The 112678-nt window shown below is 64.9% G+C and carries 107 protein-coding genes, 1 tRNA gene and 2 riboswitches (2 of these 110 running past the window's edge); of the genes, 47 read left to right on the top strand and 61 right to left on the bottom strand.

The window, feature by feature from the left end; translation table 11 throughout:
* Positions 1-1264: the 5' end (the start) of a Hint domain-containing protein gene (locus G9Q80_RS09060; protein WP_069211403.1), read on the bottom strand. Its footprint begins 1697 nt before the window's first position; the window shows 1264 of its 2961 coding nt (coding positions 1-1264); the start codon lies at positions 1262-1264; the stop codon falls past the left edge of the window.
* Between the two features lie 762 nt (positions 1265-2026).
* Here G9Q80_RS09060 and G9Q80_RS09065 point away from each other — a divergent pair.
* From G9Q80_RS09065 to G9Q80_RS09075, 3 genes are all read left to right on the top strand, one after another.
* Positions 2027-3088 carry a GSCFA domain-containing protein gene (locus tag G9Q80_RS09065; protein ID WP_088714906.1) on the top strand — a complete coding sequence of 354 codons (1062 nt, stop codon included), beginning with the start codon at positions 2027-2029 and terminating at the stop codon, positions 3086-3088.
* Positions 3085-3894, top strand: a complete 810-nt coding sequence (locus tag G9Q80_RS09070) for a hypothetical protein (protein ID WP_088714907.1) — start codon at positions 3085-3087, stop codon at positions 3892-3894. Before G9Q80_RS09065 ends, G9Q80_RS09070 begins: the two co-directional genes overlap by 4 nt.
* Positions 3895-3971: 77 nt before the next feature.
* Positions 3972-5960 (top strand): DUF4214 domain-containing protein, encoded by a 1989-nt coding sequence (locus tag G9Q80_RS09075; protein ID WP_133066392.1) that lies wholly within the window; start codon positions 3972-3974, stop codon positions 5958-5960.
* A gap of 89 nt (positions 5961-6049) precedes the next feature.
* Here the strand turns inward: G9Q80_RS09075 and G9Q80_RS09080 are convergent, their stop codons facing one another.
* The 7 genes from G9Q80_RS09080 to G9Q80_RS09110 form a co-directional block, all read right to left on the bottom strand.
* On the bottom strand, positions 6050-6505 hold the full coding sequence (locus G9Q80_RS09080; protein ID WP_043139362.1) for a hypothetical protein: 456 nt from the start codon (positions 6503-6505) through the stop codon (positions 6050-6052).
* A gap of 18 nt (positions 6506-6523) precedes the next feature.
* Positions 6524-7768, bottom strand: a complete 1245-nt coding sequence (locus G9Q80_RS09085; protein ID WP_069211407.1) for an agmatinase family protein — start codon at positions 7766-7768, stop codon at positions 6524-6526.
* 25 nt (positions 7769-7793) lie between these two features.
* Positions 7794-8951, bottom strand: coding sequence for an AAA family ATPase (locus G9Q80_RS09090; protein WP_088714909.1), 1158 nt, complete (start codon positions 8949-8951; stop codon positions 7794-7796).
* Positions 8951-9772, bottom strand: coding sequence for an RNA ligase family protein (locus G9Q80_RS09095; protein ID WP_088714910.1), 822 nt, complete (start codon positions 9770-9772; stop codon positions 8951-8953). Before G9Q80_RS09095 ends, G9Q80_RS09090 begins: the two co-directional genes overlap by 1 nt.
* 192 nt (positions 9773-9964) lie before the next feature.
* On the bottom strand, positions 9965-10735 hold the full coding sequence (locus G9Q80_RS09100) for an ATP-binding cassette domain-containing protein (protein ID WP_043139369.1): 771 nt from the start codon (positions 10733-10735) through the stop codon (positions 9965-9967).
* On the bottom strand, positions 10732-11544 hold the full coding sequence (locus tag G9Q80_RS09105; protein WP_043139372.1) for an ABC transporter permease: 813 nt from the start codon (positions 11542-11544) through the stop codon (positions 10732-10734). Before G9Q80_RS09105 ends, G9Q80_RS09100 begins: the two co-directional genes overlap by 4 nt.
* 90 nt (positions 11545-11634) lie before the next feature.
* Entirely contained in the window at positions 11635-12690 is a 1056-nt protein-coding gene (locus tag G9Q80_RS09110; protein ID WP_043139375.1) for a putative urea ABC transporter substrate-binding protein, read from the bottom strand.
* Positions 12691-12783: 93 nt separating this feature from the next.
* Positions 12784-12896, bottom strand: a riboswitch (guanidine-I (ykkC/yxkD leader).
* A gap of 159 nt (positions 12897-13055) precedes the next feature.
* Here G9Q80_RS09110 and G9Q80_RS09115 point away from each other — a divergent pair.
* Positions 13056-13838, top strand: coding sequence for an MBL fold metallo-hydrolase (locus G9Q80_RS09115; protein ID WP_088714911.1), 783 nt, complete (start codon positions 13056-13058; stop codon positions 13836-13838).
* 9 nt (positions 13839-13847) lie between these two features.
* Here the strand turns inward: G9Q80_RS09115 and G9Q80_RS09120 are convergent, their stop codons facing one another.
* From G9Q80_RS09120 to G9Q80_RS09145, 6 genes are read right to left on the bottom strand one after another with little or no spacing between them, the layout of a single operon-like run.
* On the bottom strand, positions 13848-14600 hold the full coding sequence (locus G9Q80_RS09120; protein WP_088714912.1) for a hypothetical protein: 753 nt from the start codon (positions 14598-14600) through the stop codon (positions 13848-13850).
* Entirely contained in the window at positions 14597-15211 is a 615-nt protein-coding gene (locus G9Q80_RS09125; RefSeq protein ID WP_088714913.1) for a cysteine hydrolase family protein, read from the bottom strand. Before G9Q80_RS09125 ends, G9Q80_RS09120 begins: the two co-directional genes overlap by 4 nt.
* A gap of 11 nt (positions 15212-15222) precedes the next feature.
* Positions 15223-16020: an ABC transporter permease gene (locus G9Q80_RS09130; RefSeq protein ID WP_157903812.1), complete on the bottom strand. Its 798-nt coding sequence runs from the start codon at positions 16018-16020 to the stop codon at positions 15223-15225.
* Positions 16020-16997: an ABC transporter permease gene (locus G9Q80_RS09135; RefSeq protein WP_168246447.1), complete on the bottom strand. Its 978-nt coding sequence runs from the start codon at positions 16995-16997 to the stop codon at positions 16020-16022. The genes G9Q80_RS09130 and G9Q80_RS09135 overlap by 1 nt, the downstream gene beginning before the upstream one ends.
* The gene (locus tag G9Q80_RS09140; protein WP_088714915.1) at positions 16994-18058 is read right to left on the bottom strand and encodes an ABC transporter ATP-binding protein; all 1065 of its coding nucleotides are present in this window, start codon (positions 18056-18058) and stop codon (positions 16994-16996) included. The genes G9Q80_RS09135 and G9Q80_RS09140 overlap by 4 nt, the downstream gene beginning before the upstream one ends.
* A 6-nt stretch (positions 18059-18064) precedes the next feature.
* Positions 18065-19138, bottom strand: a complete 1074-nt coding sequence (locus G9Q80_RS09145; RefSeq protein WP_157903814.1) for an ABC transporter substrate-binding protein — start codon at positions 19136-19138, stop codon at positions 18065-18067.
* Positions 19139-19386: 248 nt separating this feature from the next.
* On the opposite strand from G9Q80_RS09145, the gene G9Q80_RS09150 reads away from it, so the two are divergent.
* Both G9Q80_RS09150 and G9Q80_RS09155 read left to right on the top strand, forming a co-directional pair.
* Positions 19387-20466, top strand: coding sequence for an isopenicillin N synthase family dioxygenase (locus G9Q80_RS09150; protein WP_088714917.1), 1080 nt, complete (start codon positions 19387-19389; stop codon positions 20464-20466).
* Positions 20463-20906, top strand: coding sequence for a hypothetical protein (locus tag G9Q80_RS09155; protein WP_088714918.1), 444 nt, complete (start codon positions 20463-20465; stop codon positions 20904-20906). The genes G9Q80_RS09150 and G9Q80_RS09155 overlap by 4 nt, the downstream gene beginning before the upstream one ends.
* Here G9Q80_RS09155 and G9Q80_RS09160 read toward each other — a convergent pair.
* On the bottom strand, positions 20891-21802 hold the full coding sequence (locus tag G9Q80_RS09160) for a LysR family transcriptional regulator (protein ID WP_168246448.1): 912 nt from the start codon (positions 21800-21802) through the stop codon (positions 20891-20893). The two genes, G9Q80_RS09155 and G9Q80_RS09160, sit on opposite strands and share 16 nt — an antisense overlap.
* Positions 21803-21940: 138 nt before the next feature.
* Between G9Q80_RS09160 and G9Q80_RS09165 the strand changes: the two genes are divergently transcribed.
* Complete coding sequence (locus G9Q80_RS09165; protein WP_088715088.1) at positions 21941-23551, top strand: GMC family oxidoreductase; 1611 nt, start codon at positions 21941-21943, stop codon at positions 23549-23551.
* A gap of 170 nt (positions 23552-23721) precedes the next feature.
* On the opposite strand, the gene G9Q80_RS09170 is transcribed toward G9Q80_RS09165, so the two are convergent.
* The 6 genes from G9Q80_RS09170 to G9Q80_RS09195 all read right to left on the bottom strand — a co-directional run bounded on the left by G9Q80_RS09170 (position 23722) and on the right by G9Q80_RS09195 (position 29800).
* The gene (locus G9Q80_RS09170) at positions 23722-24963 is read right to left on the bottom strand and encodes a cytosine deaminase (protein WP_088714920.1); all 1242 of its coding nucleotides are present in this window, start codon (positions 24961-24963) and stop codon (positions 23722-23724) included.
* Between the two features lie 16 nt (positions 24964-24979).
* Complete coding sequence (locus tag G9Q80_RS09175; protein ID WP_088714921.1) at positions 24980-25981, bottom strand: ABC transporter ATP-binding protein; 1002 nt, start codon at positions 25979-25981, stop codon at positions 24980-24982.
* Positions 25978-26760, bottom strand: coding sequence for an ABC transporter permease (locus G9Q80_RS09180; protein ID WP_088714922.1), 783 nt, complete (start codon positions 26758-26760; stop codon positions 25978-25980). The genes G9Q80_RS09175 and G9Q80_RS09180 overlap by 4 nt, the downstream gene beginning before the upstream one ends.
* Entirely contained in the window at positions 26757-27599 is an 843-nt protein-coding gene (locus tag G9Q80_RS09185) for an ABC transporter permease (protein WP_088714923.1), read from the bottom strand. Before G9Q80_RS09185 ends, G9Q80_RS09180 begins: the two co-directional genes overlap by 4 nt.
* Before the next feature lie 58 nt (positions 27600-27657).
* A complete protein-coding gene (locus G9Q80_RS09190; RefSeq protein WP_088714924.1) occupies positions 27658-28785 on the bottom strand; it encodes a polyamine ABC transporter substrate-binding protein in 1128 nt (375 codons plus the stop codon).
* A gap of 136 nt (positions 28786-28921) precedes the next feature.
* Entirely contained in the window at positions 28922-29800 is an 879-nt protein-coding gene (locus tag G9Q80_RS09195; RefSeq protein ID WP_088714925.1) for a LysR family transcriptional regulator, read from the bottom strand.
* Between the two features lie 145 nt (positions 29801-29945).
* On the opposite strand from G9Q80_RS09195, the gene G9Q80_RS09200 reads away from it, so the two are divergent.
* The 3 genes from G9Q80_RS09200 to G9Q80_RS09210 are packed head-to-tail and all read left to right on the top strand — an operon-like array spanning position 29946 to position 32196.
* A complete protein-coding gene (locus G9Q80_RS09200) occupies positions 29946-30644 on the top strand; it encodes a BtpA/SgcQ family protein (protein ID WP_232788187.1) in 699 nt (232 codons plus the stop codon).
* On the top strand, positions 30641-31282 hold the full coding sequence (locus tag G9Q80_RS09205) for a phosphoribosyltransferase family protein (RefSeq protein WP_088714927.1): 642 nt from the start codon (positions 30641-30643) through the stop codon (positions 31280-31282). Before G9Q80_RS09200 ends, G9Q80_RS09205 begins: the two co-directional genes overlap by 4 nt.
* A 47-nt stretch (positions 31283-31329) precedes the next feature.
* Entirely contained in the window at positions 31330-32196 is an 867-nt protein-coding gene (locus tag G9Q80_RS09210; RefSeq protein WP_088714928.1) for a polysaccharide deacetylase family protein, read from the top strand.
* On the opposite strand, the gene G9Q80_RS09215 is transcribed toward G9Q80_RS09210, so the two are convergent.
* The 13 genes from G9Q80_RS09215 to G9Q80_RS09275 all read right to left on the bottom strand — a co-directional run bounded on the left by G9Q80_RS09215 (position 32193) and on the right by G9Q80_RS09275 (position 43879).
* Positions 32193-33611, bottom strand: coding sequence for an AMP-binding protein (locus tag G9Q80_RS09215; protein WP_088714929.1), 1419 nt, complete (start codon positions 33609-33611; stop codon positions 32193-32195). The two genes, G9Q80_RS09210 and G9Q80_RS09215, sit on opposite strands and share 4 nt — an antisense overlap.
* On the bottom strand, positions 33604-34452 hold the full coding sequence (locus tag G9Q80_RS09220; protein ID WP_088714930.1) for a hypothetical protein: 849 nt from the start codon (positions 34450-34452) through the stop codon (positions 33604-33606). The genes G9Q80_RS09215 and G9Q80_RS09220 overlap by 8 nt, the downstream gene beginning before the upstream one ends.
* Positions 34449-35777 carry a hypothetical protein gene (locus tag G9Q80_RS09225; protein ID WP_088714931.1) on the bottom strand — a complete coding sequence of 443 codons (1329 nt, stop codon included), beginning with the start codon at positions 35775-35777 and terminating at the stop codon, positions 34449-34451. The genes G9Q80_RS09220 and G9Q80_RS09225 overlap by 4 nt, the downstream gene beginning before the upstream one ends.
* Positions 35774-36865 (bottom strand): DUF3419 family protein, encoded by a 1092-nt coding sequence (locus G9Q80_RS09230; RefSeq protein WP_088714932.1) that lies wholly within the window; start codon positions 36863-36865, stop codon positions 35774-35776. The genes G9Q80_RS09225 and G9Q80_RS09230 overlap by 4 nt, the downstream gene beginning before the upstream one ends.
* Positions 36858-39302, bottom strand: a complete 2445-nt coding sequence (locus G9Q80_RS09235; protein WP_088714933.1) for a PEP/pyruvate-binding domain-containing protein — start codon at positions 39300-39302, stop codon at positions 36858-36860. Before G9Q80_RS09235 ends, G9Q80_RS09230 begins: the two co-directional genes overlap by 8 nt.
* The gene (locus tag G9Q80_RS09240; protein WP_088714934.1) at positions 39299-40204 is read right to left on the bottom strand and encodes a UbiA family prenyltransferase; all 906 of its coding nucleotides are present in this window, start codon (positions 40202-40204) and stop codon (positions 39299-39301) included. The genes G9Q80_RS09235 and G9Q80_RS09240 overlap by 4 nt, the downstream gene beginning before the upstream one ends.
* On the bottom strand, positions 40201-41460 hold the full coding sequence (locus G9Q80_RS09245) for a hydroxymethylglutaryl-CoA reductase (protein ID WP_088714935.1): 1260 nt from the start codon (positions 41458-41460) through the stop codon (positions 40201-40203). Before G9Q80_RS09245 ends, G9Q80_RS09240 begins: the two co-directional genes overlap by 4 nt.
* A gap of 103 nt (positions 41461-41563) precedes the next feature.
* Complete coding sequence (locus tag G9Q80_RS09250; protein ID WP_133066393.1) at positions 41564-41806, bottom strand: type 1 glutamine amidotransferase family protein; 243 nt, start codon at positions 41804-41806, stop codon at positions 41564-41566.
* Positions 41807-41875: 69 nt separating this feature from the next.
* Entirely contained in the window at positions 41876-42172 is a 297-nt protein-coding gene (locus G9Q80_RS09255) for a hypothetical protein (RefSeq protein ID WP_133066394.1), read from the bottom strand.
* 5 nt (positions 42173-42177) lie between these two features.
* Complete coding sequence (locus tag G9Q80_RS09260; RefSeq protein ID WP_088714938.1) at positions 42178-42420, bottom strand: SDR family oxidoreductase; 243 nt, start codon at positions 42418-42420, stop codon at positions 42178-42180.
* A 66-nt stretch (positions 42421-42486) separates the two neighbouring features.
* Positions 42487-42702: a hypothetical protein gene (locus tag G9Q80_RS09265; RefSeq protein ID WP_088714939.1), complete on the bottom strand. Its 216-nt coding sequence runs from the start codon at positions 42700-42702 to the stop codon at positions 42487-42489.
* Positions 42680-43111: a hypothetical protein gene (locus G9Q80_RS09270; protein ID WP_088714940.1), complete on the bottom strand. Its 432-nt coding sequence runs from the start codon at positions 43109-43111 to the stop codon at positions 42680-42682. Before G9Q80_RS09270 ends, G9Q80_RS09265 begins: the two co-directional genes overlap by 23 nt.
* Before the next feature lie 243 nt (positions 43112-43354).
* Entirely contained in the window at positions 43355-43879 is a 525-nt protein-coding gene (locus G9Q80_RS09275; protein WP_088714941.1) for a hypothetical protein, read from the bottom strand.
* A 196-nt stretch (positions 43880-44075) separates the two neighbouring features.
* Positions 44076-44170: riboswitch (TPP riboswitch) on the top strand.
* 55 nt (positions 44171-44225) lie between these two features.
* Between G9Q80_RS09275 and thiM the strand changes: the two genes are divergently transcribed.
* The 4 genes from thiM to tenA are packed head-to-tail and all read left to right on the top strand — an operon-like array spanning position 44226 to position 47138.
* Positions 44226-45014, top strand: coding sequence for a hydroxyethylthiazole kinase (thiM, locus tag G9Q80_RS09280; protein ID WP_088714942.1), 789 nt, complete (start codon positions 44226-44228; stop codon positions 45012-45014).
* Entirely contained in the window at positions 45011-45622 is a 612-nt protein-coding gene (gene thiE / locus G9Q80_RS09285) for a thiamine phosphate synthase (protein WP_069211443.1), read from the top strand. The genes thiM and thiE overlap by 4 nt, the downstream gene beginning before the upstream one ends.
* On the top strand, positions 45619-46422 hold the full coding sequence (thiD, locus tag G9Q80_RS09290) for a bifunctional hydroxymethylpyrimidine kinase/phosphomethylpyrimidine kinase (protein WP_088715089.1): 804 nt from the start codon (positions 45619-45621) through the stop codon (positions 46420-46422). The genes thiE and thiD overlap by 4 nt, the downstream gene beginning before the upstream one ends.
* A complete protein-coding gene (gene tenA / locus G9Q80_RS09295) occupies positions 46419-47138 on the top strand; it encodes a thiaminase II (RefSeq protein ID WP_069211444.1) in 720 nt (239 codons plus the stop codon). The genes thiD and tenA overlap by 4 nt, the downstream gene beginning before the upstream one ends.
* A gap of 200 nt (positions 47139-47338) precedes the next feature.
* Here the strand turns inward: tenA and G9Q80_RS09300 are convergent.
* A tRNA-Leu gene (locus tag G9Q80_RS09300) sits at positions 47339-47422 on the bottom strand.
* A gap of 181 nt (positions 47423-47603) precedes the next feature.
* Between G9Q80_RS09300 and G9Q80_RS09305 the strand changes: the two genes are divergently transcribed.
* From G9Q80_RS09305 to G9Q80_RS09340, 8 genes are all read left to right on the top strand, one after another.
* Positions 47604-48218: an exopolysaccharide biosynthesis protein gene (locus tag G9Q80_RS09305; protein WP_088714943.1), complete on the top strand. Its 615-nt coding sequence runs from the start codon at positions 47604-47606 to the stop codon at positions 48216-48218.
* A gap of 87 nt (positions 48219-48305) precedes the next feature.
* On the top strand, positions 48306-48767 hold the full coding sequence (locus G9Q80_RS09310) for a disulfide bond formation protein B (protein WP_074620425.1): 462 nt from the start codon (positions 48306-48308) through the stop codon (positions 48765-48767).
* 223 nt (positions 48768-48990) lie between these two features.
* Entirely contained in the window at positions 48991-49248 is a 258-nt protein-coding gene (locus G9Q80_RS09315) for a PepSY domain-containing protein (RefSeq protein WP_043139549.1), read from the top strand.
* Positions 49249-49302: 54 nt separating this feature from the next.
* The gene (locus tag G9Q80_RS09320; RefSeq protein WP_074620424.1) at positions 49303-49842 is read left to right on the top strand and encodes a cytochrome b/b6 domain-containing protein; all 540 of its coding nucleotides are present in this window, start codon (positions 49303-49305) and stop codon (positions 49840-49842) included.
* Positions 49839-50336, top strand: coding sequence for a helix-turn-helix transcriptional regulator (locus G9Q80_RS09325; protein WP_088714944.1), 498 nt, complete (start codon positions 49839-49841; stop codon positions 50334-50336). The genes G9Q80_RS09320 and G9Q80_RS09325 overlap by 4 nt, the downstream gene beginning before the upstream one ends.
* Positions 50337-50392: 56 nt before the next feature.
* A complete protein-coding gene (locus G9Q80_RS09330) occupies positions 50393-50536 on the top strand; it encodes a glyceraldehyde-3-phosphate dehydrogenase (RefSeq protein ID WP_074620423.1) in 144 nt (47 codons plus the stop codon).
* A gap of 138 nt (positions 50537-50674) precedes the next feature.
* On the top strand, positions 50675-51676 hold the full coding sequence (gap, locus tag G9Q80_RS09335) for a type I glyceraldehyde-3-phosphate dehydrogenase (RefSeq protein ID WP_088714945.1): 1002 nt from the start codon (positions 50675-50677) through the stop codon (positions 51674-51676).
* Positions 51677-51947: 271 nt separating this feature from the next.
* On the top strand, positions 51948-52106 hold the full coding sequence (locus G9Q80_RS09340) for a YjiS-like domain-containing protein (protein WP_121494987.1): 159 nt from the start codon (positions 51948-51950) through the stop codon (positions 52104-52106).
* Positions 52107-52243: 137 nt separating this feature from the next.
* Here the strand turns inward: G9Q80_RS09340 and G9Q80_RS09345 are convergent, their stop codons facing one another.
* The 4 genes from G9Q80_RS09345 to G9Q80_RS09360 all read right to left on the bottom strand — a co-directional run bounded on the left by G9Q80_RS09345 (position 52244) and on the right by G9Q80_RS09360 (position 55070).
* Entirely contained in the window at positions 52244-52957 is a 714-nt protein-coding gene (locus G9Q80_RS09345) for a hypothetical protein (protein WP_088714946.1), read from the bottom strand.
* A gap of 69 nt (positions 52958-53026) precedes the next feature.
* Positions 53027-53524 carry a pantetheine-phosphate adenylyltransferase gene (gene coaD / locus G9Q80_RS09350; protein ID WP_043139564.1) on the bottom strand — a complete coding sequence of 166 codons (498 nt, stop codon included), beginning with the start codon at positions 53522-53524 and terminating at the stop codon, positions 53027-53029.
* 88 nt (positions 53525-53612) lie between these two features.
* Positions 53613-54050, bottom strand: coding sequence for a CBS domain-containing protein (locus tag G9Q80_RS09355; protein WP_043139566.1), 438 nt, complete (start codon positions 54048-54050; stop codon positions 53613-53615).
* A 105-nt stretch (positions 54051-54155) separates the two neighbouring features.
* Positions 54156-55070: a LysR family transcriptional regulator gene (locus tag G9Q80_RS09360; RefSeq protein ID WP_088715090.1), complete on the bottom strand. Its 915-nt coding sequence runs from the start codon at positions 55068-55070 to the stop codon at positions 54156-54158.
* A gap of 99 nt (positions 55071-55169) precedes the next feature.
* Between G9Q80_RS09360 and G9Q80_RS09365 the strand changes: the two genes are divergently transcribed.
* The 3 genes from G9Q80_RS09365 to G9Q80_RS09375 all read left to right on the top strand — a co-directional run bounded on the left by G9Q80_RS09365 (position 55170) and on the right by G9Q80_RS09375 (position 58568).
* Positions 55170-56669 (top strand): CoA-acylating methylmalonate-semialdehyde dehydrogenase, encoded by a 1500-nt coding sequence (locus G9Q80_RS09365; protein ID WP_074620421.1) that lies wholly within the window; start codon positions 55170-55172, stop codon positions 56667-56669.
* A 315-nt stretch (positions 56670-56984) separates the two neighbouring features.
* A complete protein-coding gene (locus G9Q80_RS09370; RefSeq protein ID WP_043139571.1) occupies positions 56985-57371 on the top strand; it encodes a hypothetical protein in 387 nt (128 codons plus the stop codon).
* Positions 57372-57440: 69 nt separating this feature from the next.
* On the top strand, positions 57441-58568 hold the full coding sequence (locus tag G9Q80_RS09375; RefSeq protein WP_088714947.1) for a carboxylate-amine ligase: 1128 nt from the start codon (positions 57441-57443) through the stop codon (positions 58566-58568).
* Between the two features lie 7 nt (positions 58569-58575).
* On the opposite strand, the gene G9Q80_RS09380 is transcribed toward G9Q80_RS09375, so the two are convergent.
* On the bottom strand, positions 58576-59736 hold the full coding sequence (locus G9Q80_RS09380; RefSeq protein ID WP_088714948.1) for a hypothetical protein: 1161 nt from the start codon (positions 59734-59736) through the stop codon (positions 58576-58578).
* 171 nt (positions 59737-59907) lie between these two features.
* A complete protein-coding gene (locus G9Q80_RS09385; protein WP_088714949.1) occupies positions 59908-61338 on the bottom strand; it encodes an NCS1 family nucleobase:cation symporter-1 in 1431 nt (476 codons plus the stop codon).
* A 266-nt stretch (positions 61339-61604) separates the two neighbouring features.
* On the opposite strand from G9Q80_RS09385, the gene G9Q80_RS09390 reads away from it, so the two are divergent.
* The 5 genes from G9Q80_RS09390 (at position 61605) to G9Q80_RS09410 (ending at position 66746) form a co-directional block, all read left to right on the top strand.
* A complete protein-coding gene (locus G9Q80_RS09390; protein ID WP_088714950.1) occupies positions 61605-62741 on the top strand; it encodes a glycosyltransferase in 1137 nt (378 codons plus the stop codon).
* 144 nt (positions 62742-62885) lie between these two features.
* Entirely contained in the window at positions 62886-64025 is a 1140-nt protein-coding gene (locus G9Q80_RS09395) for an acyl-CoA dehydrogenase family protein (protein WP_088714951.1), read from the top strand.
* Positions 64026-64124: 99 nt separating this feature from the next.
* On the top strand, positions 64125-66035 hold the full coding sequence (gene mmsB / locus G9Q80_RS09400) for a 3-hydroxyisobutyrate dehydrogenase (protein ID WP_088714952.1): 1911 nt from the start codon (positions 64125-64127) through the stop codon (positions 66033-66035).
* 73 nt (positions 66036-66108) lie between these two features.
* Positions 66109-66312 carry a YgaP family membrane protein gene (locus G9Q80_RS09405; protein ID WP_043139583.1) on the top strand — a complete coding sequence of 68 codons (204 nt, stop codon included), beginning with the start codon at positions 66109-66111 and terminating at the stop codon, positions 66310-66312.
* 107 nt (positions 66313-66419) lie between these two features.
* Positions 66420-66746: a hypothetical protein gene (locus G9Q80_RS09410; RefSeq protein ID WP_069211454.1), complete on the top strand. Its 327-nt coding sequence runs from the start codon at positions 66420-66422 to the stop codon at positions 66744-66746.
* Between the two features lie 103 nt (positions 66747-66849).
* On the opposite strand, the gene uvrA is transcribed toward G9Q80_RS09410, so the two are convergent.
* Positions 66850-69708, bottom strand: a complete 2859-nt coding sequence (uvrA, locus tag G9Q80_RS09415) for an excinuclease ABC subunit UvrA (protein ID WP_088669055.1) — start codon at positions 69706-69708, stop codon at positions 66850-66852.
* A 234-nt stretch (positions 69709-69942) separates the two neighbouring features.
* Between uvrA and G9Q80_RS09420 the strand changes: the two genes are divergently transcribed.
* From G9Q80_RS09420 to G9Q80_RS09435, 4 genes are all read left to right on the top strand, one after another.
* Positions 69943-72402 carry a vWA domain-containing protein gene (locus G9Q80_RS09420; RefSeq protein WP_088714953.1) on the top strand — a complete coding sequence of 820 codons (2460 nt, stop codon included), beginning with the start codon at positions 69943-69945 and terminating at the stop codon, positions 72400-72402.
* A 329-nt stretch (positions 72403-72731) separates the two neighbouring features.
* Positions 72732-73424, top strand: coding sequence for a phosphatidylserine decarboxylase (locus G9Q80_RS09425; RefSeq protein ID WP_043139586.1), 693 nt, complete (start codon positions 72732-72734; stop codon positions 73422-73424).
* Between the two features lie 3 nt (positions 73425-73427).
* The gene (pssA, locus tag G9Q80_RS09430) at positions 73428-74180 is read left to right on the top strand and encodes a CDP-diacylglycerol--serine O-phosphatidyltransferase (protein WP_088714954.1); all 753 of its coding nucleotides are present in this window, start codon (positions 73428-73430) and stop codon (positions 74178-74180) included.
* Positions 74181-74184: 4 nt separating this feature from the next.
* Positions 74185-74808, top strand: a complete 624-nt coding sequence (locus G9Q80_RS09435) for a class I SAM-dependent methyltransferase (RefSeq protein ID WP_088714955.1) — start codon at positions 74185-74187, stop codon at positions 74806-74808.
* 436 nt (positions 74809-75244) lie between these two features.
* On the opposite strand, the gene G9Q80_RS09440 is transcribed toward G9Q80_RS09435, so the two are convergent.
* The 6 genes from G9Q80_RS09440 to G9Q80_RS09465 all read right to left on the bottom strand — a co-directional run bounded on the left by G9Q80_RS09440 (position 75245) and on the right by G9Q80_RS09465 (position 82425).
* Positions 75245-75640: a VOC family protein gene (locus tag G9Q80_RS09440; protein ID WP_088714956.1), complete on the bottom strand. Its 396-nt coding sequence runs from the start codon at positions 75638-75640 to the stop codon at positions 75245-75247.
* A 153-nt stretch (positions 75641-75793) separates the two neighbouring features.
* On the bottom strand, positions 75794-76882 hold the full coding sequence (locus G9Q80_RS09445; protein ID WP_088669052.1) for an ABC transporter ATP-binding protein: 1089 nt from the start codon (positions 76880-76882) through the stop codon (positions 75794-75796).
* A 21-nt stretch (positions 76883-76903) separates the two neighbouring features.
* Positions 76904-78556, bottom strand: a complete 1653-nt coding sequence (gene bglA, locus G9Q80_RS09450; protein ID WP_088714957.1) for a beta-galactosidase BglA — start codon at positions 78554-78556, stop codon at positions 76904-76906.
* A gap of 89 nt (positions 78557-78645) precedes the next feature.
* Positions 78646-79980, bottom strand: coding sequence for a carbohydrate ABC transporter permease (locus G9Q80_RS28140; protein ID WP_232788189.1), 1335 nt, complete (start codon positions 79978-79980; stop codon positions 78646-78648).
* Positions 79981-79992: 12 nt separating this feature from the next.
* Complete coding sequence (locus G9Q80_RS09460) at positions 79993-80994, bottom strand: carbohydrate ABC transporter permease (protein WP_043139599.1); 1002 nt, start codon at positions 80992-80994, stop codon at positions 79993-79995.
* A gap of 165 nt (positions 80995-81159) precedes the next feature.
* Positions 81160-82425, bottom strand: a complete 1266-nt coding sequence (locus G9Q80_RS09465) for an ABC transporter substrate-binding protein (RefSeq protein WP_088714958.1) — start codon at positions 82423-82425, stop codon at positions 81160-81162.
* 244 nt (positions 82426-82669) lie between these two features.
* Here G9Q80_RS09465 and G9Q80_RS09470 point away from each other — a divergent pair, with 244 nt between their 5' ends.
* The 6 genes from G9Q80_RS09470 to G9Q80_RS09495 all read left to right on the top strand — a co-directional run bounded on the left by G9Q80_RS09470 (position 82670) and on the right by G9Q80_RS09495 (position 90052).
* Complete coding sequence (locus tag G9Q80_RS09470) at positions 82670-83692, top strand: LacI family DNA-binding transcriptional regulator (RefSeq protein WP_043139602.1); 1023 nt, start codon at positions 82670-82672, stop codon at positions 83690-83692.
* A gap of 9 nt (positions 83693-83701) precedes the next feature.
* Entirely contained in the window at positions 83702-85024 is a 1323-nt protein-coding gene (locus tag G9Q80_RS09475) for a GH1 family beta-glucosidase (protein WP_088714959.1), read from the top strand.
* A gap of 11 nt (positions 85025-85035) precedes the next feature.
* Positions 85036-85995 (top strand): glucokinase, encoded by a 960-nt coding sequence (locus G9Q80_RS09480; RefSeq protein ID WP_043139605.1) that lies wholly within the window; start codon positions 85036-85038, stop codon positions 85993-85995.
* 173 nt (positions 85996-86168) lie between these two features.
* Positions 86169-87038 (top strand): DMT family transporter, encoded by an 870-nt coding sequence (locus G9Q80_RS09485; RefSeq protein ID WP_074620405.1) that lies wholly within the window; start codon positions 86169-86171, stop codon positions 87036-87038.
* A gap of 212 nt (positions 87039-87250) precedes the next feature.
* Entirely contained in the window at positions 87251-88525 is a 1275-nt protein-coding gene (eno, locus tag G9Q80_RS09490) for a phosphopyruvate hydratase (protein ID WP_043139607.1), read from the top strand.
* A 177-nt stretch (positions 88526-88702) separates the two neighbouring features.
* A complete protein-coding gene (locus tag G9Q80_RS09495; RefSeq protein ID WP_168246449.1) occupies positions 88703-90052 on the top strand; it encodes a sensor histidine kinase in 1350 nt (449 codons plus the stop codon).
* Here the strand turns inward: G9Q80_RS09495 and ccmE are convergent.
* Positions 90031-90480, bottom strand: coding sequence for a cytochrome c maturation protein CcmE (gene ccmE, locus G9Q80_RS09500; RefSeq protein ID WP_043139608.1), 450 nt, complete (start codon positions 90478-90480; stop codon positions 90031-90033). The two genes, G9Q80_RS09495 and ccmE, sit on opposite strands and share 22 nt — an antisense overlap.
* Before the next feature lie 219 nt (positions 90481-90699).
* Positions 90700-91728: an N-acetyl-gamma-glutamyl-phosphate reductase gene (gene argC, locus G9Q80_RS09505; protein WP_088714961.1), complete on the bottom strand. Its 1029-nt coding sequence runs from the start codon at positions 91726-91728 to the stop codon at positions 90700-90702.
* A 240-nt stretch (positions 91729-91968) separates the two neighbouring features.
* Between argC and G9Q80_RS09510 the strand changes: the two genes are divergently transcribed.
* Complete coding sequence (locus tag G9Q80_RS09510; protein WP_157903816.1) at positions 91969-92712, top strand: DUF3592 domain-containing protein; 744 nt, start codon at positions 91969-91971, stop codon at positions 92710-92712.
* Positions 92713-92736: 24 nt separating this feature from the next.
* Here the strand turns inward: G9Q80_RS09510 and G9Q80_RS09515 are convergent, their stop codons facing one another.
* The 3 genes from G9Q80_RS09515 to G9Q80_RS09525 all read right to left on the bottom strand — a co-directional run bounded on the left by G9Q80_RS09515 (position 92737) and on the right by G9Q80_RS09525 (position 98016).
* Positions 92737-93549, bottom strand: coding sequence for a glutamate racemase (locus G9Q80_RS09515; RefSeq protein ID WP_069211469.1), 813 nt, complete (start codon positions 93547-93549; stop codon positions 92737-92739).
* A 36-nt stretch (positions 93550-93585) separates the two neighbouring features.
* Entirely contained in the window at positions 93586-94482 is an 897-nt protein-coding gene (locus G9Q80_RS09520; protein ID WP_088672265.1) for a lysophospholipid acyltransferase family protein, read from the bottom strand.
* 114 nt (positions 94483-94596) lie between these two features.
* Positions 94597-98016: an indolepyruvate ferredoxin oxidoreductase family protein gene (locus tag G9Q80_RS09525; protein ID WP_088714963.1), complete on the bottom strand. Its 3420-nt coding sequence runs from the start codon at positions 98014-98016 to the stop codon at positions 94597-94599.
* A 165-nt stretch (positions 98017-98181) separates the two neighbouring features.
* Between G9Q80_RS09525 and G9Q80_RS09530 the strand changes: the two genes are divergently transcribed.
* From G9Q80_RS09530 to G9Q80_RS09540, 3 genes are all read left to right on the top strand, one after another.
* The gene (locus tag G9Q80_RS09530; protein WP_043139620.1) at positions 98182-99087 is read left to right on the top strand and encodes a LysR family transcriptional regulator; all 906 of its coding nucleotides are present in this window, start codon (positions 98182-98184) and stop codon (positions 99085-99087) included.
* Positions 99088-99670: 583 nt separating this feature from the next.
* A complete protein-coding gene (gene purL, locus G9Q80_RS09535; RefSeq protein ID WP_088714964.1) occupies positions 99671-101830 on the top strand; it encodes a phosphoribosylformylglycinamidine synthase subunit PurL in 2160 nt (719 codons plus the stop codon).
* Between the two features lie 71 nt (positions 101831-101901).
* Positions 101902-102588, top strand: coding sequence for a M48 family metalloprotease (locus G9Q80_RS09540; RefSeq protein ID WP_088714965.1), 687 nt, complete (start codon positions 101902-101904; stop codon positions 102586-102588).
* 5 nt (positions 102589-102593) lie between these two features.
* Here the strand turns inward: G9Q80_RS09540 and G9Q80_RS09545 are convergent, their stop codons facing one another.
* Both G9Q80_RS09545 and G9Q80_RS09550 read right to left on the bottom strand, forming a co-directional pair.
* Positions 102594-103733 carry a YhaZ family DNA alkylation repair protein gene (locus tag G9Q80_RS09545; protein WP_088714966.1) on the bottom strand — a complete coding sequence of 380 codons (1140 nt, stop codon included), beginning with the start codon at positions 103731-103733 and terminating at the stop codon, positions 102594-102596.
* 4 nt (positions 103734-103737) lie between these two features.
* Positions 103738-104517, bottom strand: coding sequence for an SDR family oxidoreductase (locus G9Q80_RS09550; protein WP_088714967.1), 780 nt, complete (start codon positions 104515-104517; stop codon positions 103738-103740).
* A 130-nt stretch (positions 104518-104647) separates the two neighbouring features.
* On the opposite strand from G9Q80_RS09550, the gene G9Q80_RS09555 reads away from it, so the two are divergent.
* Positions 104648-105658, top strand: a complete 1011-nt coding sequence (locus G9Q80_RS09555) for a Hint domain-containing protein (protein ID WP_088714968.1) — start codon at positions 104648-104650, stop codon at positions 105656-105658.
* On the opposite strand, the gene G9Q80_RS09560 is transcribed toward G9Q80_RS09555, so the two are convergent.
* From G9Q80_RS09560 to G9Q80_RS09575, 4 genes are all read right to left on the bottom strand, one after another.
* Positions 105655-106032, bottom strand: a complete 378-nt coding sequence (locus G9Q80_RS09560) for a nuclear transport factor 2 family protein (RefSeq protein ID WP_069211476.1) — start codon at positions 106030-106032, stop codon at positions 105655-105657. The two genes, G9Q80_RS09555 and G9Q80_RS09560, sit on opposite strands and share 4 nt — an antisense overlap.
* Positions 106033-106097: 65 nt before the next feature.
* Complete coding sequence (locus tag G9Q80_RS09565) at positions 106098-106961, bottom strand: agmatine deiminase family protein (RefSeq protein WP_157903817.1); 864 nt, start codon at positions 106959-106961, stop codon at positions 106098-106100.
* Between the two features lie 76 nt (positions 106962-107037).
* Complete coding sequence (locus tag G9Q80_RS09570; RefSeq protein ID WP_043139638.1) at positions 107038-107325, bottom strand: hypothetical protein; 288 nt, start codon at positions 107323-107325, stop codon at positions 107038-107040.
* Between the two features lie 112 nt (positions 107326-107437).
* The gene (locus G9Q80_RS09575) at positions 107438-108628 is read right to left on the bottom strand and encodes a Hint domain-containing protein (RefSeq protein WP_157903818.1); all 1191 of its coding nucleotides are present in this window, start codon (positions 108626-108628) and stop codon (positions 107438-107440) included.
* Between the two features lie 256 nt (positions 108629-108884).
* Between G9Q80_RS09575 and G9Q80_RS09580 the strand changes: the two genes are divergently transcribed.
* The gene (locus G9Q80_RS09580) at positions 108885-110498 is read left to right on the top strand and encodes a peptide chain release factor 3 (protein WP_088714971.1); all 1614 of its coding nucleotides are present in this window, start codon (positions 108885-108887) and stop codon (positions 110496-110498) included.
* 102 nt (positions 110499-110600) lie between these two features.
* Here the strand turns inward: G9Q80_RS09580 and G9Q80_RS09585 are convergent, their stop codons facing one another.
* On the bottom strand, positions 110601-111536 hold the full coding sequence (locus tag G9Q80_RS09585; protein WP_088714972.1) for a DUF7638 domain-containing protein: 936 nt from the start codon (positions 111534-111536) through the stop codon (positions 110601-110603).
* A gap of 153 nt (positions 111537-111689) precedes the next feature.
* Here G9Q80_RS09585 and G9Q80_RS09590 point away from each other — a divergent pair, with 153 nt between their 5' ends.
* A complete protein-coding gene (locus G9Q80_RS09590; protein WP_133066396.1) occupies positions 111690-112121 on the top strand; it encodes a hypothetical protein in 432 nt (143 codons plus the stop codon).
* Positions 112122-112174: 53 nt separating this feature from the next.
* On the opposite strand, the gene G9Q80_RS09595 is transcribed toward G9Q80_RS09590, so the two are convergent.
* A protein-coding gene (locus G9Q80_RS09595) for a YeeE/YedE thiosulfate transporter family protein (RefSeq protein ID WP_069211482.1) crosses the window boundary here: on the bottom strand, positions 112175-112678 show its 3' portion. Its footprint extends 87 nt past the window's final position; the window shows 504 of its 591 coding nt (coding positions 88-591); its start codon lies off the right edge, out of view; it ends in the stop codon at positions 112175-112177.

Raw genomic sequence — 112678 nt, forward strand, 5'->3', positions numbered from 1 at the left:
GGTCCAGGGGCTGATCGCCGGGAGCAACCGGGAACACGTCGGTGTCGATACGCGGCACACCATCGTCCGCCACGGTGATCGATACCACACCGGTGTCCGACCCGCCCGAGGAATCGGACACGTCGTATTCAAAGGTGTCGGTGCCGGTGAAACCGTCATCGGGGGTGTAGGTGAAGGTGCCGTCGCCGTTGTCGACCACGGTGCCATTGGCCGGATCGGTGTTGAACACGACGGTCAGCGGATCGCCGTCCGGATCGCTGTCGTTGGCCAGCACGTTGATCACCACAGCGTCACCCTCGGTGGTGGTGGCGCTGTCGTCCACGGCCACCGGCGGCTGATTGGGATCACCCACGGTAAAGGTGATGGTTGCGGTGTCGCTGCCGCCGTTACCGTCGGAAATGGTGTAGGAAATCGTGTCGTCGCCGACGAAATCCGTATCCGGAGTGTAGGTCACGGTGCCGTCGCCGTTCAGAACGGCGGACCCGTTGGACGCCGGGGTGATGCCGGTGACGGTCAGCGTGTCGCCGTCCGGATCGGTGTCATTGGCCAGGGGTGTCACGTCAACCGGCGTGCCGCCTACCGTGGTGGCACTGTCGTCGACCGCGTCGGGGTCCTGGTTCTCGTCGACCACGTCCACGGTCGAGAACTCGATGTCCGAAACGGTCACGCCCTGCTGGCTGACCGCCCCGTTGGCATATTCGATCTGGATGCTGGCCACCGGGCCGTCGATCTCGACCAGAACCGAAGACGTGGGATCCTCAAAGCCGGTTTCCGCAAGGCCACTCAGCAGACCGCCAGTATTGGACACGGCCGAACCCAACGTCAGGGTCACCGGCACTTCGGTGCCGTCGGGTGCAAAGGCGGTGACGCTGAGAATGTCCTCGAAGCCCGACCCGCTTTCGTAGAGATCGCCACCCGCGCCCATGTCGATGTCGTTGATGCGGAACGAAACATTCTGCGCCGCATCGGTGTAGAGGTCGGTGTTGGTGGCGCGGAAGTCCAGCACCGTGGTCGAGGTATCGGTCCCCGCGGCTTCGCCTTCACCAAAGAGCTTGAGGAAGGACTGGTTCGAGAAGCTCTCGTCCGGGGCGACGTAGCCGGGGGCGTCGAAGGTAAAGGCCGATGCGCCGGCCTGGATAGCGTCGAACGAGATGTCGACGGCCACCCCGCCCGCGTCCACCGTGGCGGAAACGCCTCCGTCCGCGTCCGGGAGGTTGGTGCCAAAGGGACCAAGGGCACCCCATTCCAATACCAAATCAGCCATTCTCTCGACCCTCTTCCAAAACAGACGGAGGACCGCGCCCCGCGCCATTGCACCGGCAATGCCCGTGGCACTGCCCTTAAATTCGCGTGCTCGCCATGCCAGTGCTTGTGCGAAGTGATCGCGCCCCCGGCCCACGTCGTGACGCGAACAAGGATGCCTTGACGGCACGGATGGTTCTCCATCCTCGCTTCACTTCGCATCTCGGATGCGAGCGGTTCAGCGGCCGCCCCCGTGGCCAGCAGACTTCACCCCCCAGTTGGGCTTGCAAAATTATTACTTTGCCCACTCTGTTCCGAGAAGGAGAAAATGGCGTATCCCGGCACAGTCCTGCCGTGAAATGGACAGTTTGCAGCGGATTTGCCGTGAATTCGACACGGATTGATCCGACAACTTATTCAGAAATCGAAACAAGTAGCGCCCACAAAAGGTACAGAAACGAACTTCGGGCACCATATTTGGAGTCTCATCCCGATTCGCGACCGGCGATTGTCATCAATTAAAAAACAGTTAATGAAATACCTTTTCCAGTCGGGCGGCCGCCCTCTTCCTGCCACAATTCACACTGGACTGTCGCGGCAGAGGCATCAATCCTGCAACCGCCGCGGGATTGGGCAGAGAGGTCATCAGGCAATAGTGATGGAAATCCGAATCATTCGAAACAAATCGCGTATTTGCCTCTCAGGGCACTGCCAGCGGCGCTGCGCCACAGCATTTCTGCGAAAATGCCTTAGTTTGGCACGGCACTGAGCCTAGGCTGCGATCATGCCCTATTCCGCCCTGCCCCCTCAGGCCTTCTGGAAACCCTGCCGTGCTGCGGGGGATTTTCACCTGGACGCGCTTTACACGCCCAAGGTCGCGCTGCGGCCCGGGATGCGCATCGCCACGGCGGGCAGTTGTTTCGCGCAGAACATCGCCACCTATGTCCGCGCATCGACGCTGGAGCTGGTGGAGGCAGAACCGGCCCCGGCCCTGATGCCGCCCGAGGTCGCCCGCCGATATGGCTATGGCCTGTTCTCGGCGCGCTACGGCAATATCTACACGGCCCGGCAGCTTCGCCAGCTGCTCGAGGATGCCGAGGACGCGCAGCTGCACGAAGAGGCGCTCTGGCGCCGGGGCGATGTCTGGGTCGACGGGTTGCGACCCAACGTGGAACCCGACGGGTTCACCAGCGAGGAAGAGCTCTGCGCCTTCCGCCGGGATCACCTGCGGCGCGTGCGGGCGATGTTCGACACCACTGACGTGTTTGTCTTTACCCTGGGTCTGACCGAATGCTGGGCCGATCGCGACAGCGGCCTGGTCTACCCCAGTGTTCCGGGTGTCCTGGGCGGGCGTTTCGATCCGGAGCGTCATGTTTTCGTCAACCAGGGCTTTGCCGAGGTTCACGAGGACCTGACGGAGGCTATCGCCCGGCTGCGGCGCTGGAATCCCCGGATCAAGGTCCTGCTCACGGTCTCTCCGGTTCCGCTGACCGCCACCGCCAGCGGTGCGCATGTGCTTGCGGCAACCACCTATTCGAAATCGGTCCTGCGCGCCGTCGCCGGCGACCTTGCCGCGCTGGACGCGGGGATCGACTATTTCCCTTCCTACGAGATCATCACCGGCACGCCGTTTGGCGCGCGTTTCTACAACGACAACCTGCGCACCGTCACACCCGAAGGCGTCGCCACGGTCATGTCGGTGTTCTTCGGCGCCCACCCGGAACTGGGCGGCGTCCCGCGTCCCGAACTTGCCTTGCCTTCCTCCACACCCCGGCAGGATCGCCAGGACGAGATCTGCGAAGAGGCCCTGCTGGAGGCTTTTGCCACACCGGAGGCCCGGGCATGAGGCTTTGCCTGATCGGGGATTCCCATGCGGCCATGCTGATCGCGGCCCATCGCGCCGATCCGGCGGGCGACGCGCTAACCATCTTTGCCAAGCCCGGCCTCGCAGCTTCTGACATCGCGGTCGAGGATGGGATCCTGCGGGCGGTCTCGGAGGACCTGTGCAAACGTCTGACCGGGATGGGCACGTCCGACAGGCTGGATCTGCGCGACTTCGACGCCATCGTGATCGCGGGTTTGGTGCCATCGGCCTTTGCCGCCGTGCGGTTGCAGCAGGGCCATGCGGTGTCCGGCTGGCCATCGGGCGCCCGGGCGCTGGCCCGGGCGTTGACCGACGGTCCCGGCACGCCGCGCCCTCTGATGACCCGCTCGGCCTATCGCGCGGCCCTGGTGGCCCTGACGGAAAGCTCTCTGGGCGCCACGCTGGCACGATCCGCGCCCTGTCCGGTGCTGCTCGTGCCACAACCTTTCCCCTCGGACGCCCTGTTGCAGATGGAAGGCAAATACCCGGTCTTTCGCCGCGTCGTCCGGAACAGCGACGGCGCCGCCCTCGCCGAGGATCTGCACGCCGCATACAATAGCGTTTTCAGAAAGATAGACGGCGCAAGCTGTCTTCTGCAATCCACGCACACGCGCAGCCACGGCTGCCTGACACGGGCCGATCTGATGCGAGCGGGTCCCCGCCTGGCCGAAGGCGGACGGCAGGAAAGCGACGATATCCTGCACGGCAACGCGACGCTTGGCGCCGAGCTTTGGGCAGGGCTGCGTCGACGCCTGCGGACACCTGTCGAAACCACCTCAAATCCCTGAGACTTACAGCCAAGGTTCAAAGGCTGCGTTAATCGCCGATTGCCAGTTTCCCCGGTGGGGGCGACTGGAGGTGACACGTGGGAACACCGATTGTCGTATTGGCTGGGCAAAGCAATGCAGGCCGCATCGCGGGCGAGATCATCGACGCGCTGAACGAAACTTATGGGGCCGGGAACTATGTCCTGGTTCGGGCACATTCCTCGGGCGCACCGCTGACCAGCGCCCGGGACGGCAAGACCGACTGGGAAACCCCGGGCGAAATGCGCGCGGTGATCGTCGATGAAACCATCGCCGCCCTGCTGGCCACGCCGGACGGCTATGTCGCCGGGGTGATCTGGGTCCAGGGCGAAGGCGATACCGACCGCTCGGGCACGCCCGCCGATTACGCCCCGGACTTTCACGACCTGATGGGCGAATTCCGCGCCGGTGTCGCCTCGGCGATCAACCGCCCCACCGGGGTCGAGAACGCGCCCATCGTGATCTCCGGTCTCTCGGACCATGCCCCCGCCGCGTCCGAGCGCCTGCACTGGGACGCCATCCAGGCAGAACTGATCCGCCTTGGCGCCGACAATCCCGGGATCGTCACGGTCCGGCCCGACCCTGTCATGGCCGCCGCAGGGATCGCCCCGGCGCAGATCTTCTCCGACGGGCTGCACTATTCCGACCCCGCCAGTGTCGTGCTGGCCAACAGCCTGGTGGCGGCGCTGATGGACATGCAGGTCACCGGCACCGGGGGCGCCGACACGCTTGTGGGCACCGCCGGGAACGACGTCTTCGTGGTCGATCATCCGGGCGACATCATCATCGAGGAAGAGGACGCCGGCATCGACCTCGTGCGGTCCTCGGTCGACTTCGAGCTGCGCGCCTTTGGCCTCACCCTGGAAAACCTGACGCTGACGGGCACCGCCGACCTGAGCGGCACGGGCAACGGGCTGGACAACGTGCTGACCGGCAATTCCGGCGACAACGCGCTGAACGGCGCCTGGGGCAATGACGTGATCTACGGCATGGCGGGCGACGACACGCTGCAGGACACCAAGGGCAACGACACCCTGGTCGGCGGCACAGGCAACGACGTCTACTACGTCGACAGTCCCGACGACGTGGTGATCGAACTTCCCGGCGAGGGCCACGACCGGATCAATACCTCCGTCACCTTCCGCATGTGGGCCGATGCGCCCGAGGTCGAGGACCTGGTCCTGACCGGTTCCGGCACCATCGACGGCATCGGCAATGGATGGAACAACCACATCACGGGAAATGGCGCTGCCAACTACCTGGATGGCGCGCGCGGCCACGACTTGCTCGAAGGCGGCGGCGGCTCCGATACGCTTCTTGGCCAGTCCGGCGCCGATACGCTGCTGGGACAGGCCGGGGACGACGTATTGTATGGCGACCAGATCACCGGCGCCTCGACGACCTATGCCGGCATGGCCTTTCGTCTGTACCAGGCCACTCTGGCGCGTGCGCCGGATGCCAACGGCTATGGCTACTGGACCGAACAATTGGCCAATGGCGCCAACTATTTCAACGTCATCGCGGGTTTCGTGCAAAGTCCCGAATTCCAGGCCACCTACGGCAACCTCACCGACGAGGCCTTTGTCGAAATGCTTTACCAGAACGTCCTGAACCGCGCCTCGGATGCGGCCGGCAAGGCGGTTTGGATGGGCTACCTGGAGGACGGGCAAAGCCGCGAATTCGTGGTCTCGCACTTTGCCGAAAGTCCCGAATTCAAGCAGATCATGGAAGCAGAGCTGGCGCGCTGGACCCGCGCGCTGGGTCCGGATGACGTGCTGGACCCGGGTGCCGGGGATTCCACCCTGTCCGGGGGCGACTTGTCCGATACCTTCGTCTTTGCGCCCGCCTCGGATGGCACCCATGTGATCACCGATTTCGAAAGCTGGGACACGCTTGACCTGCGCGGCTTCGACTATGCCGACACGGCGGACGCGCTGGCCGAGTTCCGCCAGCAAGGCGACGACCTGGTGTTCCAGGACGCGGGCGTCACCGTGGTTCTGCAAGACACCACCGTCGAGGACCTTGGGCCAGACACGCTGCTGCTGTGAACACGACGAGCTGGCCCTTGCCTGATGGAAAGGTGACATGACACCGGCCCGGTCCCCCCGGGGGCAACCGGGCCGGCATTCTGGCCGGGTCAGTCCCCTTGCCCGGCCAGGCGTTCTCGCAGGAACTGGCGGATGTCCCAAAGAGACTTTTCGGTCATCGAGACATAGACCAGCGCCATATTCGTCCGCTCGCGCACCATCTCGCCCGGGAAAGGCAGGTAGCTCAGCTCACGCGATCCGAAGGATGGCGAGGCCGTGCCGACCTGCCACTCGGTCTTCAATTCCACGTCCACCAGTTTCAGCGCGGTGCCGCCGCCCGCGCCGGGTCGCTCGAAGGGCACGCCCGCCAGCCGCAGATAGGCTGTCTTGTCCGCCGCTTGCACGAAACCGTCGATGAACTGCGTCGCCAGCACCTGCAACTCTGCCGCCTCATCCTCGGGCGGCAGGTGGCTGTGCAGGTGGTCGTGGTCATGCGGGTGGTTGTGGTCGTGAGGGTGGTGATGATGATGGTGGCCGATATGGCCGTTCACGATGTCATGCGGCATGCGTTCCTCCAGCCCGGCTCAGGGCTTGTTGCTCCAGCGGTTGCCCTCGTATTCGCCGTGCGGGATCGTCACCGGCTTGTCGATGTGCTTCTTGTGCGCGCCCATCTTGCCCGCCGCCACCATCGACCCCAGCACGTCCACGATCACCCGCGTCCCCATCAGCGCCGTGATGTCCGAGGTGTCATAGGGCGGCGAAACCTCGACCAGCTCCATCCCGCAAAGCCCCTCGGCCGCGACCTTGGAGGCCAGAGCCAGCGCCTCGCGCGGCAGGAAGCCGCCCGGTTCAGGCCAGCCGGTTCCGGGAACGAACCCGCAGTCGATCGAGTCGATGTCGAAGGACATGTAGACCATGTCGACCCCGTCCCATGCCATCTCCAGCGCCATCTCGGCGGTCTTGTCGACGCCCATCCGCTCCATGTCGGACATGGTGATGATGTTGGTCTCGCGCTCGCGCGCGACCTTGACTGCCTCGCGCGGCACCTGCCAGCCTCCAATCCCCACCTGTACCAGGTTCTTGGCGGGCACGTTGGGCAGAAGGGTCGAATGGAACCACGGCGTGGTGTGCATTCGCTCGTCCAGGTCCTTTTCCTGGATGTCGGCGTGACGGTCGAAATGCACGATGCCGATCTTCTTCGAGGTGCATTCCGCGATGCCGCGCACACAGGGGAAGCCGATGGAGTGATCGCCGCCGATCATCACCGGGAAGCTGCCGGACGAGAAGACATGGCTGACGGCGCGCGAGATCTGGTCGAACGATTTTTCCAGGTTCGCAGGGATGGTGAACACGTCGCCCGCATCGCAGAGCGTCATCTGCTCGCGCAGGTCCACGCCCAGCTCGTAGTTGTAGGGCGTGTAAAGCGCGCTGATCTTGCGCACACCCTGCGGCCCGAACCGCGTGCCGGGGCGATAGGTCGTGCCACCATCGAACGGGATGCCCAAGACCGTGGCGTCATAGTGCTGAACCTCGGTCACGTCCTCGGCGTAAGGCGCCTTGAGAAAGGTGTTGATCCCCGCGTAATGCGGCAGTTCGCCCCGCGCGAAGGTCGGGATCGACTTGTCCTCGATGCTGTCCGCCCCGGTCAGGCCCATGCGCAGCGCCCAACGGCGTTCTTCGTCCCAGCGGTTCTCGGGCAGGTCGGCCTCGGCCTTCATCGACTTCCAGCCCTGCAGCCTGGTCAGGTCCGGGTGGTGGGCGCGGCGTTCATCCCCGCGCATGTCGCGGGGATGGTGCGACCGGCTGCGGTCACGGGGTGGGAACATCATGCTCGATCTCCTTTTTCATCGGGTATCAGGCCGGGGCCGCCGTGGCGGCCTCCGGCAGGACATAGTGAATCTTGTGGGCCTCCCAGGCCTCGGGCGGCTCCAGCTTGCGGACCAGGGTGTCCAGCACGGTCTGTGGGACCACGGCCTCGCGGTCACGGTTCTGCCGGCCCAGCCGTTTGGGCGGCACCTCCAGGTAGACGATCTCGACCCGCGCACCGTAGGCCCGCGCCAGGGACAGGGGCTTGGCCCGCACCTGGCGGCTGACGTTGGTCGCGTTCCAGACAAAATCCCGGCCCGCCCGCAGGTGCACCTTGGCCCGTTCCCGCGCCGCATCGATCACCGCGCCCTGGTTCGCCGTCGGGCTGACGCCCATCTCGTCGCGCAGCGCATCCAGGCTGACGACCGGGTGATCAGGCATATGCGCCGCGATCCAGGTGTCCTTGCCCGATCCCGGCAGCCCCGACAGCAGCGTGACGGTGCACCTGGGATCCTCCCAGGCCGCGAAATGCGGGTCCCGGTCCTCGCGTTCGAAAAAGGCCACGCGGCTTTCGTCATTGGCAAAGCCGAAAGGCGCGGTCAGACAGCCCTCTTCGACGAAGGTTTCGCGCGCGAGATCGGTGTTGGTGACGATCCCCGGCACGTCCTGCGCGATGCGCCCTCGCGCATCGGCGCGGGCGTGCAGGCACAGAAGGTCGGGCCGGCAGCGCCAGGACAGCTTGATCGCCTCGCGCGCCGGGTCGTCCCGTTCGATCAGCCAGAAGGGCACCTGGTGATAGCTGATGATCCCGCAGAGCGCCTCGCGCCAGGCAAAGGGCACCTGGACCTCGCGCAGCAGGCGGCGGGCCATCAGCGAGCCCCGGCGCGAATGGCCGGGGGCCTTGATGCGGCCATCCTCGGTGACCGTCGTGCCGGGTTTGCCCACGTCGTGCAGCACCGCCGCCCAGAACAGCAACTCCCGATCCGCCCCTGGCAAGGCGCGCCAGTCCGGATCGGCAATCAGCGCCTCCAGCACCATGCAGGTATGGATGCCCACATCGCCCTCGCCATGATGGATCGGGTCCTGCGGGCAGTCGTCCAGCGCCTGCAACTCGGGCCAGAGGGCCTGAATGCCCCCCCAGTCCAGCCGCCAATCGGGCGCCTGCGGCACCAGCGCCAGGAGATCGGGGAAAGAGAGATGTGCCATCACAGCCCCTCCCCGTCATAGGCGCCCGGCAGGCCAAGGCACTCGGCAAAGATGTCGACCCCCTCGGCCAGCCCGTTTTCAAGGATCGGCCGGTCGTGCCAATGGCCTTCGGATGCCTCGATCGCCTGCTTGAAGCCCGCACGCACGTATTTGTACCGCTCGGCCACCACGCCCTCGCGCTCCAGCTTCACATAAAGCCCTTCGGCCAGGTCGCTCTTCTCGGTCTGCTTCCCGACCATCTCCAGCCGCGAGCCCGAGGCCAGGGCGGCGCGTTCCAGCGCCTCTTCCCAACCGGGCGTGCGGTAGAGGGACGGCTTGATGAAGCTCTCGACCTGCTTGACGCTGCGCAGTTCGCCCACATGCAAGACCGGCACCGGCATGATCGGCAGGCCGCTCAGCAGGTTCCGCCGTTCCTCGGTGGAGAGGAAAACCCCGGTCTCGCGGTCGAAGACGTCGAACTCCATGAAGTAATGCGGCAGCGCGTCGTAGAACTGCGTGTGCTTGGCCAACATCCATTCGCCATACATGACGAAACGGCAATCCAGCCGCGCGTGCAGGCGCGGCGCCAGCACGCTGGCCCATGTCTTGAAGAGGCCGAAGTGCCGTTCCCGCCCGCCGCCGGTCAGGTAGTGACCACGGCTTTGCAGCAGCAGGTTGCCCGAGGCGTCGAAGGAGACGGCGCAATTCGCGCCATCGAGTTTCTCTTCGACGACAAGGCTTTCGCCCGCCAGTTCCTTGAGAGGTTTGTCATCCGCCAGATCGCCCACCTGAAGGCGCGAGCCTTCAAGGTGCCGCGTCCGCGGGTATTTCAGAATATCCATTTGTCCATGTCCTGTCCGGGCACAAGGGGGATGCCCCCGCGCCGCTGCCCACATCGAACCGATGACCACCCCGGCGGGCGGCATCGCGTTGGTTCGTATGTGGCTGTCCATTACATGGCGAATACTCCTTGCGGCCGTCATAGGCGCCTTTGCACCTCCGGCCCAGTGGGGAATACCTGCCCTGCCCCGGCCCTAGCGTGCCTGCAACACATTGGTGCGCTCCCGCAGGGTCTGGAAGGGGATGCCATCGTCGCGGGCATCGAAGTCATATGTGATGGTTGCGGCGTTCTTTTCCGGGTCCTCCTCGTCCCAGACCGGCTTGTCGAAGGCCCAGACGCGATCCCCCAACTTGAACGCCTCTTCGAGGTCATGGGTGATCATGAAGACGGTCATGCCGGTCTCATCCCGCAGCTCCTGCAGGAAATCGTGCATGACAATCTTTGTCCCCGGGTCCAGCGCGCCAAAGGGTTCGTCCAGCAGCAGGATCTTGGGGTCGCTGGCCAGCGCCTGGGCAATGGCCAACCGCTGCAACATGCCCCCCGACAGGTCCGCCGGGTACTGACCGGCCACATGGCCAAGCCCGATCCGGTCCAGCGTCTTGCGCGCCTTGGTGCGTTCCTCGGTGCGCCGCGCACGCGACAGCCGCCCCCAGAAATTCGTGTCGAAGGCAATAGCAGCCACCAGGTTGTCGATCACCGTCATGTGCGGAAAGACCGAATAGCGCTGAAAGACGATGCCGTGGTCGCGCCCCGGCTCCTGCGCCATCGGCGCGCCGTCGATGTGGATCTCGCCATGCGTGGGCAGTTCCTGCGCCAGCAGCAGCCGCAGGAAGGTGGACTTGCCACAGCCAGAGGCGCCGACGATGGAAATGAACTGACCCTTGGCGACCGAGACGTTGATGTTCTCGATGATGGTGCGCTTGCCATAGGCCTTGGCCACGCCTTTGACTTCGACATAGCTCATAGCGACTCTCCATCCCAGGGGAAGGCCCGTTTCGAGATCTGGCGCAGCGCGAAATCCAGCAGGTAGGCGAGGAGCGTGATCCAGACGACGTAGGTCAGGATCACGTCCATCGCGAGGTAGCGCCGGACAAGGAAGATGCGGTAGCCCAGCCCCTGGTCGGCGGCGATGGCCTCGGCAGCGATCAGGAACAGCCAGGCCGGTCCCAGCGACAGCCGCACCGCCCCGATCAGGCGCGGCAGAACCTGAGGCAGGATCACGTTCAGCCCGATCGCCATCGAGGAGGCCCCCAGCGTCTGCGCCTTGATGAACTGTTCGCGTGGCAGGTCGATCACCCGCTGGCTCATGTCGCGGATCAGGAAAGGCGCGATGCCGATGACGATCAGCGCCACCTTGGAGACCTCGCCCAGCCCCAGCATGATGAAGAGGATCGGCAGGACCGCCAGCGGCGGCACCATCGAGAACACCGCCACGAAAGGCGCGAAGGGCGCGCGCATGTAGGGCAGCATCCCGATCAGGATCCCCATCACCAGCGCCAGCGAGGACGCGATCAGCACCCCGATGAACAGCCGCCTGAGGCTTGCCCAGGTGTCCAGCCAGAACAGGATCTCTCCCGACCGCCGGTCCGGTTCGGTCAAAAGGCGTTCAGCCGTCGACAGGATCGTGGTGGGTGCGGGCAAGAGCTTGTCCGACGGGTTCACCGCAAGCCGCATTTCCGATCCGATCATGTAGATGCCCAGCACGGCGAGAAACGGCAAGGCGGCCAGCACCGTGGCCAGAACCGGGCCCGGTCTTCGATTGATCCAGCGCATGGGGTATCCTCGACAGGCAGAGGTCCCGGGTCAGGCCCGGGACGGGGTGGAATGGACCCGGCCCGGTGCCTTGACCGGGCCGGGGGTCGCTCAGAGAGCCCCGTCCGCCGCCATCTGCATGTAGGTGGTGTCGAAACGGAACTTCACGTTGTTCGGGTCACCGGTGGTCGTGCCGTCGGGGTATTCCACGCCGACGAAATCCGGGCTTGGCGCGCCCTCGCCCAGGATGCCCTTGTCGAACAGGAACTCGGCCACGTTGACCATCGTCGTCGGCAGCTCGGCCCCCTTGGTGAAAGTGACCGCCGCCGCCGGGTCATAGAACATCTCGGTCGACTCCAGCTGTGCCTTGTAGCCCGCAAGATCGGTACCCGAGGCCTCGGCCATCGCGGTCAGCACCTCTTCGTCACCCGCCGCCATCAGGCTCAGAACCTCGTACCAGGCGCCCACCAGCGCCTTGCCGAAATCGGGATTGGCCGCCAGCGTGTCCGTGTTGACCACCATCAGGTCGATGATCTCGCCGGGGATGTCGGAACTGTCGAACACCTTGGTCGCGTTCGGTTCCTCCAGGATGGTCGAGACCAGCGGGTTCCATGTCACCACCGCCTGCACGTCCGAGGTGGTGAAGGCCGCGATCATGTCCGCGTCCGAGGTGTTGATGACCCCGCCCAGGTCACGCTCTGCCAGGTCGACGCTGTCCAGAGCGCGGGCCAGCAGGTAATGCGAGACCGACAGTTCCACCAGGTTGACAGGCTTGCCAGCAAGGTCGGCCAGGCCGCCGTCCTTGACGATCACCGCGTCATTGCCGTTCGAGAAATCGCCGACGATCAGCGCCGTAGTGTCCACGCCGCCGCCCGCCGGGATCGACAGCGTGTCCATGTTGGTGGCCGAAACGCCGTCAAAGGCACCCGCCGTGTACTGGTTGATGGACTCGACGTAATCGTTGATCTGCACGATATCGACCGTGATGCCGTATTTCTCGGCCCATTTGTCCATGATCCCGGACTCGTCCAGGTAGCCCCAGGGCATCCAGCCGACGTAGATCGACCAGGCCACGCGGAAATCGGTTTTCTCCTGCGCCAGCGCGGGTGCGCCGGCCAGCATGGCCAGCGCCGCGGTGGCGGCCATGAAATGGCGTCTTGCAAACATGGGTAGTCCCCTCGTGCAGCGTTCCGCCAAAAAGTTCGCAAATCGGGGGACCGAGGCGGAACTCGAGAGAACGGTAGCCCCCAATGCGCAGTGTTCTCCCGGGTTTTTGCCCCGCCGTGTCCCACCGGGAATTTGCCCGGCCGGTGGCGTCTCTTGGACCAGACCCTCAAGGGAGAGAGTGAGGCGGAACCCTAGACGCCCTGCATGGATCAGCATCTTGCGCATGGAATTTCTGTCACCTCGGGTGCTTCAAATCAGGGCGGTTCAAAATGGATTAGCTGAAAGTATACGCGATTTTCCGGGTCTCTGGTCGAAAAATCGGCAGGCTTGTTGCGCAACGCGTCCCCGCGGGCAAGGCTGCGGGCATGAGCTATCCCGTTGCCTCGCCGTGGTACGGCACAAAGCAGATCGACGATCGCACCTGGGTTCTGAGCGAACCGCATGTGCATCCGATCTTTTCCGCCAACATTTTCCTCGTGCTTGGGTCAGAGGCCGACATGGTTGTCGACAGCGGCATGGGCGTGGCGCCACTGCGGCCCGTGATCGACGCATTGCGGCCCGATCCTGAAAGACCGCTGATCCTGTTCACCACGCACACACATGTCGATCACATCGGCGCGGCGCATGAGTTCGAGACGCGGCTCGTGCACCCGCTGGAGGCCGACGAACTGGCCGCGCCCGAAGCCTACAGCCTCGACACCTCCGGCATTCCGGACCGGCTCGCCAAGCTCTTTGCCGATGCAGGCTATCCGCCGCTCTGGCCGCACCTTGTGGATGCGCTGCCGCATGCGGACTACGACCTGACCGCCTACAGGCTGCAACTTGCACCCGCGACCGAAACGGTCGAGGATGGCGCTGTGGTGGACCTTGGTGACTGGCAGGGCGAGGTACTGCACCTGCCCGGGCACTCACCCGGCCAGATCGGCCTTTGGCATGGAGAGAGCGGCACACTCTTCGGGGCCGACGCGATTTACGACGGACCGCTGATCTACGAGGGGCCGGGCATGGACATTGCCGCCTATGCCGAAACCCTGCGCCGCATCCGCGCGCTGCCGGTCAACCGGGTCCTGGGCGGCCACGACCCAGCCTTCGGGCGCGACCGCTGTCACCGGATCGTCGATCACTACCTCGCGCTCTGGGACGCCTGAACCGCCCCCTCAGGCCACGTCGTTGAGCACCTCGATCGGGCGCGTCAGCGGCACGTCCCGCGACTGGCCGAAGAAATCCACCGCGTGCCAGATCAATTCTCCATCTCCGGTGCAGCTCAGCACGGGCAGCCCCTCGGTCAGGGGATTTGTGGACAGCTCCGCGATCCCGTGCGCCCCGTCCCAGCAACCAAAGGCAAATCCCTGCCCGAATTGCTGCTGCATGGCCCAGGTCCGCTGCCCCGCCTCCAGCGCGGCGATCATGTTTCGCGAGTTTTCCGCCTCCGGCAGCCCGACACCAAAGACGAACCGCGTTCCGACGGTGACCAGGTAGGCGTCCGCCGTGCCCGCCTTCATGTGCACCGCGCTGGCGGGATGGTCGCTGCGTCGGTTCCAGAGCTCCGCGTAATCGCCCAGCACCCCGGTTTCCATCAGTTGATCCGAGCCGCGGAATTCAAGCTGGCCGCTGTCTTCCTGCTCGGGGCGGCCATGCCAGTTGATCAGCCGCTGCCAGGTGCAGACATCCGCGTTCAGCTCGACCACGCCCGCGAACCCCTCGGCCCGCAAGAGCGACAGCAGCGCCGCGTCCGGAAGGTCCGCCAGCGCCGTGGCGCCGCGGATGTCGGGCCGGTTCGGCGGGATGCGGACATCGACGTAAAGCGGTCCGCACTGCATCCAGTGCACCGTTGTTTCCGTGTCGCAAAACGCCTGCGACTTGAGCCAGGCCCTGTGCCAATGGCCCTGGAGGGTCTCGGTCGTGATCATTCCGCTGCCATCCTCTGTTCACTCATCGCCGTGATGATGTCCTCGGCGCTCAGGACCGCGCCTTCCTGCAGGTATTCCATCGCGTTCAACGCGGCCTGGTGCGCCTCGGACGAGGTGCCCCCCACGCAATCCGAAACCACACGGCAATGGTAATCCCCCTGGTGCCCGTCGACGAAACTGTAGTGGACACAGACATCCGTCATGCCGCCGACAAGGATCAGCGTCTGCGCCTTCAGGCCCTTCAGCAGGATTTCCATTTCCGTGCCGTAAAAACAGGAATACCGCCGCTTGGGGACGTAGTAGTCGCCCGGCAGGCGGCCCAACTCCTCGAAGGCGACCGGCGTGCCCGGTTCCCCCTCCATGCAGTGGATGCCCTCGGACCCGTCCAGTTCGCGGCCGTAATCCACCATGTCGCGGCGGTGGATTTCCTGCACGAAGACAACCGGGATGCCCGCGTCATGGGCTGCGTCCACGACGCTGCGCGCACGTCGCATGTTGTCGGAATAGCCCGGCATGATCGGGATACCGGGATCTCCGTCCATGAAGGCGCTCTTCTGGATATCGATGACCAGAAGAACCGGGTTTCCGACGATGGTGGGCTGACGGGCCATGACGCTCTCCTTCAGTTGCGAGATTGATCCGCGCCCATCAGGCGCGGCAGGTCGCCCCAGCGGGCGACGGCGGAAAAGACAAGGACAGAAACACCGATGAAGGTGATCGCGGCCACGGCCATCGTTGGCGTGTAGCCGTTCCTCAGCGAGTTGAAGATCTGCAGCGTCACGGTGGCAAAGCCCGAGGCCGAGACGAAGAACATCACGACGAACTCGTTGAAGGACAGCACGAGCACGAAGAAAAAGCCCGAGATCGTATAGGGGATCGTCTGCGGCAGGATCACGGTGCGGAAGGTCACGGCCTCGGTGGCCCCCATCGTGGCGGCGGCGTCGAGATGCGACCGGTCGATGCCTTGCAGCCCGATCGAGATCGTGACCAGCGGCAGCGCCATCAGCAGGACCGCGTGGCTGACGATGCCGGCCCAGATCGCGCCCAGCCCGCCCAGAAAGCCCCAGAAGAACCCCAGCCCCACCCCAAAGACGATGGGAGGCACCGCAAAGGGCATGGACCCCAGCGCCGCCAGTGTGCGCGACAGTTTCGACCCCGTGGACCACAGCACGTAGGCCACCGGCCAGGCCAGAAGCACCGCCAGCAACGCCGCGCCGACGGCGACGATCACCGAATTCACCAATGCCTGCGTCCAGACAGGCTCGGAGACGAAAAACTCGCCAAAGCGCGCCAGCGTCGGGTCGCGCGGAGGAAAGAACATGCTGCGTCCGCCGTTCAGGGCCGCGCCGCAGACCACGGCGATGGGCAGCGCCAGAACGACCGCGCAGAACGCCATGTAGAGCGGTCCGAGAACGCGCATCACCTCGCCTCCGCCCACTTGTTGAACATGTGGCCGAGCGTCAGGCAGACCCCGGCCGAGATCAGCAGGATCACCGCCTGCGTCGCCCCGAAGGGCGCGTTCAGGTTGGCGCCCCGGATGTTGCTGTAGATCGCCACCGCCGTCGTGTGTTGCGCGGGCGCGGCAAAGACCGTCACGGCGACATAGGTGCCCAGCAGGAAGACAAACAGCAGCAGGGTCGATCCGAACAGGGGCAGGCGAATGGCGGGCAGGATCACGGTGCGCGTCACGGTCCAGCCCCCGGCCCCCATCGTCCGTGCCGCCTCGCTTTGCGACCGGTCGAGCCGCGAGAGCGCCGGGTAGAGCAGGATCACCGCGTAGGGCCAGACGAGATAGCTCATCGTCAGGATGGTCGCGAATTGAGAGGTCTTGAGCTTGACGTTGCGCGGGCTGGCCAGGCCCCAGTCGCGCGGTGTCTGGAACCATCCCACGTCCTTGAGCCATTGGGTCAGCCCGGTGGACTTGAACAGCGCCGGCAGGCCCGAGTTGTTCGACAGCAGGATGTCCCAGCCCATGACGATGAAGACCTCGGACAGCGACAGCGACGACAGGATGAAAACCAGCCAGGCCGCCTGCGCCCGGCGCGACAGCCGCGTCAGCAAAAGCGTGAAGGGCAGCGCCGTCAGTACCGCCAGCAAAGAGGCGACCACCGCGTACCAGAAGCTGAACCCAAGCTGTTGCAGGTAGAGAAACGTCACCTCATCCGGCCAGAGCGCGCCGACGAAAAACCGCTGATAGTTCGCCAAGGTGAAGTCCCACTGCCAGGCGGCGCCCTCGATCTTGCGACCGAAACTGATGGCGATGACCAGCAGAAAGGGCACGACGCAAAGCACCCCGATCACGACGCTCAGCAGCCAGGGCAGGATGCGGCGGGGCGTCGGACGCGTGCGCGCGGGGCGGTCTGGCGTCTCGGCCTCGATCCGCTCCACCGCCGTCATTCGGCGGCCACCGCGGCCTGCGGATCGGGAAAGACGTGCAGCGCCTCGGGCGGCAGACGGACCTCTGTCCGGTCCCCGATGACAAGCGATTGCCGGACTTCGCCCGGGGCGTTTTCGACCACCATCGCCCCCAAGGGTGTATCCAGGTGATATTCGCGGACCGGGCCGAGATCGCGCACGAAAGTCACCTTCGCGGAGAGCCGGTTTTCCCCCGGCTCATCGTCGAGGCAGGCCCGTTCGGGCCGGATCGCCACCCGCACCGGAGAGCCGCGGACGAAATTCGGCCTGGCGGAGAGATGCATGGGACCGACGCGGATGCCGCCGGGTTCGGTCACACCGTCAAAGAAGTTCGCCTTGCCGATGAAATCCGCGACAAAGGCATTGTCGGGGTGATGATAGATGTCCTGCGGGCTGCCCACCTGTTCGACACGTCCGTTCGACATGACGACGATGCTGTCGGCCATCGTCATCGCCTCGCGCTGATCATGGGTGACGACGACGGTTGTGATACCAAGGCGTTGTTGCAGCAGGCGCAGTTCCACCTGCATTTCCTCGCGCAGCTTGGCGTCGAGCGCGGACATGGGTTCGTCCAGCAGAAAGACCTCTGGTTCCTGCGCCAGGGCGCGGGCGATGGCGACCCGCTGGCGCTGCCCGCCGGACAGCGCCCCGATGCGCCGGTCGCCGAAGGCCGACAGTTGCACGAGGTCCAGCAGGCGGTTCGCCCGTTCCGCCGCCTCCGATTTACCGACGCCGGAAATGCTGAGTGAATAGGCCACGTTCTCCCGCACGCTCAGATGTGGGAACAGGGCAAAGCTCTGGAACACCATGCCGAACTTGCGCTTGTGCGCCGGTAGATCGGTGATGTTGCGCCCGCCCAGCAACAACACCCCAGAGGACGGCGCCTCCAGCCCCGCGATCATCCGCAGAAGCGTGGTCTTGCCACAACCCGAAGGGCCCAGCAGCGCGGTCAGCTTTCCCTCGTCAAAGGTAAGATTGACATGTTCGACGGCACGGGTGCCGCCGAAGCTTTTCGAGATGCCCTTGAGAACAAGGCCGGACATGGACGGTTACGCCCCGGCCAGCATCTTGTCCCAGCTCTCCTTGATGAAGGTCTCCTTGTCCAGGTAGGCCTCGTAAGCGGGCCGGATCGACGGCGTGCCCGAGACGAAATCGAATTCCTCGTCCGTCAGGTCCGTCTTCGACTTGTCGACCAGAGGCGCGGTGCCGATCTTGCGGCTCATCAGGGCCTGCGTGGCCGGGTCGGACGAGAAGTTGATGAACTCCGCCGCCTCGTCCGACTTTTCAGACAGAGACGACAGGCACCAGGATCCGTAGTCCTGCGGGTTGCCTTCCTTGGGAAAGACCGGCTTGATCGGGAAACCATCCGCGGCCATCAGGTTGGCCACATCCAGGTAATATTGGCCGCCGATCACGTCGCCGTTCTTCATCGACTGTTCCATCTGGCTTTCGGCCGACCACCACAGCGCGACGTTCGGCTTGATCTCTGCCGCCTTCTCGATCAGCGCGAGGATGCCCTCGTCGGTCTTGAAGGTCTCTTCGCCGTCAAAGAAGGTCGCCGCGACGATGTCGAGGAACTGCGAGTTGTAGTTGCGCGACAGGCCCAGAGAGGCCTCGTAAATCGAGCTGTCCCAGAAGTCCGCCCAGCTTGCAGGGACATCGACCTCGCCCGGGTTGATGACCATCGCCGTGAACCAGGACATGGCCCCGACCCCCAGCGCTCCCTCGGGGGCCTCGAAGACGAAATAGGGATCCAGGTTGCCCGCCGCCGGCATGGCGGCCAGGTTCAGCGGTTTCAGAAGCCCGCCGATGCGGCTGGCCTTGATCAGCGTGTCGCGCGCGTAGAGAGACAGGTCGGCGGGCACGCTGCCGGCGGCGGTCGCCTGCTGCATGGTCACCAGCCAGTCGGTCGAGTTGGGCTGGGTCACGCTTTCCACCGCGATGCCGGCGGCATCGGTGAAGGCGGGATAGACGAATTCCTTGAAGCTGTCCTCGAAATAGCCGCCATAGCTGCCGATCTTCAGGCTGCGCGTCTGCGCGATCAGCGGCGTGCCCAGCACACTGGATGCGGCGAGCCCTGCGGCCCCGGTCTTGAGCAGAGTACGTCTGTTGAGCTTGGTCATGGTGAGCTTCCTCATTCCCCGGCCGCGCCTTTCGCCGCGTGGACGCTGGCAGCCTCGTCATGCCCCCATGAGCGCGCGCAGACCGGTGACCGGTCAAAGAAAGCGACCGCAAAGAGACCAGTCGCCCCGGCAATTGATCAAATCGCAGGCAAACGGCACCGACCCGGCGGCATTCTTAATCGCCGCAGGGACCCGATCCGCCCTTTCGGGCCAGCCTGGGAACAGGCAAACGACTCGGGAGAGAACGCATGGCGCGCAGCACGATTTCGGACGACCAGAAGGCCCTGACGGTTGAGGATGCGACACTGCCGGTCGTCGATCTCTCGGGGCTGTTCACGGGGGACGTCGCCGACAAGACCAAGGTCGCCGCCGATCTTGGTCATGCGGCGCGGACCTCGGGGTTCTTCTACATCACCGGGCACGGGATCTCGCAGGAGTTGATCGACGCTGTCTTTGCGGCGTCGAAGGAAATCCACGACAAGCCGCGCAATTTCAAGATGCGCTATTGGTCCGGCTTCACCACCCATCACCGTGGCTATGTCCCCTTCGAGGAGAACGGCGCCGATTTCCCCAAGTCGATCAATTTCAACGAAGCCTGGGACATGTCCTACGAGGCGCCCGAGGATCACCCGGACTACCTCGCCGGCTGGCGCATGACGGGCCCCAACGTCTGGCCCGATATTCCCGGCTGGAAAGACACGATTTCAACCTATTACGACCAGGCCTTCGCGCTTGGCCTGCGCCTGCTGGACGCTCTGGCGCTGGAACTCGGGGTCGAAACAGAGGAACTGACCCGGCACATCACCTATCCCACCTCGCAGCTGCGGCTCCTGCGCTACATCCCCAACGAGATGCCCGCGACCCGGGAAATGGTCGGCATCGCCGCCCATTCGGACTTTGAATGTTTCACCATCCTGATGACCGGCGCGCCGGGCCTTCAGGTGATGAACGCCGAGGATGTCTGGATCGAGGCACCGCCGATCCCGGGCTGTTTCGTGGTCAACATCGGCGACATCTTCGAGACATGGTCGGGCGGGCAGTTCAAGTCCACGCAGCACCGCGTCGCCAATCTGGGCGAGGAAAGGTACTCTTTCCCGCTGTTCTTTGGCCTGGACTACCATGCGGTTGTCGAACCGCTGGAGAAGTTCCGCACGCCTGAGATCATGGAAAAATACCCGCCGATGAAGGCCGGGGATCACCTGATGCGCATGTCCGTGAACGCATTCCGCTACATGGCAGACGCGCGCGAAAAGGGCGAGATGGTGCTGGAGTTCGATGTCCCGGACGAGAACCCCTTCAAGCGCGAGGCGAAAGAGCCCGGCACATGAACCCGCGTGCCCATCCCGATTTCGATCCCAACCCCCTGCCCCGCAGCGCCACCTTGGGGGGTTTTGACCTGACGCCACTCTCGCCTGCCGTGGTCGAGGAAGATTTCGCAGCCGTTGCCGGATCGGCGCATGTCCTCAAAGGACTTTTCGGCGACTGGCCCAACGGGCTGACGCTGGAGGAAAACCTCTGGGACATGGGTTGGCATTATCGCGAGTTCTTTGAAGGCTGGTCCCTGCGCGACAAGGACGGTGTCTATATCGGTTGTGCCTATTTCCATCCCGAGATGGGCCGGAGAGGTGCGGTGCTTGGCTATGTCTGGATCGTCGACCGGGCGGACCGCATGGCACTGCAGGCGATGGTCATCGAAGAGATGACCGACTGGCTGAATGGGCTGGTGGCGCAACCGGTCACCGTGACCTGGCATCAACCGCCCGGCTGAGCGTCGAACCGAAAGAGTGCCGCGCGTGCCCGCGTCTCTTCGCGCAGAAAATCGATCACCCGGCGGATGCGCGCGATCTCGCGGTCGTCCTCGGCATGCAGCAGCCAATAGGCGCGGGTAAATCGGATCTGGTCCGGCAGCACCGGCACCAGCGCCGTTTCGCGCGCCATGAAACAGGGCAGCACGCCCAACCCGACACCGCTTTGCACCGCTTCAAGCTGGGCCTGGACGGTGGCGGCCTTGTAGACCGTCCGCGCGCCGGGATGCACCAGACGGTTGAAATCCAGTGCCTCGGTATACAGCAACTCGTCAATGTACCCGACCAGCGGCATGGTGGCGAGGGCCTCGCGGTCGTCCGGTTTGCCATGCGCCTTGAGAAAGCCATGCGAAGCGTAGAGGCGTAGCTCGTACTCGGTCAGTTTCTGCATGACGAGCCGCCCGGTTTGCGGGCGGTCGAGGCTGATGGCGATGTCGACCTCGCGGTTCCACAGCTTGTGCGCGGCAGGCACCGGCACCAGCTCGATTTCCAGTTCGGGTTCCTGCCGCAAGAGCCCGGGCAGCATCCGCGACAGAACCGCGTTGCCGAACCCGTCCGGCGCCCCGATCCGCACCCGCCCGGTCAGTGCGCCGGGGCGTTGCAGGCGGTCAAGGATCTGCGCCGCCTGCGTCTCCATCCGTTCGGCCAGCGGGATCAGGGCGGCGCCGGCCTCTGTCGGTATCAATCCGCCCGCACCCGGTTCCAGCAGGCGATTGCGCAGGGTCTCTTCCAGCCGTGCGACACGGCGGGCCACGGTGGTATGGCTGACGCCCAGCCGACGGGCAGCACCACTGAACCGCCCGTGCCGGGCGGTTTCCAGGAAATAGCGAACATCCGACCAGTCGAGGGATAGGCTCATGCCGGCTCCTTTCCCCACAGCATAGCCTGCCGCAATATGAACGAAAACAGGCATCCCCCGTTCGTTTTTGCAGATTGCGCCGCCGGACCACGACAACCCATACTGCACCCGGACCAGAGGGAGGCCGCCGTGCAGGATATTGGAACCTATGACTATGTCATCGTCGGCGCGGGCAGCGCCGGCTGCGTGCTGGCCAATCGCCTTTCCGAAGATCCGGACACCCGCGTGCTGTTGCTGGAAGCGGGCGGCAGCGACAATTACCACTGGATCCACATCCCCGTCGGCTACCTATACTGCATCGGCAATCCGCGCACCGACTGGGGGTACAAGACCGCCGCCTGCGAGGGGTTGAACGGGCGCGAGCTGCTGTATCCACGCGGCAAGGTGCTGGGCGGCTGCTCCTCGATCAACGGGATGCTCTACCTGCGCGGACAGGCGGCGGATTACGACGGCTGGCGGCAGATGGGGCTGACCGGCTGGGGTTGGGACGACGTGCTGCCCTATTTCCTCAAATCCGAGGACTACTATGGCGGCGCCGACGAGATGCACGGCGCGGGCGGCGAATGGCGGGTCGAAGAGGCGCGCCTGCGCTGGGAGATCCTCGACGCCTGGAAGGCGGCGGCGGTCGAGGCGGGCTTGCCGGAGACCGACGATTTCAACCGGGGCGACAATTTCGGGGTCGGTTATTTCAAGGTCAACCAGCGCAAGGGCTGGCGGTGGAGCACGGCCAAGGGGTTCCTGAAACCGGCCCGCCAGCGGGCCAACCTGGACGTCATGACCCATGCCCAGGCAGAGCGGCTGCTCTTCGACGGACGGCGGGCGACCGGGCTGCGGTTCCGGCGCGAGAATGCACCGATGCAGGTTCATTCACGACGCGAGGTGATCCTGTCCGCGGGGTCGATCGGGTCGGTTCAGATCCTGCAGCTCTCGGGGATCGGCTCCGGCGCCCTGTTGCAGGACCAGGGGATCGACACCGTCCTGGATCAGCCCGGTGTCGGCGCCAACCTGCAGGACCACTTGCAGATCCGCTGTGCCTACAAGGTCTCGGGGGCGAAGACCTTGAACAGCATGGCCTCGTCGCTTTGGGGACAGGCGAAAATCGGGCTGGAATACCTTGCGACACGCTCCGGGCCGATGTCGATGGCCCCCAGCCAGCTTGGGGCCTTCGCCTATTCGTCACAGGAGGTGGCGACCCCGGACCTGGAATACCACGTCCAGCCCGTGACGCTGGAGGCCTTTGGCCAGCCGCCGCACGAATTCGACGCGATCACCGCCAGCGTCTGCCACCTGCGCCCCGAAAGCCGGGGGCATGTGCGCATCACCTCTCCCGACCCGATGGCGCATCCGGAGATCCAGCCGAATTACCTCTCGACCGAGGGTGACCGGATCGTGGCCGCCCGGGCCATCCGGCTGACGCGGCGGATCATGGACCAGCCGGCGCTGGCGCGATACCGCCCCGAGGAATTCAAGCCGGGGCCAAGTTACCAGAGCGATGCGGAGCTTGCCGAGGGCGCCGGGCAGATCGCCTCGACGATCTTTCATCCCGTGGGCACGGCGCGCATGGGCACCGATCCCGCCGCGGTGGTGGGACCGGACCTGAAGGTCAACGGCATCGGCGGGCTACGGGTGGTCGATGCCTCTGTCATGCCGCGTATCACCTCGGGCAATACCAATTCGCCCACCATCATGATTGCCGAGAAGGCCGCCGACATGATCCGTACCGAGGCGCGGGAACAGGTGACGGCCTGAACCGCTTTCGAGAGGTGTTTCGCCGCGCTGACGCGCGACGACTGGCGGGGGGCTTTGCCCCCCGGACCCCCCAGAGGTATTTTTGGCCCAAAGAAACAGGGGCATGTGCCAGGCTTGCAGATGCCTGCGCAGGGATAGCCCTGGCCGGTTCCCCCGGCGACGAAGGGGGGCTAGAACCCTGCTGAAAGCGCCGTGCGGGCCGGTTCCGTCCGGGCCACGACGCGGCCATCCGAGATAACGGCAAGGCGCGCGGGCCGCAGGCGCAGCGCCTCGATCGGGTCGGGCGCGTCCAGGACCACGAGACTGCCGCGCTTGCCGGGGGCGAGGCCGAAGTCGAGGCCCAGGACCTGTGCCGGGGTTTCCGTGACCATCTGGAAAGCGGCGCGCATCTGGTCAGGTGCGGTCATCAGGGCAACGTGCAACCCCATGTGCGCCACCTCGAGCATGTCGCCCGAGCCCAGCGGATACCAGGGATCGCGCACGCAGTCCTGTCCGAAGGCCACAGTGACGCCGGCGGCGCGCAGTTCCGGCACGCGGGTCTGGCCGCGCCGTTTCGGATATGTGTCCATCCGCCCCTGGAGGGTGATGTTGATGAGCGGGTTGGGGATCGCGGCCACCCCTGCCTCGGCGATCAGCGGCAGGAGTTTCGCGACGTAATAATTGTCCATCGAATGCATCGAGGTCAGGTGCGACCCAGCCACGCGGCCCTGCAACCCGCAGCGGATCGTCTCGGCGGCCAGCGTCTCGATATGGCGGCTGAGGGGGTCGTCGCTTTCGTCGCAATGCAGGTCGACGCGCAGGCCTCGCTCGGCGGCCAGTTCGCAGGCCGCCCGGACAGAGGCCGCGCCATCCGCCATCGTGCGCTCGAAATGCGGGATCCCTCCGACCACGTCGACACCGGCATCCAGCGCGCGGACCACCTGTCGTTCAGCGCCGGGGGCGCGGTACCAGCCGTCCTGCGGGAAGGCGACCAGTTGCAGGTCCAGCACGCCGCGCACCGCCTCGCGCACCTCCAGCAGCGCCTCGACCGTGCGGAACTTCGGGTCGGTCACGTCGACATGGCTGCGGATCGCCAGCACGCCCTTGCCAACCGCTTGCCGGCAATAGTCCAGCGCGCGGGCGACGATCTCCTCCCTCGTTTGCTCCTGTTTCAGCTCGCCCCAGAGCGAGATGCCCTCGAGCAGCGTGCCCGAGGCATTCACACGCGGGCGGCCATAGCTGAGCGTCGCGTCCATGTGGAAATGCGGGTCGATGAACGGCTGTGTCACCAGCTTGCCGCTGGCGTCGATCACCTCGCCCGCCTCGCCGGTGATGCCCGGTTCCACGGCCGTGATGAAACCGTCCGAAATGGCAACATCGGCAAGGGTGCCATCAGCCAGCAGCCCGCCCTTCACCAGGATGTCGATACTCATGCGCCCTGCCCCTTGTTCACGTTCCGGCCATCACATGCGCCGCGCCGGGCGCCCAGGTCAGCCAGAACCGCTGGCCCGGTTCGGGGGCGAGGTTTGCAAGCTGGTCCTCGGTGACCTGCGCCTTGAGTTCCACGCCCTCCGGACCTTCGAAATAGCAGATGATCCCGGTGCCTGCGAACTCTTCCGACAGGAATTCCGCAGGCAGGGCGCCCTCGCCCGGATCGCTGGCGCTGACCTGCATCCGGTCGGCGGCGACAACGATCTCCTGCCCCGGGGTCTTGCCCGGCAGAATGTTGTTTCGTCCCACGAATTCCGCGACAAAGCGGTTTTTCGGGGCGCGGAAGATTTCCTGCGGCTTGCCGATCTGGGCGATCTCGCCGTGACCCATGATGACCACGCGATCCGCCATCGCGAAAGCCTCGGACTGGGAATGGGTGACGTAGACGAAGGTGATGCCCAGTTCCTTTTGCAGCCGGGTCAGAACGCCCTGCATGCGGATCACCAGGTGTGCGTCCAGCGCCGAAAGCGGTTCGTCCAGGAGCAGCATCCGGGGTTCTGTCACCAGACTGCGGGCCAGCGCCACGCGCTGGCGCTGGCCACCCGAGAGCTGGTCGATGCGGCGCGTCTCGAACCCCTTGAGCCCGAGACGTTCAAGCCAGAGCATGGCGCGGCCGTGCCGGTCGGGTTTCGGCACGCCGCGCATCTTCAGCCCGAATTCGACGTTTTCCTTGACGTTCAGGAAGGGAAACAGCGCCAGCGACTGCCAGACCAGCGGCGTGTCGCGGTCATGGGCAGAGACCTCGTTCATGCGCTTGCCGTCTATGGTGATCTCGCCCGCTGTCGGTTCTTCCAGCCCGGCAAGCATCCGCAGCGTCGTCGTCTTGCCGCAGCCCGACGGCCCCATGATGGCGACGAATTCGCCCCGCCCGATGTCGAGGTCGAGGTGCTTGACGGCCTCGAAGGTGCCATAGGTCTTGCGGACGCCCGAAAATCGGACAAGCGGATCCGTGTCAGTCATGCATTGGTCTTTCGCAGGATCAGGAGCTGGGCCACGATCACCAGCGCCATCGAGGTCAGGAAGACGACCGTGCCGATGGCGTTGATCTGGGGATCGACGTTGCCCTGCAAGATTTCGAGGATCATCACCGGAACCGTCTTGTTCAGGCCCGAGACGAACCAGGCGACGATGAACTCGTCGAAGCTGACGGCGGCCGTGAGGCAATAGGCCGAGATCAGGGCCGGCAGGCAGAAGGGGATCACCACGGCCCGCATGGCCCGCCACTGCGAGGCACCGAGGTTCCAGGCGGCGGCCTCCAGCGCAGGGTCCATCTGGCTGAGCCTGAGCCGGCAGATCGCCATCGCAAAGGGCGCGCCCATGACCGTATGAGCGACGACGATGCCGGGCAGCGTCCCGGAAATCCCCAGCCGTCCCAGCCAGGCCAGCATTGCCAGCCCCATGATCACCAGCGGGATGGTCGGCGGCAGCAGCGCCAGGGCCAGGTAGGCGGGTTTGAAGCGAAAGCCGTAGCGGAAATCGGTATAGGCGGTGACAAAGCCCAACGCGGTCGACAGGGCCGCCGCGCAGACGGCCACGATCAACGAGTTGCCGAAGGCGGTCCAGACCTCGGGGCGGGAAAAGGCGGTCTTGTACCAATGGGTCGTGAACTCCCCCAGCGGGACGGTCGGGAACCGGTCGGAGTTCAGCGAAAAGACCATGCTGGTCAGGATCGGCAGAAAGACGAAGGTGAAAAGCGCCACGAGGTAGAGGCGAAAGGCGATGTCCGAGGGGCGCATCATTTCCTCCGCCCGTAGGCTGCACCGACGGCAGCGAAGGCCGCGACGAAAAGCGTGGCGATCATCATGATGGCGACGACGGCGGCGCGCGGCCACTGCTGGCCGGACTTGGTGGTGTCGATGATGAGGATCGAAAGCGTCGGAGGCTTCGATCCGCCGAGGTAGAAGGGACTGACGAAATCGCCAAAGGACAGGATGAAGGCAAATGTGGCGCCCAGGATCAGGCCAATCCGCGCCGCAGGCAGGATCACCTGGAACAGCGTCTCACGCGGGGATGCGCCGAGGTTCCATGCTGCCTCGATCAGGTTGCGGTCGATGGCGGCCAGGCTGAAGGTCTGCAGGATGACGACCAACGGCAGGACGAGGGTCATGTAGCCCACCATCGCGCCAAAGCCCGAGTTGAGCATGGTGAAGGGCCCCAGCCCGCCAAAACCCAGCACCGCGTTGATCGGTCCGCTTTCGGCCAGCAGCACCTGCCAGGCGTAGACCCGCACGAGGTAGGAGGTGAAAAAAGGCACGATCAGGAAGAAGATCGCCCAGCGGCGGGTGGTTTCCGGCACGCGGAAGGCCAGCGCGTAGGAGGCCGGAAAGGCAATCAGGCTGGCCAGCACACCGGCCAGCGTCGCGCGCCAGAGCGTGACCCAGTAGGCGTTCCAGAAATAGTCGCGCCCCAGCATCCGGTCCCAGTTCTTCAGGACGAAGTCCGGCTCCATCCGGTAGTTGCGCACCAGCCAGAAGGACATGGCGACCATCAGGATCAGCGGGCCGACAAAGAACAGCCCCTGCCAGATCAGCAGCGGTAGGCGCCAGACATAGGGGTAGGCATCGAAGCGTTTGGACATGTTCGGGGAACCGGGGCAAAAGAGGCCCCGGCGCAAGGCCGGGGCGCAATGCCTGCGATCAGGCGGTCTTGTACTCGGACCAGAAGTCGTTCCAGTCCTCGAGGTCCTGCTGGCGCGGGATGTCGCGGAAGAAGAGACGGCCCTCGGAGAGCAGCTTGATCGGCGACTGGTCGTCCCCCTCGATCAGGCCCGAGCGTTTCGCCTCGGCCGGGTCGGCCTCCTGGATGGCCTTCCAGCCGGATTTCAGCGGCGAGAGGCCGGGATAGGCGGCCATCTTGATCGACTTCACCTGGCCCTCCGGGCTCAGCATGTAGTTGATGAACTTGTTGATGATCTCGTGCTTGGTCGTGCCCTTGCCGATGGAATAACTCTCGGTCCACTGGATGCCGCCCTCTTCTGGGATCACGCTGGCCACCGGGGCGCCGTCCTTTTGCAGGACACCGGTGATCCAGTCGCCGATGCCCGCCATCGCCAGCATCTCGCCGTTCTTGAGGCTTGCGAAGGTGCCGCCGTAATCGAAATAGCCGCCGACCTGGGGTTTCAGGCTCAGCGTCTTGTCCATGACCGCCTCCCAGGCGTCCTCGGAAATGTCGAAGGGCGACGGATCGCGGTTGCCCATCAACAGCGAGATCTGGCCAAGCGACGGCAGGTGCCAGTCGAAATGGCCGAGCTTGCCGGTGATCTTGGGGTTCCAGAAGGCGTTGTAGCTCATTGCCTCTTCGCGGGTCATCACGTCAGAGTTGTAGGAGACACCCAGGAGCCCGAAACGCACCATGACCGACCAGAGCTGGTCGTCGGTCCAGTGGCCGGGAAAATTCTGGTACTCGGGCCAGAAGTCGTCGAAGGGGTACAGGCTGGGGTCCATCTCCTCGATGTATCCGGCCATGTTCAGCTGCTGCACGAACTCTGCATCCGACAGGATCAGATCGTAGGTGCCCGGCGGCGACTGGGCGATCAGGCCCAGCATGTTGTCACCGCCGGCATAGTATTTTGGCACGAACTTGACGTTGTTGGCGGCCTCGAACTCGGCCACGATGTCGGGTTCGGCATGGCCGTACCAGGCCAACATGTTGATCTGCACCGGGTCCGCGGCCCAGGCGCGGTTGATCATCGGCGTCGTCAGCGCGGCACCCGCGGCCCCGGCCAGGAGGCGCCGCCGCGAAAGGGTAAAGGTCGATCTGGTCATGGAACCTCCGTGTCGGTCTGTTCTGTAATCCGCCGCCCGATCCGCGGAACTGCGGCCAAAGCGATCTGCTGCACAGCCTATGAGCAGATTGGACCAACTGGGAAATTTCCAGTTGGTATGATTGCATTTAGGATTCTTATGCTTTGACCGCTGATCGCGACCTCTGGATATGCTCCAGCAGGTGCTTCGCCAGCCCGTGCCCGGCCCCGCTCAGCGCGGCGTGCTTGTAGAACAGGCCAATGCGCAGGGGCGCCAACTGGGGAAAGCCCTCGTCCGGGCGGCCCACCCGCATGCCCGGCATCAATGTCGCCGGGGTTAGGGCCGTGGCCCCCAGCCCGGCGCGCACCGCCGTCTGCAATCCGGCCACGTCCCGCGACAGCAGCACGGTCCGCCAACTGCGCCCGGACAGCCGCAGGGCGTTACGCATCCGGCTGGCGTATTCGCAAGGCTCCGGGTGGCAGAGGATCGGCAAGGGTGCCCTGGGGTCCAGGTGGAAACTGTCCTTGACCGCCCAAAAGGGTTCGACCAGCGCGCTTTCGACAAGGTAGGGCACATCACCCTCAGGCACCACGGCCACGCAGATATCCAGCGTGTCGGCGGCAAGCGCCGTGCGCAGGCCGCTGGACAGAAGGCTTTCGATCTCGATGCTGACCTCGGGATGGGCCACCGCGAAGTCCGTGATCGCCTCGAGCAGGAAACTATGGGCGAAATCCATCGGCACGCCGACACGGATGCGCCCGGACAACGCCCGATCGACGAAATGCGCCACGATATCGTCGTTCAGCCGCAGCATCTGGCGCGCATAGGGCCCAAGGGCCACCCCCGCATCCGTCAGCGCAAACTGCCGTCCCGCGGTGCGGATCAGCTTGGTCTGCAACAGGTCCTCCAACCGCCGGATCTGCAGGCTGATGGCGGGCTGGGTCCGCCCCAGCGCCTGCGCCGCGCGGGTAAAACCACCCAGGTCGACGACGGTGACGAAGCTGCGAAGAAGGTCGGTCGGGATATTGGTGGCCATGCAAGCATAGTCGCGCCTTATGCAGTTATCAGGATTATAAATTTTTCATATGCCCAAGGGATTCATAGCTTCTGTCTGAAATACGGGAGATGATCCGATGACCTGCCCAGATTTTAGACAGTTGCTAAGCAGACAGGGGCCCATCGTGACCCCCGTCATCCACGTCCTGGACCGGGACCAGACGCTGGCCAACATCGACATCGCGTTGGAGGTGGGCTGCCCCGGTGTCTTTCTCATCAACCACGATTTCCCGATGGCGCCCTTCCTGCCGATCCTCCGCCAGGTCAGGGCCGCGCGGCCCGCTGCCTGGCTGGGCGTCAACTTTCTGGACCAGCCCGGCGACATTGCCTTTCCGGTGCTGGCAGGGCTCGCACGCGAGGGATTCTCCTTTCAGGCCTATTGGGCCGACGATGCGCGGATCGACGAGGCCGAACAGGTTCAGGCAGAGGCCGCGCGCATCGCCCGCATCCGCGCCGACAGCGGCTGGCAGGGACTGTATTTCGGCGGTGTCGCCTTCAAGAAGCAACGCCCCGTGCCGCCAGAAATGTATGCCACCGCCGCGCGGATCGCGGCCCGTTACATGGACGTGGTGACGACCTCAGGCATTGCCACCGGACAAGAGGCCGACCTGTCCAAGATCGAAACCTTCCGCAGCGCGCTGGGCGCGGCACCGATGGCGCTGGCCTCGGGCATCACACCGGAAAACGCCGCCCGCTATTGCGATGCGGTCAACTGCTTCCTTGTCGCCACCGGCATCAACCTGCCGGGCGATTTCTACAACATCGACCCGGCGCGCCTTGCGGCGCTGCTCTCTGTCATCCGAACCCACGGAGCAAGCTCATGACCCATTCCAAAGGCCCCCGCGACGACCGGTGGTATCTTTCGCTGATGTCCCCCAATACCAAGGGGCCACAATTCGCCTGGCTGGACCCGACCTCGATCTACATCAACTCCGCGGCTTTCGGGGACCTGCTGGACGATCTCTGCGCCGAGCTGAACCCGGGGCAGATCGACGTGGTGGCGGGGCTGGACGCGATGGGCTTTGTTCTGGGCGCGGCGCTGGCGGCGCGGCTGGGGCGCGGGTTCCTGCCCATCCGCAAGGCGGGAAAGCTCTGCGTCGAGACCGACAGCGTCAGCTACGGCAATTACTCGGGTCGCACCCAGGACATGGAGATGCGCACCCCCGCCTTCGCCCCCGGAACGCGCGTCCTGCTGGTCGATCAGTGGATCGAGACCGGCGGCACGATGGATGGCGCGATCCGCCTGGTCGAACGGCAACAGGGCACGGTCGCCGGCCTCGTGGCCATCGCCGTCGAAGAAAACGACAGGACCGACCGCTACCGCGAGACCTACAGCGTGACAAGCGCGGTGCTGCCCGGCACCCCCTGGCAGGCGGACTGCAATGCGCAATCTCTGGGCAGTTTCGCCCGCTATGCCCCGCCGCGCACCTTTCCCACCGCCGGGCGCAGCCCCGCCCCTTGATCCGCCGCGCGGGCCGGTCGCAGGCTGCAGGCAAAAAAGGACCCGACATGTTGTTGCACCCCCTGCCGTGGCCCGACGGCAAACGCCTTGCCGCCGCCATCACATTCGACATCGACGCCGACAGCCTGATCCGCAACGCCCGTCCCGACGACGGGCACCTGCGGTTGGCACCGGTCAGCATGGGCCGCTACGGACCGACCGTCGCCGTGCCGCGCATCCTGGACAGCTACCGGCGGCTGGGTCTGCGGCAGACCTTCTTCATCCCGGCCTGGGTGATGGAAACCTACCCCGCGACGGTCGAGATGATCCTGAAGGACGGGCATGAAATCGGGCACCACTCCTGGCGTCACGAAGACCCGATGGGGCATTCCGATGCGCGCGAGGCCGAGCTGTTCGGGCGCGCGATGGAGGTTCACCAGCGTCTCACGGGAATGAAACCGCGCGGCTATCGCGCGCCGGTCTACAACGCGACGCCCGGCGTGATCGAGCGGCTGGTCACCGAGGATTTCCTCTATGACAGTTCGCTCATGGCGGACGAGATGCCCTACCTGCTTCGGGCGCCCGCGGGTGAGTTGATCGAACTGCCCCCGCACTGGGGCAACGATGACTGGCCCCCCTTCGCCCATTTCGAGGAAATCGGATACCTGATGCCGGTGCGTGCGCCCTCGGACGGCATCCGCGCCTTTGTCGAGGAATACGAGGCCGCGCGCGAGGTAGGCGGGTTCTGGATGCCGGTTCTGCACCCGTTCCTGACCGGGCGCCTGGCGCGCTGGCAGGTTCTGGAACGCTGGCTGGAAGAGGTGCTGACACGGGGTGAAGCCTGGTTCGCCCCGCTGGAAGAGATCGCACGTCACGCCGCCCAACATCGTGATGACCTGCGGGTGGACGAGGTGCCCGGGCCGGAAGGCGTTTAACCGGCCACCAGCCTGCGCAATTCTGTGTAGTCGACCTTGGACCGGTGCCGCCGGTCCAGCGGGATGGCCGCGACCCGGCGCGCATCGGCCAGCCCCAGCGCGCGGGCCTTGGCGGCACAGTCCACCGGGTCCGCCGTGCCCTCGTAGACCAGCAGCGGCCCGCCATCTCCGGATAGCAGCGCGGCGCGGGAGACACCCGGCCAGCTTTCGGCTGCCAGTTCGACCGCAAAGGGATAGAGCGGCCCGTCGCGCCCCGCCGCAACCGCATCGCTCCGCCCCAAGAGCCAGAGCCGCCCCTGCCCGTCCAGCCGCCCGGCATCTCCGGTCCGGTGCCAGACCGTCGCGCCTTCGCGGATCTTGGTGCCGGTTTCCTGTTGCGGGTCCAGGTAGTGCGCGTTGACATGCGCGCCGGCCACCTGGATCTCATCCGCCACGATGCGCACCTGCGTCCCCGGAACAGGCGCCCCGGTCAATAGCCCGGCGCCCTCGGCCATCGCGGCGCGGTCCTCTGCGCCAACATCGGCCCAGTCCAGTTCGGCAATCGGCTCTGCCTCGGTCGACCCATAGACGGAAACCACCCGCAGCCCCGGACCGGCGTTCCGCAAGCGATCCACGAGCGCGGGTTTGACCGGCCCCCCGCCGGTAAAGACGCTGTGCAGCGCCTTCGGGATCTCTGCGGCCGCCAATGTCTCGCACAGCGCGGGCGGCAACAATGCCCGGGTCGCGCCCGTCTGCCGGATCCAGGCCGACAGCGCCTTGGGGCTGACCGCTTCGGGGCGGGTCAGTTTCCAGTCGGGCAGCACGGTTGGGCGCCCCTCCGCCAGATTGACGAGGGCAAAGACCGGAAAGGCCACAAGATCGGTTTCCTCGCGTTCAGTGGCCAGCACCTGCCGCACCGCCTGGAATTGCGCGGTCAGAAAGCCGTGGCTGCGCGGGATCGCCTTGGGCGCGCCGGTAGACCCGGAGGTGAAAGAGATCAGCGCAGGATCGTCCGGGGTCAGGTCCACCGCAGGCACATGCCCGCGGTCCGAATCCGCCGGCGCCAGTCGGGGACAACACCAAAGCGGGGGCAGCAGGCGGATCAGCCGATAGAGACCGCTGGCCAGAAGGAATTTCGGCGCGGTGACCGCCACCGCGTGGCGCAGCCCCCGCAGCCCCATCGCCGGTTCCGGAAAGACCGCCACCGCCCCCAGACGCCAGCAGGCAGCCAGAGCAACATACAGATCGACACCGACCGGCATGGCGATCAGAACCCGGTCGCCCTTGCCCAACCCACGCTTTGCACAAGTGGCGGCGAAACCTCTGGCGCGCCGTTCCAGTTCGGCAAAGCTGACGCGCTCTGCCGGAGTGATCAGCGCGGTGCGGGCGCCCTGTTCCGCCGCGACCCGGGAAAAGCGCCGCGCGAGGTCAGTCATCCAGCACTCGGCCCATCAGCGCGTAGCGGCGAAAGACCTCTCCGCCGTGACGGCGGCTGCGATCGGCCGAGGCGTTGTCCTCGTGGATCAACGCATGGATCACCTGCGCATAGCCCAGGTCGCGCGCCCGGACGTGAAAGGCCTGGGCCAAGTGGTGGCCAAGCCCGTGTCGCAGGCTGGCATAGGTTTTCAGGATCACCGTGTCGGGATTGGCCCCGTGCCCGTAGTTCGGAATGCCGAAGAGATAGCCCTGCAGCGCGCCGGTCGCCGCGTCACGGGCGGTAAAGATCAGGTCCGGCTTCAGCAGGGGCACGAATGGTATGTAGAGCGCCAGGAAGGCGTCAAGCCCGATGGGTTGATAAAAGGCATTGCCCGCAAAGGCGCGGGTCGACAGGGCGTGGACCTCGGCGAAATGCGCCTCGGGCGCGCTGCCATCCCAGTTGGCGATCTCGATGCCGGGCATCGGTTCGGGGTCCGGGCCGATGCCCGCCTCTGGCGTCACGCGGGCCGAGACATAGCGAGAGACCGGGCTGAAACCCGCGGACTCGAAGGCGGCAAGGTCATGCGGACCGCTCTGCGGTTCCATCAGGAAAGGCGGCGTGCCGTCGCTTTCGGTCACCAGGCGGTAGCTGTGCCAGGTGTCGCCGCTCATCGGCCCCAGGACGCGGGTTATGCCCTGCATTCTGACCTCGTCGCAGATCGACCGCAGCAGCGCGGCGCCCTCTTCGGGACTGTCGCACTTGAATTCGCCGATTGTGGCGGTTGCTGCGCCATCCCATTCCGGCCCGTTGGAATAGAGGTTGGCCCGCGCGCCCCCAGACTCTCGCAACTGTTTCGTCATGTCCCCGCTCCCCCGTTCAGCAGGCAGTTGCCGCCATATAGACACAGCGCGGGCAACGCCCCAAGCACGGTGATCCGGATCTCGGCGCCGCGTTGGAACAAAGCGGGCCAGACCTGCGGCAAGAGCCCGGAGAGCAGGATCAGCACCGCCGCCTGCACCTCTTGCCCCGTGTGCCAGGCCATGCTGCCAACATTAAGGTCGCTCAGCAGGAACCACAGCAGCCAAAGCGTGCCGCAGGCCGCAAGGCCGGCGCCCAGGCGCAGCCCCCGCGCCATGTCCGGCAGGCCGTGGGACACCAGCCCCGCGGCAATCGCGGCGCAACCGATGCCGTAAAACCCGATGCCACTGGCCCCGCAGGGCACGTCGATGGCAAGGAAGGCAAAGCTGACCGCCGCCAGTCCCGTCACCACGTTCAGCGCGCCGCGGTCGGTCCCGTCCCCTCCTTGCCGGGCCAAAAGCAGCGCGTGCCCCAGCAGGACCAACCCCGGCAGGACCGCGTTCCAGACGTGGACCGCACAGAGGATCATGAACAGCGCCACCGCATGGATGCGGGCGATCTGTCCGGTGGTTCCGGCGGCCCGGCTCAACCCGTAGGCCAGCGGCATGGCCAAGGCAGCCGCCACCAGCCGCGTCAGCCCGCCCGTGTCCGGCCAGCCGTAAAAATTGACCAGGAACAGGTAGACGCCCATCGGCAGGAAAAGGTTGTCAAGCCCGGCCCAGCTGTCGGCCTCGATCACCGTGGCGAAAAGCGCGATACAGAAGGCGGCGAGGATCAGCTCTCCGCGCCCCATGTCGGTCAGCAGCAACAGGCAGATCATGGCCAGGATCAGCGTCACCAGCAGGAACATGGTGCTGCCCTCGACGCTCTTTCGGCCATCGGGTGTCAGGTAGAAGGTGCGGCCATAGGCACTGCCGGCCAACGCGGCGGCGGCATCGCCAAGCGCGACCACGGAGAGCGGCAGGATGTAGAGCACCGGATGCGACCCCTGCAACAGGAACAACAGCCCCACCGAGACCACCAGCAAAACGTCTCCCCAGGACTTGCGCTCGACCGAGTGCAGCGCCCGTCCCGGCCCTGCCAACAGCGGGGTCCGCATGGCCACCATCGCCGACAGGGCCAAGCCCAGCACCAGCCAGACCGGCCAGTCATCCACGAACAGCCAGGGCAATGGAATGGCCAGCCCCGAGGCAAGGACATGCACGATCTTGCGCGCCAGTTCCGGGTGCCAGTCGCCCCTGCGCGCCACGCGCGACAGGACCGTCATGATGCCCAGAAGGCCCAGGATCAGCCCCAGCGCCAGTGCCGATTGCCAGAGGATGCTCATCCGACTTCTTCGACCACGAAATCGGAATAGAAAAAGGCCATGTCCTGCGCCTTCAGCCGGGTTTCGAGGTCGCCCAACGTTGTGACACGGTGGGCCAGAGCGGGCGGCACGCGGCGCGGCGCCATCATGTTCCAGTAGACCAGGCGTGCCCCGGGCCGCGCCATGTCCAGAAAGGTGCCATAGACCTGCGCGGCCAGCTCGGGCGACATGTATTCAAAGATATCCGACAGGTAGAACCCTGCCACGCCACCCAGGGTCAGCGCCTCTGCCGTGCCCTGCACCGGCTGGATTCGGTCCAGTCGCGACCGGATGATCCCATAGGCCTCTGCCCGCCAGGGCAGTGGCAACGCGGTGCCGTGACAGCGTTTCATGATCCAGTGCAGGTAGGGGTTCTGCGCCGGGTCGGTGTCCACGCCCGCGTGACGCAGGCGGGAAAAGACGTGGTCGGCCACGCTGCCCTGCACATGTTCGAAAAACGCCGGATCGCGGCCCAGCATCCCCATCGCGGCGCGAGAAAAGAACAACCGCACCAAGAGGCGCCAGCGCCAGGTGTTGAACCGATTGTCGAAAAACACCTCGCGCGCGGCCCTGTCGCGTGGCTCGAAGATCGCGTCGATGGTCTTGCGGCTGTGCACCAAGGGCAGCAGGTAGCGCGAGAACATGCGGAAATAGCCCTCGAACTTGCCCAGACCGCCAGCGCCAAAGGCCTCGACCTGCGGCGTCAGCGCCGTCCAGAAGGCGCGGGTTTGCCCCGGTGCGTCCGACAGCGCCCGGGCCAGCAACATGGCCCGCCGGGTGCTGTGGCGCGCGCCCATCAGTTCCAGGAACTCGGAATGGGTCAGGGCCTTGTAGGCACCCAGCCGCAGGTTCAGGCATTCGATCTGTGCGGGCGAAATGTCGACGGCAAAGACCCGTGCCGGATCGGTCAGCAGCAGCGCCAGGGCATTGTCCCCCGAGGCACAAACCGCCACCAGATCGCCCCCCGACACGTCCGCCATCGCCTGCGTCAGGACATCGGCATCCTCCCAGGCCTGGGCATAGCGGATACGCTCGAACGAGGCGCGCTGGTCGATGCCACGGTCATCCATCGCGTTTCCTAACCTCTCCGCTGCCGCCGTCCACCTCGATCAGGTCGCCGGTCTGCAACCAGCAGGTCGCGTCGCGGATGCCGACGACGCAGGGAATCCCCATCTCGCGTGAAACGATGGCCGAATGCGACAGGAGCGAGCCGCGCTCGACGACGATTGCCGCGGCCCCCGCGAACAGCGCGATCCAGCCGGGATCCGTGTTCGCCGCCACGAGGATCTCTCCCGGTTCCAGCATCTCGGTCCTCGGATCGCGAACGACGCGGGCGCGCCCGGTGATCTTGCCTTTGGAACAGCCGGTGCCAGTTCGGTCATCGCCGCCTTCGACCTTGACCGGTGTCGCCTCTGCCGGGCGATAGGCCCCCACGGGTCCGCGCAGTTCGATCCGTTCCGGCGGCGCGGGGCGGCTGGCGCTGGCCTCTGCCTCGGCCTTGCGCATGGCGGCCAGGGCGCGCAGGTCGTCGCCCGGCGCGTTGCCCTCGATGGCGCCCATGACCTCGGGGACGGTCAGGAACAGCACGTCGCGCGGTCCATCCAGCAAGCCCCGAGCGTGGAACTCGCGCCCCATCGCCAGGAAACAGCGCCGCGCCAGGGCAAAGATGCGCGTGCGTTCGAACCGCAGGTTCTCGCGGTCGCGTACGCGGGCGGCGGCCCAGCCCGTCAGGGCGCGCGCCAGGGCACGGCGCAGCGGCTGGCGCGGGAAAAGCCCGTTCCAGTCGGGAACATTGCGGCGGGCCTGCGGCTCATCGGACCGGCGGGCGGCGCTGGCAATGGCAGCCAGCAGCGGTGCCGGATCCACCGACAGAGGCAGGCTTTCCAGCTTCAACTCCTCGGTGCAGCGGTCGCCGAAGTCGGCAAGGTAGGCGGTAACGGCGGCGTCGAGATCGGGGAACGCGGATAGCGCGTCCCGCCCCTGTCCCAGTGCGTCCAGAGCACCGGGCATTTCCCGCGCCATGCGGCCCATCGCGGCGATACGCCGGGCCGGTTCGGCAGAGACGATCCCGCCCTGCCCGATCATGACATCGTTGTGAAACCCCTCGCCCGCCTCACCCGCCCATCGTTTCAACAGCGCGCGCGAGGCGCCGAACCCCATCATGCAGAGGAAATCGTTGACCAGCGGCGCGTCCCAGCGATCCAGCAACCTGCCTTCTATCCGGCGGTACATGGCGGCCAGCTGGGTCAGGTTGGCGCCAGCGGTGTCCGCCCCCTCGTCCAGCGCGGATTGCAGCCGCGCCAGGAAATGCCGCCGGGTCCGGCCCAGCCGCATGGCCTCGAAGACAAGGCCACCCGCCACGCGCCCCAGCCCCAGGAACGCCAGGATCTTCTGCCAGCCGCGCGCCGGGTCCGGTGCCAGCCGGTCGGTCAGCTCGGACGGCAGCGGTTCCTCGACGCCCATCATGGTTTCCATGTAGCCCCGGTTGAGCGAGAAGGCCGGCAAGAGCGCCAGCGCACGATACCAGTTGCCCAGGTTGTAATAGACCCTCCCGTCGACGCGGGTCAGAAGATTGTCGAAGACGGCGGCATTCTCGGCGATCTGCGCCTCGCGCAGGCCCAGCAGGCGGACAAAGGCGCGGTAGACGCGGTTGTAGCAATAGGCGGCAAAGCTGTAGGTCAGCGGGCTGACGAGGCCGGGATAGCTCTCGACGATGTTGGAATTGTCCAGCACCACCAGCGCCGTATCCGGCCTGGGCGCGGGGCGCAGATCGGTGGTGATCGGGCGGGATTGCAGCAGGTGCAGCCGGGTGTCCTCGTAGGCCCATTCGATATCCTGCGGGGTGCCGAACGCCGCCTCGGCCCGGCGGGCAAGATCGGCGACCTCGGTGGCCTCTTGCGGTGTCAGGACCTCGGGCGGATCAGGCGCGTCGACGACGCCATCGCGCGATACGGTCCAGCTTTCGCCATCCACCTCGCCGCCGACCAGCGCGTCGGCCAGTCCCTGCACGGCGGACACAACGCAGATATCCCGGCGTCCGCTGACCGGATCGGCGGAAAAGCCGACCCCGGCCGTCCGGGCGGCGATCATGCATTGCACCAGAACCGCCGGAAGGCCGCTGTCGGCCACGCCCCGGTCGGCCCGGTAGCGCGCGACATGTTCCGCCTTGCCCGAGGCGCGCACCTGCGCCGCCGCCGCCGCTATCCCGTCGGCCGGGACATTCAGGACGGTGTCGAACTGGCCCGCATGGCTGGCTTCGGCCCCGTCCTCTGCGCGCGCCGAAGACCGCACCGCATATGGCTCCGGCCCAAGCGCGGTCAGCGCGTCCGGCAACGCGCCAATTACAGACTCAAGCAGGTCACTGCCATGTTCGGCGAAAGCCTCGTCCGCCAGGACAAGGAACCCCGGGACGTCAAAACCCGCCGCGTTCAGCCGGGACAAGGCTGCGGCCTTGCCGCCCACCTCTTGCGGGTCCTGCGCCCTGTCCGCCGGGATCACCCCCTTCATGTGCCGCCCCCCAGCACCAGCGGCAGCCCAGCAGCACCTGCGTAGCAGACTAGCACCCAGAGGCCCGCCGCCGCGTCCAGCCGCGCCTGCGTGGCACGGGATGGGTGACGCGTGAAGGCGAAACTGACAAGGGCGGCCCCTACCAGCCCCGGGCCCGCCAGAACGACGAAAGGCCAGAACAGCCCAAGAACGGCGCCCAGCCCGACCAGCAGCGAAGCCGCCAAAGCCAACAGTGCCAGCCAGATGCGCGCGCTGCGCTCCGGTCCCCAGAGTGACGAATAGCTCTCGACGCCCTCGCGCTCGGCCTCGGGGGCCCATGTCTTGCGCCCGATCTCCAGCACGCAGCCGTTGACGAAGGACAGCGCAAGGAACAGCCAGAGCCCCGGCGCCGGACCGCCTTGCCCGCGCCATTCGATCCCGGTCAGCATCAGATCCATGATCGGCATGATCGCCATGTGGCTGACGAGGTAGACCAGCATATGCGCGCGCAGCCACTCCGGCGCGCCGAATTCCACGGTCATCAGGGCCAGCCAGAGCCAGCAGAGCAGCAGCAGCCAGACCACCCCGGCCCCCGCCGCCGCGATCAATCCCAAGGGGATCACCCCCACCGCCAGCCAGAGCACGGTCCTCAAGCGCACCAGCCCACGCGGAATGGGACGCTCGGGCCGGTAGAGCCTGTCGATCTCTCTGTCCTTCCATTCATCCGCCGCGCGCATCTGGAAAAACAGGATCATGGCCAGCAGGAACCCGGCACCGTAGCTGCCCATCCCCGGCAGGGGACGCCCGGCCAGCAGCGCCGAAACCGTGATGCTGGCGGCGGAGAACACCGCCAGCAGCGGCGCGGTCTTGGCCAGCGGAAACCGCTCTTTCTGGTAGATCAGGAAACGCTGGACCGGGGTCATCTGAGGCGCGCCAGTTTTTCATGCGCCGAGGCGAAGGTGCCCGAGGCCATTGCCGCGACGATGGAAATCTCGCCGCAAAGACAGGTCGCGGCGACCACCTCGGCCAGAGCCTCGCCGTGGCCCGCGCCGCGCAGGCCCATGAGGTCCAGGCAGGCGGCCTGCGCCGGCAGTCCGGTGCCACCGCCCACGGTGCCCACAAGGATCGACGGCATGGTGACGGAACAGAAGAGCCCCGTGTCGCGGCGTTCCATCCGGGTATATCCGACCGCGCTTTCGGCGACACAGGCGGCATCCTGCCCGGTGGCGATATAGACGGCGGCCAGGCCATTGGCGAAATGCGCCTGCGCCCCGAATTGCCCAGAGAGAAGCGCACCCAGGTTCGCGACCCTGCCATAGTCCAGCATGGCCTCCATCGTCGTGCCCAGCGTGGTTTCGACAACCGCCTCCGGCAGGACGACAGAGGCACTGACCTTGCGCCCGCGCCCGGTGATCATGCCCAGGCTCGAGGCCTTCTTGTCACCCGAGAAATTGCCCTCGACATACCAGTTGCGCGGTTGGATCGGGCAATGTGCGGCCACATGGCGACAGAGCGCCTCTGTGGCGATCGTCACCATGTTCTGTCCGGCGGCATCGCCGGTCGTGTAGCGGCACAGCAGGAAGACCACGTTGTTGTCGATCACCGGTTCCAGCGAGACAAGCTTGCCGTGCCGGGTCGTGCCCTCGGCCCGGGCCTTCAGCAGGTCCGCCTCCGTCACCACCCAATCGACGAACTGCCCCGCCTCCAGAAGCGTTTCGAACACGAAGGCCGGGCTGCGCAACACGCCCTCGTACAGCACCGCCGTGCCGATCCCGCCGGCCTTGTTCGCGGCACGCGCCCCCCGCCCGTAAGAGGCGACCAAGGCGGCCTCCGACGTTGCCATCGGCACGGGGTAATCACCCACGGCGTTGACCCCGTTGATACGCAGCGGCCCGATAACCCCCACCGGCAGCGACACGGTCCCGATCATGTTCTCGATATTGGCGGCGTAGTGCGGCAGGTCCGCCTGCGCCCGCGAGTCAAAGAGACGGTCGGCGCTTTCCGCATCGAGGCCCAGGTCGCGGTGCAGGCGCGCCACCGTATCGGCGGTCACGCGTGGCGACATGCGCAAAGAGCGGCTGCCCTCCGGCCGGGGGGCCATGTCGGGCAGCGCGCCCGTCCCGGCGATCCGCTGCCGCACCCGGCGCAGCATTTCGGAGACGTGAAAAGGGACGATCATGCAAGGACTTTCGCAAGATGGGCCGGTCGCAACCCCGGGGACCGGGCATCACGGGGGGAATACGGGACTGATTGTCGGCGGTCCTTGTCGTGTTTACAACTCGTTAGATGGGTTTGCGTCGAATTTCGGGGGGATCGGTGGCGCGGGCGAATTGTCCCCAGACCGGAACGATGCCACTCCGCCCGCCGTCGCGGGCCCAGCCGACGGGGTGATCCACGCCCTCGCCCATGCGGCCCTGGGCAAGGATGATCGCCTCGGGGTGAAGGGCCAGGTCCCTGTAGTGTTCGTCAGTGACGGCGAATGGCGCGATGCCCGCTGTCACGGGATGGTCCTGCACCGGGGTCACGTCGACGGTTTCCAGCCCCGGCGAGTGATAGCTCCGGCCCCAGACCCATCCGCCTGCCAGCAGGTCGTGTCAGCCTTGCCAGCCGTCGAAACAGATACAGCCCGTGTGCAGCGAGACGATGCCGCGCCCGGCCCCGGCATGAGCGTCCAGCGCGCGTACCAGTTCCGGATCGGTCTCATAGGCCCATTCGGCCCGGTAGGGCGCGTATTTCTCGTTGCCCAGCATCCGGAACCGCAGCGCCTGCACCCCGACAATGTCCGCCGGGGCTCGGTCCAGCGCGGAGACCAACTCTGCCGGAGAACCGACAAGCTCCGTCTCCATGCCAGCCGCAGCCGGGATGCCTCCTGTCAGGATAACCACGCGCATTGCCGTCATTCCCCCGGCAACGAGCGCAGAAGGCTGTGGCAGACGCCGCCGTCGACCACCAGCTGATGCGCATTGACGTAGCGGGGCTGCGGCGAGGCCAGGAACCAGACCGCCTCGGCGATGTCCTCGATCTTGCCCAGACCGCCGTTCGGCACGGCACCTTCGCATGCGGCGCGGACCTTGGGATCGGCATAGAACGGCGCGGACATGCCTCCGTCGATGAACCCCGGCGCGATAGCCCTCGGCATCGAATTTTGCGGCCACGCCTGCCCCGAGGCCCGCGGCGGCCCCGGTCACGATTTCGGATTTCATGCTCATGCCTCGGGTTCGGGTGTCAGGAGAACGGGATAGGACGAAAAGTTCCTGCGGGAGGTGTTGGTGTCCTGCACCGCCGAACGGTCCGGGTCGGGGCGCACGTCGCGGTCCAGCAGCGTCTGGACCAACCGCGTCACGATCCCGTACTGGTGCCTGTCCGGATCGGTGTCCGGCCCCGCCGGCAGTCCGCCGTCAAGATCGCGCCCAAGGCACATGTGCATGCCATAGCCAAAGGTCAGGCCCAAATCGACACGCCTTCGGACAGGGCGCGGCCCGTACGGCTTCCTTGTCTCGGGTCACATGGGTCAGCGTCGCGAATTCCGAGGAGTTCTTGACCAGTTTCAGCAACTGCTCGATTTCCTCCGGCGATTTCTCGGGCCGGTCGAGGCCCGCGAAATCTGCAGTCAGGTTCATCGTGACGCGATAGCCGAAGCCGATCAGGTCCATCCCGCCGCTCGCCGAAAGCAGCCCGATGACCTGTGCCAGGGCGGGCAGGAATATCGCTTTCTCGTAGACCGAGAAGTCGTCCCTGCGGAGCACCGAAAACTCCAGCGCCTGACGCATGGAACGGTCCGTCAGCACACGCGTGATCTCATGGTAGTCGGGTATGACCTGGCCAGCCATAAAGGCCTCCTTGCGGGCATCTGGAAATCCCGACAGCTGTCCCGGTCAGGTGCTTGCCGGGGCCGTCTGCGGGTGACGATTGCATTGGCGCGGATCCTGCGGATCGACGGCCAGCGTCCTCCAGGCTCCTTCCCCGAGCTCCTGTTCCCGGCCAGCCTTCACGGACCGGATCGCTGCCGTCCCAGCCCTCGGCCGCTGGAGCGGGCTGCCGACCGGCACCGATCCGCGGCGCCACACGGGCAGTCAGCGAACCGCCGAAACGCCTGTCCGACCGCCGAGCGCGCCATAGACGCGGGCCTGCATCGCGATCCATTGCGCCGCTGGCCGCGTCTCTTGCTCGACCCGCAGGAAACTGGTCCCGAAGCGGTCCGGGCGAAAGTTCCAGACCTCCGTCAGCAACCATTGCCCCCGGACATGTTTCAGGACGGCCACCGAGGGCACCGGATCGCCGACCAAGAGGTTATCGGTGATCATCCGGGTTTCATGGGTGGCGACAATCGTCGTCTCGTCGATGCGCTGCGCGTCGAGGCAGACCGCGAAGTAAGAGCTGAGATTGAGGCAGAAGATCCGGTGCTGGATGGTCTCGAAGATCATCCGCAGATCGTCCGGCGTGGAAAAGACATGCGCCGCATCGAGGTTCACAAGCCGAAACGGAAGGTCGAAGACCCCCTGGTATCCGTCGAAATCCCTGGTGCGGATCACCCCCTGCGCCCGATGCAACAGATCATCGTATATCGACTTGGCATTCAGGTCGTCGCGATCAGGCATACCCGGCCTTCTGGAAGTGTTCTGCATCCAGCCTATACACAAGGGGATGCAAAAGGCCAGTATAAACAGGGTCTTGCAAGGATTGCCCCCTTCGACAGGCCAATTCCCGCCATCCCGCGACCCAAACGTCCGGATTTCGCGATGCGAAGCCGGCGAAGCTGATTGACGCTGGCGCCGTCTGATGCGACCTTCGCGCCGTTAGCGACAGGGGCGCTCGGGAAACCGGGCTGAGACGTACCCTTCGAACCTGAACCGGATAATGCCGGCGGAGGGAGGCGCACAGGGCAGACCGGATTCCGGTCGACGTCTCGTGATCTCTCATGCCGCCGGGCGAAAGGAGATCACGATGGACGATACGGGACAGCACCTGGATCACATGCGCCGGACGGCGCCACTTGTTCAGAACATCACGAATTACGTCGCCATGAACATCATGGCCAACGTCATGCTCGCGGCCGGGGCTTCGCCCGCGATGGTCCACGCGCGCGAGGAAGCGGCCGAGTTCGCAGGCCTGGCGCAGGCATTGACGATCAATATCGGGACGCTCTCACCGGCCTGGGCCGACGCCATGCTGGAGAGCGCCGGGGCCGCTCAGGCGCAGGGAACGCCCTGGATACTCGATCCGGTGGCGGTCGGCGCCACGGGTTATCGCCGGGACATCGGCGCACGGCTATTGGACCTCGCCCCGACCGTGATCCGGGGCAATGCGTCAGAGATCATGGCGCTGGCCGGCGCCGACGCAAGCGGCAAGGGCGCCGACAGCGCCGACGCGGTTTCCCAGGCGCAGGAGGCTGCAAGCGCCCTGGCACGGCGGACGGGCGGCGTGGTCGCCGTGACCGGCCCCGTGGATTTCGTCACCGATGGCACGCGCAATGCTGAGGTCGCCAATGGCCACGCCCTGATGCCCCGGGTGACAGCCCTGGGCTGTTCCCTGACCGGCATCGTCGGCGCCTTCACCGTCGGGCAGGATCCCTTTGAGGCGACCGTTGCCGCGCTGGCCTTTTTCGGTCTTGCCGGCGAACAGGCCGCCGAAGGCGTCCGGGGACCGGGGACATTCCAGGTGGCCTTCATTGATGCGCTGTACACGATGACGCCAGAGGACCTGGCGCGCGGCGCCCGGATCACGCTGGCATGATCCCGCCGCTCTGTTTCATCACGGATGCCACCGCACCCGCACCGGTCATCGTCCAGGCGGTTGCCGCCGCACAGGGAGGCGCCGAATGGGTTCAACTGCGTGACAAGGTGACACCGGACGCGGATCTGGCCCGGCTCGCGCGGGCGCTGATGACCGCGCTGTCCCCCTTCGGGACCAAGCTGATCGTGAACGATCGGGTCGACCTGGCCATCGCCATCGGCGCGGCGGGTCTGCACGTCGGCCAGGGTGACGGAGATCCCGCCCGCATCCGCCGGAAGATCGGTCCGGACATGGTCCTTGGCCTGTCGATCGAGACGGCAGCGCAACTGGACGCGGTTCCCGCCGGTGTCGACTACCTCGGCGTCGGACCGATCTACGCGACCGGGTCCAAGCCAGATCACGCCGCACCCATCGGGTTGGACGGTTTCGCCGTGATCGCCGGGCGCTCCTCGCTGCCCTGCCTCGCCATTGGCGGCGTGACGGCCCGCGACGCCGCGCCGGTAAAGGCCGCCGGTGGCGCCGGGCTGGCCGTCGTCTCGGCGATTTCACGGGCGGCGGACATGACCGCCGCGACCCGGACCCTGATCCACGCATGGAGGACGGCATGATCCCGAACATCCTTTCCATCGCCGGTTCCGATTGTTCCGGCGGTGCCGGCATCCAGGCCGACATCAAGGCGATCTCGGCAAATGGCGGCTACGCAATGAGCGTCCTGACCGCGCTGACCGCCCAGAACACCCGTGGCGTGACGGCGGTCAGCCTGTGCGACACCGACATGATTGCCGCCCAGATCGCCGCAATCCGCGACGACATCGCCATCGACGCGATCAAGATCGGCATGCTGGGTGACGCGGCCATCATCGAAACCGTGACAAAGGGCATCGCGGGTCTTGCATGCCCCGTCGTGCTGGACCCCGTGATGGTCGCCAAGGGCGGCGACAGGCTGTTGCGGGCACCGGCCGTGGCGGCCTTGCGGGACATGTTGCCCTTTGCCAGCGTTATCACCCCGAACCTGCCGGAGGCGGCGGACCTTCTCGGCTGTGCCGAGGCCGCAACCACGGAAGAGATGATCCGGCAGGCCCGGGCATTGCTGGCGTTGGGGCCGAGCGCTGTTCTGCTGAAAGGCGGGCACCTCTCCGGAGACCGCAGCCCCGATCTCCTAATCTCGCCCGATGTCGAGGCCTGGTTCGACGGCCCCCGCACGGCGACGCGCAACACGCATGGCACGGGTTGCACCTTCTCGTCGGCGCTGGCCACCGCCCTCGGGTCCGGGCTGGCGATCACCGAGGCCGCCGATCGGGCCAAGCGTTACATCAGCGCCGCCATAGCGGCGGCAGACCGGTTGTCGGTCGGGACGGGGCACGGCCCGGTCCATCACTTTCATTTCATCACGGGGACAGACAGATGACCTTCACACAGGATTTGGCCAAGCAGACCGCGGATCTGTGGCAGCAGATCTACGACATGCCCTTCAACCGCGACATGGCATCGGGCACCCTGCGCCGTGACGTGTTCCAGGGATACATCGTGCAGGATGCGCATTATCTCGAAGGCTTCGCCCGCGCCCTGTCACTGGCCGCGGCCAAGGCCCCCTCGGCCGATGTGCTGGCGCAGCTGGCGGGTTCGGCAACCGGGGCAATCCACGTCGAGCGCGAACTTCACGCGCATTACATGGGCCTGTTCGGGGTTTCCGACAGCGCTTTCGCCGCCATTCAGCCCTCTGCGGCCTGCGACCACTACCTGTCTTTCCTGCTGCGTTCCGCCGCGCTGGGGGACTTTCCAGAGGCGGTCGCGGCGCTCCTGCCCTGCTTCTGGATCTACCGCGAGGTCGGCCGGGACATTGCCAAGCACAGCCAGCCGTCAAATCCCTACGCGGCCTGGATCGACACCTATTCCGGCGAAGCCTTCGACGAGAGCGTCTCGCGGATGCTGGCCCTGACTGACAGGCTGGGGGCCGAGGCGGATGGCCCGACGAAGACACGCATGGAAAGGGCCTTTCGCAGGGCCTGCTGGCACGAATGGCGGTTCTGGGACAGCGCCTATCACATGGAGGACTGGGCCCAGCCGCCAGCCGCGCAGGGCGCCCCGGCGTACCAGAGCGGTCCCCCGGTCAGTGTCCCCTGAGCGTCAGGATCAAAGGAGCGGGACCCGAGGTCCCGCTTCGCGCCCGCAACACAAGGGGGCAGCCGCCTGATGTTTCACCAGAACCAAATGGCCGTGTCTTGGGGTGTGGGGAAGAACGGGGACAAAGGCGGCGAAAGCACGCTGTCACCCTACGGTGCAACCTGACCTGATGCGCCGGGCCTGCGCATCCGCCAAGTCATTGGTACCCAAGGCCGGACTCGAACCGGCACGCCCGAAGGCGGGGGATTTTGAATCCCCTGCGTCTACCATTCCGCCACTTGGGCCCGTAGGGCCATATACACATGGGCAAGAATGGGGGCAAGCGGCGTTGGATGCCCTTTTGATCATTCCAGGGCGCTTTCGTGGCCTCCCCAGAGGGATGCGACGGTCGGACGCTGGCCTACTGGAACGCGACCTGCTAGCGGAGAGAAAATTTTGAGGTCTGCAACTCAAGGAGAGCTCTGGATGACAGCCCCACAAGAAACGGACCAGGCGATTTCGGACCGGCTTGATGCCCTGGCGGCAGAGGCGCAGGGCGATAGCGTTTCGCTCGACTGGGTGCTCGGGCAACTCCACGAACGGGCCTTCGGGTTGTTTCTGCTGATCCTCGCTCTGCCTTGCTGCATTCCGTTTCTCTACGGAATTCCACAGGTGGTTGCCCTGCCGCTCATGTTCGTGTCGGTTCAGATCCTTCTCGGTCGGCAGGTTCCCTGGCTGCCCGGCAAGCTTGGAAAGCGCACCGTCACGACCAGCGGACTGGAGTCCCTGGCGCGCCGCGCCGGCCCCTGGCTGCGCCGGATCGAGGCGGTCAGCCGTCCGAGGCTGGGCGCACTGACCCGTCCGCCGCTGGATCGGATCATCGGGATCGCGCTGGTGGCGTTCAGCGCCTCGATCCTTGTGCCGTTGCCCGGCACGAACACCGTTCCGGGCATTGCCGTGGTCGTGATCGCCATGGGATTGCTGCAACGGGACGGGGTGCTGGTCGTGATCGGAACCATCATCGGCACCGCCTGGATATCGACACTTGTCCTGGCCGGGGCAACACTGGCGAGCCTGATCAAGACCTGGCTCGGACTCTGATCACGACCGCGACATCGCCCCGTTTACGCTTGCGCGCCCCGTACGCCTGCGCCACCTGTAGGCAAAGATCGACTACTTGAGGATGCCATGAACCGCACTGTCCTGACCTTGCTTGGTGTACTTGGTTCCGCCGGGCTGCTGCTCGGCGCGCTCTATTTCCAGTACGTTCAGGGGCTGTTGCCCTGCCAGCTTTGCTACTGGCAGCGCTATGGCCACGTCGGCGCGCTGATCATCGGCGGCATCGCCCTTGCGCTGCCGAACCGGATCCTGCTGGCCCTGGCGGCGCTTTCGGCGCTGTCCAGCTCCGCCATCGGCCTCTTTCACAGCGGGGTCGAACGGCAGTGGTGGGAGGGTTTGAAAAGCTGCAGCGCCCCTTCGCTGCAAGGCCTGTCGCCCGAAGAGGCGATGGAGGCGATCATGAACGCACCGATGGTGCCCTGCGACCAGATCCCCTGGGAATTGTTCGGCCTGTCGATGGCCAACTACAATGTCGCGGCCTCTGCCCTGATCGCCGGCCTGTTCGTCATGGCGATGCGCGCACCGCGCTGAGCCGCCATCAGATTCGGATCACCGGCCCCGCCCTGCGGGGCCGTTTTGCGTCGTGACGGTGACGGCAGCTCGCCACTCCAGGAAAAAACCTTTCAAATCAATCCTAAACCAAAGTCGCAGCCTGCCCCTTCCCCCGCTTTGGACCAATATCTTTCCCGCCTCGACCGGCACATCTTCCTGTCACGCCCTGCACCACCGCAGGCCGCAACACAGGAGATACAACATGACCCGCACCATGATCGCCGCCGCCCTTTCCGCCCTGATCGCCCTGCCCGCCTTTGCCTCCAGCGGCGAGTACGGACAGATGGACAAGGCCCGCAAAGCCGAGATCACCGCCCTTCTGACCGAACAGGGTTACGAGGTCCGCGGCATCGACCGGGAAGACGGGATGATCGAGGTCTACGCGCTGAAGGACGGGCAGCGGTTCGAACTGTACCTCGACCAGGACCTGAACATTGTCCGCACCAAGATCGACGACTGATCCCAACCGCGCCGGACCCGCTCCGTGGGTCCGGCCCTGCCCCGGAGACCGGACATGACAGACCACCGCATATGGGATCCCTTCCTGCGCCTCTTTCACTGGAGCCTGGCGATCCTCTTCCTGGCCAATGCCATCTTTACCGACCCGGACGAAACGCTGCACGAATGGGTGGGCTATGCCATCGCCGCCCTGATCGCGCTGCGCCTGGTCTGGGGGCTGATCGGGCCGCGCTCGGCGCGATTTGCCAGTTTTATGCCCAGCAGCAACAGCATCCGCGCCCAGTTGACCGACATGGCGGCGGCCCGCAAATCCGCGCATCTCGGGCATTCGCCGCTGGGCGCGCTGATGATCTTCAACCTGATCGCGACGCTGATCGGAATCAGCGCAACCGGCTACATGATGACCACCAATGCCTTCTGGGGCATCGAGTGGGTCGAGGAGATGCACGAGGTGCTGGTGACCTGGGCAGAGATCTCTGTTGTGGCGCATATCGCAGCGGTCTTCTGGGAAAGCCGCCGCTCGGGGATCAACCTGCCCCGCGCCATGCTGACAGGTGTCAAGCGCGTGCCCGATACGGTACGACTGGACCCATGACCGGGAAAAAGCCGCTTCGCCTTGGCCTGTTGATCGCCGCGCAGAGTGCCTGCGCGGCCTTCTTCCTGCTGGATGTCCTGCGTGACGGGATCGAAGTGGGGTGGCCGCCCTTCACCCACTGGCATTTCATGGTCGAGGCGCTGGCCGCCGCCGCGCTGATTGCCGGGGTGATCTTCGGCACCCGCATCCTGATGGAGATGCTGCGCCGCGAGGCGCACCTGGAACAGCAACTGGGGCTGGCCGCGGGGGCCTTTCACGACATCGTGGCGCAGCATTTCGATACCTGGGGCCTGACGCCGTCGGAACAGGACGTGGCGCTATTGACGCTCAAGGGCCTGGCGATCCCGGAAATCGCCCGGATGCGCGGCAATGCCGAGGGCACGGTCAAGGCCCACCTGGGCGCGATCTACCGCAAGGCCGGGGTCAGCGGGCGCGGCGCCTTCCTGGCCTATTTCATCGAAGAGCTGATGGAGGCCGCGCCCGCGCCCTCGTGACAGCCCTGCGCCGCTCTGGCATGACAAGGGCAAAGACCAAATGCAAAGGCCCCGCCATGACCAACCGGCTTGCGATCCTCCTTGGCCTGGCCGTCATCGCGGCCATTGTCGCCGACCTCCAGCTCAACAAAGGCGACAACCTGCTGTTCCTCGGGCGCAAGCTCTTCGTTCTCCTCGACTGGCTGGCTTTCTGGCGCTAGGCGGCCCGCCCTCCCGTCGCGGCGGGAAGCAAGGTTGACTTTTTCGCTCGCAGGTGGTTGTTAGCGGTAACGAAAGCCGGGCGGCGCCTCTGACGGCCCGTCCCCGCCCTGCCCGCAAGCCACAAAGGGACACGCCCCATGAGTGTTAAAGTCGCCATCAATGGCTTTGGCCGCATCGGCCGCAACGTATTGCGCGCGATCATCGAGTCCGGCCGGACCGATATCGAGGTGATCGCGATCAACGATCTCGGCCCGGTCGAAACCAATGCCCACCTGCTGCAATTCGACAGCGTGCACGGCCGGTTCCCGGTCGAGGTCACGCATACAGATGACAGCATCGACGTGGGCCGTGGCCCGATCCGCGTGACCGCCATCCGCAACCCCGCCGATCTGCCCTGGTCGGACGTGGACGTGGTGATGGAATGCACCGGCATCTTCACCTCGAAAGAAGCCTGCCAGGCGCACCTGGACAACGGCGCCAGCCGCGTGCTGATCTCGGCCCCCGGCAAGGACGCCGACAAGACAATCGTCTACGGCGTCAACCACGACACGCTGACCGCCGAAGACCTGATCGTCTCCAATGCCTCCTGCACCACCAACTGCCTGTCGCCGGTGGCCAAGGTGCTGAACGACACCATCGGCATCAAGCGCGGCTTCATGACCACCGTGCACAGCTACACCGGTGACCAGCCGACGCTGGACACGATGCACAAGGATCTCTACCGCGCCCGCGCCGCGGCCATGTCGATGATCCCCACCTCGACCGGCGCGGCCAAGGCCGTGGGCCTGGTGCTGCCGGAACTGGCGGGCAAGCTGGACGGCGTGGCGATCCGTGTGCCCACGCCGAATGTCTCGGTCGTCGACCTGACCTTCGAGGCCGCGCGCGACACCAGTGTCGAGGAAATCAACGACGCCATCCGCGCCGCCGCCGACGGCCCGCTCAAGGGCGTGCTGGGCTATACCGACCGCAAGCTGGTCTCGATGGATTTCAACCACGACCCGCAGTCCTCGATCTTTCACACGGATCAGACCAAGGTCATGGACGGCAACATGTGCCGCATCCTGAGCTGGTATGACAATGAATGGGGCTTTTCCAACCGCATGGCCGACACCGCCGTCGCGATGGGCAAGCTCATCTGAAAGGGCGCATGACGCCTTCACGGGGTTCGGGGCCGCTTTTGGGCGGCCCTTTTCGTTTGGGTGATCCGGTTTCTGATCGTTTTCGCGATCCGACCGGCTGGGGGGCGCTGCCCCCCAGACCCCCCGGGGGTATTTTCACCAAGAAGAAGCCGGTAGCCTCGCGCCAAGCCCTGCAGGAAATGCAAGGCGCCTTTCCGGAACCGTCAATTGTGCTGCGCCGCAGCATGCCTATGTTTGCGACAACAGAAACGCAGACACAGGACACAGACCCATGAGTGTTTTTACAGAACTCCGCAGCTCGATGCAGAAACGCGCCAAGTACCGTGCCACCGTGCGCGAACTCAGCGCCCTTGACGCCTCCGTCGCCCGCGACCTTGACATCGCGCCCTCGGAGATCCGCCGCATCGCGCATGAGGCCGTCTACGGCTGACCCCCGTTAATCGGTGGTTGTGAAAAGGCGCCGCGCCCGGCAATGGGCCGGCGCCTTTGTCTTGCGCGGGGGATGTGACCGCCAAGGCCCTGCAGCCGATTCCGAGGCGTTATCCCTTCCGCTCGGTCTGCGACTGTTCAGCCGAACTTCAGGAACAGCATCGAATATGGCTTTTTCAACCCGGTCAGCGCCTTGCGCAGCGCCTCCAGGTCTCCGGCCTGGGCGGCATCCTCCAGCGTCTGAACCGAGGCGCGAAACCCGCTGACAAGTTTTGAAAATTCCTCGTTTTCAACGGCTTCTGCCGGGGGATGACCCGCCACCTCGCCCGCGAGGTAGGACAGCACCGCCGCCTCTCCGGCCATCCTTGGCAGGTCCGCCTCTGTAAGACTGTCCGGATCGATGGCCAGGACATGTTCCATCCGGGCATGATAGGCGTTCATCCGGTCCGAGAAGGTCTGAATGCCGTTGCGCAGATGCAATCGGGAAAAGACCTCCCGCACCCCTTCCAGCGTTTCATGCGCCTCGGCCAGATTGCCCTCGACCACCTGTGACCCCGCACTGGCCAGCAGCGCGTCGACCTGGCGCAGCATATCGGCCCACTGCGGATCGTCTGCATACTGTGGGGGCGGATTTGTGGCATGGTCCGCTGTCAACGCCGCCCATCCGGTGCCAAAGGCCCCGAGGCTCGCGGCAGACCCGTCACGGTTGCCACTGTTGGTCATGAACAAGGCCTTGCGATAGTCGGCGTAGACGGCCCGGAATTCCGTTTCGAATTCAGTCACCGGGCCGGCAATCGCAAGCCCAGCCGCCCAGATTGCCAGTGCCGTCGCGCCCAACACGGGTTTGCGCATTCGATCCCTCCTGTTCCGCGTGATACGAACAGGAATACGCCGCCAAGTGCCCGCGCCAAATGACGCAGATCAACCCGCCTTGAACCGGTTATCCAGCGCCGTCTTGACCTCTGGGCTGACGAATTTCGACACGTCCCCCCCCAGCCGAGCGATTTCCTTGACCAGTTTCGAGGCAATCGCCTGATGCCGCGCCTCGGCCATCAGGAACACCGTCTCGACACTGTCGTCCAGCGCCCGGTTCATGCCGACCATCTGGAATTCATACTCGAAATCCGCCACGGCGCGCAGACCGCGAATGATCAACTGTGCGCCAACGTCATGGGCGCAGTCGATCAGCAGGTTCTCGAAGGGATGGGCAATGATTTCCGTACCCGTCTCTTCAGAGAGGAGGCTGCATTCCGATTCGATCATCGCCACCCGCTCTTCGAGCGAGAACAGCGGGCCCTTGTCACGGTTGATGGCGACACCGATCACCAAGCGGTCGACCAGCAGGGCGCCGCGCCGGATGATGTCGATATGCCCATGCGTGATGGGGTCGAAGGTTCCGGGGTAAAGACCAACGCGCATGGCTGTTTCCCTTGTGGTACGTCGGTTCGCACGCAACAATATTGCGCGTGCGAATGCAACCCGGAACCGCCATCTGGGGCGAAATCCCTCACCAGGGGTTCGAGATCATCCCCTCCAGCGCGTCCTTTTCCGCGGCCAGTTCCGTCAGGCGCGCCTTGACGACGTCGCCCAGCGTGACCAGCCCGACCATCTTGCCGTCCTCGACCACGGGCATGTGGCGAAACCGGCCCTCGGTCATCCTGGCCAGGATCGCGTCGGCCCGGTCATCGCGCGTACAGGTGATCGGATCGGGGGTCATGTAGGTGTCGACACTGGCGTCGAGACAGCCGCCGCCGTGGGCCGCGAGTTCACGCACGATGTCGCGTTCCGACAGGATTCCCATCGCGGTCGAGCCATCCTTCGAGACCACGACCGTACCGATGCGTTTCTCGGCCAGGATCCGCGCGGCATCGGCCACCTTGGTGTCCGGCTTGACGGTGAAAACCCCGTCCGTGCCCTTGCTCTTCAGGATCTGGTGGACCTGCATCGTCGAACCTCCTTGCATGATACCCTATGCGACAGCGTGACGCGGGCGGACATAACCTGTCAAGTGGCTGAAAGTCTTAAGCCACCGGCGACCGCCCGTCGCGGCTCAGGCCGGGTCGGCGCGGTCTGCCAGTGCCTCCAGACGCGCCAGTTCCTCGCGCATGCCGGCCACCAGGGCCTCGGCAAAACGGGTCTGGCGTTCAAGACGGCGGTCGTCGGCATGGCGCACGAGGTAGAAACTGCGTGTCAGCGAGATCACGTCACGCAGGACAAAGCGCATCCCCGGCGCCGTCGGCATGGCGAAATCATGCACGATGCCCAGCCCCGCCCCCTGCCGCAGCCAATGGAACTGGACCGCAACAGAGTTCGAGGCCAGCGGCACCCGGTCCAGCCCCAGTTCGCCAAGGTAGTCCAGCTCCTTGTCGAAGATCATGTCGGGAATATAGCCAACGATCCTGTGGCCACGCAGGTCCTCGGGGCGTCTCACGGGGTCGTTTTGGGCAAGATACTCGGCGCTTGCTGCAAGATGCAGGCGATAGTCGGTGATTTTCTGCACGACCAGTCGCCCGGCAGAGGGTGGAGAGACGGCAATCGCCATGTCCGCCTCGCGCCGGGAAAGGTTCACCACCCGGGGCAGCGCCACGATCTGCACGTCCAGGTCCGGGTTCGCCGCAGCGATACGCGCGCAGACTTGCGGCAACAGGAAATTGGCGCAACCGTCCGGTGCCCCGATGCGGATCTGCCCAGACAAGCCCTCTGCCCGGCCGACCAGCGCCTCCGAGGCCTGCGACGCCGCCTGTTCCGCCTCTTCGGCGAAGCGCACCAGCCGCGTGCCCGCCTCTGTCAACGCATAACCCTGCGGGGACTTGGCAAAGAGCGGCGCCCCCAGCGATTCTTCCAGCCGCGCCACCCGGCGCCCCACCGTCGCCGCATCCATGCGCAGGCGCCGCCCCGCCGCCGACAGGCTTTCGTCCCGCGCCACGGCAAGGAAGATCCGCAGGTCATCCCAGTTGTCCATCATCCACCTTTGCAAAAACGCAAAACGCTTTTGCCGCATTCTGTCTGTTCAGCTCATTTTTGCAAGAGTACAGTCCGCGCCAAGGGAACAAGGAGGATTCCGATGACCGAACTCACCAACTGGATCAACGGCCAGCACGTCAAGAGCGGCTCGGGCCGCTTTTCGGATGTCTACAACCCCGCCACCGGCGAGGTGCAGGCCAAGACCCCGCTGTCCTCCGTGGACGAACTGAACGAGGCCGTCGCCAAGGCCAAGGAAGCGCAGAAGGCCTGGGGTGCCACCAACCCGCAGCGCCGCGCCCGCGTGATGATGAAATTCGGCCAGCTCATCAACGAGCACATGGACGAACTGGCCGAGCTGGTCAGCCGCGAGCACGGCAAGACCCTGCCCGACGCACGCGGTGACGTGCAGCGCGGTCTCGAGGTGGTCGAGGTCTGCATGGGCGCGCCCAACATGCTGAAAGGTGAGTTCACCGACGATGGCGGCCCGGGCATCGACCTCTATTCCATGCGCCAGCCGCTGGGCGTGGTCGCCGGCATCACGCCGTTCAACTTCCCCGCCATGATCCCGCTGTGGAAGATGGCTCCGGCGTTGGCCTGCGGCAACGCCATGATCCTCAAACCGTCCGAGCGCGTGCCCTCCACCGCGCTGCGCCTGGCCGAGCTGATCCAGGAAGCGGGCCTGCCCGACGGCGTCCTGCAGGTCGTGAACGGTGACAAGGAAGTGGTCGACGCGATCCTCGACAACGAGGATATCGCCGCCGTGGGCTTTGTCGGCTCGACACCCATCGCGCAGTACATCTACGGTCGTGCCGCCAACAACGGCAAGCGCGCCCAGTGTTTCGGCGGCGCCAAGAACCACATGATCATCATGCCCGATGCCGACCTCGACAAGGCCGCCGATGCGCTGGTCGGCGCGGGCTACGGCGCCGCGGGCGAACGCTGCATGGCAATCTCGGTCGCGGTTCCGGTCGGCAAGGAAACCGCCGACGGACTGATCGAACGCCTTGTGCCCCGCATCGAAAAGCTGAAGGTCGGCCCCTATACCTCCGAGGACGAGGTCGATTATGGCCCCGTCATCACCGCGCAGGCCAAGTCGCGCATCGAGGGGCTGATCGACAGCGGCGTGAACCAGGGCGCCAAGCTGGTGGTCGACGGCCGCGGCTTCCAGATGCAGGGCTACGAGAACGGCTTTTTCGTCGGCCCGTCGCTGTTCGACGACGTGACCCCGGACATGGAGATCTACCGCGAAGAGATCTTTGGCCCCGTCCTGTCGACCGTGCGCGCCGACAGCTACGAGGATGCGCTGAACCTGGTGATCGACAACCCCTATGGCAACGGCACCGCGATCTACACCGCCGATGGCGACACCGCGCGTGACTTTGCCCACCGGGTGAACGTCGGCATGGTCGGCATCAACTTCCCGATCCCGGTGCCTCTCTCGTACCACACCTTTGGCGGCTGGAAGAAATCGGCCTTCGGCGACCTCAACCAGTACGGCCCCGACGCCTTCCGTTTCTACACCAAGACCAAGACCGTCACGGCGCGCTGGTTCTCGGGCATCAAGGAAGGCGGCGAGTTCAACTTCAAGGCGATGGACTGATCCCCAGTCCAGGCCATCTCGCGGGGCGTGCCTGAAAAAGGTGCGCCCTGTTTCTTTGCGGCATCGTCCAAAAGTATAAAGCTTTCTCTAATCGTTGACAGCTCTCCCATTGGCATGCCACGCTCAACTGTAAGGATAGTGTTCAGTAACCCCTTGGGCTGGAATGAACTCTTTCATGATCCTTGGGGCATCATGCCCTCTTGTCAGTGGGCCGGACCCGGAACAGGTCGCCAGCCTGAAAACATGCATGCCGGAACCGTGATAATGCCGATTTCATACTCGATTCATCCGGACCGCGGCCTCGCTCATTTCCACATGACCGGCACGATCGACGTTGCGCAGACCCTCGGGTCGTTTTCCGATTACGTCCGGAACCCGCGGTTCGATCCATCTTATGTGATGCTCACCGACGCCCAGGACGTTGGCGCGGTGGATGCGGATTTCCTTGGCATCGTTGGCGGGGTGCAACGGGCGATGCCCTTTTTGCGCAGCTTTCCGGAGGAGGCCAGCAGCATCATCTACGCCCCCCGAGACCTGATCTTCGGCATGGCCCGGATCATGCAGCAGGTGGTGGAGCCGGTGTCCAGGCTGCGGTTCCAGATCCTGCGCGACGAGGGTGAGGCTCTTGCCCTTGCCGGGCAGCCCGAAGCGGATTTCTACGCGCTGGACCAGGCGCTGCGGCCCAGGGTGGCAGCTGGCTGATCCGCGCATATTGCCCCCTTTCCTTTGCTCCGGCGCTCTGCTTTCCTTCGAAAAAACCCAGGGGGGAACATGACCGAGCCACCGTTCAGCATCGGCATCGAAGAGGAATACCTGCTGGTCGACCGCGAGACCTGTGCGCTGGTCGAGGCGCCCGACGGGTTGATGGAGGCCTGCGCCGCCGAGCTTGAAGGTCAGGTCAGCCCCGAGTTCCTGCAATGCCAGATCGAGATCGGAACCCGCCCCTGTGCCGGCGTCGCCGAGGCCCGGGAGGAGCTGCGCCGCCTGCGCGAGGCCGTGTCGCGCCACGCAGCCAGCTATGGCTTGTCGCCTATCGCCGCCTCCTGTCACCCGCTGGCGGACTGGAAGAAACAGCACCACACCGACAAGGAACGCTACAACGACCTGGACCGCGCCCTGGGCAGCGTGGTGCGGCGGATGCTGATCTGTGGGATGCATGTGCACGTCGGGCTGGAGGACGACCCGCTGCGCGCCGACCTGCTGGCGCAGACCAGCTACTTTCTCCCGCACCTGCTGGCGCTCTCGGCCTCCTCGCCCTTCTGGCAGGGCGAGGACACCAAGCTGGCCAGCTACCGCATCTCGGTCTTCGACAACCTGCCGCGCACCGGCCTGCCGCCGCAGTTCGACAGTTGGCAGGACTATCACCGCTCGACCGAGGTTCTGATCGAGACCGGCGTGATCGAGGACCGCAGCCGCATCTGGTGGGACCTGCGCCCTTCGTCCAATTTCCCCACGCTCGAGGCGCGCATCATGGACGTACAGCCGCGCATGGAACATGCGCTGACGCTGGCGGCCCTGGTACAATGCCTGATGCGGATGCTCTGGCGGCTGCGCGTGCGCAACCAGCGCTGGCGACTGTATGACCGCTTCCTGATCGGCGAGAACCGCTGGCGCGCACAACGCTATGGCGTCTCCGAGGGACTGATCGATTTCGGGGCGGCGCAGGTGGTTCCCTTCCCGCAACTGGTCGAGGAACTGATGGAGCTGCTGCAGGAGGACGCCGCCGAGCTGAAATGCCTGACGGAACTGGCCCGCGCCCGCGAGATCGCCGCCGAGGGCACCTCGGCCGACCGCCAGCGCGCCGCGCTGGCCGCCGCGCGGGACGCGGGCGCCGACCACGAGGGCCAGATGCGCGCGGTCGTGCACCACCTGATCGAGGAATTCCACGCCGACCTGTGAGGTCGGCTCAGGTCACGCGCAGCGATTTGACCACCGCATCCACGGCGCTTTGCACGTCGTGCTGGTCCAGCCGCGCGATACCCATGAACTGGATGTGCATGTCGCCGCGCGCCAGCCAGATTTGCCGCACCGCAACCGGGGCCGCCACCTGGCCGAACATCTGCAGGTTGGCCCCTTTCGGCATCTGCCGCACGACCGAGAAGCCCCGAAAAGGCCCGACCACCACCTCCGGGTTGGACTGCAGCAGTTTCAGCTTGAACCGCCGCGACCAGGGATCGTTCAGCACCTCCTCGTAGCTTTGCGGAATCGGACCGTCGAGGATCTTCATGCCGACACCGGCATCCGGTCCGCCGCGCGCCATCATCAGGTTCCAGTCCCCTCCGCTGCCCAGCGTCCGTTCCGGCCCGGGCCGGATGATCCGTTTCAAAAGCGTGACCCCGAAGACGACCAGCGGACCGTCATAGTCCTGGCGCACGGTCACGGGCCAGCCCGCCGGAACATCCACGGTCAGCCCGGTGGCGGGATGGCGGACCCGCTGGCTGCCGTCGTCGGCCAGGCCATCCGCATCCCCACCCCCCTCTCCCTGCTCCCGCGCAAGGAAGTCCGTCGCCGCCGCCTCGGCCCGGCGGGAAAACCCTTCGCGCCAGTCCTGAACCAGGCGAAGCAGCGTCTCGGGGTCCTCGACCCCGTGAAAACCGGGATGGCGTTCCTCTGCCGACCGCGAGTTGCCCCGGTCTCCGAACCCAAGCTCTCGCCAGCAGACGGCACCCCGCAGGGTGTAGACAGTGCGGATCTCGTCGGGCCGGGCCGACCTGTAGACATCATTCCCACGGACGCTCAACAGGCGCCTGTCCGTGACCGCGTAGACCCTGACACGGCGGCGGTTGATCCGGGGCGCGACAAAGGCCACCAACCCGACCCCGACAAGCGCCAGCCCCGGTATCAGACGCGGCTGACCTTCCAGCGACAGACCCGTCACGCTGTCGAAAATCCCGGTCAGGATCGCAAGACCAAGTCCCCCGGTCAGAACACCGCCAAATGTCGATCCGCCCGACCCAAAGGTGGCTGGGTCCGGGCGCGCCTGCCAGAGCACCCGTTCTCCGGGTTCCAGGAATGGCGCCAACTGCGGGTCAACGTCCGCGGGATCCAGTGGCGTCAGGTCGTACATCGCAGTCCCCCTTTCGACTGACCCCACCTAGGCATATCCGGCGGCGATGACGCAAGGTCACGCTCTCAGGTCGCGCCAAAGCAAAAGCGCCAGGCCGAAGCCTGGCGCCATGCACGGGCAGAGGAGTGTCCCGCGCGGGTCGCGGCCGGAGCAGGGTCCGCGACCGGAAGGTCAGACGGCGACCTTGCCCTTGGCGCGGACCAGGTAGATCCCGCCGCCCAGCACCGCCCCGATGATCCAGGCGTATCCGGCCAGCTCGTTCAGGCCCGGCACCCAAACCGTCGCCACCGAGAAGACAGCCGCCACGCAGAAGGCCACCAGCGCGTGCTCGTTCCAGCCGTTGCCATAGTGGTAAATGCCGCGCCGCTCGTTGTAGAGGTCGTCGCGCTTCAGCGCCTCTTTGCGCAGCATGTAGTAGTCGACGATCATGATCCCGTAGAGCGGTGCCAGAGTCGCGCCCAGCGTGTTGACGAAGCCCGAGATGCCGAACTGGCTGATGAAGCTGGTCCAGAGCCCGCCGATCACCAGCGCGAAACCCGAGGTGATGAGCCCCGCCTTGCGAAAGCTGATCTTCGACGGCGCAAGGTTGGCAATGCCGTTCACCGCCGGGATGAAATTGGCCACCAGGTTGATGCCCACGGTCGCGGCAAAGAAGGTGATGGCCGCGATGATCCCCAGAACGACGCTGTCGGTGCGGTCGACGATCTCGGTCGGGTTGATGATCTTCTCGCCATAGACCACGGCGGCCCCGGCGGTGGTCAGCAGGGCCAGCGCCGAAAAGAGGATCATGTTGAACGGCAGACCCGCCAGGTTGCCGCGCACCATCGCCTTCTTGTCCCGGGCATAACGCGAGAAGTCCGAAAAGTTGATCATCACGGCGGCGAAATAGGCCACCATCGTGCCAAAGATCGCCACGGCGCCCTTCAGCTCGGTCGCCCAGGTGCCCTCGGGGTTGGCAAAGATCGTCTGCGCCTCGGACAACAGCTTGCCGTCGGCGGCGAACCACAGGTAGATCACCAGCCCGATCATGACCGCGTAGACGAACGGCCCGGCAAAGTTCAGGAAGCCTTCGACCCAGTCCATGCCGCGCCAGAAGATCACGATGTGAAAGGCCCAGACCAGGACGAAGGACAGCCAGTCGATCTCTGTCAGGCCCAGGTAGGCGGTGCCGCCGGTGATCCCGGTGACCGACTTGATCAGAAGCGCCAGCGCCGTCGAGGCGAAATAGACCTGCACCCCGTACCAGAAGACCGCCACCGTCGCCCGCAGGACGGCGGGCAGCTTGGCGCCCTGGGTGCCCATGCTGGCGCGGGCAAAGACCGGGTAGGGAATGCCATAGCGTTCCCCCGCCGCGCCCGAGAGGTTCACCAGGAACATCACGAACAGCCCCGCCACGATCAGCGAGGCAAAGGCCGTCCAGCCGCTGACCCCGAACGAAATGAACAACGAGGCCACCAGCGAATAGCCGAACAGCGACTGGATGTCGTTTGCCCAGACGTTGAAGATCGCGAACCAGCCCCAGGTCTTTTCCTTCTCCGTCACCGGGCGCAGCGCGTCCTGCGCCACCTCGCCGCTGTCGGCCTCTGCCGTGATTGCGTGCATCTTTCCTCTCCCTTTCTCCCGGCCCGGAGCATTCGGCGCCCCCGGCCCTCCCGTTCTTATTGATCTGCCAGCTGGCATGATTTGTGAAATGTTAGTTAATAGATTACACGCTGGGTATAATGAAAACCAAACATGACCTTTCGGATTTTCCGAAGGATCGGAACCCGGGGCCGCCGCCTCTTGCCGCCGGACCGGCCGCGACGGGACGATCCCCTTGGCACCGCGCCCTGCCCGCGCTACGAGGCCGGAACAGCGTGGAGAGCCCCATGAAAACCGCCATCGCCACCTCCGACTACTTCGTGATGGGCGAGACCTTCATCAATCGCCACATTGCCCACCTGTTCGGGGGCGACACCTGCGTGGTCTGCGGGCGGTCCAACGGCGAGGACCCATTGGGCAAACCCCTTTTCACCCGCCGCGCCCCCCTGACCCCGATGGACAAGCTGCGGGCTCCCTTTGCCGCCGCCTCCGGCGCCCTGCGGCACGGCACCTCGCGCCTGCCCTTCGGTGACAACCGCAAGCGCCTGGCCGGCTTCCTGCAAGACCAGGGCGTACAGGTGATCCTGGCCGAGTTCGGCACCCAGGCCCTGGTCATGGCCAAGCTGGGCAACGACCTGGGCATTCCCGTCTTCACCTACTGGCGCGGCACCGATGCCTCCAAGATGCTCCGTTCGGCGCAGCGGGTGCGCTCCTACCGGCTGATGATGCCGCGCCTCGCGGGCATGTTCTCGGTCTCACAATTCCTGCTCGACAACCTCGCCCGCCACGGCATCCGCCACGACAACGCCCATGTCGTGCCCTCCGGCGTCGACATCCGCCGCTTTACCCCGGCGGACAAACGCCCCGGAAGCTTCCTGGCCGTGGGGCGCATGGTCACAAAGAAGGCCCCGCAAGTGACCCTGCGCGCCTTCGCCAGCGCCGCCGCCACCCGCGACGCGCATCTGACCTTCATCGGCGACGGCCCCCTGCTGGCAGAGTGCCAGGCCCTGGCCCAGACCCTTGGCGTGGGGGACAAGGTGACCTTCACCGGCGCCCTGCCCCACGACCAGGTCCGCCAGCACCTGCAATCCACAGAGGTCTTCCTGCAGCATTCCATCACCGCCCCGGACGGCAACACCGAGGGCCTGCCCACCGCCATACAAGAGGCGCTGGCCTGCGGCTGCATCACCCTGTCGACACGCCACGCCGGCATCCCCGAGGCGGTCGAGGACGGCGTGAACGGCCTTTTGGTCGATGAATGGGACGAAACCGGCTTTGCCGATCGCATCGCACAGATCCTCGACACGCCCGACCGCACAGAGATGACCCGGGCCGCCCGCGCCACCGCCGAGGCAAAGTTCGACAACGACATCGGCCTGGCCCGGGTCGAAGACGTGATCCGCACGACCCTCGCCAACACCTGAGTTACCGCAAACACAGGTCGCCGACCGGCACAACAGCTTTGCAGAAATGCAAAGCAGTCCTGCGCTGTGCATGGTTGCATTGCGCGGCCCTTCGGGCGACAATTTGAACATGCGTTCATTTCAGCCCGGGGGAGGACGGCCGCAATGGATTTCGCGCTTTCAGAGGAACAGACCGCCATCTTCGACATGGCCTATGCCTTCGGGCAGGAAAGGATCGCCCCCTTTGCCCGCCAGTGGGAGACCGAGGGCACCATCCCGAAACAGCTCTGGCCAGAGATCGCCGAACTCGGCTTCGGCGGGCTCTACGTCAGCGAGGAGAGCGGCGGCGCCGGTCTCACCCGGCTCGACGGGACGCTGATCTTCGAGGCCCTCAGCATGGCCTGCCCCTCGGTCGCCTCCTTCCTGTCGATCCACAACATGTGCGCCAAGATGATCGACAGCTTCGCCAGCGACGCCTTCAAGGCCCGGGTCCTGCCAAAGGTCCTGACGATGGAAACGGTCCTCAGCTACTGCCTGACCGAACCGGGCTCGGGTTCGGACGCCGCCGCCCTGCGCACCCGCGCCACCAAGACCAACGAGGGCTACCGCCTGACGGGCACCAAGGCCTTCATCTCCGGCGGCGGCTACTCGGATGCCTATGTCACCATGTGCCGCACCGGCGACGACGGCCCGAAAGGCATCTCGACGCTCTACATCGAGGACGGGGCCGAGGGCCTCAGCTTCGGCGCGCTCGAGGACAAGATGGGCTGGAAATCCTCGCCCACCGCCCAGGTCCAGTTCGACGACTGCCCGGTCCCGGCGGAAAACCTCATCGGCGAGGAAGGCCGCGGATTCAGCTACGCGATGGCCGGCCTCGACGGCGGCCGCCTCAATATCTCGGCCAGCGCGCTTGGCGGTGCGCAGAACGCGCTCGACCTGACGCTGCAATACATGTCCGAGCGCAAAGCCTTCGGCCGCACCATCGACCAGTTCCAGGCCCTGCAATTCCGCCTGGCCGAGTACGAGACCAGGCTCCAGGCCTCCCGCACCTTCCTGCGCCAGGCCGCCTGGAAGCTCGACACCGGCGCCCCCGACGCGACGAAATTCTGCGCGATGGCCAAGCTCATGGTCACCGACAGCGCCTTCGAGGTCGCCAACGGCTGCCTGCAGATGTTCGGCGGCTACGGCTACCTGGCCGACTACGGCGTCGAAAAGATCGTCCGCGACCTGCGCGTGCACCAGATCCTCGAAGGCACCAATGAAATCATGCGCCTGATCGTCTCGCGCCAGATGCTGGCCAGCTAGGCGCCGCACGCCCCTGCTTCTTCTTGGGTAAAATACCTCTCGGGGGAGCGCGAGGGGGCAGACAGCCCCCTCGCTCCCGCCCTCACAGCCAGGACCGACATGTCAGACATTCAGATCCGCACCGAAGGCCAGGCCGGCCGCATCACCCTGACCCGTCCCAAGGCGCTGAACGCGCTGACCTGGGACATGTGCCTGGCCACGGAACAGGCGCTGGACGCCTGGGCCAGTGACGACACCGTCAAGCTGATCATCCTCGACGCGACAGGCGACCGCGCTTTCTGCGCCGGCGGCGACATCGCCGAGATGTACCGGACCGGCAAGGCGGGCGACCTCGACTACGGGCGCAGCTTCTGGCGCGACGAATACCGCATGAACGCCAAGCTGGCCGAATATCCGAAACCCATCGTCAGCTTCCTGCACGGCTTTGTCATGGGCGGCGGTGTCGGCATCGGCGGGCATTGCTCGCACCGGATCGTGGGCGAGACGACGCAGGTTTCCATGCCCGAATGCGGCATCGGCTTTGTGCCCGACGTGGGCGGCACCTACACGCTGGCCCGCGCGCCGGGGCGGCTGGGCGAATACCTCGGGATCACCGCCGCGCGCATGGGTCCGGGCGACGCCATCCACGCGGGCTTTGCCGATCGGTTCCACCCCGAAGCGGTCTGGCCCGCTCTGAAACAGGCGCTGATCGACAGCGGCGACGTGGCCGCCCTGGGCGAGGCGCCACAGGCCCCGGACAGCCCGCTGGCCGCCACACAGGCCGAAATCGACGCGCTTTTCGGCGGCGAGACCCTGCGCGACGTGCTCAACACCCTTCGGGCCAGCGACAGCGACCTGGCCCGGGACGCGCTCAAGCGCCTGTCCCGCAATTCTCCGCTCTCGATGGCCGTCACGCTGGAAATGATCCACCGTCTGCGCACCCCCGGCCTCGACATCCGCAAGGCGCTCGAGATGGAATACCGGGTCAGCCACCGGATCATGGACCAGGGGGACTTCCTTGAAGGCATCCGGGCGGCCATCATCGACAAGGACAAATCGCCGAACTGGCGCCACGCGCTCGACAGCGTGCCCCTCGTGGACGTGTCGAAGATGCTGATGCCGCTCGGCAAGGACAAGCTGGATTTCAGGGAGAGGACCATGCAGATCGGATTCATCGGACTGGGCAACATGGGCGCGCCGATGGCCGCCAACCTTGCCAAGGCGGGCCATGCGGTCAAGGGCTTCGACGTGGCGGGCACAACCGCCGAGGGCGTCACCTCCGTCGCCACCGCACAGGAGGCCGCAAAGGGCGCCGACGTGGTCATCACCATGCTGCCCAACGGCGCGATCCTCAAGGCCGTCGCGACAGAGATCCTGCCCGTCATGGACAAGGGCGCCATTCACCTCGATTGCTCCACCGTCGATGTGGCCGCCGCCCGGGCGGCGGCGGATATGGCTGCCGAACATGGGGTCGAGGCGCTGGATGCGCCGGTTTCCGGCGGGGTCGGCGGCGCGGCGGGCGGCACGCTGACATTCATGGTCGGCGGCTCCGACGCCGCCTTTGCCCGCGCCCTGCCCCTGTTCGAGGTCATGGGCCAGAAGGCGGTGCATTGCGGCGCCTCGGGCAATGGCCAGGCGGCCAAGATCTGCAACAACATGATCCTTGGCGTGACCATGATCGCCACCTGCGAGGCCTTTGCCCTGGCCGACAAGCTGGGCCTGTCGCGCGAGGCCATGTATGACGTGGTCTCGACCTCCTCGGGACAGAGCTGGTCGATGACCACCTATTGCCCCGCCCCGGGCGTCGGCCCGCAATCGCCCTCGGACAACGACTACAAGCCCGGGTTCGCCGCCGACCTGATGCTCAAGGACCTGCGCCTGAGCCAGCAGGCCGCCAGCGAGGTCGACGCCGACACGCCGCTGGGCCAGGCCGCGATGGATCTCTACCGCCGCTTCGTCGAGGAAGAGGACGGCGCGGGCCGCGACTTCTCGGCCATGCTGCCCCGGTTCGAGACCCGCGGGCGCAGTTGATCCAAATCATATTCCCGACTCGCGATCCGAGTCATAGCTTACCCGAAGATGAACCTTTGTCTGGGGAAACGTTATGTTCGAGAAAAACATGGGGTCCGCCGATCGCGCCATCCGTGCCGTTCTGGGCGTTCTGTTGGTGATCGCCTTCTTTGCATGGCTCAGCGGCACCTGGGCCTGGATTGCCCTGATCGTCGGCGTGGTCATGCTGGCCACCGCCGCGATGGGATCCTGCCCGCCCTACAGCCTGCTTGGCATCAAGACCTGCGCCCGAAAGTAACCACAGGCACATGACACCCTCGGCAAGTCTTTGCCGGGGGCATGACTTTTGTCGGAACCCGAAGGCTTTGGACGGTATTTCCCTCCAAAGATACAGGAGATCCGACCATGAAAACCCGCTCGCTTGCCATCCTTGTCCTGGCCGCCATGCCACTGGCCCTGCCCGCCACGGCCCAGCCCAAAGGCTGTCCGCCCGGACTCGCCAAGAAGGATCCGGCCTGCGTGCCGCCCGGTCTGGCCAAGAAAGGCGTCAAGGCCCCGGACCGCGACCGCCACTACATCACGGATGACTACGTCATCCTGGTCGATCCGCTGCGTTACGGGCTGGACCCGGACCGCACCTATTATCGCCTGGGGGACGAGGTCGTGCGGGTGGACCGCGAAACCGGCGAGATCCTGAATTTCATCGGCTCTCTCGCCGCACTTCTGGACTGATCCAGCGGAGGGCCGAAAGGCCCTCCTGTTCACTTCTGGTGCGTTTTGTACGTTTTGCCGGATTCGCTGTACGTTTTGTACGTTTCGTACAAAAACCGGCTCGCTATTCCGCCGCCACCTTGCGCGGCTTCAGCATCGGCTTGAGGTAACGTCCGGTGTGAGACGCCTCGACCTCGGCTACCTTTTCCGGCGTGCCCTCGGCAACGATCCTGCCGCCGCCATCGCCCCCCTCGGGGCCGATATCCACGATCCAGTCGGCGGTCTTGATGACGTCGAGATTGTGTTCGATCACCACCACGGTATTCCCGGCCTCGACCAATTCATGCAGCACTTCCAATAGTTTGCGCACGTCCTCAAAGTGCAGGCCCGTGGTAGGCTCGTCCAGGATGTACAGCGTGCGGCCCGTGGATCGCTTGGCCAGTTCCTTGGACAGCTTCACCCGCTGCGCCTCGCCTCCCGACAGCGTCGTCGCCTGCTGACCCACCTTGATATAGCCCAGCCCCACGCGCATCAGCGCATCCATCTTGTCGCGGATCGCCGGAACGGCCTTGAAGAACTCCTGCGCATCCTCGACAGTCATCTCAAGAACGTCGGCTATGCTCTTGCCTTTAAAGAGAACTTCCAGCGTCTCGCGATTGTAGCGCGCGCCTTTGCAGGTCTCGCAGGTGACGTAGACATCGGGCAGAAAATGCATTTCGATCTTGATGACACCGTCACCCTGGCAGGCTTCGCAGCGCCCGCCCTTGACGTTGAAGCTGAACCGCCCCGGCTTGTAGCCCCGCGCCTTGGCCTCTGGCAATCCCGCGAACCAGTCGCGGATCGGGGTGAAGGCCCCGGTGTAAGTCGCTGGGTTCGAACGCGGAGTACGCCCAATAGGCCGCTGGTCGATGTCGATGACCTTGTCCAGGTGCTCCAGCCCCTTGATTGTCTCGCAGGGCGCGGGCGTCTGACGGGCGCCGTTCAGCGCCATGCTGGCGGTCTTGAACAGGGTCTCGATGGTCAGCGTCGACTTGCCGCCGCCGGACACGCCGGTCACGCAGACGAATTTGCCCAGCGGGAAATCGACGGTCACCTCTTTGAGGTTGTTGCCGGTCGCCTTGACCACCTTCAGCTTTTTCTTGTTTCCTTTCCGGCGCTTGTCCGGAACAGAGATTTCACGCGTGCCGCTCAGGTACTGGCCCGTCAGGCTGGCGGGGTCACTTGCGACTTCCTCTGGCGTGCCCTGCGACACGACCTGACCACCATGCACCCCCGCACCGGGACCGATGTCAAAGACGTAGTCCGCCTCGCGGATCGCCTCTTCGTCGTGTTCCACCACCAGTACCGTGTTGCCCTGGTCGCGCAGGTTCTTGAGTGTGTCGAGCAAGCGCGAGTTGTCGCGCTGGTGCAGACCGATCGACGGCTCATCAAGGACATAGAGAACCCCGGTCAGCCCGCTGCCGATCTGGCTGGCCAGACGGATACGCTGACTCTCGCCACCGGAAAGTGTTCCGGAAGAACGGCTTAGCGTGAGATATTCAAGTCCGACGTTGTTCAGGAACCCCAGCCGTTCACGGATCTCCTTGAGAATGGCCTTGGCGATCTCGTTCTTCTGGCTGGTCAGGCTGGCGGGCACGGTTTCGCACCAGTCAAAGGCCTGCTTGATCGACATTTCGACCACCTGGCCTACGTGCAGTCCCGCAATCTTGACCGCCAGTGCCTCTTCCCGCAGGCGATAGCCGCCGCAGGTGCCGCAATCGCGGTTGTTCTGGTAGCGTTCGAATTCCTCGCGGATCCAGTTGCTGTCGGTCTCGCGATAGCGCCGTTCCATGTTGGGAATGACGCCCTCGAAAACGCGGCTGACCTGGTAGACGCGCCCGCCCTCGTCATAGCGGAACTGGATTTCCTCGTCGCCCGAGCCGTAGAGGAACACCTGCTGCACATGCGCGGGCAGATCCTTCCACCGCGCGTTCTTGTCGAACTCGTAGTGCTTGGCAATCGCCTCAATGGTCTGCAGGAAATAGGGGCTCTTGCCCTTGCGCCAGGGTGCCAGCGCACCGTCGCTGATCTTCAGCGTCTGGTCAGGCACCACCAACCGTTCGTCAAAGAACAACTCGACCCCAAGCCCGTCACATTCCGGGCAGGCGCCGAAGGGCGCGTTGAACGAGAACAGGCGCGGTTCGATCTCGGGGATGGTGAAGCCACTGACAGGACAGGCGAAATTCTCGCTGAAGGTGATCCGCTCGGGGTCACCTTCGCGCGGGGCCGTCTCCAGCACCGCGATGCCATCGGCCAAGTCCAGCGCGGTGCGGAAACTGTCCGCCAGCCGGGTTTCCATCCCCTCGCGCACCACGATCCGGTCGACCACCACGTCGATGTCATGGCGGAACTTCTTGTCCAGCGTCGGCGGCTCGTCCAGCTCGTAGAACTCGCCGTCCACCTTGACCCGCTGGAACCCCTGCTTGCGCAGTTCCAGGAATTCCTTGCGGTATTCGCCCTTGCGGTCGCGCACGATGGGGGCAAGCAGGTAGGCGCGCGTGCCTTCCTCCATGCCCATGACCCGGTCGACCATGTCCTGCACCTGCTGGGCCTCGATCGGCAGGCCGGTGGCGGGCGAATAGGGTGTGCCGACGCGGGCGAAGAGCAGCCGCAGGTAATCGTAGATCTCGGTCACGGTGCCAACGGTCGACCGCGGGTTCTTCGACGTCGTCTTCTGCTCGATGGAAATGGCAGGCGACAGGCCGCTGATGTGGTCGACGTCGGGCTTTTCCATCATGTCCAGGAACTGCCGCGCATAGGCCGACAGCGACTCGACATAGCGGCGCTGCCCCTCGGCATAGATCGTGTCGAAGGCCAAAGAAGACTTGCCCGACCCGCTGAGGCCGGTGATGACAACCAGTTGATCTCGCGGGATATCCACGTCGATCGACTTGAGATTGTGTTCCCGCGCCCCGCGGACTTCGATCTGCTTGAGTTCCGGCATCACTCACCCCCGGCATTCCAACCTGCGTAGACATAGTTGAATTCGGCGAGACCGCCAATCGAAAAACGTGAACGAAGTGTGAACAAAAGCAGCGGCGCCCGGATTTCCGCCGGCGTGCTTCCTCACGCCGCAGGCTGGTCGGAAAGCGGGCGCCAGTGGGGTAAACCTTTCCTTGCCCGGACAGTGCCCCTCGGTGCAGGGTAGCGGCGTATTACCGCCAAAAGGGGGGATTTCATGACCGGGTTTCGCCGCGCCGCTCTGGCGCTTTGCCTTGTTCCGGCGCTTGCCGCCGCACAGGAAGACAGCAAGTCCATTCTCGTGCTCGACGCCTCCGGCTCCATGTGGGGCCAGATAGACGGGGTCGCCAAGATCACCATCGCTCAGGGCGTCGTCGGCGACCTGCTGTCCTCCCTGCCAGAGACGCAGGCGCTGGGGCTGACCGCCTATGGCCACCGCACCAAGGGCGATTGCACGGACATCCAGACGCTTGTCGAACCCGGCACCGCCAGCCGCGACGCCATCGCCGCCCAGGTGAACAAGCTGCGTCCGCGTGGCAAGACGCCGATGACCGATGCGGTCATCCAGGCCGCCCAGGCGCTGAAATACACCGAAGACCCGGCCACCGTGATCCTGGTGTCCGACGGGATTGAGACCTGCAACCCCGATCCCTGCGCCGCCGCCCGCGCGCTCGAAGAGGCCGGCGTGGACCTGACCGTGCACGTGGTCGGCTTTGACGTCAGCGACCCCGAGGCACGCCGCCAGATGCAATGCATGGCCGACGAGACTGGTGGCCAGTTCCTGCTGGCCGCCAATGCCAGCGAGTTGGGCAAGGCCCTGACCGAGGTGACCCAGGCGCAGCCGGCGGCCACCTTCTCGACCCGTTTCGTGGCGCAAGACGGCGCCGAGGGCGGCACCATCGAAACGCCGCTGGTCTGGGATGTTCGCCGCGGCGACGAGGTGATCGTCGACTTTCAGCAAAGCGCCTCGCTGGACATCGACCTGCCCGCCGGCAGCTATACCGTGACCGTGCTGCGCCCCGAGGACGAAAGCAGCGTCGAAAAGAGCTTTGACGTGACCGACGCCACGCAGACCGTCACCCTTGTGCTGCCCAGTTCCCTGCCCGAGGCGCTGGTCAGCGGTGCTGAACAGGCGGTGGCCGGATCGACGATCCCTGTCACCTGGGAAGGCCCGGACGAGGACGGCGACTATGTCACCGTCTCCAGGCCGGACGACAAGGGCTATGTGAACTACACCTACACGCGGGACGGCACGCCCGCGCAACTGGTGATGCCGCCCGAACCCGGCGAATATGAGCTGCGCTATGTGCTTCGGGACGGACGCCAGACACTGGCCACGCAGGCAATCACCGTCACCGCGGCAGAGGCCAGCCTTGACGCGGATGGCAGCGTGCCCACCGGTGCAACCATCCCGGTGACATGGACCGGCCCGGATTACGACGGCGATTACATCGCCGTGTCGGAACCCGGCGACAAAGGCTATGTCAATTACAGCTACACCCGCGACGGCACGCCCGCGCAACTGGTGATGCCGCCCGAGCCAGGCACCTACGAATTGCGCTATTTCATGCGCCAGGACCGTACCGTGCTGGCCACCCGCATGATCGAGGTTACGGCGCTGGACGCCAGCCTCGAGGCCGCCGAGACGGCGGAGGTGGGCGCCGACATCCCCGTGACCTGGACCGGGCCGGACTACGAGGGCGACTACATCGCCGTCTCGAAACCGGACGACAAGGGCTATGTCAACTACACCTACACCCGCGAGGGTTCGCCCCTGACGCTCAAGATGCCCTCGGAACCGGGGACCTACGAGTTGCGCTATTTCATGCGCCAGGATCGGACCGTTCTGGCCACGCGGATGATCGAGGTGACAGAGGTTTCGGCCACGCTGGACGTGGCGCCGACAGGCGCGGCCGGATCGGACATCCCCGTGACATGGACCGGGCCGGACTATGAGGGTGACTACATCACCGTGTCCGAGATCGGAGACGATGGCTATGTCAACTATACCTACACCCGCGAAGGCTCGCCGCTGGACCTGACCCTGCCCGCCGATGCAGGCACCTACGAGATCCGTTATGTCATGCGGCAGGACCGGACCGTTCTGGCCACCAAGACCATCGAGGTCTCTGATGTCAGCGCGACGCTTGACGTGGTCACGGAGGCGCGGGCCGGCGCCTCCGTGCTGGTGACATGGGACGGTCCCGGCTACGACAAGGACTATGTCACCGTTGCCGATGCCAACATGGCCGACAACAAGTATCACTTCTACACCTACACCCGCGAAGGCTCTCCGCTGCTGCTGCGGCTGCCGGCGGAACCGGGCACCTATGAGATCCGGTACGTGGCGGCGGGCGACAGTCCCCGCGTGGTGGCGCGCAACCAGATCACCTTGACCGAGGTGACGGCCAGCATCGACGCGCCGGAACAGGTGCCTGCGGGCGCGGTCCTCGGGCTGGACTGGGACGGGCCGGACTACAAGGGCGACTACATCAGCCTTGCCCGCGTCGGTGAGCCGGACAACAAGTACAGCACTTACAAGCACACCTCCGAGGACAGCCCGCTGGTGCTGAAACTCCCCGAAGGTCCGGGCAAGTACGAGCTGCGCTACGTGATGGGTCAAGGCAACAAGGTGCTGTTCCGCAAGCCCATCGAACTGACCTACGAGCCGGAGTAAGGCCGGCCGTCCAGTCGATCACAAGGCCCCTGTCCCGGCCAGCCCTTTGCAGGAAACGATACAACTTGTTCCTTGTGGCATTGTCGGAACAAAGCCATGTCGCACAACAGCTCCCGAAGAAACCTTCGGGAGCTGTTGGCGCTGGACCCCGGCCAATCGGACTTAAGCCGACTTTCACCGAAAAGCACTGTCCGTCGGTAGCGGAACAGATCGACAGGTTCGTTTTCTTCGGCTTAGGGCGCGGCTACATCCATCACCCTTAAGATGTTGTGGTCCGTGCCCGGGTTGGATATGGAAGCGACCATTCGCCAAGGAAAAGCGACACATCCATGAAAATGCGCGATACATTCATCAAGCCGATGCATCCCGAAGGGCGACGCTTTGTGGCCGTTTTCGCGGTTTTCGCAGCCGCGCTCTTCTTGGTCTCGTCCGTCCTGGGATGGGTGGGCGTCGGACTGACGATTTGGTGTTACTACTTTTTCCGTGACCCGGCACGTGTGACACCAAGCCGTGAGGGCCTGATCGTCAGTCCCGCCGATGGCGTGGTCTCGCTGATCGAAAAGGCCGTGCCGCCGCCGGAATTGGGCATGACGGATCAGCCATTGACCCGTGTCAGCGTCTTCATGAGTGTCTTCAACTGCCATGTGAACCGTGCACCTGTCGCGGGCCGGATTTCGGCGATCGCCTATCGGCCGGGCAAGTTCTTCAATGCCTCTCTGGACAAGGCCAGCGCCGACAACGAACGGAACAGCCTGTGCATCGACATGGCGGACGGGCGACAGATCGCCGTGGTTCAGATCGCTGGGTTGGTTGCGCGGCGGATCGTCTGTTTTTCCGCGCAGGGCGACGTCTTGGCAACCGGTGAAAGGTTTGGCCTGATACGCTTCGGTTCGCGACTGGACGTCTATTTGCCGGATGGTGTGCAACCACTTGTCGCTCTGGGGCAAACCATGATCGCGGGCGAGACGGTCCTTGCCGACTTGGCCTCGGACGAGCCTGCTCGTTCGGCGCGAACAGATTAAAGCATGCCCCACCCGTTGCCCGACAAGAGAAAGAAAATCAACGTCCTGCAGCTGCTGCCGAATCTGGTCACCATCTCGGCCATATGTGCGGGCCTTTCGGCCATACGCTTTGGCTATGAAGGGAATTTTGAATTGGCCGTGCGCCTGGTTCTGGTGGCCTGCGTTCTGGATGGTCTGGACGGCCGGCTCGCGCGTTTGACGAAAAGCGAGTCGCCGTTCGGTGCGGAACTGGATTCCCTGGCGGATTTCCTGAATTTCGGAGTGGCGCCTGTACTGATCATGTACCAATGGGCCCTGCAGGATTTCCAAAGCGCGGGCTGGATAGCTGTCTTGAGCTATTCCATTTGCTGCGTCCTGCGACTGGCACGATTCAACGTCGACAGCCGGATGGACAAAGAAGACACCGGATGCGGTTACTTTGTCGGTGTCCCGTCGCCAGCGGGCGCAGTTCTCGTGTTGCTGCCAATGGTTATCTCCTTTCTCTTCTCTGACCTGCCCTTGGCCGCGCCTTCGGTCATCGCTGGCCACGTTTTTCTTGTCGGTCTTTTGATGATCAGTCGCATCCCGACCTATTCCTTCAAGCAACTGTCAATCGACCGCGGGAACGCCAAATTTTTCCTTCTTGGCGCCGGGCTTATGGCTGCAGCATTGCTGACATATCTTTGGGCCACCCTGGCGCTGATGACATTTGCCTACATCTGCAGCCTGATCTGGGCGTTTCGATCCGCTCGCAAATCAAGGAACACAAAGGACTAACGCGATGGAACTCGGCGCAATCAAGACCTCCTACGCGAGGTGGGCCCCCGTCTATGACCAGACCTTCGGCGCGATTACAAATACCGGACGGCGCGCGGCAGTCGAGTACATCAATGGACAAAGCGGGACGAGCGTTCTGGAGGTCGGTGTCGGGACCGGTCTTGCACTACGAAACTATCGTTCAGACCTTTGCGTCACGGGTATTGATTTCAGTGACGACATGCTGGCCAAGGCGCGGGAAAAAGTCGATCGCTTCGGGTTGGGGCACGTCAGGAGCCTCCGGCAGATGGATGCGCGAAGTCTCGATTTTCCGGACGATCATTTCGATACCGTCGCAGCGATGCACATCATCTCTGTCGTGCCGGAACCCGAACGCGTGATGGCCGAGATAGCGCGGGTCTGCAAACCCGGAGGCAAGATCGTCATCACCAATCACTTCGCCCAGGAAACCGGTATCATGGCACGGATCGAACGATTTTTTGCGCCATTCGCAAACCTGTTGGGCTGGCATTCCGATTTCGACATCGGCACCGTGCTCAAACAACCGGAGCTTACGGTCAGAGAGAAGAAACCGCTGCCCCCTTTCGGCATGATGACGTTCCTGGTGCTTGAGAAAGCGGATCGGTGATCCGCCAAGAACAGAGCGGGAAAGATCATCAGCGCGGCGGAAGAGCGTTTCCGACAGGACCCCATCTGTCAGCCAAGGGTTGCCTGACGGCGACAGCCTGATTTGGAACGACGGACGAGCATCGGCGCCTTGTGTCCCGATTGGATACGCCATGCAGCATTGGGCACGAACGGGCCTCATGACTGCCCTCTGAGGCAGCTCAGCGTTGAACTTGAAGATGCGCTGGCGATTTCTAAAGCTATTGAAATCTAAACGCCTCGGCCATCTTCAAGGACGACCCGAGGACGAAACCGCTCGCGCAGCAATGGCGCGTGTGGCTGGCCCTCGGGGTCAAAGCAGTCGCTGCGCTTCGAACCTCACCGCTTTCCCAAGCACGAATTTTTCAAGGCCCGCCGTCCCGGGGGACACTTTTGCCTGTCGTCCATGTCCGGCACCCTTAGAGAAACCGACCACCCCGTTCGATGACCTCGATCTGATAACCATCGGGGTCCGCGACAAAGAAGAAACGGGCGAACCTCTTTCCGTCCGGCGCGAATTCGACGATCTTGCGCGGTGCCAGCCCCGCATGGGTCAGCCGCTTGTGGGTGTCGCCCAGGTCCGCGACCGAAACCGCAAGATGACCATACCCGTCGCCCAGGTCATAGGGTTCGGTACGTCCCTTGTTCACGGTGAGTTCGATCTCGAAGCTGCTCTCTGCATTGCTCAGGTAGACCAGCGTGAAATCATCGAAGTCCTTGCGTTCCGCGATCTCCAACCCGAAAGCCGTCCGGTAGAAATCGACCGAACGTGCCTCGTCGAGCACGCGGATCATGCTGTGTATTGCCTTGGCCATGCTGTTCCTTCCGGTAAATTGCCAATGTCACATGTCTCCTGCCCCGACCGCGGACATCGCAAGAACGTGGATCAATGACAACCGGCCCGGACCGCCCCGACGGGGGCAGTCAACGCTGCCGCAAGGTCGACCACGGCAACAGCGGGCAGCGCCTCACCGATACAGCAGCGACACCCCCTCCGCGAAGAGGTGCACCTTGTTCGGTTCCGCGCCCAGCGACACCTGCTTGCCACGCATCTCGCGGTGGATGCCGGGCAGCTTGCCGATGACCGGGTCGCCCCCACCTTCGGCCTGGAAGTAGAGCAGCGTCACCTCCCCAAGGGCCTCGGTGATCTCGACCATGCCGGAATAGATCGGCGTGTCCTCGGTGGGCACGAAATCCTCGGGCCGCACGCCGACATTGACCCGCAGCCCCTTGTCAGCCTCGGTGGTCGGATAGTCCGAGAGGGCCGTACCGCCGCCGTCCAGTTTCACGCGGGTCTGCGTGCCGGTCTCGACCACCTCGCCGGGCAGCAGGTTCATCGAGGGAGAGCCGATGAACTGCGCCACGAACTCGCTGTTGGGCCGCTCGTACAGTTCCAGCGGGCTGCCCACCTGCGCGATCCCCTTGTTGGCCAGCACGACGATGCGGCTGGCCAGGGTCATCGCCTCGACCTGGTCATGGGTGACGTAGATCATGGTCCGGTCGGGCATCTGTTCCTTCAGTTGCGCAATCTCGATCCGCGTCGCTACACGCAGCGCAGCATCCAGGTTCGAGAGCGGCTCGTCGAACAGGTAGACCTTGGGATCGCGCACCAGCGACCGCCCAATGGCCACCCGCTGCCTTTGACCACCGGACAGGGCCTTGGGCAGGCGGTCGAGGTAGGGATCCAGTTGCAGCATCTTGGCCGCCCGATCCACCGCCGCGTCGATCTCGTCAGGGCTTTTCTTGGCCAGTTTCAGCGCAAAGGACATGTTCTCGCGCACCGTCATATGGGGATACAGAGCGTAACTCTGGAACACCATCGCGATGCCGCGCTGCGCGGGCGGCACGTCGTTGACCACCTGTCCGTCGATTTCCAGCGTGCCGCCGGTGATCTTTTCCAGTCCCGCGATCATTCGCAGAAGCGTGGATTTGCCACAGCCCGAGGGGCCGACGAAGACGATCAACTCGCCCTCGTCGATCTCGAGGTTGATGTCGCGCAGCACCTGCACGGTGCCGCCATAGGTCTTTTCGACATCGGTCAGTTTCAGGTTGGCCATGTCCCCTCCCCCTCTTTCTCGTTATGCCTGCCGCCGCGCCAGCGCGGGTTGCCAAGGTCCCAGGTGCAGCCTACCGTCCGGCGCCGCCGTGGCGCTGCCCAGTTCCAGCCCGATCTGCTGCCAGTCGCCGGCGGGCATCTCGATCACCGCCGGCTCTCCGCTCATGTTGACCGCGACGAAGACCTCTTCGCCCTCGTAGCTGCGGATGAAATGCACGACGCTGCCTGTCGCTTTGACCTTGTCATGCGTGCCTTTGACCAGCGCGGGATGGGTCGCCCGGAAATGGATCGCCTTGCGATAGTGGTGAAGAAGCGCGCCAGGATCGTCCTCCTGAACCGCGACAGCATGACCAAGATGCGCGTGGCTGACCGGCAACCAGGGCGTTCCCGTGGAAAAGCCGCCGTTCAGGTTGGACTGCTCCCAGACCATCGGCGTGCGGCACCCGTCGCGGCCCTTGAACTCGGGCCAGAACTCGATCCCGTAGGGGTCTTGCAGGTCCTCGAACGGCACGTCCGCCTCGGGCAGGCCCAGCTCTTCGCCCTGGTAGATGCAGACCGATCCGCGCAGGCACATCATCAGCGTGGCAAAGGCCTTTTGCGCGGAGGGTGTGAGTTCCCACCGCGAGGCGTGGCGCACCACGTCATGGTTGGAAAAGGCCCAGCACGCCCAGCCGTCCGGCACCACCGTGTCGACCCGCTCCATCACGTCGGCAATGCGCGCAGCGTCCGGCTGGGTGCCCGAGAGGAACTCGAAGGAATAGCACATGTGAACCCGCTCGTCCCCGGCGGTGTATTCGCCCATGATCTCCAGCCCCTTCTGGGCATCGCCGACCTCTCCCACTGCCGTGGTCGCGTCGTATTCGTCCAGCACGGCGCGGAACCGGGCGAGGAAATCGAGGTTCTCGGGGCGGTTCTTGTCGTAGAGGTGCAGCTGGTGATTATAGGGATTCACCCGCGGCGCGATCGAGGCGTCTCGCTGATCCACCGGCAAGGGCGGGTTGTCACGCAGCTGCTGATCGTGGACGTAGAAGTTGATCGTATCCAGACGGAAGCCGTCGACACCACGATCCAACCAGAAGCGGACCACGTTCAAGAGCGCATCCTGCACGTCCGGGTTGTGAAAGTTCAGGTCCGGCTGCTCGGTCAGGAAGTTGTGCAGGTAATACTGTTCGCGCCGCGCATCCCATTGCCAGGCCGGGCCGCCGAAGATCGACAGCCAGTTGTTGGGCGGATTGCCGTCGGGCTTGGGATCGGCCCAGACGTACCAGTCCGCCTTCGGGTTGTCGCGACTGGCCCGGCTTTGCGCGAACCAGGGATGCTGGTCCGAGGTATGCGACAGCACGAGGTCGATCATCACCCGGATGCCCAGCTTGTGCGCCGTATCCACCATGACGTCGAAATCACTGAGCGAGCCGAACATCGGGTCCACGTCACAGTAATCGCTGACGTCATAGCCAAAATCCTTCATCGGCGAGGTGAAGAAGGGCGAGATCCAGATGGCGTCGACGCCGAGGCTGGCCACATAAGGCAGACGTGCCGTGATGCCGTTGAGGTCACCGATCCCGTCGCCGTTGCTGTCCTGGTAGCTGCGCGGGTAGATCTGGTAGATCACCGCTCCACGCCACCAGTCCTTGTCGGCTTTCGGATCGGTCTGGGTTTGCAGTTGCGCGTTCATGTCTTGATCCTTCGCGTCCCGGGCTTCACCCGGGACATCCTGTCCCGGTGCCCGCAGGGGGTGACCCCGGATCAGGTCCGGGGCGGGGTTTACTTGACGGAGCCGGCCAGAAGGCCGCGCACGAGGTAGCGTTGCATGGCAAAGAAGACGACCAGCGGCACCGCGATCGAGACAAAGGCCGCCGTCGCGAGGATTTCCCAGTTGCCGCCGCGCGTGCCCAGCAGTTCGACGATCTGGTTGGTCATCACGGTGGTCTGGCCCGTCGCGTCGATCAGGAAGACCTTGGCCACCAGCAGGTCGTTCCAGGTCCAGAGGAACTGGAAGATGGCGAAACTGGCCAGCGCCGGGAAGGACAACGGCAGAATGATCTTGGTGAATATCTGGAACTCCGTCGCGCCGTCCACGCGGGCATTCTCGATGATGTCACGCGGCAGGCCGGCCATGTAGTTGCGCAAGAGGTAGACCGCCAGCGGCAGGCCGAACCCGGTATGCGCCAGCCAGACGCCGAGGTAGCCCTTGCCGATGCCGATGGCCAGGTGCAGCTTCAGAAGCGGGATCAGCGCCAGTTGCAGCGGCACGACCAGCAGGCCCACGACAAAGGCGATCAGCAGCGCCCGACCGGGGAAATCCATCCAGGCCAGCGCATAGGCGGCAAAGGCGGCGACCACGATGGGGATGATCGTCGCCGGAACCGTCACCGTCAGCGTACTGAAAAAGGCCCGCCCCATGTCGTCGGTGGTCTGCGCCCCCTCTGCGGCGCCACTGGACAGTCCGAACGTCGCGGCCAGCAGGATCAGCAGTACCAGCCCGCCAACAACCGGCGCCCCCTGTGCCACGATCGCGGGCTGCGCGGCCAGCGTGAACCGCATCACGCCCCAGAGGATTGCCGCCGCCGCGATGTAGATGGCCAGCCGCTTGACCACGTCCTGGCCCAGGACCGTGTCGTAGTTGCGTAGGGTGAATTCCGGTGGAATCTCGGCCGTGACAAAGATCCGGATGCCGCGTCCGCCGGCAATTTCCTCTTCGGAGACAAGGCGGTAGTCGCCGTTTTCCTGCACGGTAATTGACCCGCCCCGGCGCAACTCGGCCTCCTCACCCGGCGCAAAGGCCGAGATGTCGCGCGAGGAGGTCCCATAGGACGAGATCGGCGCAGCCTCACGCCCCTCGACCATGAACAGGTTGCCCTCCAGCACGTAGACCCCGTCCTGTTGCACCTGTTCCTCGGGAGAATCCGTGCGCAGGGTCAGCGACTGTTCCGTTGGAAACAGCGCGTTCCACCAGCCGGAGGATGCGATCTGGTCCGCCGTGCGAAAGGAGGACACGAACAGTCCAACGGTCGGGAACAGCCAGAGCGCAACCAGCAGCACGACCGAGATATGAACCGCCCAGGTGAGCGAGGACTTGTGACCTGCGATATTGTCCATGATCCCGCTCCCTTACCGCATTTCCTTGCGGGCCTGCCGCACGTTCCAGACAAGGATCGGCGTGACCAGCAGCATGATGACGATGGCCGAGGCCGATCCCACGCCCCAGTCATTGGCGCGGAACAGCTTGTCGAACATGTAGTTGGCCAGGACCTGCGTGCCCCATTGGCCGTTGGTCATGGCAAAGACGATGTCGAAGATCTTGAGCACGACCAGCGTGATCGTCGTCCAGACCACCATGATGGTCGGCATGATCTGCGGCACCTTGATCTTGAAGAAGATCTGGAACGGGTTGGCCCCGTCGACGATGGCCGCCTCGACCGTTTCCTCGGGGATTCCGCGCAGCGCCGCCGACAGGATCACCATCGCAAAGCCGGTCTGAATCCAGACCAGCACGATCATCAGGAAGAAGTTGTTCCAGAAGGGGATGGTCAGCCATTGCGCCGGATCGTTGCCCGTGAACCAGACATAGAGCGCGTTCAGCACGCCGATCTGCTCCGCATCCGGCGGGCGCGCGTCATAGACCAGCTTCCAGATCACCGCCGCACCCACAAAGGAAATCGCCATCGGCATGAAGATCAACGACTTGGCAATGTTGCCCCAGCCGATGCGATCGGTGAGCTGCGCTGCCAGCAGGCCAAAGGCCGTAGATAGCGCCGGCACGACGATCAGCCAGAGCATGTTGTTGCCCATCGCTTCCCAGAACTTGGATTCGCCCATCATCTGCGTGTAGTTGGCCAGCCCGATGAAGGCCCCGCCCTGGTCACGGTCGGTCAGCGACAGGCGCAGCGTCTCGAAAACCGGGTAGGCCAGGTAGAGCGTCAGCGCGAACAGCGCCGGGAACAGGAACAGCCAGGGCCGGATCATGTTGGCGCGGTTGATGTTTCGCCCCGCGTTCGGCCCCCTGGCCGGAAACAGGACCCGGTCCAGGAACTGGTTCGACGCCCAGAAGTAGCCGATACACGACCCCACGCCGATCACGATTGTCAGAAGTCCTTGTAGCGCCGGATGCATGCTGTGCTCCCTGTCACTCTGGATATTGGCCGCACGCCTTCGCGCAGCGCAGGCCGTCAGAATCCCCGCCCCGGACCTGATCCGGGGCCCCTGCCCTCATCGAGCTGATCGGCCCGGCAGAGGTCCCGGGCAAGGCCCGGGACGGGTGGGTCCGGTTCGATCCGCTTACTTGAGCGAGTCCCAGCTGCTCTGGATTTCGGCCGCCACCTCTGCCGCGGGCTTGCCGCCGGCATAGTCGACCATGCCGGTCCAGAAGCTGCCCGCGCCAACGCCACCGGGCATCAGGTCCGATCCGTCAAAGCGAAAGGTCGTCGCGTCCAGCAGGATCTGGTTCATCTTGGCGGTGGCCTCGTCCTTGAACTTGGACGGATCAACCGATTTCAGCGGCGTCATGAAGCCGCCATTGGCCATCCAGATCTCGTGCGCCTCGGTGGTTTGCAGGAAGGCGATCAGGTCATGTGCCGCGTCGTTCTCATTCGTGATCGCCCAGAGCGTGCCCGCGCCAAGGACCGGCTGACCCAGATCCTTGCTTTCGTAGGCCGGGAAATAGAAGAAATCGGCATCAAGGCCGACCTCTGTTCCCTCGGGGAAGAAGGTCGGAATAAACGACGCCTGACGGTGCATCATGCATTGCGGCGGTGCCGAGAACAGACCCTTGGGGCTGTCGCGGAAATCGGTCGAGGCAACTGCGCCCCGGCCGCCGGCCACCTTGTCATCCTCGATGAAGGTGCCGAATTCCTCGATCGCGGCCACGACGCGCGGATCGTCAAAGGGGATCTCGTTGGCGACCCATTGGTCATAGACTTCGGGCGGCTGCGTGCGCAGCATCAGGTCCTCGACCCAGTCCGTCGCCGGCCAGCCGGTCGCCCCGCCCGATCCCAGGCCCACGCACCAGGGCGTTTCGCCATCGTCGATCATCTGCTGCTCCAGCGCACGCAGCTCCTCCATCGTTTCCGGCACTTCGTAACCGAAATCGAGGAAGTTCTCGGGGTTGTACCAGACCAACGATTTCACATCGACTTTGTAGAAGAAGCCGAACAACTTGTCCGCATCGTCCTGGTCGGCGTAGGTCCCGAGGTCGACCCAGCTGTCGCCTGCCGCGTAATTCTCGCGAATCCAGTCGCCGGTGCCATCCTTGAGCGGGGTCAGGAAACCGCGCGACGCCATGTCGGAGGCAAGGCCCGGCTGCGGGAAGATCGAGACGTTCGGGGGCGAACCTGCTTCGGCATCGACAACGATCTGCTGCTCGAAACTGTCAGAGCCCACATAGGAAACGTCATGGCCGGTCTGTTCGGCGAAGACATCCAGAACATCCTCGACCAGCTCCTGGTCCGGACCCAGCCAGGGGCCGAAAACGGTCAGCTTCTCCGCATGCGCCATGCCGGCGCCAAGGGCCAGGGCCGCGACGCTCAGGTAAAACGGTGACTTCATTGATTATCCTCCCATCCCGCGCCTCGCCGCGCGGGTTCTCCTGCGTATCCCGCACCCGTCGAAAACAAAGTTTCTCAAAGCGCTTTGGGTGGCGCCACTATCTGCGAGTCGGCCCAACCTGTCAACATTCGTCCTTTGACCATTGAAATTTACATGCTGCGGTGCGGCTAAGCTCTCTGCAATACAGCACCATCCGTGCGGTCGTCTCTTGACAAATCCGAAGCGCTTTGAGCCTTATCGTGACATGAACCTCAAACAGCTCGCCGAACACCTCGACCTTTCCCAGACCACCGTCAGCCGTGCGCTGAACGGTTATCCCGAGGTCAGTGAAAAGACCCGGGAAAAGGTTCTGCGTGCCGCGCGCGAGCTGAACTACAGCCCCAACGCAAGGGCCAAGGGGCTGGCCACGGGCCGCGCCCATGCCATCGGTCACGTCCTGCCGATCAGCGACCAGCACGAGATGGTGAACCCGATCTTCGGAGATTTCATCGCCGGGGCCGGTCAGACCTACTCCAAGGCGGGCTACGAGGTGGTCATCAGCCTGGTCGACGACAAGGACGAGGAACAGGCCTATCGTTCGATCCGCAGCCGTGGCAATGTCGACGGGATCATCGTCCACGGCCCACGCATGACCGACGGCCGGATCGCACTGCTGACCGAGCTGGGGCTGCCCTTCGTCGTGCATGGCCGCGCCTCTCAGGTCAGCCTGCCCTATTCCTGGCTGGACACCAACAACGGGCGCGCGTTCCAGCGCGCGACCGAGTTCCTGCTGGACCTGGGCCACCGGCGGATTGCCCTGATCAACGGGCTGGAATTCATGGATTTCGCCCACCGCCGCCGCGTCGCCTATGAGGCGGCACTGGCCGACCGTGGCATCGCGCTGGACCCGGCGCTGATGCGCTCGGAAGAGATGACAGAGGTCTATGGCTACCGCAGCGCGGCAGAGATGCTGGCGCTGGACACTCCGCCCACCGGCTTCCTTGTCTCCTCGATGATCACCGCCATCGGCGTCCGCCGGGCGATCCACGAGGCCGGGCTGGAAATGGGACGGGACGTGTCCGTCATCACCCATGACGACGACCTGGGCTATTTGCGCAACGGCCATGACGTGCCGATCTTTACCGCCACGCGCTCCTCGGTGCGCCTGGCCGGGATGCGGGCGGCTGAAATGCTGCTGGAGCTTATCCGCAATCCCGCGCATGCGCCCTTGACCCAGTTGATGGAGGCCGAGCTGATCATCGGAAGCTCGACCGGACCCGCGCAATAAAGGTTGAACATGAAACACCAGAGATCTGATTTTCCCGAAGATTTCCTCTTCGGTTGCGCCACCTCGAGCTACCAGATCGAGGGTCACGCCTTTGGTGGCGCGGGCCGCACCCAATGGGATGATTTCGCCGCGACCCCGGGGAACGTCACCCGTTTCGAGAACGGCGAAAAGGCCTGCGATCACTATCACCGCTATGGCGAGGATCTGGACCTGGTCGAACAGGCTGGCTTCGACGCCTACCGCTTTTCGCTGAGCTGGGCGCGCGTGCTGCCCGAAGGGCGCGGGCAGGTCAACCAAGAGGGGCTGGATTTCTACGATCGCCTGGCCGACTCTCTGCTGGATCGCGGCATCAGGCCCTGCGCCACGCTTTATCACTGGGAATTGCCCTCGCCCCTTCTGGACCTCGGCGGCTGGCGCAACCGGGACATCGCCGGCTGGTTCGCCGACTACACGCAGATCATCATGGAGCGCATCGGCGACCGGATGTATTCCGTCGCGCCAATAAACGAGCCCTGGTGCGTCGCCTGGCTCAGCCATTTCGACGGCCACCACGCCCCCGGCGTCCGCGACATCCGCGCCACGGCGCGCGCAATGCACCACGTCCTGTTGGCACATGGCCGCGCCATCGAAACCATGCGCGGACTGGGCATGGACAACCTTGGTGGCGTCTTCAACATGGAATGGGCCGACCCAGCCGACGACAGCGCGGCCGCCCGCGCCGCCGCCGACCGCTATGACGCGATCTACAACCACTGGTTCATGGGTGGCGTGTTCAAGGGCGCCTATCCGCAGGCCGCGCTGGACGGGCTGGAGCCACATCTGCCCAGGGGCTGGCAAGAGGACTTCCCGACCATCACCGCCCCGCTCGACTGGTGCGGGATCAATTACTACACGCGCAAGCTGATCGCACCGGCCGGAAACCCCTGGCCCGATTACCGCGAGGTCGAAGGCCCGCTGCCCAAGACCTTCATGGATTGGGAAATCTACCCCGAGGGCCTCTACAATTTCCTGACCCGCACCGCGCGCGAGTACACCGGCGACCTGCCGCTTTACGTCACCGAGAACGGCATGGCCTCGGCCGATGTGCTGGAGGATGGCGCGGTCGAGGACCCGGCCCGGACCGCCTACCTGGATGCCCACCTGGACAAGGTCCGGCAGGCCATCGCCGAGGGCGTCCCGCTGAAGGGCTATTTCACTTGGTCTCTGCTGGACAATTACGAATGGGCGCTTGGGTACGAAAAGCGCTTTGGCCTGGTCCATGTCGATTTCGAGACCTTGGCGCGGACGCCCAAGGCATCGTATCACGCGCTTGCCAAAGCCCTGACCACCTGAAAGGCCACGCCATGACGCAAGAGCTTTCCGTTGTCGCCGACATCGGCGGCACCAACACGCGGGTCGCCCTGAGCCGGGACGGCCAGGTGCTGGACGACAGCATCCGCCGCTTTCGCAACTCCGAGAACGCCGGGATCGAACCGATCCTGGACAGCTACCTGGACGACCAGAAAGTGGCCCCCGTCGGTGTCTGCATCGACATGGCCGGGCCGGTGCATGACGGGGTGGGCACGCTGACCAACCTGGACTGGACGGTGGATTCGGCCGCGCTCAAGAAGCGCATCGGGGCGGCCCGGGTTGCGGTTCTGAACGACCTTCAGGCGCAGGGGTTCGCCGTGGCACACCTGGGTCACGATAGCCTGTCGCCGGTCCTGACCGGGCGCGAAGCCCCGGCGGATGCCGTGCGCCTTGTGGTGAACGTGGGCACCGGGCTGAACGCCGTACCCGTCTACACCCAGGGCGCTCGCACCCTTGTACCCCCGGCAGAGGCGGGGCATGTCTCGCTTCTGGCGCGCGATGCCGAGGAGCTGCGCCTTGTGGACTGGGTCGCTGAAAAGACCGGGCATCCGGGCCTGGAAGAGATCCTGTCGGGCCGCGGGCTGGAACGGCTTTACGCGTGGGTCTGTCACGACGAAGGGGACGGCCTGCCCCTGCCCGCGGCCGAGATCATGGCCGGGTTCGAGGCCGGTGAGCCGCGCGCGCAGCGGGCCGCACGGCTCTTTGTACGCTTTCTGGGCCGTTACACCGGCGACCTGGCTCTGGTCACCCTGCCCTTTGGCGGCATCTATCTGGTCGGCGGCGTGACACGCCACCTGGGCCCACACCTGCGCCACCTGGGCTTTGCCGAGGCCTTTGCCGACAAGGGGCGGTTCAATGCCTACATGACCCAGTTTCCGGTCGACCTGGTCACCGACGATTACGCCGCGCTCCGGGGCTGCGCCGCCCATCTGGCCGAGATCATGGCCGCCTGACCTGGCGCGCAAGGGCTTTCGAAAGCCCTTGCAACGGGTTTCCAAACCCGTTCCCAAGCCGCTTCGAAGCGGCTTGCCCCTTGCCCCGCGCGCGCGCCCGGGCGATACCTGCGGGACACGACACTCACCGAAAGCCCCGGAATGACCCGCACCCGCCCCGCGCAGGCGCCCGCATGATCCTGCGCGCCATTTCCCTGATGATCCTCTCGATGGCACTGCTGGCCGGGGCGGATGCGTTTTTCAAGCTGGCTACGTTGGCCGCGCCCATCGGGCAGGTGATGACGCTGGTGGGACTGGGCGGCACGCTGCTGTTCATCGTCATGGCCCGCGCCCTGCGCGTCACTGTCTGGAGCCGTGATGCACTGCACCCGATGATCCTGCTGCGCAATCTCTTCGAGGTCTTCGGCGCCATCGGCATGGTGGTCGGGCTGCGCTATGTGCCACTGCCGGTCTTTGCCGCGATCATCCAGACCGGCCCCCTGGTGGTGACGCTGGGCGCGGCGCTGTTCCTGAACGAACATGTGGGCTGGCGCCGCTGGGCTGCCGTGGGTGTCGGCATAATCGGCATGATGATGGTGATCCGCCCCTTCGGTGCCGCGTTCACCGGATGGGAACTGTTTGCCGTCATGGGCATCACCGCGCTGTCGGCCCGTGACCTTGTCACCCGGCTTTCGCCCGGCCACATCCCGGCACTGGCGATCTCGACCTGGGGATTCGGCTCGACCCTGCTGCCGGGGCTGACGCTCTGGGCACTGACACCGGAACCCTCCAGCTTTACCGGCGCCGCGCTCTGGCCGACCCTGGGCGCGGTCGTGGTGACGACCTCGGGGTACCTGGCCATCACCTCGGCCATGCGCATGGCGCCGGCCTCGATCGTGGCACCGTTCCGCTATTCGCGGCTCGTGTTCACCACTGGGCTGGGCGTGCTGATCTTTGGCGATCGACCGGATTTCTGGACGCTTGCGGGCTCCGCCCTCATCCTCGTCGCCGGGCTCTATACCTTCGTGCGCGAACGACGGCTGGCCCGCGCCGCGGAGGCCTGATCCACCTGCCCGTTCCTGGGCGACGGAACGTCATCAAGGGCTTACAAAGACTGGGTTTCTTCGTTCCGCAGCCTCATCTGCCCCGGACCGTTAGCGCGCGACGTTAGCGCAACCCGCACACACAAAGGGGCGTTAGCGCTATCGCTCACGTTTACTTTCCCCGCGCGCCTGTTATGACACCGGCGAACGGACAGCCTTGAGGGACCAGATCCATGAGCACCATTATCGACATCCACGCCCGCGAGATCCTCGACAGCCGCGGCAACCCGACCGTCGAAGTCGACGTCACCCTCGAAGACGGATCGATGGGCCGGGCGGCCGTGCCCTCTGGCGCCTCGACCGGCGTGCACGAAGCGGTGGAAAAACGCGACGGCGACAAGGCCCGCTACATGGGCAAGGGCGTTCTGGATGCCGTGGCCTCCGTGAACGGCGAACTCGCCGAAGCGATCCTGGGCTTTGACGCGACCGAGCAGGTCGCCATCGACCTTGCCATGTGCGAACTGGACGGGACCGAGAACAAGGGCCGCCTGGGCGCCAATGCCATCCTGGGTGTCAGCCTGGCCACCGCCAAGGCCGCGGCGGAATTCACCGGGCAACCCCTGTTCCGCTACGTCGGCGGCACCTCGGCGCGCACCCTGCCCGTCCCGATGATGAACATCATCAACGGCGGCGAACACGCGGACAACCCGATCGACATCCAGGAATTCATGATCATGCCGGTCGCCGCGACCGACATCCGCGAAGCGGTGCGCATGGGTTCCGAGGTGTTCCACACCCTGAAAAAGGAACTCAGCGCGGCGGGCATGTCCACCGGCCTCGGCGATGAAGGCGGCTTTGCGCCGGAACTCAAGAGCACCCGCGACGCGCTGGATTTCATCCTGAAGTCGATCGAGAAGGCCGGTTTCAAGCCCGGCGAGGACATGTATCTGGCCCTCGACGCCGCCTCGACCGAGTATTTCAAGGACGGCAAATACGAGATGAAGGGCGAAGGCCTCTCGCTGACCCCGGATGAAAACGTGGCCTACCTGCAGGCCCTGGTGAACGACTACCCGATCATTTCGATCGAGGACGGCTGTGCCGAGGACGACTGGGACGGCTGGCGCATGCTGACCGAGGTGCTGGGCCAGAAGGTGCAGCTGGTGGGTGACGATCTTTTCGTGACCAACCCCGCGCGCCTGGCGATGGGCATCGAACAGGGCTGTGCCAACTCGATGCTGGTCAAGGTCAACCAGATCGGCACCCTGACCGAAACCCTGCAGGCCGTGGACATGGCGCACCGCGCGCGCATGACCAACGTGATGTCGCACCGTTCCGGTGAGACCGAGGACGCGACCATCGCCGACCTCGCCGTTGCCACCAACTGCGGCCAGATCAAGACCGGCTCGCTGGCGCGTTCGGACCGGCTCGCGAAGTACAACCAGCTGATCCGGATCGAGGAGATGCTGGAAGACACTGCAATCTATGCGGGACGCAGCATCCTCCGCTAACAACCTTTTGGTTTCAAAACCTTAACAGGGCCCTAAGGCATGCCATCGGGCCCTGTTCATTCGGGTAGCATTCCGAATAACGCAAGTGACGCGGCCCAGGAGATTGCGTACCCTGAGCCATGTTTTATCGTGATCACAGCCGCATGTTCGCGCGGCCCAGGCGGAGAGACGCAGGACATGGCCCCGCTCCCCTCCCGTGACAATTATCAGACGCGGCTGGACGAGATGCGGCGCGCCGAATACGGATCCCCGCTCGAGATCGTGATCCGCTATGTCGTCATTGCCGTGGTGGTCTCCGTGCTGCTGCTAGTCATCGACCGGCAGATCGCCCTGGCCTGGGGTGCGGCTTACCTTGTCTTCGAAGGCGGGCTTGCCTTCCTGCTGCTGCGCCTGCGGACAGGTCCGGCGCCGTTGCGTTACTGGGGTGCGCTGGCCAGCTACGTTCTGGCCGGTTTCTCTTTCCTGGCGCTGCCGCTCTACCTGGTGTCCGTCCAGATGAACCCCGGAACGACCTTTGCAGGCGCTGCGGGTCTCGTGGGTTACGCGCTCTACACCCTGCAACGCCCGCAGCGCGAATCCGGGTTGCTGGTCGCCGATTGCGCTCTGGTCTCCATCATGATGCTGTCGCTCGTGGTGTTGCTGCAGCCACTTCTCGAGACCTGGACCGACCGGCTTCTGGTCGCCTTCGTCGCCCTGGCAGTGCTTGGCTACTACATCGGGTCGATGATCGTGGGTTGGCGGCTGCAGGCCGATCTGCGCACCGCGCAGAAACGCTATGCCAGTGCACAGATGGCCCGCGCCCTGGGTCAGTTCGTCGGCGGCGTCGCGCATGAATTCAACAACCAGCTGACCGTCGTCCTGGGCAACCTCGAACTGTTCGAGACCCTGCACGATGCCCGTGAACGCCAGGCTGCCATCGAAGAAAGCCGCGCCGCCGCCGGCCGCGCTGCGGTCACCGTCCGACAACTCATGGCGGCCAGCGGTCGCACCCGCCTGTCACCTGCCCCGATCCCGATGGAAGGGTTCCTCTTCGACCTGACAGAGGTCCTGAGCGACATGCTCGGCCCCGACATGCGGGTCGAGACCCAGCCGCCCGACGATCCGCTCGTGGCCCTGGCCGACCGCGACATGCTGGAAACCTGCGCCATTCAACTGTGCCTGAACGCGCAGGAGGCAACGGGCGGATACGGAACGATCCGCATCACCGCGGAACGTCGCGGCTCTGCCGGAGGGCTGGACCCCGCTCCCGAATCCCCTCCGCCCTACGTCGCGCTGATCGTCGAGGATGACGGACCGGGCGTGCCGGAAGAGGCCCTGCCGCGGCTTGCGGAGCCCTTCTACACCACCAAGCCTCCGCACGAAGGCAGCGGCCTCGGCCTGTCCTCCGTTGCCGGCTTTGCCCGCCAGTCCGGCGGCGGCATGATGCTGGACCGCCCGCTACGCGGCGGCTTGCGCGTGGTGCTCTACCTGGTCGAAACGCCCAACACGCCGAGCAAACCCGGTGCTCAGCTCTCGGGCTCCTGGTAGACGCCCTGTTCCTTCAGCGCATCGACCACTTCCTTGGGCATGTAGGTCTCGTCATGCTTGGCCAGGATCTCCGAGGCTTCGAACACGCCGTCCACATAGCGACCGGTGCCGACCATGCCCTGGTTCTCCTCGAAGAGGTCAGGCAGCACGCCAGTATAGACCACGGGCACCGTCGCCCCGCCATCGGTCACACTGAACCGGATCTGCTCACCCGCGCCCCGCACAAGGGACCCTTCCTCGACCAGCCCGCCGATGCGGAACACCTCGTTCGGAGCAGGCGGCTCTTCCATCACCTGGCTGGGCGAGCGAAAGAAGTTGATCCCGTCGCGCATGGCGTAACCGATCAGCCCGGTCGAGACGATCAGCGCCACGGCGGCCAGCGCAACGATCTGGATCCGCCTTTGTTTTTTGAGGGATTTCAGGGCCATGTGGATCCTCTTTCACCGCGTCGCGAAGCTATGCCGCAAATATAGAGAAACCACGGGCCCTTGGGGAGGGGTTTGCACAATTTGCCGCGCCTGCCGGCTTCTTTGGGCCAGAAATAGAAATACCTCCGGGAGGAGTTTGAGGAGGGCAGCGCCCTCCTCAAGGCCTGCGTGGCCTGAACGCAAACTCGCCTGTGCGCGCGGCCAGCGCGCTCCGCTGGATCAGGGGAAACAGGGCGCCAGCATCAACCCGGCGGTTTCCGCCTCGCCCAGCATCAGGTTGGCGTTCTGCAACGCCTGCCCCGAACTGCCCTTGCACAGGTTGTCAAGCGCGGCCACGACAATGGCCCTCCCCGGACGCCGGTCGCCGCTGACCCCGAGATGGCAAAAGTTCGAACCGCGCACATGGTGGGTCGAAGGGGTCTCGCCAAAAGGCAGCACCTCGACAAAGGGTTCATCCGCGTAGGCCGTGGTCAACGCGGCATGGATCGCCTGCGGATCGCCTTTCAGGTAGGCGGTCGCCAGGATGCCCCGGTTGAACGGGCCAAGGTGCGGGGTGAACTGGATCTCGACCGGGCGCCCCGCCAGGGCGCTGAACTCCTGGTCGAACTCGCCCAGGTGACGGTGCGTCCCGCCGACCGCATAGGCATTTGTGCCCTCCGACAGCTCCGCGTGCAGCAGGTTTTCCTTCAGCGACCGACCTGCGCCGCTGACGCCGCATTGCAGGTCCAGGATGATCTCGTCGAGGTCGATCAACCCGCCCGAGATCAGTGGCCGCAGGATGTATTGCCCGGTTGCCGCGTTGCAGCCCGTGCCCGCCACCAGCCGCGCGCTCTTGATCTGGTCGCGGTAGAACTCGGTCAGGCCATAGACCGCCTCGGCCTGCGTCTCCACGGCCACATGCGCATTGCCGTACCATTTCTCGTAGTCCGCCGGATCGCGCAGCCGGAAGTCCGCCGAGAGGTCGACGATCTTCACCGATTTCGGCAATTGCGAGATCACCTCCTGGCTGGTCTTGTGCGGCAGGGCGCAGAAACAAAGGTCGATCCCGGCAAAGTCGATCTGCTCCCAGGTCACGAGATCCGGCAGGTCCAGGTGGCGCAGGTGCGGAAAGACCTGGGCAAGGCTTTGGCCGGCCTTGGAATTGGCAGCCAGTGCCTTGATCTCGAACGAGGGGTGGGTGGCGAGCAGCCGGATCAGCTCGGCCCCGGTGTAGCCGGAGGCACCGATGATGGCGATGGAATGGGTCATGTCAGGTCACCTGCAGATTGGGGCGCACGGGTCGCACCGCGCGAAATGCGGGAAATAAAGGAGAAAGGCGCCGCCGAAGGGGACGGCTGGCGGGTCATCGTCGCAGGCGCAGGGCGTGAAAGGCGGTCATGACAGGGCTCCTCTGATCAAAGGCTATAGCCGCCCCCTCCCCTGCAATCAATGGCGAAAACCGGGGCTTGCACGGTTGATCCCCGGCGCGGGCGCCGCCAATATGCCGACATGGCACAGGTGGCAGGTGACAGACCCGTACCGCTCTGGCGGTTGTTCTGGCGGATGGGCGGATGGCTCACGCTGATCTTCGTGCTGATCCTCTCGATCCTGACCTTCATCAGCCACATCTCGTTGAACCTGGCGCATCGCTTTGACGCCGAGGGACGCGAGACCGCCGCCGATCTTCTGGACAAGTACCAGCGCGTCACCACCGACAGCGACGGCGATCGCGAAGTCACCTATTACTTCCAGCTCCGCTTCGAGACCAACAGGGGTGAGACGATCAACCTAACCCGCTCGGTCGGTTCCAGCCTCTATCGCAACAGTGACATCGGCGACCGCGTGCCGATCTGGTATCTTGAAAGCGCTCCCGACACGACCGAGCTGCGCCGAGGGGAAAATCGGACTGCCTCGGTCATCACGCGCTGGATTGCGCTGATCTTTGGCGTCGCGGCCCTGCTGGCCATGTGGTTTCCCGGACGAAAGGCCGTGGCCGCCGTGCGCGCCAGGCGCTACGGCACGCGCGAGACCGCGCGGGTGACGGGCACCAAGCGCACCAATTACCGCGTCAACAACCGCTATCGCTATCGACTGACCTGGGAAGAGCAAAACGGGCGCCACGGTGAAAGCCTGGCGTACAAGGAACACCAGTTGAGCCCCTACCAGCCTGGCCAGGAAATCACCGTCTACCAGGGGATCAAGCGCGCCTGGTGGTCCGGCGACGTGGGCGAACGGCCCGGCACATCAGAATAGCCCCGGACCGGACTGCGCCACCATTCAGGCCGCGTCGAAAGAAATCTTGCGGCGCAGGAACTGTGTTGCGTTCTGCGAGACCTTCAGCGGATTGCCCGTAGTCAGGAACCCGCTTTCCCTGCCCGGGCCCATCATGTCCGGATGCCGCTCCAGGTAGTCCGACAGCGACTCCGCCACGAGATTGGCCTGCGAATAGACCGACACATCCGGTCCCAACGCCTCCTGGAAGATGTCCTGCATCAGCGGATAATGCGTGCAGCCCAGGATCGCCGCCTCCGGGGCCGGCATCTTGCGTTTCAGCGCATCGACATGGCTGTGCACCAGCGCCTCGGCCAGGATCATGTCGCCTTCCTCGATGGCATCGACGAGACCGCCGCAGGCCTGCGCCTCGACATCGACGCCGATGGCGCGGAAAGCCAGTTCGCGCTGAAAGGCCCGGCTGCGCACGGTCGCCGGCGTGGCAAACAGCGCGACGTGTTTAACGGCCACTTCGCGCGGGGGCGAATTGTCGCCCCACTGGCGTTCGGTCAGCGCCTCGATCAGCGGGACAAAGACGCCCAGAACGCGCTTGTCGCGGGGAATCCAGCTTTCCTGCATCCGGCGCAGCGCCGCCGCAGAGGCGGTGTTGCAGGCCAGGATCACCAGGTCACAGCCCGCGTCCCACAACCGTTCCGTTGCCGCGCAGGTCAGGTTGTAGACATCGTCGGCATCGCGCACACCATAGGGCGCGTGCTTGTTGTCACCGAAATAGACAAAGGGCACATCCGGCAGGCGTTTCGATACCGCATCCAGCACCGTCAGCCCACCGAGGCCGCTGTCGAAGATCCCTACCGCCATGCTCTCGCGCTCCCGCCTGCCCTGCGGCGCGTCTTGTCAGTGGCGCGCCTTCGGCTTTTCCTTGTGTTTCTCTTCGAACTCGAACCCGTAGTCGTAGGACGCCAGGGGAGTCGGAGACAGCTCATAAGTGGCTTTGCGGAGGAAATCCATCATCGCGCGCGCATCCTTGGCCCTTGCGTCGATTTCCGCCCTCGGGATCGCCTCCCCGATGGCGACCCGCACGGGCGTGTCCACGCGTTTGCGGAATTCCTTGATCAACAGCCCCATGCGCAACGTCGTGTGCAGGTGGCTGGCCAGCTGGAACAGGCGCGAGGTGTGGCCGTCGAAATAGATCGGCACCACGGTCGCGTTGGACTTGGCGATCATGCGGGCCGTAAAGGTCCGCCAGCCCGGGTCCATCGGGCGGCCAAAGGGCTTGCCCGCCGTGGCCACGGTGCCGCCGGGAAAGATGCCGATGCATCCTCCACCCGCGAGATAGTCCAACGCCTCTTTCCGGGTCGCCAGGTTCTGCTGCACGGCTTCCTTCGTCTCTTCGAAACTGACGGGCAGCACGATCCGGTCCAGTTCTTCGGCCTTGCGAAAGATCTTGTGCGCCAGAATACGGAAATCGCCCCGCACGACGGACAGGATATGGCCCAGCATCAGCCCGTCGAGAATGCCGTAGGGATGGTTGGCGATGACAATCAGCGGCCCGTCCTTGGGCAGGTTGTCCAGGCTGCCGCCGACCACCTCGAGGCCCAGGCCATAGCGTTCGACCATGACCTGCCAGAAATCCCGCCCCTGCGCGACCTCATGTTCATAGCCTTCGGCCCGTCGGATCAGACCGATCCGGCCCGTGGCATTTTCCATCAGCCGGATCATGGCACGCCCGCCCCGGGTACTGGCCGAATAGCTGTACGAGATGTCACGGGCGATCTGACGCCGGTTCGGCATCGGCAACGGGTCCTTCTTGGTGTCGTGCGCCATTTTACTGTCGTTCGACCCTTGTGACCAGAATATGTGACATTCCGATGAAGCTTTCGTGACCCGGCGCGGGCGCCTTTTCCCTTACTCCGCCGCCTCCTTCAAGGGGCTTCCGCCTTGCCGAAGGACCGAAATCAGCTCTTCGCGCCGCTTGGCGGCCTTGGCCTCGTTGCCAGCCTTGACCGGACCGAAACCGCGGATTTGCAACGGCAATTCGGCCAGGGCAACCAGCGCATCCATTGTTTCAGGGCGTGCCTTGGGCAGCCACTCGGCCATGTCGGCCTCGTACTGCTTGATCAACGCGCGTTCCATGCGGCGTTCTTCGCTGCGGCCGAAGATGTCCAGCGGCGTGCCGCGCAGGCCCTTCAAGCGGGCCAGCAGGCGGAACCAGCGCAGCATCCCCTCGCCAAAGGTCTTTTTCACCGGGCGGCCGTCGGCACCGGTTTTCGACAGTATCGGCGGCGCAAGGTGAAAGGTCATCTTGAAGTCGCCGCCGAAGGTGCCCGCAGCCTTGTCGCGGGTCTCCAGCAGCAGGCGGGCGACCTCGTATTCGTCCTTGTAGGCAAGCAGCTTGTGATACCCCTTGGCGACGGCCTCTTTCAGACGCTTGTCCTCGATGGGATCGACCAGCTTGCGATAGCGTTTCGCCAGCCCCTTGCCCTGGTATTCCACCAGGTGGTCGGCGCGGAAGGCAATCTTTTCCTCGAGGCTTTTGGGTTTCGCCACCACCTTGGGCGTCAGCAGATCCCGCGCCTCTTGCGGGTACAGCACCGCCCAGCGGCCGATCTCGAAGGCGCGCAGGTTCTTGTCCACCGCGGCACCGTTCAGCTCCACAGCCTCGGCGATGGCGTCATGACCCAGCGGGATCAGCCCCTGCTGCCAGGCGGCGCCCAGGATCATCATGTTGGAAAAGATCGAGTCACCCAGCGTTGCGCGGGCCAGCTCCGAGGCATCGAAAAAGGCTACCCGGTCCTGAAGCCGCGCCTCGAGCGCGAGCCGCAACTGGTCGGTGGGCAGGGTGAATTCCGTATCGCGGGTGAAGTCCCCGGTGATGATTTCATGGCTGTTGACCACGGCGCCGGTCTGGCCGGTGCGGGTCAGGCCAAGCGTCTTGGACCCGGCAGAGACAACGAGGTCACCACCGATCAGCGCATGAGCCTCGCCGGTGGCGACGCGTACGGCGCTGATGTCTTCGGGGGTTTCGGCCAGCCGCAGGTGGATATGGACGGCCCCGCCCTTCTGCGCGAGGCCCGCCATCTCCATCATGGCCGCGCCCTTGCCGTCGATCTGCGCCGCTTGCGCCAGCACCGCGCCGATGGTCACCACACCTGTGCCGCCGACGCCGGTGATGACGATGTTATGCGTGCCGTCGATCCCGGGCATCTGCGGCACCGGCATGTCGGGCAGGTGCAGTTCCGTGGTTGCGGATTTCTTCACCTGCGCGCCTTCGAGGGTCACGAAGGAGGGACAGAACCCTTTGAGGCAAGAAAAGTCCTTGTTGCAGGCGCTCTGGTCGATCTCGCGCTTGCGGCCCAGTTCGGTTTCCTTGGGCGTGATGGCGACACAGTTCGACTGTACCCCGCAATCGCCGCAACCCTCGCAGACATCGGTATTGATAAAGACGCGCTGATCGGGATCGGGGAAATTTCCGCGCTTGCGGCGGCGGCGTTTCTCGGCGGCGCAGGTCTGGACATAGATGATGGCGGAAACGCCCTCTGTCTGGGCCATGCGCTTCTGCACGGCCTCCAGCTCGGCGCGTTCAAAGGTCTGCACGCCGTCCGGGAAGGAGGCAGGGTTCACCTCTTCCTTTTCATCGTAGACCACGGCGACGGCTTCGACACCCATCGCCTTGACCTCGGCGGCGATGCGCTGTGGCGTCAGCCCGCCCTCGTTCTTTTGCCCGCCGGTCATGGCGACCGCGTCGTTGAACAGGATCTTGTAGGTGATGTTTGTGCCAGCCGCCAAAGCGGCGCGGATCGCCTGCACACCCGAGTGATTGTAGGTGCCGTCACCGAGGTTCTGGAACACATGGCCGCGTTTCGAAAACGGCGCCTCGCCAATCCAGTTCGCGCCCTCGGCCCCCATGTGGGTAAAGCCAAGCGTCTCGCGATCCATCCACTGCACCATGTAGTGACAGCCGATGCCGGCATAGGCGCGGCTGCCCTCGGGCACCTTGGTCGATGAATTGTGCGGGCAACCGGCGCAGAAATAGGGCAGACGGGCGGCGATCTCGGGAAGGTTGTCGGCGCGTGCCGCTTCTTCGATCTGCGTCAGCCCGGCCTTGATCCGGTCGGTGCCGCGTCCCTCTTCGACAAAGATCTCGCCCAACTTGCGCGCGATCCATGTGGGGTCCAGCGCACCGCGGGTCGGGAACAGCTCATCGCGGTGCATCCCGCCTGCCCCGCCCTTGTACCAGCCATAGACGCGGCGGCCCTGGCGGTTGTCGAACAGCGCCTCCTTGATCTGCACCTCGATCAACTTGCGCTTTTCCTCGATGACCACAATCAGGTCGAGCCCCTCGGCCCAGTCGTAGAATCCCTGCATGTCCAGCGGAAAGACCTGCCCGACCTTGTAGGTCGTGATCCCCAGGCGTTCGGCCTCACCCTCGTCGATGCCCAGCAGCGACATGGCGTGCTGCAGGTCGAGCCAGTTCTTGCCCGCCGCCACGAGGCCGATCTTGGCACCGGGTTTGCCCCAGACGCGCTTGTCCATGCCATTGGCGCGCGAGAACGCCTCGGCAGCAAATCGCTTGTAGTCGATCATCCGCGCCTCTTGCGCGTGCGGCGTGTCCTGAAGGCGGATGTTCAACCCGCCCTCGGGCATGTCGAAGTCAGGCGTGACCAGTTGCACCCGGTCGGGGCGACCATCGACCACGGCTGTCGCCTCGATCGTGTCCTTCATCGTCTTCAGACCGACCCAGAGGCCGGAAAAGCGCGACAGCGCATAGCCGTATAGGCCGTAGTCCAGGATCTCCTGCACGCCGGCGGGCGACACGACCGGCATGTAGGCATCCACCAGCGCCCATTCGGACTGGTGCAGCACGGTCGAGGATTCGCCGGTGTGGTCGTCACCCATCGCCATCAGCACGCCGCCATGTTTCGATGTGCCCGCCATGTTGGCGTGGCGCATGGCATCGCCGGACCGGTCGACGCCCGGCCCCTTGCCGTACCAGAGGCCAAAGACCCCGTCGAATTTGCCCTCGCCGCGCAGCTCCGCCTGTTGACTGCCCCAGAGCGCGGTGGCGGCCAGGTCCTCGTTGAGGCCTTCCTCGAATTTCACGTCGGCGGCGCACAGGTATTTCTCGGCCCGGCGCATCTGCATGTCGACCGCGCCCAGCGGGGACCCCCGGTAGCCCGTGACATAACCCGCGGTGTTCAATCCGGCGGCCCGGTCGCGGGCCTTCTGGGTCAGCATCAACCGGACAAGGGCCTGGGTCCCGTTCAGCAAGACCTTGTCCTTGTCCAGGTCGAACCGGTCGTTCAGCGTAATCTGGTGCTTGCTCATCGCGCGCCTCCTAACGCAGAAGATATGTGCATTCAGGGTAAAATATAGGTCAGACTGTATGACCCGAACAGGGAAAATATTGCGAAAATGACGTGTTAGTCCCGTAAAGCCCTTAACAAACGCATTCTGTCGTATAATGAGACAGACAAACAAGACTGTGGCGATATGGATTGGGATAAGCTCAGAATATTTCACGCGGTTGCTGACGCAGGCAGCCTCACGCACGCGGGCGATACGCTTCACCTGTCACAATCGGCGGTGTCGCGGCAGATCCGTGCGCTCGAGGAATCACTGAACACCACCCTGTTCCACCGTCACGCCCGTGGTCTGATCCTGACCGAACAGGGCGAACTTCTGTTCGACGCGACCTCGTCGATGATCAAGCGGATCGACGCCGCCACCGCCCGCATCCGAGACAGCGAGGAAGAGGTCTTTGGCAAGCTGCGCGTGACCACGACGCATGGCTTTGGCGCCCTCTGGCTGGCACCGCGCCTTTTCAAGCTCTACGAGAAATACCCCGAGCTGAACATCGACCTGATGCTGGAGGAACGCGTGCTGGATCTTCCCATGCGCGAGGCCGACGTGGCCATCCGCATGAAGGAACCCAGCCAGGCCGACCTGATCCGCAAACGGCTGATGAGCATTCGGATGCGTCTTTACGCGTCGCCTCAGTACCTTGCGGCACATGGCGAGCCCAAGGCCCTGGAGGACATGCAGGGGCATCGGCTGATCTGCCAGAATCCGAATTCCGCGCAGGTAGCTTCGGGCAAGGCACTGGTCCAGGAGCTGCTGACCTACGATTTGCCGGCCACACTGACCGTGAACAACTATTTCGGCGTATTGCAGGCCGTGATCTCGAACCTCGGAATCGGCGTCTTGCCCGATTACATCATCGAGGATTTCCCGAATGTCGTACGCGTCCTGCCGGAGGTCGAGTCGGTCGAAGTGCCGGTGTTCCTTGCCTACCCGGAAGAGTTGAGACAATCCAAGCGCGTAGCCGCGTTCCGCGACTTCGTGCAGGAAGAAATCATGGCCCACCGCCGCCAGGTTCGCGCGATGGGAGACGACTGAACTCTCGCCAAACGGGCATAAATCACTGTGGTATGCGCATCACGCATAGCGGCAATGCTGCGCCTGCGACGTAAAATGGCTTGATCGAGTCAGTTCCGATGACATATTCGGCATGTGAACGATGAAACGCTCATTCGCGGTTCATCTTCATACCTCCCTGTTGGACTTCGGCCGAGCTTTGAGCTCGGCCTTTTTTTTGGCCCGACGGACAACGCCTGATTTCCCGCTATATCGTGTGGCGCCTGACACGACACTCGCTTGATCTGGGCCACATACCAACAGTTGACCATACGTCAATTACCGAAAGACCGTGAGATTTGCCCGCATTTTCATCACCCGTTCTGACAAATGGCCGAAAATTCACATCTCGGCATACTCCGGAATTGCACGCCAAGGGAGAGTGAAAGACAATTCGCTCCGCCAAGGGTTCGCTTTTGGAGCGCAGATCCGCCGGCTGCCCATCCCGCGGCCTTCGCACCTGCAGCATAACGCGCCTCCGCGCACATGCGCCGCAATCCGCCCCCTTTCCCTGCGTCTAGCCATCGCGTAAAGACCGCTCGACAGTGCAGACGGGGGACAAACGATGCAGGAACCGGCCATCACCGAAGAGCTGATCGAGGCGCACGGGATCAAGCCCGACGAATACGCCGAGATCCTGCGCATCCTGAATCGCGAACCCAGCTTTACAGAGCTGGGCATCTTCTCGGCCATGTGGAACGAACATTGTTCCTACAAGTCGTCCAAGATCCACCTCAAGAAACTGCCGACCACCGGCCCGCAGGTGATCTGCGGCCCGGGTGAGAACGCGGGCGTTGTGGACATCGGCGACGGTCAGGCCGTGGTCTTCAAAATGGAAAGCCACAACCACCCCTCTTACATCGAGCCCTACCAGGGTGCGGCCACCGGCGTGGGCGGCATCCTGCGCGATGTCTTCACGATGGGCGCACGGCCCATCGCAGCGATGAACTCGCTCAGCTTTGGCGAAAAGGACCACCCCAAGACACGACAGCTGGTGCATGGCGTGGTCGAAGGGATCGGCGGCTATGGCAATGCCTTCGGCGTCCCGACCGTGGGCGGCGAGGCCCGGTTCCACCCTGCCTACAACGGCAACTGCCTCGTGAACGCCTTTGCGGCCGGGCTCGCCGATGCGGACAAGATTTTCTATTCCGCCGCCAGCGGCGTCGGTCGCCCGGTGGTCTACCTGGGCGCCAAGACGGGCCGCGACGGCGTCGGCGGTGCCACGATGGCCAGTGCCGAGTTCGACGAGTCGATCGAGGAAAAGCGTCCCACCGTCCAGGTCGGCGACCCCTTCACCGAGAAACGCCTGATGGAAGCGACGCTGGAGCTGATGCAGACCGGCGCCGTGATCTCGATCCAGGACATGGGCGCGGCGGGCCTGACCTGCTCCGCGGTGGAAATGGGCGACAAGGGTCAGTTGGGAATCCGGCTGGATCTGGAAAACGTGCCCCAGCGCGAAACCAACATGACCGCCTACGAAATGATGCTCTCCGAAAGCCAGGAGCGGATGCTCATGGTGCTGGACCCCGCGAAAGAGGCCGAGGCCAAGGCCGTCTTCGACAAGTGGGACCTCGATTTTGCCATCGTTGGTGAAACGATCCCCGAGGATCGCTTCCTGATCATGCACAACGGTGAGTGCATGGCGGACATGCCGCTGTCGCGGCTGTCGTCCTCGGCCCCGGAATACGACCGCCCCTGGGAACCGACAGAGCCGCCCGCCCCCCTCGAGGACGTGCCGCAGGTCGACCCCGTGGACGCGCTGAAACTGCTGCTTGCCAGCCCCAACTACTGCTCGCGGTCCTGGATCTACGAGCAATACGACAGCCAGGTCATGGCCGACACCATGCGCGTGCCCGGCTTTGGCGCCGGTGTCATCCGCGTACACGGCACCGACAAGAAGCTGGCCTTCACCAGCGACGTGACCCCGCGCTATGTCCGCGCCAACCCGGTCGAGGGCGGCAAACAGGCAGTGGCAGAGGCCTGGCGCAACCTCTGCGCCGTGGGCGCAAGGCCGCTGGCCACCACCGACAACCTGAATTTCGGCAATCCCGAAAAGCCCGAGATCATGGGGCAATTCGTCGGCGCGCTGGACGGGATCGGGCAGGCTTGCCTTGCGCTGGACATGCCGATCGTCTCGGGCAACGTCTCGCTTTACAACGAAACCGATGGCCAGGGCATCCTGCCGACGCCCACCATCGGCGCCGTGGGCCTGATCGCCGCCGATGAGGAACCGATCCTCGACTATGCACGCGACGGCCATGTCGCCCTTCTGGTCGGCGAGACCAAGGGCCACCTCGGCCAGTCTGCCCTGCTTTACGAGGTGTTCCACCGCGAGGACGGCGATGCACCGGCGGTCGACCTGGCCGCCGAAAAGGTGGCCGGAGAATTCATCCGCGCCAACCGGGACTGGATCCGCTGCTGTACCGACCTTTCGGATGGCGGGCTGGCGCTGGCGGCCTTCGAGATGGCCGCAGCCTCGGGCGTGGGCGTGCAGATCGACACCGACGACACCGCCACGCTCTTTGGAGAGGACCAGGGCCGCTACCTGGTCTCCTGCAACTTCGACTCGGCAGAGGCGCTGATGATCGCCGCAGGCCAGGCCGGCGTGCCGATCAGTGCCGTGGGCCGCTTTGCCGGCGACACGGTACGCTTTGGCAAGTCCGAAGCGCCGTTGGCAGAGCTGGCAGACCTGTCCAAGGGGGCGCTGGAACAGCATTTCGGCTGACCCGGGGCAAATGACGGAAAACGGGGGAACGCCACCTTTCCGCGGGCAGCGTTCCGCCCCATATTCCCCTCATGCTGAAGCTGACCCCGATCCTGCTCGCCCTGGCCTACGGGCTGATCTACTACCGCTTTTCCGCCTGGCGCACGGCGAAAGAGCTGGATGCCCAGTCGACGGAACTGGCCGACCCACGGCTGAAGCGGTTGACCGACCGCATGGCCGACGCGCTGGACCTGCCGCGCATTCGCGTGAACATCTACGAGATCGACCCGATCAACGGGCTGGCGGCACCGGACGGGCGGATTTTCATCACGCGCGGCTTCTATCGCAAGTACCAGCAGGGCGAAGTCAGCGCCGAGGAACTGGCCAGCGTGATCGCCCACGAACTGGGACACGTAGCCCTTGGGCACACGCGGCGCCGGATGATCGACTTTTCCGGCCAGAACGCGCTGCGGACCGCGCTGGCGATGGTCCTGGGACGTATCCTGCCGGGCATCGGCGTCTTGATCGCCAACGGGCTGGCCTCGCTTCTGGCGGCACGTCTGTCGCGCTCTGACGAGTACGAGGCCGACGCCTATGCCGCCGCCCTGCTGACCAAGGCCGGGATTGGCGTGGCGCCGCAGAAATCGCTGTTCAGCAAACTGGAAGACCTGACCAGGACGCGTGCGGGCGCCGTGCCTGCATGGCTGATGTCACACCCCAAGACATCCGAGCGGATCAAGGCGCTGGAAGTGCTGGAGGCGCGCTGGGAACAGGCCTGAGCCGCTCAGGCCGTCAGCTCGAACGCCGCCTCGGCCACGTCCTGCCCGTTGACCTGCACGGTGATCCCGTGAGGGCCGGGGTGCAGGGTGTAGGTGGTTGCATTTCCCTTGAGCGCGTGTCGCTTGGACAGGCGCAGCGGCTTGCCCGGGGTCAGCTTGCCGGTTTTCAGCTTGTAAACCTTTTCCGCCGTGCCCTTGGGACGGTTGAACCGCAGGCGATAATCCACGAGCACCGGCAGCGCCTCGTCCGCCTCCAGCACCACGTCGAATTCCAGCGTGTCGCCGATGCGCAGGCAATCGGCCAGCCCATCGATCCGCGCCCGGACATGTCCGGGGCGATAGCCCAGCAGCTCCAGCGCCGGGCCCTCGCCCCGCTTGACCGCCGTGCGCAGGGCGTGGCGGGTGATCCAGTCCATTTCCCTGGCATCCTGCCGCCCCTGCGACTGCCAGTCCCGCAGTCGCGCCACCACCCGGTCCGGCATGACTTTCGACAGGTCGTTCATGTGGTTGGCGACCGAACGCGTGACATAGCGCGTGGGGTCCGCGTGCAGCCGGTCAAGAAACCGCAGCGGCACCGCCGGGTCCAGCGTGATGTTCGCGGCCCAGGGCAGACGCGGGCGCGTGCCCTCGCTGACCAGCCGGCGGACGTGATAGTTTTCGTCCCCCGCCCAATGATCCAGCCGGGCCAGTGTCGCGTCCGGCCAACGGTTGATGAAGGGGCGAATGTAGAACTCCATCGAGAACCGCTTTGTCGCCTCGTAGATCAGGTCCAGCGCACGGTCGTGGTGATCCTCCAACCCGTGCCGCACCGCCAGCATACCGGGCACGGCGTGGATGAACCGGCCGAAATCGTCATCGGTCAGCGCCGGGTCCAGGGGCGGCGGCAAGGCCGCCTCCAGTGCTTCTGCCATCGCGGGAAAAGATGCGGGCAACTGCCGCTCGACACAGGTGGCGATCCAGTCCAGCCGCTCGAGCAGGCCGCGCCCGTCCAGGCCGCCGACCGCCTCCCGGTGGAAACGATCGGCATCGAACCCTGGCAAGGCAGCATAGTCCTGCGCGAGGTCGCGCAGGCTGTCCGCGTTGAACAACTGATCTGCAAGGGAAAACCCCGCGCCGCCGCCCTGCCCGTCCGGTCCGCGTGCCATGTGATTACATGGTCATGTTGCTGGCGCCGCCATCCAGCAGGATGTTCTGGCCGACGATGAACCCGGAGTGCTGCGAGCAGAGAAAGGCGCACATCTTGCCGAATTCCTCCGGCGTGCCGTAGCGGCCCGCCGGGACGGTGGCATAGCGTTCGGCGCGGGCCTCGTCGATCGAGATCCCCGCCGCCTTGGCGCGCGCGCCGTCCAGTGCATCGGCCCGGTCGGTGGCATGGAACCCCGGCAGCAAGTTGTTGACGATCACCCCGTCCGGCGCCACCTGCCGCGCGGTGCCCGCGACATAGCCGGTCAGCCCGGTGCGGGCGGAATTGGACAGGCCCAGAACCGCCACCGGCGCCTTGACCGAGACCGAGGTGATGTTGACGACCCGGCCCCAACCCTTGTCAATCATCTTGGGCATCAGGGCCGTCATCAGCGCGATCGGCGTCAGCATGTTGGCGTCCAGCGCCTTGATGAAATCCTCACGCCCCCAGTCGGACCACATGCCCGGCGGCGGGCCGCCCGCGTTGGTCACCAGGATGTCGACGTCGCCCGCCTCTTCCAGAACCTCTGCACGGCCCTCTTCCGACACGATGTCCGCCGCGACTGTCTTGATCGAGACCTGGTAGCGATCCCGCAGGTCCTGGGCGGCTTCCTCCAGCGCATCGGCGCCGCGCGCGTTCATCACGAGATCGACGCCCGCCTCTGCCAGCGCCTCGGCGCATCCGCGCCCCAGCCCCTTGGACGAGGCGCATACCAGCGCCCGCTTGCCGCGAATTCCCAGATCCATGTTCCGCTCCCTGTTCCTGTTTCCCAATTGCCGACAAAACGCCGGAGATGGGACTATTTGAAGACACATTGTGCTGGCATACAATGGCCGACCGCGTCTATCCAGTGACCATCGCCCTTGTGAAAGACCCATGCCCCAGACCGATCCCGCCCGCGCCACGCAAAGCCTGCAGGTCTACCGCGCCGATGCGCTGCGGGTCGTGAACGGTGCCAACCTGGGCGATCCCATCGGCTTTGCCGAGGAACTGGTGCATGACGACATATACCGACTTTCGCCCCTGGCAGCGCTGAAACCGCTGACCGTCGAAACCGGAGCGACGCCGCCCTTTCGCATCTCTGCCGGCAGTGCCCTGGGCACCTTCGGCGCCGACCTGCACCTGGATTGTTGCGTGACCTTCATGTCCGGCGACGGCCAGACGACCGAGGCGCTGGTGCTGGTCGAAACCGATGCCGAGGGCAATGCCGCAGAGGTTTACCTGCTGCCGCTGGCGCCGATGACGGCCCGGGCGGATTACGTCCTTGTCGGCGTGGATTGCGACGGCGCCCTGCAACGCTATGCGCAGGTGGCCTGCGTATCCTTCACCGCCGGGACAATGATCACGCTGGCCGACGGCGCGCAGCGCGCGGTCGAGCAGCTGACGGTCGGCGACCGCATCCTGACCCGCGACGACGGCCCGCAGCCGATCCGCTGGATCGGTCACCAGACTGTGCGCGCCGTGGGTGCCTTCGCCCCGATCTGTATCCGCGAAGGCGTGTTGAACAACACCCGTGACCTGCTGGTCTCGCCCGACCACCGCCTGTTCATCTACCAGCGCCGCGATCACCTGGGCGCCGGCCGGTCGGAATTGCTGGTCCGCGCCCGCCATCTCGTGAACGGCGACACCGTGGCCCGGCGCAAGGGCGGTTTCGTGGACTACTACCAGATGCTCTTTGACACTCATCAGATCATCTATGCCGAAGGAATCGCCGCGGAATCCATGCTGGTCGATACACGCACCCGCGCCGCGCTGCCCAAGGATCTCGAAGTTGCCGACCTGTTGCCCGGCCACCGCCGCAGCGATCCCCGGGCGCTGGAGGTCGAAGAACAATTATTGGCCCGCCCCGACGCAGCCGAGGTTCTGCGCAAGTCCTCTGGCGGCTAGGCGGCGGTGGTGTAGTAGAATTCCTCGCGCACGATCCGGCCGCCGGCGACGGTGTAGATCGCGACCTCCTTCATCGCGTCCACGTCGCCCGTGGCCTTGTTCCTTGCCTTGATGTCGAAGATCACCGCGAAACTGCCTTCGCCGTGGACATAGGGGCCGTCGACAACCCCTTCGATCACCTCGAAATTCTCGGACCACCAGGCATGTTTGCCCTTGATCCCGTCCAGCCCGTGCGTTTCGGCGCTGTCGGCCCCCGGCATCGTCATTGCCTCGACCGAAACGGCGTCGGCGGCATAGAGCTTGTCGAGATTTTCCAGTTCGCGCCCTTCGCGGCAGCCCGCGACGAGCTCCTGTGCTATTGCCTTGAAATCCATGTCACCCTCCCAAATGTTCACTATACGTTCACACTGCCATGCCCATGTAACAGCGGCAAGACAAATCACCGCCCTTCCGGCGCAGTGGCAAAGATCGAGGCGGTCAGGCAGTGCAGCGCACCGCCCAGCCCCTCTGTCATCGCGGGGATCGGCACCGGGTCGAACCCGGCTTCGCGCAGCAGGTCCGCCCGAGTCTTGGCCAGCGGGTCGGCCTGGTCGAACTCCGGCACCAAAAGGCGACGGTCCAGCTGAACCCAGTTGAGCGGGCTGTTGAACCCGTCCGTCGCCACGCAGGGCAGCGGCAGGATGGACACCTGCGGGCATGTTTCGGCCAGTCGGGCGCGCATCTCGGCACTGACCTCGCGCGCCTCGGGGGTATCGTCCCGAGCGCAGATCGCACAAAGTCCCGGCCCCAGGAACCGCAACATGCAATCGGCATGGGCGCTGATGTCGTCCGGAAAGGGCGTCAGGAACTGCCAGTGATCGAGGCCAAGCTGGCGCCCGGTCTCGACCAGAACCTCGGGGTCCTCCAGCCCGTTTTCACGCAGGACATCGGTCGTGGAAAACCCCTTGCCCTCTGGCCCGCCGACCAGGTTGCCGCCCGCCACGATATGGCACGTCACCTCCTGCACCCCGGGCAGGATGGTCTCGAACAGGGCGTGGTCGCGCTTGCGGTCCCCTTCGGGCCGCGCAGGCCGCACGAGGCAGATGCCATCCCCCTCGGCAACGGCGATCGGCGCATGATCCCGCAGCCAGGGGCTGTCGAATGCGCCAGACACGATGCCGAAGTGGTCGGGATGCTCCGTTGTCGCGATAAACTCGCGGGCGCTTGCCGGATCAGGTGTGATCAGGATCACGCCACACTGGCGCGCCGCAGTACGGGCGACGGCCTCAAGGGCCTCGCGCACGTCGAAGCGCCAGTAAGGCACGCATAACGCGTCAGGCAGGGCATAATCCGGCACAAGGCACCGTGTGCCGCCCATCACACGCCGCCCGCGCGCAGGATCAGTCGCCGATCCTTGTCCGGTTCACCCGGATCCCACTGGGTGTCCTCAGTTGGCCGCCGTCGATGCGGGCGCCGGTGGTCAGGCGCTTGCCGATGGTGGTCCGGCCCGGAACGCGGATCTTGCTGCTGCGGTCGATGCGGATCTGCGTGCGGCCCTGCGTCCGCCCCGGAATGCGGTCAGGCAGCTTGCCGTCCTGAGCGGCAACGGGCAGCGCGCTGAGCGGCACCGAAACGAAAGCACAGAGCGCCCGATTGAGGCGCGATTTAATGCGCGACGAGTCCGACATGAAAGAACCTCCTTCTGAAATGGTCCCGTCAGGATAGCCTTCAACTGCATTTCTGCCAATGACGACGCACTGGCCCGTCGAAACCGGCAAGAACTCACCGGAATCGTGCCGATCAGGCCGCCCCGGAAATCCCCAGCCTCTGCCGAAGGGCAAGCGGCACGTGGCGCGCGGCGCTGATCCGCGGCAGCGGGCTTTCGGGGATCGCTCGATCCTCGCCGTAGAGATCCAGGTACTCGGCGTGATTGTCGAAACGCCGCCGCGTGGCATAATCGACGAAACTCTCTGCCGGGGCGCCATTGGCCAGGATCACATCATGGGCCTTGGTCTCGACATGGTAGACGGTGAACCGGTCGGGCGTCTCGGACAGCGGCACCCAGTCGATGCTGCCGCCGTTCACCAGCGCCGCGGCAGTGATGACCAGACCGTCCAGCACCATGCCATGATCGCCGGTCACGCAGAGATCCGAATGATTGCCCAGCACCCCGGATGCGATGCGAACCAATTGCGCCTTTTCCCCGGCAAAGCGCTTTACGACGGTCTGCCGCCCGATCCAACGAACCTCGACCGCAGCCCCTTCTGCGGTCAGCACCATGTCACCGGCGTTCAAGGTCTCAACCGCAACCTCGCCCTGCGGCGTGGCGATCAGGGTGCCCTCCGCGAAACAACTGATGTTGGCGTCCTGTGTGGCGTAGGTGGTACCGTTCACATTGGGGTTCGTGTGGTCGACCGGGTCGATGTTCCCGGTCCAGTTGGCGGGATCGTCCAGCCCGGTAAGGTCCGTGCCGGTGAACATGTAGTTGTCCGCCCCCGCCGGCGTGCCGATGATATTCGACAGAACAGGTGAGGGGTCAGGCGTGCCGGCCAGATACGTGTCCATCGCGGTCCGGCTGACGCCGTATACCGCGATGTCCGAGAAGTTCTCGTCCCAGGCGTCCCGCGAGTTGATCGCCGCGATCACCTGGTTGCCGGACACGGCCATGAGGGTTTCCGCGTTGTTGTTGGTCCAGGTGGCCGCACTGCCCAAGGTCAGGCCCGAGACCGATCCGCCCGACGGATCCTGCAGGATCGTGAAGGTGTTGGCGGTCGCTGAAAACTCGGCGATCGTGACCCGGTCCAGCGGACTGAGACCGCCGGCACCGACCGTATAGGTGAAACCCGCGGGCGTCGTGTCGGCATCCCAGAACTGGATCTGTTCACCCGGAGCCACGGCCTGGGTCACCACGAATGAAAAGGATTCCGCATAAGGCGCGTTGGCATCGGTAATGACGGCGGTGAAATAAAGAGAGCCGGGATTGAGTGTCATGGAATGGCCTATGCGTCTGATTTTCGAGGGAGCAATCCCGCCAACGCAAGTCGAAAGCCGGACGGACATGGCGACCTGATGGCCATATCACGCGAAAGGATAACCGCGGCAACTTGAGGCGCATACGGTTAACACTCGACATTGACGTAACGTCACCCTATCCGTCCTACCGCCGTGCCGCGCCTTCGCCACTCATGCCCAGCGCGTCGTCCAAGCATGGATTGTGCCTGCGGGAAATCCGCTGTAATTCGCGTCCATGCTGGACACCAACCGCCCCCAACTGCCGCCCGAAATCGCCCGCCGCCGGACCTTTGCGATCATCTCGCACCCGGACGCCGGCAAGACGACCCTGACGGAGAAATTCCTTCTGTATGGCGGCGCCATCCAGATGGCCGGACAGGTGCGCGCCAAGGGCGAGGCGCGGCGCACGCGGTCGGACTTCATGCAGATGGAAAAGGACCGGGGCATTTCCGTCTCGGCCTCGGCCATGTCCTTCGACTTTGCCAGCAAGGAGCGGAACTTCCGCTTCAACCTGGTGGACACGCCCGGCCACAGCGACTTTTCCGAGGATACCTACCGCACGCTGACGGCGGTAGACGCGGCGGTCATGGTGATCGACGGGGCCAAGGGCGTCGAAAGCCAGACCCGCAAGCTGTTCGAGGTCTGCCGCCTGCGTGACCTGCCGATCCTGACCTTCTGCAACAAGATGGACCGCGAGGCGCGCGACACCTTCGAGATCATCGACGAGATCCAGGAAAACCTGGCCATCGACGTGACCCCCGCCAGCTGGCCCATCGGCATGGGGCGCGATTTCCTCGGCTGTTACGACATGCTGAACGACCGGCTGGAGCTGATGGACCGCGCCGACCGCAACAGGGTGGCGGAAAGCATCGCGATGGAGGGTCTGGATGACCCCAGGCTCGACGAACACATCCCCGCCAACCTGCTGGAACAGCTCCGCGAAGAGGTCGAGATGGCGCGAGAGCTCTTGCCCGCGCTGAACCCTCAGTCGGTACTGGAAGGGCACATGACCCCGATCTGGTTCGGATCGGCGATCAACTCCTTCGGCGTCAAGGAACTGATGGACGGCATCGGCACCTACGGGCCGGAACCTCAGGTACAACAGGCCACCCCGCGCGAAATCGCGCCGGAGGAAAAGAAGGTCGCCGGGTTCGTTTTCAAGGTGCAGGCCAACATGGACCCCAAGCACCGAGACCGCGTGGCCTTTGTGCGGCTTGCCTCGGGGCATTTCACCCGCGGGATGAAGCTGACCCATGTGCGCACCAAGAAACCGATGGCGATCTCCAACCCCGTGCTGTTCCTGGCCTCTGACCGGGAATTGGCGGAAGAGGCCTGGGCCGGCGACATCATCGGCATTCCCAACCACGGGCAGTTGCGCATCGGCGACACGCTGACCGAGGGCGAGATGCTCAAGGTCTCGGGCATTCCGTCCTTTGCGCCGGAACTGCTGCAAGGCGTTCGCGCGGGCGATCCGATGAAGGCCAAGCACCTGGAAAAGGCGCTGATGCAATTCGCCGAGGAAGGTGCGGCAAAGGTCTTCAAACCCATGATCGGCTCGGGTTTTGTCGTGGGTGTCGTGGGCGCCCTGCAATTCGAGGTGTTGGGCAGCCGGATCGAGCTGGAATACGGTCTGCCGGTGCGGTTCGACGCCTCGCAGTTCACCTCGGCCCGCTGGGTGACCGGCGAAAAGGCCGCGGTGGAAAAGTTCATCAACGCCAACAAGCAGCACATCAGCTATGACCATGACGGTGACGTGGTCTACCTGACGCGTCTGCAATGGGACATCGACCGGATCGAACGCGACTACCCGGACGTGACCCTGAGCGCGACCAAGGAGATGATGGTGTAACTTTCGCGTCTCATCGCGAAAGTTACGGTGGGCAAAGGTGTCCTTTCCGTCAGGAAAGGATCACCGCCCACACCCCTCCATTCCGGGTGCCACACCAAAGCCTCAGACCCTGCTGTCGCCGTACAGCACCTTGCGGATGGGAATGTCCTTTTCATCCATGTCGCCGCAGTAGCGCCGCAGGTGGGGCGGCACCGCTTCATAGGTCCGCCGCAGGGTTTCAAGGTTTTCTTCCGTTGGCTCCGCCCAATAGGCATCCGCCGCCGAACGGCAGACATGGAAGCTCGTCGGCTCGCCGCGCAGTTCGCGCCCGCTTTCCCGCAACTCTCCGATCAGCGCCTCACCCGAACAGGGCCCCGGCGCAGCATAGGCGCAGGTTGCCGCCCCCAGCCCCCGGATCGTCACCCTGTCGCCCTCACGCGGGAAATCGTATCGGCCCTGTCCCAGCTCCACCTCGAAATCATCGAGTGACACAAACCGCGTCCCGCCGCTGCCCGTGACCGTCAGCGCATCGTTCCGGAACAGGACCAGCTGCACCAGGTCAATACTCTCCCCGCCCCTCTCGAAGGCCCAGAGCCACTTGCCCGGATTCCGGTCATGGTCGCTGTCCGGCTCAGCCTCGCACCAGGGCGCACTGCGGGTGCGGTTCTGCTTCCAGCGCAACCGCCCATCGACGACATGGCTGGCGCTGCCTTGCAGGTCTGTCAGGTTGTCCAGGCCGGGGTTCAACTCGGCCAGCAGGCCATAGACCCGCTCGACCAGCGCATCGGGCGTGAGCGTCCAGTCCCCCTGTTCCAGGTCCAGCAAACCGGACCGTCCAAGGCGCAACGGTTCGCCATCGGGGATCGAGGTCCGGACCCGCCCCTTGTGAACGTCCTCCTCAAACATGGCCAGGTCCATCAGTTCCGGCGCCTGGATCAAACCATCCTCGAAAACGGTCATGTCCACGAGGTGATAGTCGCCGATCCTCTGGATCACCGGAAAGGACAACCCGTCGATTGTGCGCGTTGCCTGCCGCCGTGTCAGTTCCGATGCCTTCATGCCCTGCCTCACCCTCCCAGCTTGTCCAAGCTATAGCAAAGGCGAACCGGGTCATGAAAGGCGGCGGCGCGCAATTCTTTGCCAAGCCCCCGGCCCCATGCGCAAACGGCATGGCATGGGCGCGGCGCATGGCCTATCGTCTGCGCCATGACCATGATGCATCTCATCGCCGGCTTCCACGCCGCCTCGCTCTGCCTTGCTGCCCCCTGTACGGCCGAGGCAAACCCCTGGGACCTGATCAGCGCGATCGAGTACGAGGAGACAGAGACAGAGACCTCGTGGTCGGTGGCCAAGACCATCCCCGAGGCGCTGCGCGACCAGGCGCAGGATTTCGAGGTCACGGGCTACTACGTCCCGGTCGAGGCACAGGCCTATGTCTCGACCTTTCTGCTGGTGCCGGACCCGGCAGATTGCCCGTTCTGCGGTCAGAACGGTTATGGTCCCTCGCTCGAGGTCAGCATGAAGCGCCCCATGCCCGACGTCCCCGAGGCGACAAAGGTCACCGTGCGCGGAACCCTGAATTTCGATGACAGCCCGGAAACCTATCGCGCGGTCTTTGTCACCGAAGGCGTTCTGATCGACTGAAAAAACGCCGCCCCGGTCTCCCGGGACGGCGTTTTTGCCGCGTGAGTGGCGGTCTATTCCGCGGGCAGCTCGGCGGGCCGTTTCTGGCCGGTCAGGTTGTCCGGCAGAACAAAGGCCACGAGCACGAAGACCAAGCCCAGCACGATGCCCAGGATGTCACCAGAGACGGCGAAGATCCCGTCGTAGGACGATCCCGGAACGCTGCCCAACGTGACCTTGCCGCCCGCGATGTCGTTCAGCAGGCCGCTGGCCTTCCAGGCCGGGTAGGTCGCCATGTAGGCAGCCGCGCCCAGAAGGCCCCCGGCGATGAAGAACAGCGCGTCACGGCGCCCGGTGGCCGCCGCACAGACGCCGGTGCCGGGGCAGAAGCCCGAGGCCGCCCAGCCCGCGCCCAGCATCAAGCCACCGATGAAGACCCCGATATAGGCGGCCTTGACGCTCATGTGGCCCACGTCGACAAGGCCCAGCATCTGCCCGCCGAACATCAGGATCGAGCCGGTGCCGATCGCCAGCAGGATGGTCTTCATCAGCTTGATGCGCCGAAGGGTCAGCATCCC

The sequence above is a fragment of the Mameliella sp. LZ-28 genome, assembly GCF_012274245.1.
In the GTDB taxonomy this organism is placed as follows: domain Bacteria; phylum Pseudomonadota; class Alphaproteobacteria; order Rhodobacterales; family Rhodobacteraceae; genus Antarctobacter; species Antarctobacter albus.

Coding starts and splice junctions, on each gene's coding strand:
- G9Q80_RS28140 (WP_232788189.1), bottom strand. CDS start 79,980: ATGGACAATATCGCAGGTCACAAGTCCTCGCTCACCTGGGCGGTTCAT.
- G9Q80_RS09405 (WP_043139583.1), top strand. CDS start 66,109: ATGTTCGAGAAAAACATGGGGTCCGCCGATCGCGCCATCCGTGCCGTT.
- G9Q80_RS09230 (WP_088714932.1), bottom strand. CDS start 36,865: ATGGATGACCGTGGCATCGACCAGCGCGCCTCGTTCGAGCGTATCCGC.
- G9Q80_RS09155 (WP_088714918.1), top strand. CDS start 20,463: ATGAACCCGCGTGCCCATCCCGATTTCGATCCCAACCCCCTGCCCCGC.
- G9Q80_RS09365 (WP_074620421.1), top strand. CDS start 55,170: ATGACCGAACTCACCAACTGGATCAACGGCCAGCACGTCAAGAGCGGC.
- G9Q80_RS09420 (WP_088714953.1), top strand. CDS start 69,943: ATGACCGGGTTTCGCCGCGCCGCTCTGGCGCTTTGCCTTGTTCCGGCG.
- G9Q80_RS09395 (WP_088714951.1), top strand. CDS start 62,886: ATGGATTTCGCGCTTTCAGAGGAACAGACCGCCATCTTCGACATGGCC.
- G9Q80_RS09190 (WP_088714924.1), bottom strand. CDS start 28,785: ATGACCAGATCGACCTTTACCCTTTCGCGGCGGCGCCTCCTGGCCGGG.
- G9Q80_RS09215 (WP_088714929.1), bottom strand. CDS start 33,611: ATGACTGACCTCGCGCGGCGCTTTTCCCGGGTCGCGGCGGAACAGGGC.
- G9Q80_RS09070 (WP_088714907.1), top strand. CDS start 3,085: ATGAGGCTTTGCCTGATCGGGGATTCCCATGCGGCCATGCTGATCGCG.
- G9Q80_RS09105 (WP_043139372.1), bottom strand. CDS start 11,544: ATGCGCTGGATCAATCGAAGACCGGGCCCGGTTCTGGCCACGGTGCTG.
- G9Q80_RS09135 (WP_168246447.1), bottom strand. CDS start 16,997: ATGACGGCGGTGGAGCGGATCGAGGCCGAGACGCCAGACCGCCCCGCG.
- G9Q80_RS09160 (WP_168246448.1), bottom strand. CDS start 21,802: ATGAGCCTATCCCTCGACTGGTCGGATGTTCGCTATTTCCTGGAAACC.
- coaD (WP_043139564.1), bottom strand. CDS start 53,524: ATGCGCGTTGGTCTTTACCCCGGAACCTTCGACCCCATCACGCATGGG.
- G9Q80_RS09255 (WP_133066394.1), bottom strand. CDS start 42,172: ATGCGCGTGGTTATCCTGACAGGAGGCATCCCGGCTGCGGCTGGCATG.
- G9Q80_RS09520 (WP_088672265.1), bottom strand. CDS start 94,482: ATGCCGAACCGGCGTCAGATCGCCCGTGACATCTCGTACAGCTATTCG.
- G9Q80_RS09440 (WP_088714956.1), bottom strand. CDS start 75,640: ATGGCCAAGGCAATACACAGCATGATCCGCGTGCTCGACGAGGCACGT.
- G9Q80_RS09560 (WP_069211476.1), bottom strand. CDS start 106,032: ATGGATTTCAAGGCAATAGCACAGGAGCTCGTCGCGGGCTGCCGCGAA.
- G9Q80_RS09460 (WP_043139599.1), bottom strand. CDS start 80,994: ATGCATCCGGCGCTACAAGGACTTCTGACAATCGTGATCGGCGTGGGG.
- G9Q80_RS09480 (WP_043139605.1), top strand. CDS start 85,036: ATGACGCAAGAGCTTTCCGTTGTCGCCGACATCGGCGGCACCAACACG.
- G9Q80_RS09080 (WP_043139362.1), bottom strand. CDS start 6,505: ATGCCGCATGACATCGTGAACGGCCATATCGGCCACCATCATCATCAC.
- tenA (WP_069211444.1), top strand. CDS start 46,419: ATGACCTTCACACAGGATTTGGCCAAGCAGACCGCGGATCTGTGGCAG.
- G9Q80_RS09380 (WP_088714948.1), bottom strand. CDS start 59,736: ATGTACGACCTGACGCCACTGGATCCCGCGGACGTTGACCCGCAGTTG.
- G9Q80_RS09125 (WP_088714913.1), bottom strand. CDS start 15,211: ATGGCCCGTCAGCCCACCATCGTCGGAAACCCGGTTCTTCTGGTCATC.
- G9Q80_RS09175 (WP_088714921.1), bottom strand. CDS start 25,981: ATGACTGACACGGATCCGCTTGTCCGATTTTCGGGCGTCCGCAAGACC.
- G9Q80_RS09270 (WP_088714940.1), bottom strand. CDS start 43,111: ATGGCTGGCCAGGTCATACCCGACTACCATGAGATCACGCGTGTGCTG.
- G9Q80_RS09325 (WP_088714944.1), top strand. CDS start 49,839: ATGACCGGGAAAAAGCCGCTTCGCCTTGGCCTGTTGATCGCCGCGCAG.
- gap (WP_088714945.1), top strand. CDS start 50,675: ATGAGTGTTAAAGTCGCCATCAATGGCTTTGGCCGCATCGGCCGCAAC.
- G9Q80_RS09140 (WP_088714915.1), bottom strand. CDS start 18,058: ATGTCCGGCCTTGTTCTCAAGGGCATCTCGAAAAGCTTCGGCGGCACC.
- G9Q80_RS09220 (WP_088714930.1), bottom strand. CDS start 34,452: ATGACGAAACAGTTGCGAGAGTCTGGGGGCGCGCGGGCCAACCTCTAT.
- ccmE (WP_043139608.1), bottom strand. CDS start 90,480: ATGGCCCTGAAATCCCTCAAAAAACAAAGGCGGATCCAGATCGTTGCG.
- G9Q80_RS09445 (WP_088669052.1), bottom strand. CDS start 76,882: ATGGCCAACCTGAAACTGACCGATGTCGAAAAGACCTATGGCGGCACC.
- G9Q80_RS09315 (WP_043139549.1), top strand. CDS start 48,991: ATGACCCGCACCATGATCGCCGCCGCCCTTTCCGCCCTGATCGCCCTG.
- G9Q80_RS09210 (WP_088714928.1), top strand. CDS start 31,330: ATGTTGTTGCACCCCCTGCCGTGGCCCGACGGCAAACGCCTTGCCGCC.
- G9Q80_RS09100 (WP_043139369.1), bottom strand. CDS start 10,735: ATGAGCTATGTCGAAGTCAAAGGCGTGGCCAAGGCCTATGGCAAGCGC.
- G9Q80_RS09120 (WP_088714912.1), bottom strand. CDS start 14,600: ATGATCACGACCGAGACCCTCCAGGGCCATTGGCACAGGGCCTGGCTC.
- G9Q80_RS09345 (WP_088714946.1), bottom strand. CDS start 52,957: ATGCGCAAACCCGTGTTGGGCGCGACGGCACTGGCAATCTGGGCGGCT.
- G9Q80_RS09065 (WP_088714906.1), top strand. CDS start 2,027: ATGCCCTATTCCGCCCTGCCCCCTCAGGCCTTCTGGAAACCCTGCCGT.
- eno (WP_043139607.1), top strand. CDS start 87,251: ATGAGCACCATTATCGACATCCACGCCCGCGAGATCCTCGACAGCCGC.
- G9Q80_RS09130 (WP_157903812.1), bottom strand. CDS start 16,020: ATGCGCGTTCTCGGACCGCTCTACATGGCGTTCTGCGCGGTCGTTCTG.
- G9Q80_RS09390 (WP_088714950.1), top strand. CDS start 61,605: ATGAAAACCGCCATCGCCACCTCCGACTACTTCGTGATGGGCGAGACC.
- G9Q80_RS09585 (WP_088714972.1), bottom strand. CDS start 111,536: ATGAAGGCATCGGAACTGACACGGCGGCAGGCAACGCGCACAATCGAC.
- G9Q80_RS09470 (WP_043139602.1), top strand. CDS start 82,670: ATGAACCTCAAACAGCTCGCCGAACACCTCGACCTTTCCCAGACCACC.
- G9Q80_RS09515 (WP_069211469.1), bottom strand. CDS start 93,549: ATGGCGGTAGGGATCTTCGACAGCGGCCTCGGTGGGCTGACGGTGCTG.
- G9Q80_RS09580 (WP_088714971.1), top strand. CDS start 108,885: ATGCTGGACACCAACCGCCCCCAACTGCCGCCCGAAATCGCCCGCCGC.
- G9Q80_RS09375 (WP_088714947.1), top strand. CDS start 57,441: ATGACCGAGCCACCGTTCAGCATCGGCATCGAAGAGGAATACCTGCTG.
- G9Q80_RS09305 (WP_088714943.1), top strand. CDS start 47,604: ATGACAGCCCCACAAGAAACGGACCAGGCGATTTCGGACCGGCTTGAT.
- G9Q80_RS09260 (WP_088714938.1), bottom strand. CDS start 42,420: ATGCCGAGGGCTATCGCGCCGGGGTTCATCGACGGAGGCATGTCCGCG.
- G9Q80_RS09195 (WP_088714925.1), bottom strand. CDS start 29,800: ATGGCCACCAATATCCCGACCGACCTTCTTCGCAGCTTCGTCACCGTC.
- G9Q80_RS09245 (WP_088714935.1), bottom strand. CDS start 41,460: ATGATCGTCCCTTTTCACGTCTCCGAAATGCTGCGCCGGGTGCGGCAG.
- bglA (WP_088714957.1), bottom strand. CDS start 78,556: ATGAACGCGCAACTGCAAACCCAGACCGATCCGAAAGCCGACAAGGAC.
- G9Q80_RS09575 (WP_157903818.1), bottom strand. CDS start 108,628: ATGACACTCAATCCCGGCTCTCTTTATTTCACCGCCGTCATTACCGAT.
- G9Q80_RS09275 (WP_088714941.1), bottom strand. CDS start 43,879: ATGCCTGATCGCGACGACCTGAATGCCAAGTCGATATACGATGATCTG.
- G9Q80_RS09540 (WP_088714965.1), top strand. CDS start 101,902: ATGCTGAAGCTGACCCCGATCCTGCTCGCCCTGGCCTACGGGCTGATC.
- pssA (WP_088714954.1), top strand. CDS start 73,428: ATGCCCCACCCGTTGCCCGACAAGAGAAAGAAAATCAACGTCCTGCAG.
- G9Q80_RS09340 (WP_121494987.1), top strand. CDS start 51,948: ATGAGTGTTTTTACAGAACTCCGCAGCTCGATGCAGAAACGCGCCAAG.
- G9Q80_RS09235 (WP_088714933.1), bottom strand. CDS start 39,302: ATGAAGGGGGTGATCCCGGCGGACAGGGCGCAGGACCCGCAAGAGGTG.
- G9Q80_RS09360 (WP_088715090.1), bottom strand. CDS start 55,070: ATGATGGACAACTGGGATGACCTGCGGATCTTCCTTGCCGTGGCGCGG.
- uvrA (WP_088669055.1), bottom strand. CDS start 69,708: ATGCCGGAACTCAAGCAGATCGAAGTCCGCGGGGCGCGGGAACACAAT.
- G9Q80_RS09170 (WP_088714920.1), bottom strand. CDS start 24,963: ATGAGTATCGACATCCTGGTGAAGGGCGGGCTGCTGGCTGATGGCACC.
- G9Q80_RS09510 (WP_157903816.1), top strand. CDS start 91,969: ATGGCACAGGTGGCAGGTGACAGACCCGTACCGCTCTGGCGGTTGTTC.
- G9Q80_RS09145 (WP_157903814.1), bottom strand. CDS start 19,138: ATGACCAAGCTCAACAGACGTACTCTGCTCAAGACCGGGGCCGCAGGG.
- G9Q80_RS09385 (WP_088714949.1), bottom strand. CDS start 61,338: ATGCACGCAATCACGGCAGAGGCCGACAGCGGCGAGGTGGCGCAGGAC.
- mmsB (WP_088714952.1), top strand. CDS start 64,125: ATGTCAGACATTCAGATCCGCACCGAAGGCCAGGCCGGCCGCATCACC.
- G9Q80_RS09485 (WP_074620405.1), top strand. CDS start 86,169: ATGATCCTGCGCGCCATTTCCCTGATGATCCTCTCGATGGCACTGCTG.
- thiM (WP_088714942.1), top strand. CDS start 44,226: ATGGACGATACGGGACAGCACCTGGATCACATGCGCCGGACGGCGCCA.
- G9Q80_RS09265 (WP_088714939.1), bottom strand. CDS start 42,702: ATGTGCCTTGGGCGCGATCTTGACGGCGGACTGCCGGCGGGGCCGGAC.
- G9Q80_RS09185 (WP_088714923.1), bottom strand. CDS start 27,599: ATGTCCAAACGCTTCGATGCCTACCCCTATGTCTGGCGCCTACCGCTG.
- G9Q80_RS09555 (WP_088714968.1), top strand. CDS start 104,648: ATGCCCCAGACCGATCCCGCCCGCGCCACGCAAAGCCTGCAGGTCTAC.
- G9Q80_RS09465 (WP_088714958.1), bottom strand. CDS start 82,425: ATGAAGTCACCGTTTTACCTGAGCGTCGCGGCCCTGGCCCTTGGCGCC.
- G9Q80_RS09085 (WP_069211407.1), bottom strand. CDS start 7,768: ATGATGTTCCCACCCCGTGACCGCAGCCGGTCGCACCATCCCCGCGAC.
- purL (WP_088714964.1), top strand. CDS start 99,671: ATGCAGGAACCGGCCATCACCGAAGAGCTGATCGAGGCGCACGGGATC.
- G9Q80_RS09410 (WP_069211454.1), top strand. CDS start 66,420: ATGAAAACCCGCTCGCTTGCCATCCTTGTCCTGGCCGCCATGCCACTG.
- G9Q80_RS09355 (WP_043139566.1), bottom strand. CDS start 54,050: ATGCAGGTCCACCAGATCCTGAAGAGCAAGGGCACGGACGGGGTTTTC.
- G9Q80_RS09240 (WP_088714934.1), bottom strand. CDS start 40,204: ATGACCCCGGTCCAGCGTTTCCTGATCTACCAGAAAGAGCGGTTTCCG.
- G9Q80_RS09225 (WP_088714931.1), bottom strand. CDS start 35,777: ATGAGCATCCTCTGGCAATCGGCACTGGCGCTGGGGCTGATCCTGGGC.
- G9Q80_RS09150 (WP_088714917.1), top strand. CDS start 19,387: ATGGCGCGCAGCACGATTTCGGACGACCAGAAGGCCCTGACGGTTGAG.
- G9Q80_RS09570 (WP_043139638.1), bottom strand. CDS start 107,325: ATGTCGGACTCGTCGCGCATTAAATCGCGCCTCAATCGGGCGCTCTGT.
- G9Q80_RS09095 (WP_088714910.1), bottom strand. CDS start 9,772: ATGGATATTCTGAAATACCCGCGGACGCGGCACCTTGAAGGCTCGCGC.
- G9Q80_RS09115 (WP_088714911.1), top strand. CDS start 13,056: ATGAGCTATCCCGTTGCCTCGCCGTGGTACGGCACAAAGCAGATCGAC.
- G9Q80_RS09370 (WP_043139571.1), top strand. CDS start 56,985: ATGACCGGCACGATCGACGTTGCGCAGACCCTCGGGTCGTTTTCCGAT.
- argC (WP_088714961.1), bottom strand. CDS start 91,728: ATGACCCATTCCATCGCCATCATCGGTGCCTCCGGCTACACCGGGGCC.
- G9Q80_RS09435 (WP_088714955.1), top strand. CDS start 74,185: ATGGAACTCGGCGCAATCAAGACCTCCTACGCGAGGTGGGCCCCCGTC.
- G9Q80_RS09530 (WP_043139620.1), top strand. CDS start 98,182: ATGGATTGGGATAAGCTCAGAATATTTCACGCGGTTGCTGACGCAGGC.
- G9Q80_RS09310 (WP_074620425.1), top strand. CDS start 48,306: ATGAACCGCACTGTCCTGACCTTGCTTGGTGTACTTGGTTCCGCCGGG.
- G9Q80_RS09425 (WP_043139586.1), top strand. CDS start 72,732: ATGAAAATGCGCGATACATTCATCAAGCCGATGCATCCCGAAGGGCGA.
- G9Q80_RS09475 (WP_088714959.1), top strand. CDS start 83,702: ATGAAACACCAGAGATCTGATTTTCCCGAAGATTTCCTCTTCGGTTGC.
- G9Q80_RS09090 (WP_088714909.1), bottom strand. CDS start 8,951: ATGGCACATCTCTCTTTCCCCGATCTCCTGGCGCTGGTGCCGCAGGCG.
- thiE (WP_069211443.1), top strand. CDS start 45,011: ATGATCCCGCCGCTCTGTTTCATCACGGATGCCACCGCACCCGCACCG.
- G9Q80_RS09110 (WP_043139375.1), bottom strand. CDS start 12,690: ATGTTTGCAAGACGCCATTTCATGGCCGCCACCGCGGCGCTGGCCATG.
- G9Q80_RS09330 (WP_074620423.1), top strand. CDS start 50,393: ATGACCAACCGGCTTGCGATCCTCCTTGGCCTGGCCGTCATCGCGGCC.
- G9Q80_RS09320 (WP_074620424.1), top strand. CDS start 49,303: ATGACAGACCACCGCATATGGGATCCCTTCCTGCGCCTCTTTCACTGG.
- G9Q80_RS09525 (WP_088714963.1), bottom strand. CDS start 98,016: ATGAGCAAGCACCAGATTACGCTGAACGACCGGTTCGACCTGGACAAG.
- G9Q80_RS09180 (WP_088714922.1), bottom strand. CDS start 26,760: ATGATGCGCCCCTCGGACATCGCCTTTCGCCTCTACCTCGTGGCGCTT.
- G9Q80_RS09495 (WP_168246449.1), top strand. CDS start 88,703: ATGGCCCCGCTCCCCTCCCGTGACAATTATCAGACGCGGCTGGACGAG.
- G9Q80_RS09545 (WP_088714966.1), bottom strand. CDS start 103,733: ATGGCACGCGGACCGGACGGGCAGGGCGGCGGCGCGGGGTTTTCCCTT.
- thiD (WP_088715089.1), top strand. CDS start 45,619: ATGATCCCGAACATCCTTTCCATCGCCGGTTCCGATTGTTCCGGCGGT.
- G9Q80_RS09205 (WP_088714927.1), top strand. CDS start 30,641: ATGACCCATTCCAAAGGCCCCCGCGACGACCGGTGGTATCTTTCGCTG.
- G9Q80_RS09550 (WP_088714967.1), bottom strand. CDS start 104,517: ATGGATCTGGGAATTCGCGGCAAGCGGGCGCTGGTATGCGCCTCGTCC.
- G9Q80_RS09590 (WP_133066396.1), top strand. CDS start 111,690: ATGATGCATCTCATCGCCGGCTTCCACGCCGCCTCGCTCTGCCTTGCT.